The organism is Haloarcula sp. DT43, from assembly GCF_037078405.1.
Classification (GTDB): domain Archaea; phylum Halobacteriota; class Halobacteria; order Halobacteriales; family Haloarculaceae; genus Haloarcula; species Haloarcula brevis.
This window is the reverse complement of record NZ_JAYMGZ010000004.1, coordinates 277,209-388,545: the sequence shown is the minus strand read 5'-3', so window position 1 is coordinate 388,545 and position 111,337 is coordinate 277,209. Positions and strand designations below refer to the sequence as shown.

The window sequence follows — 111,337 nt, the reverse complement described above, 5'->3', positions numbered from 1 at the left end:
CGGCGTCCATTCCACGGCGGCGGAGCGACCAACTGCCTTCGACGGAGCATCCCACGCAGGGAGTATCCTTCGCCGCGCGACAGAAGTTCGACTGGGACTCGAATCCCGCCCTTCGGTCGACACACTATGTGTATACCGACGGCCCGGTCGGGCGCACTGATTGCGCCTATCGGGCCATTAGTGATAATGCCCGTTCGTGACCCTTATCCGACAAGAACGGTCGATAGCGGGCGTCAGGACCGATAATAGCACCTTACTCGACGATTCGTTCCCGCTAACTAATTACCACAATGGCTTCGCCCGAGCCATGGGTAAGATTACGGGCCTGTGGCTGACAGTGCTGACGCTGCTGGCTGTGGTCGCGGTGTCGGCGGCCCCGATGCTGGGGCCGGGCGTCGCGGCAGCGTCCAATCACGGAACACCGACTCCCGAGGGACCGGACATCCAGGTACAGGACGCCGGACTGATAGACACACGGGCCGACACCGGGGCGATGCAAACGCCGGAACTCGACCTGTGGGTCGCGCTCGAGAACACGGGCGACGTGGAAGGGGAAGCGACGATAACCGTCGAGGTCGGCGGCCGGGCGGTGACGGTCATCGACACAGAGACAGTGGCGGTCGAGCCGGGCGAGTCGACAAACGTGACGACGACGTACGTCTTGGAGACTGCGGACGACGGCTACGTCGGAAACGGGGAACACGAAGTGACGGTCAACGGCGAACCCGCCGGCACGCTGGTCGTCGGCGAGTCGGACATCACCGTCACGGACCACTCCTGGAACACGACGACAGTCAGCGAGGGCGGTGCCGTCGAACTGACCGTCACCGCGGAGAACACCGGTGCCGTCTCCGGACAGCGGGACGTCGTCACGACCGTCGACGGACAGTCGGTCGACGCGGTGTCGTTCGACCTCGAACCGGGCGAGACCGGGACGGACACGTACGTGCACACCTTCGACGAATCCGGGGCGTTCGAGTTCGGCACCGCCGCCGAAACCCGGGCGATAACCGTCGAAGCACCGGACGACGGTGGCGGGGCCGCCCCGCCGGAGCTACGGGTACTGGACGCCGGACTCTTCCAGACGGAGGTCAACACCGACACAGATACGGGTGGGTACGGAACCCGCGAGCCGGAACTGTGGGTCAGGGTCGAAAACACCGGCGGGCAGAACGGAACCGTCACGCTGCCTATCGAAGTCGGGGACACGGAGGTCGGTGGTGGGTCGGTAACGGTCCCCGCCGGTGAAACGGTCAACGAGACGCTCCTCTACCGCCCGGAAGGTGCGGTCGAGGAGGGCGAGCACGAGGTCACTGTCGGCGGCGTCACCGCCGGGACCCTGACCGTGGGCCAGCCCGATATTCGGGTGACCGGTGCCGAGTGGAACCGCACGACGGTCACCCGTGGTGGGACGGCGGAACTGACGGTGACGGCCGAGAACGACGGCCTCGTGAGCGCAACGCAGGAGTTCTGGGTCCAGGGCGGGAACGACATCGACAGCGCGGTGTGGTTCGACCTCGAACCGGGCGAATCCGGCACGGACACGTACGTGCACACCTTCGACGAACCCGGAACGTATCAGGTCACGGTCGGCGACGAGACCCAGACCGTCACGGTCCTCCGGCCAGCCACATTCGAGGTGACCGACAGAGCGCTGAACACGACCAGGGTGAGCGAGGGGGAACGCGTCGCGGTGACCGCGACGGTCACGAACACCGGCGACCAGGGCGGCACCTACGAGGTTCCGCTCACGGTCGCTGACGAGCCGGCAGGCTCCAGGGAACTGCAATTGGGTCCGGGAGAATCGACGACCGTCTCGTTCACGGAACGGTTCACCGCCGTCGGAACGTACCCTATCGACCTCGACGGCGAGCGGGTCGGGACGGTCCGGGTCTCCGAGGCGGCGACGTTCGAAACCACTAGCGTCGACCTGAACCGGACGGACGTCCTCACGGGGGAGCCGATAGCCGTCACCGCGACCGTCCGAAACGAGGGTGACCAGACCGGGACGGCCGACGTGCGACTCCAGGAAGACGGCACCACTATCGACACCCAGGCGGTGACACTGGACGGCGGCGAAGAGACGACCGTCACGTTCGTCCAGTCGTTCAGCGATGCGGGGACGCGAGCCGTCGCCGTCGACAACCAGTTCGGGGGCCGCGTGTCGGTCACCGAACCGGCGTCGTTCGAGGTCAGCGACGCGGCGGTCAGTAGCGACTCCGTGACCCAGGGCGGCTCTGTCGAGCTTCGCGCGACCGTCACGAACACCGGCGGGCAAGCCGGGACCGTCACCGGGAGGTTCTCAGTCGCGGGGTCCGTCGTCGAGAGCCGCGACGTGACGCTGGAGGGCGGCGAAGCGACCGAAATCACGTACACCCACGTGTTCAACGACAGCGGGAATTACGTGGTCGGCGTCAACGGCGAGCGGGCCGGCACGGTCACAGTCAGGGAACCGGCGGCGTTCGACACGACCGCCGTCGAACTGAACCGGACGAGCGCTCGGACGGGCGACCCCGTCGAAGTGACGGCGACGGTCGTCAACGACGGCGACGAGTCGGGGACTTCTCAGGTACGACTCCAGACCAACGACGAAATCGTGGAGACGACCAACGTGACCCTCTCCGGCGGTCAGCGGACCGACGTCACGTTCGTCTACGTCTTCGAGCGCGGCGGTGAGTACGACGTGGCAGTCAGTGGGACCGCCGGCGGCAGTATTTCGGTGACCCAGCCCGCGACGTTCGAAGTCAGGAACGTACAGTTGAGCAACGACTCTGTCGAGACAGGCGAGTCCGTGGCCGTGACGGCGACGGTCGCAAACGTCGGCACGGAGAGCGGAAACTACACCGCGGAACTCACGGAAAGCACCCGGGTGCTCAAGTCCAAATCCGTCGGCCCGGTCGGGGGCGGGCAAACGGAGACTGTCACCTTCAGCATCGCCTTCGACAGCGAGGGCAACCGGTCGCTCGCTATCGGCAGCGTCACCGCCGAGACGCTCGCCGTCGAGGCAGAGAGCAGTAACGGTGGCGGCGGTGGTGGCGGTGGTGGCGGCGGTGGCGGTGGCGGATTCGACTTCGATGACGAACCGGAGGAGACAGAGACCGAAACCGGCGGCGGCGCAGCGCCGCCCGCTATCTCGCAGACTCGCCTCGACAACGGCGTCGCCGTCCGAGTGACGGCGGCCGCAGCGAACTCGACGGTCACCCAGTCGCTGAACCGCTCCGGACCGTCCGCGACCGCGCCGGCGTTCACGCTCTCGTCGCTCTCCCTCGACGTGGCCAACGGGAGCGACGGGTTCAACGCCACGATGCTCGGCCCGCACGTGACGCCCAACGACATGACCGCGGTCCAGGCGGACGGTGTGCGTGGCTACGTGACCGTCACCGCCGGCGCGAACGCGTCTGCAGTCAGTCGGGCGACGTACACCCTGACACTGAACGCGTCCTCGCTGCCGGACAACGGCTCGATGGCCGACGTGCGGGTGCTCCAGTACCACAACGGGACCTGGGGCCAACTGAACAGCACCGCCGACGCACCCAACCGGTCCGTCCGGGCGCAGTCCCCCCGTCTGTCGACCATCGCCGTCGTCTCGCCGGTCACGAACGAGTCCGCACCGGCGGCGACGGCCACGCCCTCGGACACGTCGGCCGTTCCGTCCGCCGAACTCTCCGTGACCGGGGCGACCCTGCTTGCCGATTGGGTCCGGGCCGGCTTCAACACGTCGGCGCGGGCGACGGTCGAGAACCCGACCGACGAGGTCGTCGAACAGACGCTGACCGTGACGGTCGACGGTGACCCGGTCGCGTCGCGGACGGTCCGACTCAACGGCGGCGAACAGACCAGCGTGACCATCGAGTTTGAGGCCGTCGACGGGGCAGTCGCGGTCAACGGCGTCAGCGCGGGCGACCTGCGGGTCGGCTCGGACGCGACCGAGACCGCAAGCGACTCCGAACCCGGCGGCGGCGCAGAGCCGGCGACGGAGACGGTCGCGGCGTCCGGCCCGGGATTCACCGTCCAACTGGTCGTGCTCGCGCTGGCGCTCCTCGCGGGCCTCGTTCGCCTCCGCCGGACGAGGTAACCGCGTCTCCGGGACGCCACTGCGGGGGAAGGACCTCCTTACCGACGGCTTGGCTGCTCCGTAACTAATCCCGCGCTGCCGTACGCTCCTGTATGAGCGATGCCAGCCGACTCCGCGTCGCCGTCGTTCTCGGCACCGTCGCGCTCGCGTCCGCCTTCGCTGTCGGTGGCGTGCTCGCTTTCGACGCCGGACCCCGGAGCGCCCCGTCGGACGCCCCCGCAAGCGGCGCCACTGCCCCGTCTATTTTCGAGGACCTCACGGGGACGCTGTTCGAGGCCGACGGGACGGACAGACCGGACGGCGACGAAGAGACGGAGGAGCCGACGGAGAACGAGGAGACAGAGGAGACGGAAGAGTCGACTGAGAGTGAGGAAACAGAGGGGCCGACCGAGAGCGAGGAAACGGCCGACTCTGCGGAAGACGACGAATCGGAGGATTCTACGGACACCGAGGAGACTGAAGAGCCGGCCGAAAACGAAGTGACCGAAGAGCCGACCGAGACCGAAGAACCCACAGACGAAGACGAGACTGAAACCGAGGAGCCGACCGAAATCGAGGAACCAACTGCAACTGAAGAGCCCACTCCAACGGAAGAGGCCACGGAGGAAGACGAGACTGAGGAACCAACTACGACCGAGGAACCGACTACTACGGACGGGCCGACCGACACTGCGGAGCCGGCTGAGACAGAAGAACCGACCGAAAACGAAGAAACCGCGACCGAGGAACTGACCGAACGTGGAGAACCAGAGACCGGAACACAAGAGGAACCAGCGACGGAAGGCGGTTCCGACGACGGTGACGACTCGGACGAGACCGACGACTCTCAGTCCGGCGACGAGACCGACGACGAGACCGAGCCGTCGACCGACGGAGCGACCGCACAGACTGGGACGCCGGGCGGCGCTGCGCCTGCCGCCACTGCGACCGCCGACCCCGGAACGACTCCCGGGACCGAAACGGAGCCCGACGGGCCCGAGCGCCAGGGAACCGCCGACCTGCGGGTCAGGGACGCCTCGCTGTCGGCCGACTGGGTTCGGTCGGGCTTCGACACGACCGTACGGACGACGGTTCGGAACCCCCGGTCGCGGCCGGTCAACGACACGCTGACCGTGACGGTCGACGGCGACCCGGTGGCGACGGACCGGGTGCGAGTCGAAGGCGGGGCGGAGCGGGTCGTCGAGACGGAGTTCGAGGCGGCCGACGGCACCGTCCGCGTCAACGGCGTGAGGGCGGGCCAACTCACGGTCGGAAGCGGCTCCGAGCCAGCCAGTGACGACGACCGGGCGACGACCGCGGCGCAGGGTCCCGGCTTCTCACTCGCGCAGGCGGTCGTCGCGGGCGTGGCCGTCGTCGGCTGGACGCGCCGGCGGTTCCGCCGCCGGGGTCGCTGACTTCTGACGACCGTCCGAACTGGTCGTGTGGTGGATTTTTACTCACACCGTGTGACAGTCCGGTATGGCTCGTGACCTCGCAGTCGTCGGTGCCGGCGCTGCCGGTGCGGCGGCGACGTACGCGCTCCGCGGCGAAGCGGTCGACGTGACAGTGTTCGAGAAGAGCCGCGGTGTCTGCGGACGCGCCGCGACCCGGCGGCACGGCGACTGCACGTACGAGTACGGGGCGAACTACCTCAAGGATGACGACGAGCGCGTGACGGAACTGGTCACCGTGGCGCTCCCGACCGAGGGACTCGTCGACATCGACGAGCCGGTGTACGCCTTCGACGCGACGGGGGAGATAGACGCCGGGCGGGACGCCGACGAGCACAAGTGGACCTACGAGGCGGGCATCACGCAGCTCGCAAAGCGGCTGTTCGCCGGGGCCGACGTCGACGTGGAGAACGGCGTGCGGGTCGAGCGCCTGGAGCGACAGCGGGACGGGTGGCGGCTCGAAGACGACGGCGGGGCCGACCTCGGCCACTTCGACGCCGCGCTGTTGACGCCGCCCGCGCCACAGACGGCCGACCTGCTGGGGCAGTCGCGGTGGGACCACGACGACTGCCGGGAGCTTCGGGAGGCAATCGCCGCCGTGCCGTATCGGACGGTCATCGCCGGCGTTCTCCACTACCCCTTCGAACTCGACGTGCCCTGGTACGCCGCGGTCAACGCCGACAATGACCACGACATCGGCTGGGTCGGCCGCGAGGAGTGCAAGGACGGCCACGTCCCCGACGGCGAATCCCTGCTGCTGGTCCAGATGAACGAGCCGTGGTCGATTGCGAACTACGACGAACACCCCGACGCGCTCGTCGACGACATCGCCGCGCGGACGGCGCGATTGCTCGACGACGACCGGCTGGCCGACCCGGACTGGACCGACCACCAGCACTGGCGCTACTCCCAGCCCGAGGGGGAGGCCGACCACGACCTGCTGTCGTGTGCGGCCGAGCACGACCTGCACTTCGCCGGGGACTGGGTGGCCGGCGAGGGGCGACTCCACGCGGCCCTGCGGAACGGGCTGGAGACGGGTGAGGCCATCGCCGACGGCGGGTAACGGAACGCCTTTGGGTGCCCGCCGACAGCCACCGACATGGACCACAAGCGGGAACTGACGAGCGTCGACCTCGCCGCCCTGGAGGGCGAACTCGCCGGCTACGAGGGCGCGAAGCTCGACAAGGCGTACCTCTACCCCGAGGACGACCTCGTCAGACTGAAGCTCCGGGACTTCGACCGCGGACGCGTCGAGTTCCTCATCGAGGTCGGTGACGTCAAGCGCGCCCACGTCGCCGACCAGAGCCACGTCCCCGACGCGCCGGGCCGGCCGCCGGACTTCGCCATGATGCTCCGGAACCGGCTGTCGGGGGCCGACCTCGTCCGCGTCGAGCAGTTCGAGTTCGACCGCATCATCGAACTGGAGTTCGACCGCGACGACGCCTCGACCACTATCGTCGCGGAGCTGTTCGGCGACGGGAACGTTGCCGTGCTGGACGAGCACGGCGAGGTCATCGACTGTCTGGAGACGGTGCGGCTCAAGTCCCGCACCGTCGCGCCGGGGACCCCCTACGAGTTCCCGTCGGCGCGGTTCAACCCGATGACCGTCGACTACGACGGTTTCGTCGCCCGTATCCGGGAGTCCGATTCCGACCTCGTCCGGACGCTGGCGACGCAACTGAACTTCGGCGGCCTCTACGGCGAGGAACTGTGTACCCGCGCCGGCATCGACTACAACGTCGCCGTCGACGAACTGACCGAGTCCGACTTCCAGCGGCTGTACGAACTCGTCGACGAGATGGGGACGCGCCTGCGTGAGGGGAACGTCGACCCGCGGGTGTACTACGAGACGGTCGGGGACGAGGGAGCCGACGACCCGGACCGCCGCCGAATCGACGTGACGCCGATTCCGCTGGCGGAGTACGACTCGCTGTACAGCGAGTCGTTCACCGAGTTCAACGCCGCGCTCGACGACTACTTCTTCAACTTCCAGCGGGAGGCGGAGGTCGAGGGCGGCGAGACACAGCGCCCCGACTTCGAGGCCGAAATCGAGAAGCAGAAACGCATCATCCAGCAGCAGGAGCAGGCCATCGAGGACTTCGAGGCCGACGCCGAGGCCGAACGGGAGAAGGCCGAACTGCTGTACGCCAACTACGACCTCGTCGACGACGTGCTCTCGACGGTCCGGGCCGCCCGCGAGGACGACGTGTCCTGGGACGACATCGAAGCGACGTTCGACGAAGGGGCCGAGCGCGGCATCGCGGCCGCGGAAGCGGTCGTCGCCCTCGACGGCAGCGAGGGGACGGTGACCCTCGACATCGACGGCACGCGCGTCACGGTCGCCGCCGACGAGGGGGTCGAGGTGAACGCCGACGAACTGTACAAGGAAGCAAAGCGCATCGAGGAGAAGAAAGAGGGCGCGCTGGCCGCCATCGAGAACACCCGCGAGGACCTCGAAGCGGTCAAGGAGCGCCGCGAGGCGTGGGCGGCCGACGACGGAGAGGACGACGCTGACGAGGACGAAAGCGACGACGGCCCGACCGACTGGCTCTCGATGCAGTCCATCCCGACCCGGTCGACCGAGCACTGGTACGAGCAGTTCCGGTGGTTCCACACCTCGGACGGCTTCCTCGTCATCGGCGGCCGCGACGCAGACGACAACGAGGAACTCGTCCAGAAGTACCTCGAACGCGGTGACAAGTTCTTCCACGCGCAGGCCCACGGCGGTCCGGTCACGGTGCTGAAAGCCACCGGCCCCAGCGAGCCCGCGAAGGAGGTTGATTTCCCGCAGTCGTCGCTGGACCAGGCCGCGCAGTTCGCCGTCTCCTATTCCTCCGTCTGGAAGGACGGAAAGTTCGCCGGCGACGTTTACATGGTCGACCCCGACCAGGTGTCGAAGACGCCCGAGAGCGGCGAATACCTGGAGAAAGGCGGCTTCGCCGTCCGCGGCGACCGGACCTACTTCGAGGCCACGCCCGTCGGCGTCGGCGTCGGCATCACCTGCGAGGACGAGACGCGGGTCGTCGGCGGCCCGCCGGCGGCCATCGAGGGGCAGGCGGCGACGACCATCACCGTCGAACCGGGCCAGTACGCCCAGAACGACATCGCAAAGCGACTCTACCGGGAGTTCAGGTCCCGATTCGCCGACGAGTCGTTCGTCCGGAAGGTAGCCAGCCCGGACCAGATACAGGAGTTCCTGCCGCCGGGCGGCAGTCGGATGGTGGAGGAGTGACGTGGTGGTCTCGGCGCGCCCGGGGTGGGCCGAGTCGTGAGTGACCTCGGCAAGATCGACCGCGAGGTGTTCGACCGTGTCATCTACCCGGAACTGGGCGCGGAGCGCGACGACGTGGTGCTCGGGCCGACCCACGGGGTCGATTTCGGCGTGATCGACGTCGGCGGAGAGGCGCTCGTCACGGCCACGGATCCGCTGTCGGTGCTGCCCGACCTCGGATTCGAGACGGCCGGCCGCTTCGCGATGGACGTGGTGCTGGCCGACGTGGCGGTCTCCGGCGTCCCGCCGTCGCACCTCTCGGTGACGTTCACGCTCCCGCCGGCGATGACCGACGACGAGCTCGCGTCGATGTGGGGCGGCATGGCGGGTAGAGCGGAGGAACTGGGTGTGAGCGTCGTAACCGGTCACACCGCGCGCTACGACGGCGTCGACTACTCCTGGGTCGGCGGCGCGACGGCGCTCGGCGTCGGGTCCCACGACGACGTCGTCCGGCCCGACGGGGCGCGACCCGGCGACAGACTCGTCGTGGGGACCGGCCCCGCCGCCGAGGTGGCCGGCCTGTTCGCCCGCCTCTTCCCCGAGGAACTCGGCCTCCCGCCCGAGCGCGTCGCCGTCGCCCAGGAGCGCCTGTCCGACACCGCCGTCGTCGAGGACGCGGCGGCCGTCGCGAGCGCCGGCGAGGTCACGGCGATGCACGACGCGACGGAGGGCGGGATCACCGGCGCGCTCGTCGAGATGGCCGACGGCGCGGGCGTCCGGTTCGACGTGGACAGCGAGGCGGTGCCGCTGGCCGACGGCGTCGGTACGCTCTGTGACGCGCTCGACATCGACCCCTGGCACGTCAGCAGTTGCGGGACGCTGCTGGCCGCTGTCGACCCCGCCGACGCCGACGCCGTCGTCGGCGCGCTCCGGGACCGCGGAACGCCGGCCGCGGTCGTCGGCGAGGTACGCGAGGGTGCGGGACTGTACGTCGACGGGACGCAGCGGTCACACCCGGGAGCCGACCCCTCGTGGGAGGCGTTCGCGCGGTTGCAGGCGGCCGCGGACGGGGACGCCGACGAGTAGTGACTCGCGGGCACCTACCATCTGGACCCGTCTACGACCGATAGCACGGCACACATACTGTTATAAATACTTGTAAGTAGTATTATATGTCGATGTGACACCTCGTCGCGACTGACGTGGCAGCGGCCACGCCGGCCAGGCTGATGTCACGGAGTACCATCATGTTCCAAGAAGCACTACAATATCCGCGGGACGGCGACAGCGCAGTGAAGACCATCGCTATCGGGGGCGTGTTGCTGTTCCTGAGCTTCCTCGTCGTGCCCGTGTTCTTCGTCCTCGGGTACATCGCCCGGACGCTCCGGTCGGTCCTAGACGGCGACGCCGAACCGCCGGTGTTCGACGACTGGGGCGACCTCGGTATGGACGGCCTGAAGGTGTTCGTCATCGGGTTCGCCTACTCGCTCGTCCCGACGGCCATCGCCCTCGCCGCGGTGGTCGCGAGCGGTGCGACGCTGGGCCTGGGCGGTAGCGGATCGGGCAGCGGCCTGGCCGTCGGCCTCATCGTCCTCGTCGCCGGACTCGCGGTGACCGTGCTCTCGCTGGCCGTGGCGTACGTGCTCCCTGCGGCAATCGTCGCGTACGTCCGTTCGGACAACATCGCCGCGGCGTTCGCACCGAGTGAACTCCGCCGGTTCGCCTTCAGTCGGACCTACGCCACCGGCTGGCTGGTCGCGTTCGGTATCAGCCTGCTGGCCGGCGTCGTCATCGGCCTTCTGAACGCCGTCGTCATCGGCGCGGTGCTGGCCCCCTTCGTGACGTTCTACGCGAACGTGGCCGGGGCCTACGCGGTCGGGACCGCCGTCCGCGAGATGCCCGCCGTCGACGCGGGCGGCGAGACGCCCGACGCCCGGCCCGCGGCCTGATTCGACTCGTTGACGTTTTTCGTGTTCCTGCGTGTGGGTTTATCAGACTGGTCCGACAACACTGACCCGTCACCGGGTGCTGTGCCCGAACCCACATCGAGTCCCCATGTTAGAAGACGCAATCCGCTACCCCTGGAACGGCGAGCAGAAGGTCGAAACGATACTCATCGGCGGCGTCTTGAGCCTGCTGGGCGTGTTCTTCGTCCCGGCGCTGTTCGTGTACGGCTATCTCGTCCGCGTCGTCCGGGCGGTGAGTGACGGCGACGACGAGGTACCGCCGGTGTTCGACGAGTGGGGTGACCTGCTGGTCGAGGGGGTGGTCGCGTTCCTGATTTCGCTCGTGTACTCGCTCGTTCCGCTGGTGGTCATCGGCCTCGCCATCGCCTCGCTGGTCCTGCCCGTCTCCGTGGTCTCGACGGCGAGTGGCGAGCCGACGGCGGGGTTCGCCGTCGGCGGCCTCCTGCTCGCGCTCGTCGTTGTCGCCGTCACCCTCGTTGTCTCGCTCGGCGCGGCGTATCTCCTCCCCGCCGCCGTGGCCGCGTACGCGGTGACCGGGCGCGTCGGCGCGGCCTTCTCGCCCGGGACGCTGCGCGCCATCGGCGGGTCGGAGACCTACGCCGTCGCGTGGCTGGTCGCCGTCGTCATCGCCATCGGCGCGCAGGTGGTCGGCGGCTTCGCCACCGTCACCGTCGTCGGGGCCATTCTCGTCCCGTTCCTCTCGTTTTACGGCAACGTCGCCGGCGCGTACGCCGTCGGGACCGCCATCAGGGAGGTGCCGGCCGTGGGAGGCGAGTCCGGGACGCCCACCACGCCCTGACCCGGACGGTCGGCGCGTCGAATGGCAGAACACTTGTGTCCATGAGGCGGACGCTCCAGTATGCAAATTCAGAGCCGGGAGACCACCGCCGAGGGGGCCGAGCGCATCGAGGTGGTCCCCGAGACGCTGGACGACCTCTGGCATCTATCGTACGTCATCGAGCCGGGGGACCTCGTCTCCGGCGACACGACGCGGCGCATCCAGCGCAACGACGACACTCTCCGGGACAAAGGTGGCGAGCGCGAGCCGATGTGGATACAAATCGAAGTCACGGACGTGGAGTTCGCCAAGTTCGCCAACCGCCTCCGGGTCGGCGGCGAAATCGTCGACTGCTCCCGCGAGGACCAGTTGGGCTTTCACCACACGCTCAACGTCGAGGAACACACCGAACTCACCGTCGAGAAGCACCTCAAGCCTGACCAGGCCGACCGTCTGGAGGAGGCCGTCGAGGCGACGGACAATCCCGACGTGGCCATCGCCACCGTCGAGGAGGGCGAGGCCCACGTCCACACCGTCGCCCAGTACGGCACCGAGGAGCGGGCGGCCATCACCTCGACGACCGGCAAGGGCGAGTACGCCCGCCCGCGGAAGGAACTGTTCGGGGAACTGGCCGACGTGCTGAAACGCCAGGACGTGGACGCCTACATCCTCGCCGGCCCCGGCTTCACCAAACAGGACGCCCTGGACCACTTCCAGGACGAGATTCCCGACGTCGCCGAGCAGATTACCGTCGTGGACACGTCGGCCGTCGGCGACCGCGGCGTCCACGAGGTGCTCAAACGCGGCGCTGTCGAGGACGTCCAACAGCAGACCCGCATCGCCGAGGAGGCGGACTACATCGACGAACTGATGGAACGCATCGGGTCCGGCTCTGAAGTGGCCTACGGCCCGGCTGAAGTCGCCAAGGCGGCCGACTACGGCGCAATCGAGACGCTGCTCGTTCTCGACGAGCGGCTCCGGCTCGAACGGGCTGGCGAGGGCGACTGGGACATCGACGTCGACCAGATTATCGAGACGACCGAGCAGAAAGGCGGGGACGTGACCGTCTTCTCGGCGGAGTTCGCGCCCGGCCAGCAGCTCTCGAACCTCGGCGGTATCGCCGCGCTGTTGCGGTACCGGCTCGACTGAGCGGCCCAGCGTGTCTCCAGGCTTTCATTTCAGAGTCGGCTCCCCCGAAACCGTTTTTTGCTCCGGTCTCTATTGATGTGTAGTTCCAATGTCTCCGAGGAGTGGGTGAAATGTCATTCGAAGAACAACAGGACTTTGCCAGACAGGTCGCCGACCTGAACAAGTACGGCCAGGCGCTCAATCGGTGCGACTCCGTCGACGAGGTCGTGTCGCTCACGCTCGAAGCGATGTCGCTTTTGTTCGAGTTCTCATACTCCACGTTCGTCGAGGTGCGCGAGGACGACCTCCGTGTCGTCCACAGCACGAACCCGGACCTCGTCCAGGGCGAACCGCCGAGCGACCTGGCGCGGCGCGCCCGGGACGCCGGCGAGACCTTGGTCGAACAGGGCGCTGACGCGGCTGTCGGGTCCGATTCGGACGTGACGGGGGCTCTGGCCGTCCCGGCCCGGATGGGCGACGAGGTGACCGCGGTGCTGGTCACGCGGTCACAGACCGTCGAGGAGTTCGGGGACGAGTACGTCAAGCCGATGGAGATTCTGGCGACCCACGCCGCGACAGCCATCTCGAACATCCGCTCCCGCGAGCGACTGGAACGCGCACACCGCGACCTCGAGCGGCGAAAGGAGATGATAGAGCTGTACGACCGCCTCCTCCGGCACGACCTGGGCAACGACCTCCAGGTCATCGCCGGGTTCGCCGACGCCGTCGCGGGGCAGGTCGACGGCCAGACGGCGGAGTACGCCGGCAAGATACAGCGCGCGGCCGAGAGCGCCGCGGACCTCATCCACCGCGTCGGCGACCTCGTCTCGACGCTCGAAGCCCAGGACAACCCGGAGCCACGCGACCTCGGGGCGGTACTCGGGGAGACGGTGCGGGACGTCCGGGCAAACTACGGGTCCCTGACCGTCGAGTTCGACGCCGCAGCGTTCGACTACCAGGTGTACGGCGGCGACCTGCTCGACTCCGTGTTCACGAACATCATGTCCAACGCCGCGGTCCACAACGAGGGCGAGGTCCGCATGCGCGTGTTCCCGGCCGAGGCCGGTCCCGACGAAGTGACCGTCTGCTTCGCCGACGACGGCACGGACGTCCCCGAATCGCTGCGCGAGGAAATCTTCGAGATGGGCGTGAAAGGACAGGAGAGCTCCGGGACTGGGTTCGGTCTCGGGTTCGTCCGGGCGCTGACCGAGTCCTACGGCGGCAGGGTCGGCGTGGCCGAAAGCGACGGTGGCGGGGCCGAGTTCCGCGTCACGCTGGAACGCGCCTAGCTGACCGTTATCGTCAGGCCGTCCTCGGCGAACTGCACGTCGCCGTCGTAGCTCTCGGCTATCGAGTCGAGCATCTCCTCGTGTCGCCCCTCGGTGTGTGGGTAGAGGTGCGTGAGGTAGACGCGGCCGACCTCGGCGTCGGCGTCCCGGAGCGTCTCGCCGAGCGTCGACGGCGTCGGGTGGTTCGACACGTCCACCTCGTCCGGGAACGAGCAGTCGTGGACGAGCACGGCCGACCCGTCGGCGAATTCGACGAGGTCGGTGAACGCCTCAGAGTCCGCGCCGAGCGTGATTGCCGGGCCGTCGCCGACGGAGAGTCGATAGGCGAAACACTGCATCGAGTGGCGCGTCTCGCAGGCGTCGCCGTCGAACCCGGCCAGTTCGAACGGCCCGCCGTCGAGGTCCCGCAGCGTCAGGTCCAGTCGGTCCTGCATGTACGCGTGTGTCTCCAGCAGGTCCCGGACCAGGTCGCTCGTCCCCGGCGGGCCGGCTATCGTGAGGGCCGTCTCGCCGGCCAGCCAGCGCGCTTTCATCAGCACGTCGAGGTCCGAGACGTGGTCCAGATGGTGGTGGGTCAACAGCACGGTGTCGACCCCCTCGTACCCTGTCTCGGTGCGGGCCAGCGTGTGTAACGCGCCGCTCCCGCAGTCGACGAGCAGTCGGTTCCCGTCCCGTTCCAGCAGGTAGCCGGACTGCATCCGCAAGCCGGTCGGCATGGCGCTGCCGGTGCCGAGAAACGTGAGGCGCATACTGGAGTCAGCGAGCGAACGGACAAAGGCGTTGGCGTAGGGGGATACGCTGTCAGGGAGCGTCAGCGGAGTGAGGGCGGTGGCCGTCGGCGGGGACGGGGGCAGGGCGGCCGGGGGAAGTCACCCGTCGACGGCGCAGTTCGACCTTTGGACGGGGATAGCAAAAATTCACCCGTGGCTCAAAAACCGTTTTAACCGACCGATACCGAGCGGGAGACACTTGTGCGAGCGCGACGAGTGGCGACTATGAAGAAGTCACTCGACGAACACGCCGAACGGTTCTCCGAACACGCCGACGCCTACGACGAGGACCAGGACTCGGCGGCCTATCGCGCCTGCGTCGACTTCGTCGTCGACCACGCGGCCCCCGGGAGCGACGACGTGGTCCTGGACCTCGGAACCGGCACGGGAGCCATCGCACTCGCGCTCGCCCCCGACGCACGGGCAGTCATCGGCCGCGACATCAGCGACGGGATGCTGGCGAAGGCCCGCGAGAAGGCCGACGAGCGAGGCGTCGAGAACGTGGCCTTCGCCGACGGCCGCTTTCGCGCCCCGAACGTCGACGGCCCGGTCGACATCGTCACCTCGAACTTCGCGATGCACCACCTGGGCGACGACGAGAAGCGCGACGCCATCGACACCATCGCCGACCTCGGGCCGCGGCGAATCGTCCTCGGGGACGTGATGCTGTTCGGCGACGACGACCCCGACGCCCCGTTCTACAGTCCCGAGGTCGACGACCCGGCGACGGTCGGCGTCCTCGCCGACGCCGTCACCGACGCCGGCTACGCGCTGACGGCCGTCGAGATGGTCACCGACCAGGCGGGCGTGCTGGTCGCCGAGCGGGCCGCGTCGAAGTAGCGGCGACAGTCAGCGGTAGTTCCGGTACGCCCAGAGGGAGACGTACAGGATCAATACGAACAGCCCGCCGAGGAAGAAGACCACGCCCGGTTCCAGGGGGAGGCCGCCGCCCGCGGCTTCGGTCGTCAATCGGCGGGCCTCTTCGGTCACCACCTCGGCCGGGGTGTCGGCCGCCGGGGCCGGCGTGGCCTCCGGCGTCTCCGTCGCCTCGGCTATCTGGAAGCCGCCGTCGTCCGCAGCGGTCGGGGTCGCCGTGGGTGCCTCCGGTGTGGCTGTATCGAGGCTCTCGACGTCCCCGCCGCCCTGGCCACCGTCCCCGGCGGTTCCCGCGTCGCCGGCCCCCGAAAACTGGACCGGGAACTGTCCCAGCAGGAGCTGTAACATGACGCTGGCGGCGGTGAGGATGCCGACGATGGGCAGGACGCGGCGGACGAGCGAGCGCAGCGACTGCTTTCGCTCCCGGGTCCCGACGAACAGCACCAGCGGGTCGTCCGGTGGCTCGTACACCTTCATCTCCTGGCCCTTCTCCGAGTACTGGACGCCGGCGACGGTGATGAGCTCCTCGTCTTCCAGTTTCTCCAGGTGATACGAGACCTTCTGTATCGACATATCCAGCCGGTCGGCGAGTTCGGAGGGCGTCCCCGGCTCCTCGTAGACCGTGTTGAGTATCTCTCTGGCCGTCTCCGAGGAGAGAGCGTCGAGTACGGCCGACACGTCTTCGTCGACCCCGACGACCTGGAGCTCCCCGTCCTGTGAGGTGCTCGTGTCGGGACCGCGGGAGGGCAGCAACGACATATGTTCGGTTCACTGCCGCCCAGCGTAATGAATCTCGTGGAACCTCACAGCCTCGTTTGAGCCTGGCGCTCACTCCAGCATGCCGGTCACGGACGCCACCGTGTCCGGCGAGAGCGAGTCCCGGGGCGGTCGCACCGTCGCGTGGTCGATGACGCCGCGGTCGGCGAGCAGCGCCTTCACGGTGGGGGCGAAGCCGTACTCGGCACACGCCTCCGACAGCGGCGAGAGGACGTCCCGCTGGACCGCTCTGGCCCCTGGCACGTCGCCGCTTTCGAGGGCGGTCCCCGCCCGCTCCAAATCGTCGAACAGCAGGTGCGAGAGCGCGCTGACGCCGCCGTCCCCGCCCAGCACGAGCGACGGGACGAACAGGCCGTCGTGGCCTTGGTAGACGGTGAAGTCCTCGGGCGTCCGGTCGAGGACCGACGTGACGTAGGGGAGGTCCCCCGAGGAGTCCTTGAACCCCGCGACGGCGTCCGACTCGGCGAGCGCGGCGACCGTCTCGACGGACAGCGTCTGCCCGACGGCCCCGGGGATGTTGTAGAGATACACCGGCAGGGGCGCGTCGGCGAGCACCGCGTCGAAGAACGCCTCGTTGCCCGCTGCGCTGGCCTGGCCGCCGTAGTACGGCGGTACGACGAGCGCGCTGTCCGCGCCCTGTTCGGCGGCGAAGGCCATCCGGTCGTGGACGGTCGAAACGTCCGTCGCCGCCGTCCCGACCATGACGCGACAGTCGTCGGGCGCGGTCTCCGTCGCGGTCCGGACGACGGTCCGGTACTCCTCGGGCGAGAGGGTCTCGAACTCGCCGGTCGTCCCGCAGGGGACGACGCCGTCGACGCCGGCCGCCGTGACGTGGTCGACCAGCGATTCCAGGCCGGCGACGTCGAGGTCGCCGGTCGCGTCGAACGGTGTCACCAGCGGCGTCAGCACGTCGAATGACTCGGCCATGCCAGAGGCCAGACGCGGCGGTCGCTTAGGCGTTCCCCAAACGGGCGGGCGGAACCCACTTGCCGCGCCGGTCCTACTACCCGGTAAGAGCCGACAATGGGAGGACGCGAGCGTCTCGCAGCGACGGACCCGAGTTTCGACCCGGCGGCGGTCGACATCGACGACACGGAGGTGCTGGAGCGCCTCGCACCCGTCGTCCAGGAGTGGTGGGTCGAGCAGTTCGGCGAGTTCGTCCCCGGCAACGGCGGCTTCTTCACGCCGCCCCAGAAGGAGGCCATCCCGCTGATTCACGGCGGCGAGAACGCCCTCATCTGCGCGCCGACGGGCAGCGGCAAGACGCTGGCCTCCTTCACCGGCATCATCAACGAACTGTTCGGGAAGGCCCGCGACGACGACCTGGAAAACTCCGTCTACTGCCTGTACGTCTCGCCGCTGAAGTCGCTGGCCAACGACATCCACCGGAACCTCGAACAGCCGCTCGACGGCATCACGGCCAAACTCGACCAGCGCGGCGAGGACGTGGAGATACGCCACGCCATCCGCCACGGCGACACCAGCGACAGCGAGCGCCAGGCGATGCTGGAGACGACGCCCCACATCCTCAACACGACGCCGGAGACGCTGGCCATCCTGCTGAACTCCCCGAAGTTCAAGCAGAAACTTGAGACCATCGAGTACGTCATCGTCGACGAGATTCACAGCCTCGCGGAGAACAAGCGCGGGACCCACCTCTCGGTGTCCCTGGAGCGGTTAGAGGAACTGGTCGAGGGCTCGCCCACGCGAATCGGCTGCTCGGCCACCGTCGAGCCGCTGGACACCGTCGCGGAGTTCCTGGTCGGCCGTGAGGAACCCGGCGGCGACCCCCGGGACTACGAAATCGTCGACACGCGGTTCGCCCGGGACTTCGACATGGAGCTGTCCTGTCCGGCCGACGACCTCATCAACACGCCGCGGGACATCGTCACCGAGCGGTTCTACAGACAGCTCCACGACCACATCCAGTCCCACACCAACACGCTCGTGTTCACGAACACCCGGTCGGGGGCCGAGCGCGTCCTGCACAACCTCCGGGAAACGTTCGATGCCTACGACGTGTCGAACTCGGGCTGTCACCACGGGTCGCTCTCGAAGGAGAAGCGCCGCGAGGTCGAGGAGTCGCTGAAGGCCGGGTCGCTGGACGTGGTGACGACCTCGACGAGCCTGGAACTGGGCATCGACATGCCCCACATCGACCTCGTCGTGCAGGTGGGCTCGCCGAAATCCGTCGCCGCGCTCCTCCAGCGCATCGGCCGCGCGGGCCACCAGCTCGGCGAGACCGTCGCGGGCCGTGTCATCGCGCTGGACCGCGACGAACTCGTCGAGTGTGCGGTGATGCTCGAAAAGGCCGAGCGGGGGTTCGTCGACCGGGTGTTCATCCCCGAGAACGCACAGGACGTGGCGACACAGCACGTCTACGGCATGGCTATCAACGACGTTCGCCCCGAGGAGACGTTCAAGAGCGTCCTCCGGCGGGCCTACCCCTACCGAGACTACGGCGACGAGGACTGGGAACAGCTGATGCGGTACATGACCGCCGACTACCCGGGGATGGAGGACAAGAACGTCTACGCCAAAATCTGGCGTGACACGAACGACCCGCCCGACGGGGAGCACCACTACGAGGACTACGCGGTCGGCGAGCACCTCATCGGCAAGCGCGGCCGGCTCGCGCGGGTCATCTACATGACCAACATCGGGACGATTCCGGACTCCTTTACCTGCGACGTGGTCACCCGGAGCGACGACAGCTGGGTCGGCCAACTCGACGAGTCGTACCTCGACACGCTGGAGAAAGGCGACGTGTTCGTGCTGGGCGGGGACAACTTCGAGTACCGCTACCGCCGCGGGTCGAAGGTGTACGTCGACCGGACCGCCGCGCGGCCGACGGTCCCGTCGTGGTTCTCCGAGCGGCTCCCGCTCTCCTACGACCTCGGCCGCGAGATACTGGACTTCCAGGGGCAACTGCTCGACCGGCTGGAGGACGGCGGGATGTCCGAGGTCCGGAACTGGCTCCGGACCTTCCCCGTCGACGAGAACAGCGTGCGGGCCATCGCGCGGATGTTCCGCGAACAGGTGGCCTACGCCGGGGCCGACAGCGTCGCCACGTCCGACCGGCTGGTCGTCGAAGAGACGCTGGACCACGACGAGTACGAGCGACACTACCACGTCCATTCGAACTACGGCCGGCGGTTCAACGACGGCTTCTCGCGGCTCCTGGCGTACCACATCGCGCAGGCGGCCAGCGCGAACGTGCAGGTCGCCGTCGCCGACAACGGCTTCACCCTCTCGATGCCGCTGAACCGCAAGGTCGACATCTCGCGTATCGTCTGCGACCTGGACCCGGAGACGGCACGCGAAGACCTGCGGGCCAGCCTCGACGGGACCGACCTTCTCCAGCGGTACTTCCGCATCAACGCCACGCGGTCGCTGATGATACTCAAACGCTACAAGGGCTACGAGAAGTCGGCCAGCGAACAGCAGGTCTCCTCGGAGATGCTGCTCGGGTTCGCCGAGGACCTGGGCGAGTTCGCCGTCGTCGAGGAGACCTACCGCGAGATTCTGGAGGACAAACTGAACGTCGACGGCATCGAGTCCGTCCTGCGGGCGATACGGGACGGCGACGTGGACGTGGTCCGGACCCGCGTCGACTCGCCGTCGCCACGCGCCTTCGGCCTGGCGACGCTGATGGCCAGCGACGTGGTCCTCGCCGAGGACGAGTCGGCCGTCCTGCAGGAGTTCCACCAGCGGGTGCTGGACGAAATCGAGGGCGGAGACGCCGAGGACAGCGCCGTCGCCACTGACGATTGAAGCGAGCCCCCGTCCGACCTGCCCGCGCCCTGTCTACACTGCCTCCGAGCGAACAGTAAAGGCTGCGCGGCGCAAAATCGTGTTCTGCAATGCCACATCACACGCACGGGAGTGACGACAGCGGCGAGGAACCGGAAGCCGGTCACGTCCACGAATCGGTCGACGCGGACGTCGACGCGCGCGACGACTGGGCGCGCCGGCGTCGGAAGGGGATTCCGACCGACAAGCAGTTGCTCGTCGTCGCCTGCATGGACGAGCGCATCCCCGTCGAGGAGGCGCTCGGCCTCTCGCTGGGCGACGCGCAGATATACCGCAACGCCGGCGGCAAGGTCACGGACGACGTGATTCGCTCGGCCGCGCTGACGACACAGTACTTCGACACGACGGAAATCATCGTCGTCAACCACACCGACTGCGGGATGATGAGCGCGTCCGACGAGGACGTGGTCGCGGGGTTCGAGGCCGCGGTCGACGGCGACCTCGACGACGTCGACCTCGACCCGGCGCTGCCGGAGCTGTCCATCGGCGACGCGTCAATCGCAGAGTGGGTCCGGATGACAGACGACATCGACGCGGCCTGTGCCGCACAGGTCGAGTACCTCGAAAACCACGAGCTGATTCCCGACGACGTGACCGTGACCGGGTACGTCTACGAGGTCGAGAGCGGGCACCTCCGGCGGCCCGGCGAACGCGTCGCCGAACAGGTCAACGAGCGCGTGTAGCCGGCCGACGTCGTCGCCGGGCGACGACCGCCGACTCCGGCCCGGAGCCAAACCGTTAATCCGCGGCCGGTCCCTCGGATGAGGCATGGAGTCGCTCCACCCGCGGGTGAGACTGCTGTGGGTTCTGTCGACAGTCATCCAAGCGTCGGTGCTCGGCGTCGTCGCCTACCTGGTCGACCGGTTCGCGGTCTCGCTACCGGCGATGGTGGTCGTCGGCGGCTGGGTCGTGCTCGTGGTACTGGGCGTCGCCCACGCCGTCGCCGCCCACCGCATCTGGCGCTTCGACCTGCAGGACGACGCGCTCTTTCTCCTCCGCGGCGTCGTGACCCGGACCGACACGTCGGTCCCGTACGTCCGCGTCCAGCACGTCGACACCACCCGCGGCCCGATAGAGCGGGCCGTCGGGCTGGCCAGCGTCGTCGTCTACACCGCCGGGACCCGCGGCGCGGACATCACGATTCCCGGCCTGCGGCCCGAACGGGCCACCGAACTGCGCGAGCAGCTACGTGACCTCGCAAACGAGAGCGAGGCCACGGACGCGGTATGAACCGGCTCCACCCGCGGAGCGCCGTCGTCCGAATCGGCCGGGCCGTCCTGCAGGGCGGCTTCTTCGGCTTCTTCGGCGGGTCGCTCGGGACCGGGATGCTCGACCTCCCGTGGTTCGGGGTGCCGGTCCTGGCGGTCCTCGGCGCGGTCGCGTTCGGCGGCTACGCGCTGGCGCGGTACCTCCGCTTTCGGTACGAACTCGACGGCGACACGCTGACCGTCGAGTCGGGCGTCTTCGCCAGACAGTCGCGCCAGATTCCGCTGGGCCGGGTCCAGAACCTGGACGTCGAGCAGAACGTCCTCAACCGCCTGCTCGGGCTCGCGGTCGTCCGCTTCGAGACGGCCGGCGGCAGCGCGACGGAGGCGACGCTGGACGCGGTCGACGAGCGCGAGGTCGAACGGCTGCGAAACTACGTGCGGACCCACGACCGCGACGCAACCGCGGAGGAGGGGGCCGGCGCTTCGCCGTCCGAGAGCGTGACGAGCGGCCGGTCCGCCCACGCCGACCTCCCGGGGGCGACCGGTCCCTCGCCGGCGGAGACTGGCGATTCACGGACGGCTGCCGACCGGAGTTCGCCAGCACCGGACGCGGACAGCGACGGCCGGCCGGACGGGTCGCTCCTGTTCGCGTTCGACCGGCGGGAGCTCCTGACTTACGCGCTCGTCTCCGTGCGCCCCGCTGCGCCGATCCTGACGCTGGCGTCGCTGCCGCTGGGGATGGATGTCGTCCGCGCCGTGTTGCGGCTCAACGCGACGCTGGTCGGGGCGTCGCTCGGCGGGCCGGTGGTCCGCTGGCTGGTCGGGACGCCCCCGACCCCGCGGCTGGTCGTCTTCGCCGCGCTCTCTGTCGTCCAGTTCCTCCTGCTCGCGCTGGTCGTCAGCGTGGCGCTGACCGTCGTCGAGTACCACGGCTTCCGGCTCACGCGGGCCGACGGCGACCTCCGGTACGAGCGCGGCCTCCTGCGCCGGTACAGCGGCAACATCCCGCTGGAGAAGGTCCAGACGGTCACCATCCGCGAGAACGTCCTGATGCGGCGGTTCGGCTACGCGACGCTGGCCGTCGAGACGGCCGGGTACAGCGGCGGCAATCAGCAGTCGACGCAGGGCGTCGCCGTCCCCCTCGCCCCCCGCGAGGAGGTGTACGAACTGGCCCGCGACATCGAACCGTTCGCCGACCTAGACTTCGACCGGCCGCCGAAACGCGCCCGACGGCGCTACCTCGCGCGCTTCTCGCTGGCTGCGGCCGGCCTCACCGCGGTCGCCTACGCCGTCGATTCGCTGGTGCTGGGAACGGGCTACTGGTGGCTCGCCGCTCTCCTCTTTCTCCCGGTCGCACCGGCGGCACACCTTCGCTGGCGACACCGCGGGTTCGACCTGGACGACTCGGTGCTTGCGACCCGGAGCGGGTTCTGGCGGCGGACGACCCGCGTCGTCCCGTACTACCGGCTCCAGACGGTGTTCGTCACGCGGTCGCCGTTCCAGCGCCGCCGCGACCTGGCGACGGTCGGGGCCGACACGGCGAGTTCGTCGAGCCTACTGGGTGGCGTCGCCCGGGTGTACGACGTCGACGAGGGCACCGCGGGACAGCTCAGGGACACGCTGCGGGAACGGCTCCGGGCGGATATCGCCGCCCGTCGCGCCGGGAGAGAACACGCCAGACGGAGCGAGCGGGGCGGCGACGCCGCCGAGCAGTCCAGCGAGGCCTGACTACCCGCGCGCCCACTCGACCATCCGGCCGTACACCTCGTCGGTCGCCAGCGCGTCGGCGTCGCCGACGAGGACGAGCGCCTTCTTCGCCCGCGTCAGCGCGACGTTGATGCGCCGGTAGTCCTCGAAGATGGGGCCGTCGAGCGCGCCCGTGGCGACGAAGGAGATGACGATTACCTCCTCGCTCGACCCCTGGAACCGGTCCACCGTGTCGACGGTCACGTCGGGCAGGCGCTTGGAGAGTTCGGCGACCTGGGCCCGGTACGGCGCGATGACGCCGATGTCGTCGGCGGGCACGCCGGCCTCGCGGTAGGCCGCCACCACCTCGGCGACCGCGTCGGCCTCTGCGGGGTTCGTGTTCCCCCGCTGGCTCCCGTCGGGGTCGACGAATGAGACGCGGTCGCGGAGGTGTGCCGGCAGCGCGTCCAGCGAGACGCCGTCGAGGTGGTCGATGCGCTGGGCGGCCACCGCACCCGTCGCGGGCCGCAACTGCCCGTCGTAGAACTCGCGGGAGGCAAAGGCCTGGATGTGCTGGGCCATGCGGTACTGGCGGTCCAGCATGACGCCGGCCTCGGGATGAGCGTCGATGAGCCGCTCGAACAGCGAGGTCGACAGCGTCTCGTCCTCTGACTGGACCACCGGCGGCAGTTGCTGGTGGTCGCCGACCAGCACGAAGCGGTCGGCCAGCGTCGTCGCGGCGAGCGTCCCCGGCTCGGTGAGCTGTCCGGCCTCGTCGACGACGGCCACGTCGAACTCCTGGGTCTGGAGCGTCGTCCCGCCGCAGGTGGCCGTCGTCGCCGCCACCACCTGCGCGGTCTGGAGTCGAGCGGCGCACTCACCGGGGTCGCCGCTGGTCTCCAGCCGATACTCCTGCATGTCCTCGCGGACGCCGCTCTCGGTCCCCACGCGGACGATGTCGGTGAAGCCCTGGTCTTCGAGCGCCTCGATGAGGTTGTCGACGGCGCGGTTGGTAAAGGCCGAGAGGAGGACGCGCTGGCCGCTCTCCCCGTCCGAGTCCCGCCCGTCGCCCTCGACCAGCGCCCGGACCATCCGGGCCAGCGTGTAGGTCTTGCCCGTCCCCGGCGGGCCGTGGACGAGCGCGAAGTCCTCCGCGCCGACCGCCAACTGGACGGCCTCGTTCTGGGCGTCGTTGTTGTCGATGAACGTCTCCTCGACCGCGGCGAACTCCGGGTCGCGCCGCTCGAACAGCACATCCTTCTGCTCGGGCGACTGGAGGAGCACGGCGTCGTGGAGCGCGTTCTGGAGCCGGTCGGTCGTCAGCTCGGAGGGGTACACGTCGAGTCGTCGCAGTTCCAGTGGCTCGTCGACGGTGACGACCACCTCGTCGCCGAGGCGCTCGACGCGCGCCAGTTCGGCGTTGCCCGTCACCGGGTCGCCGTCGCTTGCGAGCACGAGGTTCCCCTCGCGTATCTTCGAGACGGCCCCCGTGGCCTTTGCGCGGAGTTCCCAGCGACCGCCGTCGAGTTCGCGGCGGCCGGCCGGTTCGAGGCCGACGAGCGCGCGGTCGTCGTCGGCCCGCTCTTCGGGCGTCTGTTCCCAGAGCTTCGCGTACTCGCGGTGGACGGCGCGGCGCTCGGCCTCGACGGCCTCGTAGAACCGCTCGAAGTACGCCAGTTCCTCGTCGGGCACCGCTCGCCCGACCTGGCCGGCCTTGGACTCCTGGTCGAGGCGGCCGGAGACGGCCATGCAGGTGTCCTGCTCGAAGCAGTACTCGCACTTGGCGTTTGCCTCGTAGCCCGTCGGCACGTCCCTGTCGTACTCCATCGCCGCGATTTCGTTGCGGGCGCGGACGACGTAGTTCAGCAGGCCGCTGCCGATGGAGAACTCCTTGGCCGGCGAGAGGTCGCCGCTCTCTTCGTTGCGGTCCACGGCGGCGTTTTTCGTGTACAGGAGCGTCCCCGTGTCCGGCGCGGCATCGACGGCGCTCCCGCCGTCCCCGGCCGCTCGTTCGCCGAGCATCAGGGCGTAGGCCGTCGCCTGAATCTTGTCCTGGAAGCGCGGCTCGCGCTTCGTGTTCTTGCCCGTCTTGAGTTCGACCGGCATCCCCCGGCGGACGGCGTCGGCACGCCCCTTCATGCCGAACCGCTCGGAGATGAGCGTCATCTCTGAGCGCCACTTGTCGGTTTCGGTTAGCGTCCCCTGCTGGAGCCACCCCTGGATTGCCGCGGCGTGGTCGCGTACGTCGCCGGCCACCTCGTCGGCCTCGCGGCCCAGCAGGCCGATGGACAGTCCGGCCGCCTCGACCTGCTCCGCGATGGCCTCGTCCATGTCCCGGCCCCGCAGGAGGTCGCCGAACACCTCGTGGACGACGGTCCCCTTCACCAGCGGATAGGCGTGGTCCGCGCCGTCGAGCTTGTTGAGGTAGTACATCCGGGGGCACTGCACCCACGACCGGATGTCGGTCACGTCGACGAGGAAGTCCGGCTCCACGACGAGGGCGGCGTCGCCGCCGACGGAGTACTGCTGTTCCCCCCGGTACTCCCGCTCGTCGGGGTTGTAGACGGTGACCTCCATGCCCGGTTCGATGACCTCGGCGGTCTCAGTCCACTTGCCCCACAGCGTCACCGTCGTCGGCTCGCCGGCCCCGCGCTCCGGCCGAACCGTCAGTTCACAGAGGTCGCTCTCGCCGTACTGCGTGTTCACCGTTTTCGGCTCCTCGACCTCGACGACGACGCCCCGGACGCGGTCGACGCTCACGGAGTGGCCCTCCCCTGTTGCACGACCCAAGCGACGGGGCGACCACTCAAAAGTCGTTCGCGCCGTGGCTCACTCGCGCTGGCTGTCGGCATCGGACTCCGTGTCGGCGGCGTACTCCTCCAGCGTCTCCAGCGGCACGTCTTCGAGCACGTCCTCGCTCGTCGCCGCGAGGTTCACCGGCGGCGCTTTGCCGGCCTCGTGGGCCTCTACCCAGCGCGGGACACAGACACACCAGTGGTCGCCGGGGTCGAGGCCCGGGAAGTTCAGGTCCGGCCGCGGCGTCACGAGGTCGTTGCCCTGGGCCTTGCTGTACTCCAGGAACGCCGCAGTCATCACGGCACAGATTTCGTGTCGGCCGGGGTCGCGCTGGAGCGGGTAGCAGTAGCCGTCGCGCATGAACCCCGTCACCGGGTCCATCGAACAGGGAGCCAGCTCCCCGCCGAGGACGTTGCGTTCGCTCTCCATACCACGTCTGGCTGTTCCGTGGAGTAAAGGCGTTCGCCCGCCCCGCGGTGCCGGCGTGACACTCCGGACCGATGGGTTCATTCTGGCCCGGGCCGAACGTGAGACTGACAATGCGCGTTCGCGACTGGCAGGACATCCTCGAAGACGTGATGGAGAGCAATGCCAATCCGGGGGACTGGCGCGCCGTCGGGGGCGACCGCGCGAACGGAATCGGCGAGGACATCTACTTCGGTCACCCCGACGCCGGCGTCTACCAGCTCAAGACCTACGCGAAGAACCCTTTCGAGGTACAGGGCGTCGGGTCGCAGGTGGCCCGCCGAATCGACGACGACATCGACCCGCTGTTCCCGACCGACGGCTCGGGCATCTTCGGCGTCCAGCAGGGGCCCGAAGACGAGGACGACGCCAAGGAGAAAGCCAAGAACCTCGAAACAGTGCTCGAAACGCACGCGGACGCCCCTACGTCGCCACGGGCACTGCTGGAGGACGTGATGGACGCGATGGACTCCCCGGCGTACGGCCCGATGGAGTTCGACCACCACGACCGGCCCGACCGGATGGGCGACCTCACCGAGACGTTCGAAGAAGCGGAGGAACTCCTCGACGCGGAGTTCGAGGACGTCATCGAGGAAGACGTAGAGCGGGGCTTCTACTGATGGCCGAACGGACACGCGCCGCCCGTCCCGGGGGTCGCTGATGGTCGGGCCCTCGATGACGGACGCCGACCGGCGGCGCTTTCTCAGGTACCTGCAGGTCGGCTTCGCGCTCCTCGTCGGCGTCTCGATGGGGCTGGTGACCCTGCACGGCGGTGCCGACATAGCAACGGTGGCCGGCATCCTCCTCGGCGGCACTGTCGTCGGCGGTGCCCTCGCGTGGTACATCATCCCGGAGAGCATCGCCGAAACGCCCTACGAGTCGTTCGACAGGGGACCGAAACCCGGCGCACGGACGAGACAGCGCCGGCAGAACGGCGACGGCTCCGGACAGCGGGCATCCGACGACGACGGCAGACTCTCGCGGAACCGCGACTAGAGGAAGTCGTCCTGCATCGCGGGGTCCTGCTGTTCGGAGGCCGTCTGGTCGAAGATTTCTTCGTCGAGCGTCTCGGTCTCCTCCGTCGTGGTGTTGTAGGCCGAAATCCCTCGCTTCAGGAGGTCTTCCACGGCCTGGTCGCGGTTGAGGAACTCGCCCTGTTCGACGAGTCGCTGGATGTCCGAGTCGACCTGGTCTGGGAGTGACACCTTTATCTTGCTCACACTTGCGGCCTAAACTGTTCGGACATAAAAACCCACCCCTGAGTTCGGGGGGTGGCCGCCCGGATGCGCGAAACCGCCACGCACTTGCCGACGGCCGACGCGGACACCAGTGTGAACGCGAACGACCGAGCGATAACCGCGCTGGTCATGCTGGCACACGGCCTGGTCCACACCTACGAGATGGCGGTCCCGATATTCGTCGTCATCTGGCTCACCGAGTTCGACGTCATCAACCTCGGTATCGCCCAGTTCGACGTGACGACGGCGACCGTCGGCGTCATCGTGACCGTCGGGTACGGCCTGTTCGGGGCCGGCGCGCTCCCGGGTGGCATCGTCGTCGACCGCATCGGCTCCCGTCGGCTCATCACGGGCTGTCTGCTCGGCATGGGCGGGTCCTACATCCTGCTGGGGCTGGCTCCGAGCATGCTCGTCATCGCGCTGGCGCTGGTCCTCTGGGGCCTCTCGGCCAGCGTGTACCACCCGGCCGGGCTCTCGCTCATCAGCAAGGGCGTCGAGCAGCGCGGCACCGGCCTGGCCTACCACGGCGTCGCCGGCAACCTCGGCATCGGCCTGGGACCGCTGGTGGCCGCGGTCCTCCTGCTCGTCGCCGACTGGCAGACCGTCGCGCTCGTGCTGGGCGTGCCCGCGCTGCTCGCCGCCGTCTACGCCTCGCGGGCGAGTTTCGACGAGACGGCGGCGGTGACGGCCGCGACCGACGGCGGCTCGAAGGCCAGCAGCGGCATCGACTCCGTCGGGGAGTTCCTCACCGAGAGCAAGCACCTGCTGACCGGGAGCTTCCTGCTCGTGTTCGTCGTCGTCATGTGCTCGGGGCTGTACTATCGCGGCGTCCTCACCTTCCTCCCGGAACTGCTCCGGGACCTGCCCGGGTTCGAGCCGGTCCCCGTCGAGACGCTGTTGCCGTCGGGCGTCCTCGCCGCGCTGGGAATCGAGGCCGGAGCGGGCCAGACGCTCAAGCCACAGGACTACTTCTACGCCGGCCTGTTGCTCATCGGCGTCCTCGGTCAGTACGCTGGCGGCAAACTCAGCGACCGGATACCCGTCGAGTACGGCATCGCCGGCTCGTTCCTGGTACTCGCCGCCCTCGCGGTGCTGTTCGTGCCGGCATCGGGCGCGGGTCTCGGGCCGCTGATAGTCCTGGGCGCGCTGCTCGGCGTCGCGCTGTTCGTCGTCCAGCCGATGTATCAGGCCGCCGTCGCGGAGCACACGCCCGCCGGAGCCCGCGGGCTCTCGTATGGCTTCACCTACCTGGGCGTGTTCGGCGTGGGCGCGCTCGGCGGCGGCCTCGCCGGGGGGATTCTCGCCTTTGCGAACGTGACCGCGCTGTTCCTGACGCTCGCGGCTATCGCGCTCGTCGCCGTTATCGCCGGAATTGCGCTCACACGCCGGCTGTAATCAATTAAACGCGTTCTCCTCAGTCCAGAAACAGCTAGCCCGTTTTCAATAGTTGTAATGGGGCAGTAACGTATATCATCATATATTGCCTCCTTTCGCGGGTATGCAATCCGGCCTGGCCGCCTTAGACCCAAACAAGGCTGTATTACCGATTATCGCGCTTATCGGGCTCGTCCCGGTGCTGTTGCGATACCGACGGAGTTCCCGACTGTTCGTGGTCGGGTACGTGCTGTTGGTCCTTGCGACAGTCGTGACCAACGTCGAGAACCTGTTTCTCGGCACGGTGCTCAACTACGCTGAGCACTACCTCGGGCTGATGGGGTCGGGCCTCGCGTTCCTGTTTGCGGCGTACGTGCGCCGGAAGCAGGTCCTCGGCGACGACGAGGGCAGCTCCGAGGCGGCTGACACGGACGGGCCGGAAGTCGCCGCCGACGGCGGGAGGCCAGAGCCATGAGCGCGCCTATCATCCTCGCGGACTCCGTCGCGGTCGCCGCCTACGCCGCGACGGTGGCGCTGGGCGTCAAGACCTACCGCGAGACCGACCTCGACTCGGGGTTCTGGGCGAGTTTCTCGTTCGCCGCGGCGCTCGGACTCCTCTGGACCGGCGTCGTCTTCCTGGAGTGGGTCGGCGTCGCCGGCGCGATAATGGACGCGCTGGGCACCTCGCTGCTGGCCGTCCTCGTCGGCGTCGTCGCCATCTCCTCAACCGGGACCATCGCCACCATCGATGACCTCAAGACGGCCACACAGGAGGCGGCGAACCAGCGCGCGGAGGCGGTCGAACAGCGCGAGGTCGCCGAGAAACAACGGAAGGAGGCCGAGGAGGCCAAACAGCAGGCGGAGGCGGCCCGGCAGGACGCCGAGCAGGCGAAGCGGGCGTCCGAAGACCTGAACGAGCACCTCCGGGAGAAGGCCCAGTCGTTCAGCACGACGATGCACGCGGCCGCGGACGGGGACTTCACCCAGCGGATGGACCCCGAGAGCCGGACCGAGGCGATGACCGAAATCGCGGCGGCGTTCAACGACATGATGGAGACGCTCTCGGAGACGCTCACCACGGTCACTCAGTTCGCCGGGCAGGTCGACGACTCGACGGACGAACTCAGCGCCAGCGCCGAGGAGGTCCGGAACGCGAGCCGGGAGGTCAGCGACAACGTCGAGGAAATCGCCTCGAACACCGACCAGCAACACGAGAACGTCAGGCAGGTCACCGACGAGATGACCGACCTGTCGGCGACCGTCGAGGAGATAGCCTCCTCGACCGACGAGGTGGCGGAGATGTCCGCGCAGGCGTCCGAACTCGGGTCCGTCGGGAGCGAGCGCGTGACCGAGGCCAAATCCGAGATGGAGGCCATCGAGCGCCAGGCCGAGTCGACCATCGACAACGTGGAGTCGCTCGACGACGAGATGGAGCAGGTCGGCGAAATCGTCCGCGTCATCGAGGACATCGCCGAGCAGACGAACATGCTGGCGCTGAACGCCTCAATCGAGGCCGCCCGCGCCGGCGAGGCCGGCGAAGGCTTCGCCGTCGTCGCCGACGAAATCAAGGGCCTCGCACAGGAGACCGGCGAGGCGACCCAGCGCATCGCCGACCGCATCGAGACGATTCAGGGGTCGACCGACGAGGCCGTCGACGGCATCCACGAGATGGACGAGCGCGTCGACAACGGCCTGGAGACGGTCGACGAGACCATCGGTGTCCTCGAAGATATCCTCGACCACGTCGAGGAGGTAAACAGCGGCATCCAGTCGGTCGACGACGCGACCGACGAACAGGCCGCCTCGGCGGAGGAAGTGGTGGCGATGGTCGAGGAGTTCGACACGATGACCGAGCGGACGAGTTCTGGCGCACAGACCGCGGCCGCGGCGGCCGAGGAGCAGACTGCGGCCATCGAGGGCGTGACCGACGACGTGGTCCACCTCTCGGACCAGGCCGAGGACCTCTCGGAACTGCTCGACGCCTTCGAATTTGCCGCGTCGAACGGGGCCGACCTCTCGGCGGCGGTGGGGTCCCCGGACCCGACGGCCGTGACGGACGGGAGCGGGCAGGCAGAGGGGAACTGACTGCAGTCGGCCGTTTCTGTAGCGACTGCACGCATGGCGGGCCGGACGCCGAGTCCAACCGCGAACCGCGCCCGGGCCCATCGGATGGTATTTGTGTCTGTGCGGTGTAGCGGCGTGCCAGATGGATGCCGCAGTCATCGTCCCGGCCTACAACGAGGCGGAGTCGCTGGCCCGCTGTCTGGCTCCCTTCGAGTCACAGCCCGTGGAACTGGTCGTCGTGGTCGGCGGCGACGACGGGACGGAGCAGGTGGCCCGCGACACGCCCTTCGTCGACACCGTCGTTCGGTGTGACGAGGGCGGGGCCGGGACTGCCAGGAACCGCGGGGCCGCGGCCGCGACGGCGCCGGTGTTGCTGTTTACCGACGCCGACACCGTCGTCCCCGACGACTGGGTCCGCCTGCACCTGAGACACTACACCGACGACGCGGTGGTGGGGGTCGGCGGCCCCGCGCGGCCGCTCGAAGACAGCCTGAAACACCGCGTGCTGTTCAAACTGCTGTCGGACTACTGGTATCGGGTGTCCTGGCCGCTGGGCTTCGTCCAGCAACCGGGCTTCAACTGCAGTTTCCGGGCCGACGCCTTCGAGGCCGCCGGCGGCTTCGACGAGGACATCCCGTTCATGGAGGACACGGAACTGTCCCTGCGGATGAAAGACCGCGGGCGAATCGTCTACGACGCCGACTCCTGTGTCACCACGTCCGCTCGCCGAGAGGCCGACGAGGGGTATCTCTCGCTGTTCGGGAAGTACGTCCGGGGGTACGCGAACCACTACGTCCTCCGCCGGGAGTTCGATGCCGACTACTTCTGAGAAGGGCAGCCTTTTCAACGCACACCCCGGAGCGGTGACACGATGAGTGGCTGGCGGTCACTGCCCCGACGTGCCGTCGAACAGGTGCGGTCGGACCTCCGGGACGACCCCTACCTCCGGTATATCCTCCTGCTGGCGGCCGTTATGGTTGGGTTCTGGTTCTGGCACCGCATCCCGAATTTCTCGACCCGCGACGAGTACAGTCGCTTGCTCGACGCCATGGTCGTCTACGGGTCGGTCCTGGAAGACCCGACCTTCGAGGGGCTCAAGGCCGGCGTCGAGTGGGGGCGGGCCCCCTTCGGCGCGACGCTGTACCTCTACGTGCTCGCCATCCTCCCCGTCGTCCTCGTCGCGGCGCTGACCGGCGACCTGGGCGCGTTCACGGCCATCGCCTTCCCCGGCTGGGAGTTCGGCCACTACGAGGTCTGGGCCGCCACGCCCGAGTGGATATGGACCTGGAGCCTCGTCTCCATCCGGCTGACCAACGTCGTCGCCGCGCTCTGTGCCGTGTATCTCACGTACCGCCTCGGCGTCGCTATCGAGGGGCGCGACGCCGGCCGGCTCTCGGCCGTCGTGCTGTCGCTGACCTTCGGCTTCCTCACCATCTCGAAGGAGGCCGGCGAGGACATGCCGGCGCTGGTGTTCGTCCTCCTGGCGCTGTACCTGCTGGTCAGCTACGTTCGGACCGACGACGGGACGCTGTTCCTGGCGGCGAGCGTCGCCGGCGGCGTCGCCATCGCGCTCAAACTGACGGCCGCGCCGGTCGTCCTGCTCATCGGCGTCGCCTTCCTGCTCCGGGCCCACGCCGCCGACGCGCCGCTGACGGAGACGCTGTACCGGCCGAAGCTCCTGCTGAGCGGCGCACTGCTCGGGTTCGCTACGATTGTCCTAGGCTTCCCGACGGCGCTCGTCGCGGGGGCCGAGCCGTTCGTCGAGCGGGTGTTCGGCGGCTCGACCTCGCGGATGAGCCACCCGACGGGCCCAGACGCCCCGATGTGGTGGTGGTTCCTGCGTGGCTACTTCAGCGCGCTGGGACTGCCGCTGTTCGCCGCGGCCGCGGCCAGCGTCGTGGCGACCGTCGCCACGCTCCGGGACCGGACGTCGGCGTTCCACGGCACGGTCCTCGTCCTGACGGGACTGACGGCCTACGTCCTGCTGTTTTCACAGTGGCACGACTTCCGCGTCCATCACCTCCTGCCGACGTTCCCGCTGGTCGCGCTGCTCGTCGCCGGGCGGCTGGTGCAATTCCGCGAGCGCTCGGCATCGCTGGCCAAGCCGGTGATGGCCGTCCTGCTGGTGACGACGGCAGTCTACGCCGGCGTCGGGACGGCGCAGTTCGCGTCGATGCCCCGAGACGAGGCGGTGGCTTGGCTGGAGGACAACAGCGAGGAGGGCGACGTGGTCGAGACGTACCGCGTCCACATCCAGGACACCGCCATCCCGCACTCGCTGACCGCCAGACACGTCGCCGGCCAGGACTCCGAGGCCGAGGCGGCAATGGCCTGCCCGCGATACATCCAGGTCGGGTACCGTGACCTGCTGTATCTCAAGGAGGACACGTACTACCGAAACGGTGACGCGCAGGCCGTCTACCTCCGGAACCTCCTGAACGAGGAGTACAACTATCGCATCGTCGCCGAGTTCGGCGAGCGGCCCCCGAACTTCGTGCCCCAGCGGCCGACGCCCGGCTCCTTTACCGACCTGCTCCGGCTCGGCGTCGTCCCGCACACCGACCAGTTCGCCGACGAGCAAGAGCTCGCGGCCAACCAGTACACTCTCATTCTGGAGCGGGACGGCGAGTGCGACACGAGCCGTCACCCGCCGTTCTGATTCTCCGGGGCTATTCCGTCGTCAGTGACGCCACGTCGAGTCGAACGGACGGATACCAGCCCGCGAGCGACGGCAGGTAGATGCTCAGGAACCGGTCGACGAAGACGACGGGGACGACGACCTCCGCCGGGACGCCCAGCGCGACGAACACCGCCGTCGCCGTCGCCTCGGTGACGCCGATGCCGCCGGGCGTCAGCGGCAGGAGCGTCACGGCGTAGGCGACCAGGAGGTACAGTGGCACCGCGACCAGCGGTTCGAACGCCACGCCGAAACTCCCCAGTAGCAGGCCGACGCGGACGCCGGGCGCGAGGACGAGGTCGACGGTCCAGCCGACCGCGTAGCGGAGCCACACTCCCGGCTCGCCCGCCAGTCTCCGGAACGTCGCCGTCGAGCTGTCGGTGAACGCGAGCAGGCCGTCGAGACGGGCCGCCAGCTTCTCGCCGACGCGCGGGACCCGGGCCGCGGCCCCGGACAGCCAGCCGATGAACCGGTCCAGATACGAGAGGTTGAGGCCCCCGAGCAGTATCGTGAGGCCGGCCGCGAAGTACAGGCTCGTGGCCAGCGCCAGCAACAGGAGGAGTTCGACCCGCAGCAACGGCACCGCCAGGACGAGCCCAGCGGTCGCCGCGACGCCGTAGTACAGCGCGAAGATGCCGGTGTGCAGCGCCGACGCGGCGGCGGCGTCGCTGTAGGCCATCCCGGTCTGGCTCCGGAGGACGAACGGCGCGGCCAGCCGCCCGGAGAGCCGCGACGGGAGCAGTTGGTTGACGAAGTTCACGATGAGCGTCGTCCCGGCGGCGGTCCGGAACCGGACCGGTGCGAGCGGCCTGACGACCGCGTACCAGGAGTACGCCCGGCCACAGATGCCGAGGGCGCTGACGGCGACGACTGCGAGCGCCGTCCCGGACTCGACGCCGGCGAGCAGGTCGACCGCGCTCCCGATGTCGAACTGCGTGAGCAGCCACGCGAGCGCCGCGACGGCCAGGCCGTACTGGGCGACCGTGATGCCTACGTCGCGCGCCCGGCTCGTCACGGCGTCTCGCCCCCGCGTAGCCGCGCCGCGGTCGTGTCTCCACCCTCCAGGACCGTCCGCGCCGTCGTGAACTCGAAGTCCCGCTCCAGGATGTACTCGACGGCCCGCCGCATCCAGTCGCCGGTCCTGACGTACACCCGCGTCGGCACCCCCTCGACGGCCGGCAGGTCGACCAGTTCCCACGGGTGGACGTACAGCATCGGCGTCAGGCCCCGGCGGGCCAGCATCTTCATGCCCAGTACCGTGTACCGCGGGCCGAAAAACCGGAGCCAGGTCCCGGTCAGGGGCAACTGCAGGCCGGGCATGACACTGGCCGGGAACTCGGTGATAGTGTCCGGCGCGTCCGGGCGCACCGCCGACGCCGGCACCGGTTCGTGGACGTCGTACTCGCCGCCGTACCACCCCGGTATCGACCGGCTGGAGACGACGCTCGAATCGTACGCGTAGCCGGCCTCGGCCAGCAGGTCGAAGTGGTCCTCGGTGATGTCGAAGGCGGGTGCGCGGAACCCGGCGACGCGCTCGCCGGTGACCCGCTCCAGCACGTCCTTCGACTGGGTCAGTTCCGCCCGTCGCCCGTCGCTGTCGAGGGCCGAGAGCAACTGGTGGGTGTGCGTGTGAGAGGCGACCTCCAGCCCTGCGTCGGCGAGCGCCCGCACGGCCTCGGGGTGGGACTCGGCGACCGACGACACCACGAACGCGGTCGCAGTCGCGCCGTGGTCCGCGAGCGCCGCCCTGAAGAACCGGCCGCCGTCGAGGCCGACGCCGTCGCGGCCGGTCGTCCCCGACGCGCTCCGGTAGGCCGGTGTCTGGGTGAACAGCTCGAAATCTATCGACAGCACCGCCCGGTCAGTCATCCTGCTCGTCCTCGGTCCGTAGCTGGTGTTCCTCCAGCTCGCTCCGGAGGAGGCTCAGCTCCTCGTTCAGCCGCGACAGCCGGTCGTACATGTGGCCGATGCGGTTGAGCAGGTACGTCACCGCGACGAACAGCGTCAGGTTCGAGACGACGAGGATGGCACGCGCCTTCCACTCTAGGCCCAGCAGCCGCGCCACGACCTCGAAGACGTTGGGGACGACGGCGACGACGATGAGCCCCGCGCCCAGCAGTAGCGACATCACGAACAGCTCCAGCGATTCCCGTTCGCTCCTGACGATGACGTAGCCGTTGGCGAGGAAGGCCAGCCCGACGACTAGCGACAGGAGATTGACCAGTGAGTAGTCGAATCCGAGGACCATGGTTAGCGAAAGAGGAGGACGCGAAACACCGTGTCGGTCATCCGGAGCGGGTAGAGCACGAGCGTGTCGAGGCTGAACTGCGACTCGCCCTCGTCCCGAATCGGCATCTCTATCGAGACTTCTTCGATGCGGTGACCCCGTTGGGCCGCGTCGAGGGTCTGCTCGACCGCCCAGTGGTTGTCCGAGCGGTGGAGGATGTCGGCCAGCGCCGACACGCGGTAGACGCGGAAGCCGCTGGTCACGTCGGTGATGTCGATGCCGCCGAGCTTCCGCACGACGGTCGTAAAGAAGGTGATGCCCAGACGCCGGACCAGCGGGTAGTCGTCGATGCTCTCGTTCAGGTAGCGGCTGCCGATGACCATGTCCGCGTCCTCCGCGTGGGCAAGCAGCGTCGGAATCTTCTCCGGGTCGTGTTGCCCGTCGGCGTCGACCTGCACGACGAAGTCATAGTCGTGGCGGATGGCGTACTGGTAGCCGGTCCTGACGGCCCCGCCGACGCCGGTGTTGAACACGTGGGTGACGACGTGTGCGCCGTGCTCGCGGGCGATGGCCGCGGTGTCGTCCGACGACCCGTCGTCGATGACGACGACCTCGTCGACGTACTGGCTGGTCCCGTCAATCACCGACCCGATGGTGCTGGACTCGTTGTACGCGGGGATGACGGCGACTGTTCGCACTGTGTGAGACGCCGCTGGCGGCGAACTTAGAATTGTCGTTCCGTGAACTCGTTCCGCCCCGGACCGCCGGCCCGACTGCGACCGGAGAGAGCGGGGCAAACCGGCCGCAGTGGCGGGTATCTGTAAATGACATGGTTCATCATGAACATGGTAAGAATGAAAACACACGGCGCGGTACGTACTGGCATGAGTGTCGAGCAGGAGCAGACGGAACGGACCATCAGGTGTCTGGTGGCGAAAGTCGGACTCGACGGCCACGACCGCGGCGCACACGTCATCGCCCGGGCGCTCCGTGACGCCGGCTTCGAAGTGATTTACTCGGGACTCCACCGAGCGCCGGAGGAAGTCGTGCAGGCCGCGGTCCAGGAGGACGTCGACGTCGTCGGCATCTCCATCCTCTCGGGGGCGCACAACACGCTCGTCCCGAAGATTCTCGACGGCCTGAAGGAGTACGACGCCTTCGACGACCGGCTCATCCTCGTCGGCGGCATCGTTCCCGACGACGACAAGGACGAACTCCGCGAGCTGGGCGTCGACGAGATATTCGGGCCGGGCGCGTCGATGGAGGAGATGATAGACTACATCCACGAGCACGCGCCCGAGCGATGAGCGACCTCGTCGAGGACCTGCTCGCGGGCAAGCACAGCGCCCTCGCCAGGGTCATCACAAAGATAGAGAACCGGTCGCCGGGGTACCGGGAGATAATCTCCGCGCTCCACCAGCACACCGGGACGGCCGATGTCGTCGGCGTGACCGGCAGTCCCGGCGCGGGCAAGTCCACGCTGGTCGACAAAGTGGCGGCGACCTACCGCGAGCGGGGCCAGACCGTCGGCGTCATCGCCATCGACCCGTCGTCGCCGTTCTCCGGCGGCGCAGTGCTCGGCGACCGGATACGGATGGCCTCGAACGCCGGTGACATGGACGTGTTCTTCCGGTCGATGTCCGCCCGGGGCTCGCTGGGCGGGCTGTCGACGGCGACGACCGACGCCGTGACCGCGCTGGACGCCTTCGGCAAGGACAAGATAATCGTCGAGACGGTCGGGGCGGGGCAAAACGAGGTCGACATCGTCCGCACCGCCGACACGGTCGCGGTGCTCGTCCCGCCGGGCAGTGGCGACGACGTGCAGATGCTCAAGGCGGGCATCCTCGAAATCGGCGACGTGTTCGTCGTCAACAAGGCCGACCTCGACGGGGCCGACCGGACGGTCCAGCAGCTCCGTGAGATGCTGCAGGGCCGGAGCGGGCGGCCCGACACCGGCCACCACGGCGCGACCGAACTCGCGGCCGCCGACGCCGCGTCCGCCGACGACCCCGCGGAGGGCGACATGGAGGCGTGGACCCCCCCAATCGTGGAGACGGTCGCCAACCGGGGCGAGGGCGTCGAGGACTTCCTCGGCGCGCTGGCCGACCACGGAGACTATCTGGACCGGACCGGCCGCCGCGAGCGGCAGGCGCGCGAGCGCTTCGCCGCCGAGATTCGGACCCTGCTCAGAGAAGACGCCAACGAACTGCTCTCCGACGAACTCGACCGACGGGGCGGCATCGAGCAGTACGTCGACGCCGTCGTCGAACGCCACACCGACCCGTACACGGTCGTCGACGACGTGCTCGCGCCGCTGCGGGAGTGTCTCGACGAGCCCCGCGACGACGCCTGACCCGGCCGTGGCCGCCGCCGAACGGGCCGGCCCGGCTGAGTTACCCGCCGTTCTCCAGCATGTATAACACGCCCCGGGCCCCAAGGCACTACCATGAAGTTCCGCAAGGCGCTCGGTGCGGTCGTCGGTGCGGTCGGCGCGACAGCCGCGGCCAACCGCGTACTCCAGTCGCGGGCCGGCGCGTTCGAACCGATGCTCGACGGGGAACAGGGGACGTACCGCTGGCGCGGGTTCGACGTCGCGTACACGGAGGCCGGCGACCCGTCGGACCCGGACCTCGTGTTGTTCCACGGCATCAACGCCGCCGCCAGCAGCCACGAGTTCCACACGGTGTTCGACACGCTGGCCGAGGACTACCACGTCATCGCGCCGGACCTGCCGGGCTTCGGACACACCGACCGGCCGCCGCTTTTGTACTCGGCGTCGCTGTACACGGCCTTCGTGCGGGATTTCATCGAAGACAACACCACCGACGCGACCGTCGTCGCGTCGTCGCTGACCGGGGCCTACGCCGCCAGCGCGGCGCGGGAGGTCGCGGTCGAGGAACTCGTGCTCGTCTGCCCGACGGACTCCTCGATGGGGAACCGCACCGTCTGGCTCCGCTCGCTGCTGCGCGCGCCCGTCGTCGGCGAGGCCATCTACAACCTCACCGTTTCGAAGCCCTCCATCCGCCACTTCCACGCCGACCACGGCTACTACGACATGGACAACCTCACCGACGACGTGGTCGACTACGAGTGGCAGAGCGGCCACCAGCCCGGCGCGCGGTTCGCACCGGCGTCGTTCGTCTCGGGCTTTCTCGACCCCGAGGAGGACCTCGGCGAGGTGCTGGCGAGTCTCGACGTACCAGTGACGCTGGTCTGGGGCGAGGACGCGGACATCACGCCGCTGTCAGAGGGCCGTGCCCTGGCCGAACAGGCCGACGCGATGCTCGTCGTGTTCGGCGACTCGCTGCTCTTGCCCCACGTCGAACACCCCGAGGCGTTCGTCGACGTGGTCCACGACAGGGTGACGTCGGTGACGGTCGAGAACTGAGTTTCAGCGCGGCCGGAACACGACGGCCCGTTCGCCGGTCGTCACCCGCTCGCCGACGTCGAGACCGACCACGTCGTCGATGGCAACCTCGTCCGGGTCCACGTCGCGGACCAGTCCCGTGACCGAGACCGGGCCGAAGTCGACGATAGCGGTAACGTAGGGGGCGTCGTCCTCGAACTGCGGCGTCGGGACCGTAATCGTGGTGTGGCTGGCAATCTCGCCGGAGTCGGGCAGGTCGACCCGCGAGAGGTCCCGCTCGTGACAGCGAGGGCACACCTGTCGCGGCGGGAGCCACCCGTGGCCGTTCGGACATTCGAGGTAGTAGCCCTCGCCGGACTCGATGCTGTCGAGCCACTCGTCGTACTCCCCGTCCCGTGCGGATTCGGTCATTCCTGCACCTCCATGACGTGGACGGTCGTGGACGCCACCGTGCCGCCGGCGTTGTGTGCGACGCCGACGGTCCCGTCGGGCACCGCGTCGGCCCGCGGATGGGAGCCGTCGAGGAGCCAGGCCACGGTGGCCAGTTGGGCGACGCCGGTCGCGCCGACCGGGTGGCCCTTCGCTTTCAGCCCGCCAGAGAGGTTCACCGGCAGGTCGCCGTCGCGGGTCGTCTCGCCGTCCCGGGCGGCAGCGATGCCCTCGCCGCGCTCGTAGAACCCGAGCGACTCGATTGCGAACACCTCTGCGATGGTGAAACAGTCGTGGACTTCGGCGACGTCCACGTCGTCGGGCCCGACGCCGGCGTCGTCGTAGGCCTCCTCGGCGGCCTTGTCCGCGGCGGGCGTCTGTGCCAGGTGCGGTCGGTCCTGCAGCGCGAGGTTGTCGCCGCCCTGTCCGGTCCCGGTGATAGCGACCGGGGCGTCGAGGTCGTGTTCCGCGGCGTAGGCCTCCGTCGTCAGGACGGCGGCCGCGGCCCCGTCGGTTATCGGACAGGAGTCGTACAGGCCGAGCGGGTCCGCAATCGTCGGGGCCTCCAGCGCGTCCTCGACGGTGATTTCCTTCTGAATCTGGGCGTGCTCGTTGACCAGCGCGTGCTCGTGGTTCTTGACGGCGATGTGGGCGAGGTCCTCGCGGGAGCCGCCGTACTGGGCGAAGTACGACCGAGCCATCAGCGCGTACGCCCCGGGGAAGGTCATCCCGGCCCGGACCTCGTAGAGGTCGTCGGCGGCGATGGCGAGCGCGTCCGTCGCCGCGGCCGTCCCGATGTTGGTCATCCGCTCCGCGCCGCCGACGACCACGACCTCCGCCTCGCCGTTCCGAATCGTCTTGACGGCCTCGCGGATGGCCGCACCGGCCGACGCACAGGCGGCTTCGACGCGAGTGGCGGGGACGTCCAGTCCGATGGCCTCGGCCATCAGCGGCCCCTGGTGGCCCTGGTGTTCCGCGAGCTCTCCCATGAAGTTGCCGTAGTAGAGCGCCTCAGCGTCCTCCGGGTCGATTCCGGCCGCCGACAGGGCTTCGAGCCCGGCCTCGGCGAACAGGTCCCGACCGGTCCGCTCGGGGTGTTCCCCGAAGTGGGTCACGCCGGCCCCGGCGATTCGTGGGTCTGACATTATGACCCAGTGTGCGCTGACGGCTTAAATGCCTACTGCTCGGGTGCTTAATTAGCGGGTATTCGCGGCCGAGAACGCCTGAAAACGGAATACGCGGTCTCGGAAATAGTTAGTTCCCACGAGGGCGCTAACACCGTCGAAGGTACGAAACCCCTTAGTTCACTATCTCGGCGATGCGCTGGGGTTCGCCCGACAGCGCCGGCTCCGGTTCGACCATCTGTAGCACTTCGTGGTCGGTCACGTTCGGATACGATTTCTGGAGGGCGTCCTCGATGAGGGCCTTTTCGAGGCGGAACTCCGTTCCCTCGTAGACGACGTCCACGCCCTGTTCGTCGAACGACAGCACAGTCATACACCAGTGTACGCACGGCACGGATAAAAGGATAGTCTCTCGCCGTCCGTCGGCCCCGATTACGAATCGCCGTCGCTGCCGACCCGGATGACCTGTAGCAAGGAGTAGACCGGAACGCCGCGGATGTCGCCGACGCCGCGCTTGTCCGCCAGCACGACGCAGGCCACGGGGTTGCCGCCCTGCTCGTGAATCGCGTCGATGGTCTCGCCCATCGTCTTGCCGCTCGTGATGGTGTCGTCGACGACGTAGCAGTCGCGGTCCCGAATCTGTGCGAAGTTCCGGGAGAAGGAGCCGTCGGTGGTCTCGCTCTCGTCGTCGTCCCACTGGTGTTTGGTCGGGGCGTACGTCCCGAGGTCGGTCTCCAGTTCCCGCGCGACGGTCGTCGCGAGCGGCGCGCCAGCCTTCTCGATGCCGATGGTGAGGTCCACGCCGTCGCCTTTCTTCGAGAGCAGGTCCGCCATCGCGGCCCCGGCGTGGTACAGGCGGTTGCTGTCACGACCGACGGCGGACCAGTCGACGTGGATGTCGTGGGGGCCGCCGCCGTCGCCGCCCGTGTCCGGTTCCGTGCCGGTGCCGCTGCGTTCGACAAGCCAACTCGCCGTCTCCCGGGAGACGTTGAGCTCGTCGGCTATCTCGCCCTTCGAGAGGCCACGCTGTGCCAGGTCGGAGGCACTGTCGACGAGGTCGTCGATGTTCTTCATACACGTATCTCCGTGTGCGAGGATTTAATAGGCAGTGTTCTACACCCACCGAAAATTTATTTACAACAGCAGTTGTACCGTTCTATCGGCTGGGAGCATTCCCCTGCTATCCGGGGGTCGTCGGCGGTCCGCCGCCGCCCCCGACCCGGCCGACGCCAACCGCCTGTCTGCCACAGTGCATGGTTGTATCCGGGGCCGCACGCACCAGCGGTCCGGCGGGACTCCCCCCGTCACCGTTTCTCCGTCGGTGCCACGCAGCGTCCCCCGACTCGCCCGCTTCAGCCGTCGCTCTCGAACGTGTAGAGTCGCTGCTCGCAGGTCGGACAGACCAGCGTCTCGTCGGGGTTCTGGCGCGGCCCGAGGTGGCCGCCACAGCAGGACACGGACGACGACTCGACCAGGTCGGAGCCACACACCGGACAGCTATCGAGGAACATCCGGAAGGCCTCCGCGCCGGCGACCCTGAGTCGCTCGTCGTCGACCCGCTGGCCCAGCACCTCGTACGCCGCGAGTTCGGCGACGACGACCGGGCGGGCGAGGAGTCGCTTGGAGTCGGCTCCGACGGCGACCCACTCAGTGCCGTCGTCGTCGGCGTACGGCTCCGCGTGGTCGACCCCGTCCAGTGAGTCCTGTAGCGTCGCTGCAAGGCTATCGAGCGGTTGCGCGGCCAGGTCGTCCATGCGCTCGTACCACGCGGTGTCGACTGCCGCCGCGAGGAACAGTTGGTCGCCCTCGGCTTCGATGACGCCGGCCGCCACCAGCTTCCGGAGAACGGTTTCCCCGTCCATCTCCGTGCCGTCAGCCAGCGATTCGCCTTCGTCGGGGGTGTCGCCGGCCTCGGTGCCACGGGACGATTCCCCGTGGAACCACTCGTCGGGGACGGGCGAGGCCGCCACCAGCCGCGGGGCGAACTCGGGGGTGTACGGGACCACGTACCCCCGGAGGTATATCGCCGCGACGCCGACGAGGGCGACCAGCAGACTCGACAGCGGTCGCTCGCGCGCACGGAGGAACAGCACGACGACCCCGACGAGTCCGAGATTCAGAACCGTACACGGCCAGCATCTGTCGGCCCCGGTGTGGGACTCCTCGCGGAGGGCGGCAAGCGCTTCCATCGGGTCGGTTTCGTCCGGTGTGGATACGCGATTCATACCGGACCAACGTCGGGGAGTCCCAAAATTCTTTAACAACAGCTGTGGTACGAAGTGTCATGAGCGATTCGTCGGTGACGTACACCACGCTCGGGTCGACGGGGCTGGACGTGTCCGAACTCTGTCTGGGAACGATGAACTTCGGGAGCGCGGAGCCCTGGATGCTAAACGACGAGGCCGAGAGCCGCCGGATACTCGAACGGGCGCTGGACCTCGGTATCAACTTCTTCGATACCGCCAACGCGTACTCGAACGGCGAGAGCGAGCGGATACTGGGCGACGCCGTCGACTCGGCCCGCCGGGACGAGCTGGTCCTGGCCTCGAAGGTGTACTTCGACATGCACGACGGGCCGAACGGCAGCGGTCTCTCGAAGAAACACATCGTCGACCAGTGTCACGCGACGCTGGACCGTCTCGGCGTCGACTACCTGGACCTCTACCAGATACACCGGTGGGACGACGACACGCCCATCGAGGAGACGCTGGACGCGCTGACCTATCTCGTCGACGAAGGGCTGGTCCGCTACATCGGCGCGAGCACGATGGCCAACTGGAAGTTCCAGAAGGCGCTGTACACGGCCGATATCGAGGGGTACGAGCGGTTCGTCTCGATGCAGCCGGAGTACAACGCCGTCGACCGCCACGAGGAGGCGAACCTCTTGCCGGTGTGTGAGATGGAGGGGGTCGGCGTCATCCCGTGGTCGCCCCTGGCCGGCGGCTTCCTGGCCGGGAAGTACGAGCGCGGTGACGACCCCGACGAGGGGCGGGCGAGCACGGACGAGTACACGGCCGACCGGTTCAGCGAGGAGAACTGGGCGGTCCTCGACGAGGTGCGTGCTATCGCCGACGCGAAGGAGGTGACGCCGGCGCAGGTCAGCCTGGCGTGGCTCTGTCACCAGGACGTCGTCGACGCGCCGATAATCGGCCCGCGGACGATGGCCCAACTGGAGGAGAACGTCGGCGCGCTCGCCGTCGACCTGACCGACGAGGAGTCGGCCCGCATCGAGGCCCCGAAACAGCCACACTGGCCCGTCGAGGGCAAGGACTGAGCGCGGACCAACAACCATGTACGTTAACTGCGTACTCAGTTTCCCTGTACACACATGGACGACAGCGAACTAACCGATATCCTCGAAGACGCCGGGCTCTCCCCGTACCAGGCGGAGGCCTACGTGGCGTTGCTGGGGCTGGGGACGGCGTCGGCGACGGACATCGCCGACTCCTGTGACGTTCCGGACCCGCGCATATACGACGTGCTCCGGGACCTGGAGTCGAAGGGGTACATCGAGACGTTCCAGCAGGACAGCCTGACCGCCCGCGCGCGCAACCCCGACGTGGTGCTCGAGGACCTGCGGTCCCGGTCGAGCAAGTACCTCGACGCGGCCGAGACCATCGAGGAACGCTGGAACCAGCCCGAGATATCCGACCACGAAGTCAGCATCGTCAAGCGCTTCGAGACGGTCGTCAGCCGGGCCAGGGAGCTCATCGGGACGGCGGAAAACCAGATTCAGGTCGGCGTGAACCCCGAGCAGTTCTACGCGGTCCGGGAGGAACTCGTCGCCGCCCACGACCGCGGCGTGAACATCAAGCTCAGCATCTGCACGGGCCCCGGCGAGGAGGTCCCGCCGCTATCCGACATCGAGGGGACCTGTACGGAGGCCCGGAACCGCGAGATTCCGGCCCCGTTTTTCGTCCTCGTCGACCGGACCTGGACGTGCTTTGCGCCCCATCACGACTCGGTCAACGAGTACGGCGTGCTCGTCAAGGACCGTACTCACACCTACGTCTTCCACTGGTTCTTCCTGACCTGCCTGTGGGAAATCTGGGACACGCTGTACACCGAACGGACCCCCGAGACGCCGACGACCTACGTCGACCTCCGTCACGCCGTCCGCGACATCGAACCCCTGTTGAACGAGGGTGCGTCGATCGAGGCCGTCGTCAGGGGGTACGACACGGAGACGAAGGAGTCGGTCGAACTGACCGGGCGCATCACCGCCGTCGACTACACCGGGAGTAGCATCGGTCGGACCGACCCGGTCCCGCTGGCACAGCTGGCTGGCCGAATCAGTGCCACGCTGGTCACCGACGACGGGACGTACGAAGTCGGCGGCTGGGGAGCCGTAATCGAGGAAGTCGAGGCGACCGAGATTACGATTACGGACGTGACCTACGAGTGACCGGAACGCTCGGTCAGCGGGCCGAATAAACGATACCTCAGTTTCTGCGTTTGAGCGTCTCCGTGTAGCAAACGGTCGTTTGAGTTAACCGACCGTATATATACTAAACATTTTATACAGATTCGATTAGTCAACAATATACCAGTATCCACTCCGTGAGAGGGTTGATTAACAACACCTGTGGTTAATTATGGATAACCTTTATGGTGTGTGCGGGATAGCTCAGAATAGACATGTCGGACAATGGCACAAGCGGCGAGCGGAGCTCGACAGGCGTTTCCCGGCGACGGTTCGTCCGTGCCGCCGGAGCAGCAGGTGTCGTCGGCGGACTGGCGGGCTGTGCTGACTTCGTCGGCGGTGGCGGCGACGGTGGCGACGGCGGCGGCGGTGACGGTGGCGACGGCGGGTCCACCGGCGGCGGCAGCGGCGAGGAGACGACGACCGTGCAGTGGGGCTTCGACCCGGTGGCGGTCCAGAACAACGGCGACGCTATCAGGCAGGCCCTGCATGACAACGGCCTCCCGGACTCAATCGAGATACAGTTCGTCCCGCGTGACCAGGACACCGGCGCGGCCCGGTCCAACTACAACCGGCTGCTCTCGGCCGGCGAGACGAACCCGGACATGTTCCTGATGGACAACGGCTGGACGAACATCTTCATCCAGCGGGGCCAGCTGCAGAACCTCACGGAGACCCTGCCCGAGGACCTCCTCTCGGACGTGTCGGACAACTACTTCTCGGCGTTCACCGACACGGCGCGGAACCCGAGTAACGGGAACCTCTACGGCGTCCCGGTGTTCCCGGACTTCCCGACGATGCAGTACCGCAAGGACCTCGTCGAAGAGGCCGGCTACAGCCCCGAGAGCAACAACTGGGCGACCGAACCGATGACCTGGGAGGAGTGGTCGAACATCGCCGCCGACACCTACGACAACGCCGACGTCGACTTCGGGTTCACGACCCAGTGGGACATCTACGAGGGGACCTCCTGCTGTACGTTCAACGAGGTCATGTCCTCGTGGGGCGGCGCGTACTTCGGCGGCCGCGACAACCTCTTCGGACCCATCGGCGACCGCCCGATTACGGTCAACAACGAAGAGGTCATCAACGCCCTGAACATGATGCGGAAGTTCGTCCACGACGAGGACTTCGGCGGGCAGTTCGAGGGCTACGGCGGCGGCTTCACGCCGACCCAGATACTCGGCTGGATAGAGGAGGACGCGCGCGCACCGTTCGCCAACGGCAGCGCCGTCTTCCACCGGAACTGGCCGTACTCGCTGGCGCTCACGGGCCGGAACCCGGAGGAGACCGACGACCCGGTCCTCGGTGAGGACCTCGGCGCGATGCCGATTCCCTACGCCGTCCCCGAGAGCGAGGCCGCACAGCCCGGGACCGGCGGCACGACCGCCGCCCTCGGTGGCTGGCACATGACGGTCAACCCCAACAGCGAGCAGCTAGACGCCGTGACGCAGGTCATTCGCGCCGCGATGCAGCCGGACTTCCAGCTCACGCTGCTGTCCGTGCAGGGGTGGCTGCCGCCGCGACCCGAACTGTTCGACTCCGACGAGGCCCGGAACGTGCCCGTCGTGGGCCGGTACATGGACACGCTGCAGGTCGCCGGGAACAACACGATGCCTCGGCCGGTGACGGCCGTCTGGAGCGACCAGTCCAGCAACATCGCACAGCAGGCCAACCGCGCGGTCGGGCAGGAGGCGTCCTCGGCCGACGCGATGGCGACGCTCGAATCCGCACTCGAAGAGACCGAGCAGACCTGACGACGGGATAGCTTTACAAAAAGCCCCCTGTGATTATTTATCATGACACATTCAAACGACGGACGGAGGTAACCGAATGAGCACAGAAACCGGCCGTGAGTCAAGGCGCTCCGGGGTCCTCGTGGGCGTGATGCGGTGGATGGAGAACCTCAGCGACACGCAGTACGCGTACCTGCTGTTAGTGCCCGTGTTCGTGCTCCTGGGGGTCGTCGCGCTGTATCCGCTGTTGCGGACTTTCGAGCTGTCGCTGTTCGCGCTCTCGCCGGACTTCTCGAGCACCAATTTCGTCGGTATCGGGAACTACGTCGAGCTGTTCACCGGGGAGAAGAACCGGTACCTGCCGGGCGGGACGACGTTCCTCCCCGAGGGCTTCGGGCTCAGCGGACTGCTGAACAGCGCCCTGGTCATCACGATAGTGTTCGCGGTCGTGAGCGTGTTCTTCGAGACGCTCATCGGCCTGGGGCAGGCGCTCATCCTCGACCAGGACTTCTACGGTCGCCGGTGGATTCGCGCGGCAATCATCATCCCGTGGGCCGTCCCAATCGTCATTCAGGGGATGGTCTTCTTCCTGATGTTCAACTCGAACATCGGGTTCCTGACGCCGCCGCTCGCCGACCTCGGGCTGTTGGCACCGACGAACACCCTCAACGACACGCCGAGTGCGACGTTCATCGTCATCGTCGCCGACATCTGGAAGACCTCGGCGTTCATGGCGCTGCTCATCCTGGCGGGGCTCCAGAGCATCGACCGGGGCCTGTACGACGTGGCGAAGGTCGCCGGCGCGACGAAGTGGCAGCAGTTCAAGCTCATCACGTTCCCGCTCATCCTGCCGACCATCGGCGTCGCCGTGCTGTTCCGGTCGGTGCAGGCGATGCGGGTGTACGGCATCATCGACACGGTGTCGAGTTGTACCGTCGTGCCGTCCCTTTCGTGTATGGTCGTCGCCACGTTCACGACCCGCGAGGGGACCTCGGCGGCCATCGCGTTCGTGACGGCCGCGATAATCGGCATCGTCGTGATGGGGCTCATCGTCTGGCAAGGGGAGGACGCTATCTGACATGGCTACGACAACCGACTCACAGGAGAGCGACGGACCGCTACAGCGGTGGACACAGAGCGCAATCCAGAACCCGGACAAGGTGTACCGGGCGCTGTTCTACGCGGCGATGGTGTTTTTCCTGGTGACGACGCTGTTCCCCTTCTACTGGCTCGTCGTCCTGGCAGTGACCCCTGAGGGGAACTTACTCGCCGGGAGCTTCCTCCCGACGGTGAACCTCTTCGGCGTCAGCGGGACGTTCCCGCTGCCGGTGCCCAAGGGGTTCAATCCAGGTGCCTTCGTCACCGTCTTCGAGCAGGTGCCGTTCCACCTGTACATGCTGAACAGCTTCGCGCTGGCGGTCACGACGACCGTCATCGTGCTGTTCGTGGCGAGCCTGGCTGGCTACGTGTTCGGTCGCCTGCGGTTCCCCGGCCGCGCGCTGCTGATGCTCGGCATCCTCGCTATCAGCTACTTCCCGCCGGCCGCGTTCGTCATCCCGCTGTTCCAGGCGTTCGCCGGTAACGCCCCGATTACGGTGCCGTTCACCGACATCCCGCTGTTTACACCGCCCCGGATGCTGAACACGCCGGGGTCGATGGTGCTGCCGTTCAGCGCCCTGTTCATGCCGCTGTCCATCTTCATCCTGACGACGTTCTACGGCCAGATTCCGGACGGCCTGGAGGACGCCGCGCGGGTCGAAGGGACGACGCGACTGGGCGCGCTGTTCAGGGTCATCATGCCGCTGTCCGCGCCGGGCGTGGCGACCGCGGCCGTGCTGACGTTCATCGCCGTCTACAACGAGTACTTCTTCAGCTCGATTATGGCGACCTCGCCGGAGGCGACGAACTGGTCGCCCATCGTCGGCGGCATCCTCAGCTATCAGACCCAGTACACGACCCAGTACAACCTCATGGCGGCCGCGAGCATCGTCGGGGTCCTCCCCGTCGTCATCCTCGTGGTCGTCGCACAGGAACGCATCGTCAGCGGACTGACCTCAGGCGCACTCAAGGAGTAACACAATGGCACGAGTACGACTCGAACACGTGACGAAACGCTACGACGACCAGGGTGACGTGGTCACCGCGGTCGACGACATGAACCTCGACATCGACCACGGGGAGTTCATCTGCTTCGTGGGGCCGTCGGGCTGTGGGAAGTCGACGACGATGGAGACCATCGCCGGGCTGACGATTCCGACCGAAGGCGAAATCTACATCGGCGACCGCGAGGTGACGAACCTCCCGCCGAAGGACCGCGGCATCGCGATGGTGTTCCAGAACATCGCGCTGTTTCCCCACATGGACGTGTACGACAACATCTCCTTCGGGCTGCGCCTGCGGGACTACCCGCAGGACGAAATCGACCGCCGGGTTGAGCGGGCCGCCGACATCGTCCAGCTAGAGGGGATGCTCGGCCGGATGCCCGAAGAGATGTCGGGCGGTCAGCGCCAGCGCGTCGCCATCGCCCGCGCCATCGTGCGCGAGCCGGACGTGTTCCTGATGGACGAGCCGCTGGCGAACCTGGACGCGAAGCTCAAGGTCCACATGCGGACGGAACTCCAGCGCCTGCACAAGGAACTGGACACGACCATCATCTACGTGACCCACGACCAGGAGGAGGCGATGACCCTGTCGGACCGCATCGCCGTCCTGGATTCGGGCCAGCTCCAGCAGATAGACCCGCCCCTGACCTGCTACAACGAGCCGGACAACCTCTTCGTGGCCGGCTTCATCGGCTCGCCGTCGATGAACTTCATCGAGGGGACGGTCACCGAGGACGCCCTGGAGACGCCGAACTTCTCGCTCGCGTTCAACCCCGCCTCGGTCGAGGGCGTCAGCGTCGGCGACGACGTGACCCTCGGCATCCGTCCGGAGGACATCTACCCGGGCGACCTCCGGGAGGAAGTCCCCGACCCGTCGGGGATGATACAGGCCAGGGCGGACATCCTCGAACCGATGGGCGACGAGATATTCGCGTACTTGCTGCTGGGCGACGGCGAGACGTCCATGGACCAGGAGATGGCGACGAACGACCAGTTGCTGATGAGCATCGACCCGGACTCCGACCTCGCGGAGGACGAGCAGGTCGGGGTCGTCATCGACCGGCGGAACGTCCACCTGTTCGACTCCGCCACGGGCGAGGCCATCGTCCACGACCTCATGCCATACGAGACAGAGGAGACCGCCTCCGGAAGCGGCGGCGAAGTGGAGTCCGACGACTGAAATGAGCAGCCACCTCGCCACGCTGTACTGGACCGGGATGCTCGTCCTGTTTTTCTTCTGGTCGTACGGCATCGTGTCGTTCGTCCTCGACCTGAAAAACAAGATACTCCCGGGCATCATCCAGTACCGGCGCGGCCGACGCCGCGAGAAGGCGAAACAGGAACAGGAGGAGGAGCGGGAAGAGCGCGAGCGGCAGTTGTATTAACCGGGCTCGGAGTGTAACCCTACAGACACATGACTGAGACGGTTCGAATCGGCGTCATCGGACTGGGGAACATCGCGACCATCCACTGTACCAACCTCCGGCAGCTCGACCAGCCGGTGTCGATAACGGCGGGCGTCGACGTCGACCCCGACGCGCGCGAGCGGTTCGCCGACACGTACGACGCGGCAGTGTACGAGGACGCCGCGGCGATGTTCGGGGCCGTCGACGCTGTCCTGGTGACGACGCCGAACCGGTACCACGAGCAGTACGTCGTGGCGGCGCTGGAAGCCGGCCTGGACGTGCTCGTCGAGAAGCCGCTGGCCCACACCCTCGAAAGCGCAGAGCGCATCGCTGCGGCCGCTGAAGCGGCAGACGGCTTCTGTATGGTCGGCTTCCACAACCGCTTTGCCGACCCGGTCCGGACGCTGGTGGGCTACCGCGACGCGGGCGAGATTGGCGAGGTGTCACACGTCGAGGCCAACTACGTCAGGCGGCGGGGCGTCCCCGGCCGGGGGTCGTGGTTCACGCGCAGGGACGTGGCCGGCGGCGGCTCGCTCATCGACATCGGGGCCCACGCCATCGACCTGGCGCTGCACGTCGCCGACCACCCCGAGGTCGTCGAAGTGACGGGCGAGACGCGGTCCCAGTTCGGCGTCGACGAGGACTACGCCTACGTCGAGATGTGGGGCGAGGACCGGGGGGCAGACGATTTCGACGTCGACGATTCGACGAGCGCCTTCGTCCGCTGTGAGGACGGCACGACGGTCTCACTGGAGGTCGCGTGGGCGACGAACCGGCCGGACAGCCAGGAGTACTACGTCCGTGGGACCGAGGCCGGGGCACGGCTCGACCTCGCGGACCAGTCGCTGACGCTGTTCGAGACGGCCGACACCGGGGCGATGCACCACCGGACGACCGACGTCGAGACGCGGCGGTCGGACCCGCAACGCCGGGAGCAGGCGCGGTTCGTCTCCGCTGTCAGGGACGGGACGCCACCGTCGGAGAACACCGTCGCGCAGGCGCTCCGGGTCCAGCGTGTCATGGACGCGATTTACCGCTCCAGCGAGACCGGCGCGGCCGTTCGCGTCGGCGAGACGGAGCCCTGAAGAAAGACTTAATCCCCAGTGTTCTCACTCTCTGCCTGCGCATGAAAGTGATTGGTGTGACGCGGGGCGACGACGGGCCACAGCTCCTGGAGCGGGAGCGACCGTCGCCCGACCCGGGCGAGGCACTCGTCCGGACGCTCCGCGTCGGTGTTGACGGCACAGACCACGAGGTCCTGAACGGGTCCCACGGCGGGTTCCCCGACGGGGCAGACCACATGGTTCTCGGACACGAGGCGGTCGGCGTCGTCGAAGAGCCCAATGGCACGGGGCTCGAGGCGGGGCAGGTCGTCGCGCCGACCGTCCGACGGAAGCCGGACGGGGAGACCAACGAGTACTTCCGGCGGGGCGAACCGGACATGGCTCCCGACGGCGACTACGTCGAGCGGGGCATCGTCGGCGAACACGGCTTCATGGCGGAGTACTTCACCTCGCCGGCGGACTTCCTCGTCCCCGTCCCGGAGTCGGTCGCCGAGTACGGCTTCCTCGTCGAACCGCTCTCGATTACCGAGAAAGCAAACGAGCACGCCTACGCCACGCGGGCACCCTTCGACTGGCGGCCGGAGTCGGCCTGCGTGCTCGGCAACGGATCGCTCGGCCTGCTGACGCTGTGGATGCTCGACCAGGAGTACGACCGGACCTACTGCGTCGGTCGGCGGGACCGGCCCGACCCGACGGTCGACATCATCGACGAGATAGGCAGCACGTACGTCGACTCCCGCGAGACGCCGGTGGACGAACTCCCGGCCGACTACGAGGCGATGGACTACGTCTACGAGGCGACCGGGTTCGCCCCCCACGCCGTCCAGACGGTCAAGGCGCTCGACCAGAACGGCGTCGGCGTGTTGCTCGGCATCCCCGAACCCTGGGAGTTCGAGGTCGACGGCGGGTCGCTGCACAACGACATCGTCCTCCACAACAAGTGTCTCATCGGCACGGTCAACTCCCACGTCTCGCACTTCGAGGACGCCGTCGAGACGTTACAGGAACTCCCGGAGTGGCTGCTCGACGACCTGGTCACGACGGTGACGGACCCGGCACACGTCGAGGCGGCCTTCGAAGACGGGGACGACCAGATAAAGGCAGTCGTCGAGTTCGACTCGCTGTAGGCAGGGCCACACCGCGCCCGAGGTTTTCGACGGCAATATAGTCCGAATAAGGGCGATATAGGGAGCGCTTTACGGCCGGAATATAAGAAAACAGATATGAATTCACAAGGTATTTACTCGAATTAGATTAATTTATTCAAACTCAGAAACCCGGTATTTCGGCAGTTAGAGTCGATATTTCCGGGTCGGGACGAATGTCAAACGCCGCTTTTCGTTATACAGAAGTATTAAGTAGGAATCTTCGATAAGGAATTGTGAGGTATTGGTGCAACCATGACTGAGGACACTTCGGACAGACGGTTGACGCGGCGTAACGCTCTTCGGATTGCCGGCGCAGCAGGTGCGGCCTCGCTCGCTGGCTGCGGTGGGAGTGACGGCGGCAGCTCCGACGGCGGCGATGGCGGGAGCGGCGACGGCAGCGACGGCAGCGACGGCAGTACTGACAGCGGCTCCCAGTACAACACACTGGAAGTCGCCCACTGGTGGGGTGAGGGCGACGGGCTGGAAGCGATTCAGGCCGTCATGGACGCGTTCCGGGAGCAAAACCCGGACGTCCCCTTCGACGAGAACCTCATCGCCGGCGGCGCGGGCGAGAACCTGCAGGCGAACATCCGGACGCGGGTCCAGAACGGCAACCACCCGAGCACGTGGCAGGCCTGGCCCGGCAACAACCTGCTTCCGTTCACCGACGCGGAGCTACTGGCGGACATCGGCGACTCCGTGTGGTCCGAGAACGACATGGAGGACGCCTACCTCCAGGGTGTCAAGGACGCGGCCCAGCCCGCCGGGAACTACGTGACGGTCCCGCTCAACATCCACCGTATCAACAACCTCTTCTACAACGTCGAAGTCGTCGAGGACGCCGGTGTCGACCCGACGTCCCTCGAAACCCCCTCCGACGTGGTCGGGGCGCTGCAGACGGTCGAGGAGGCCGGCTACACCGGGATGGCACACCAGACCGGGTCGCCGTGGTCCAGCTTCCAGATGTTCGCGACGGTCTTGCTCGGCGAGACCGACGCCGATACCTACACCGCCATCTTCCAGGACGGCGAGGTCGAGGCCAACAGCGACGCGCTGGAGTCGGCGGTCGAGACCACGCAGTCCTACCTCGACTACATCCCGAGCGACGCCGGTTCGATTTCCTGGACCGAGGCGAACAACCAGGTCATCAACGGCGAAGCGGCGTTCCTCCACCAGGGTGACTGGGCGGCCGGGACGTACATCACGAACGACCTCACGTACGGCGAGGAGTGGGACCACGTCCCGTTCCCGGGGACCGAGGGCTACTACGCGCTGAACATGGACTCGTTCCCGTACCCCGTCAACAACCCGTCGCCGGAAGCGACCACGCTGTGGTGCCAGTTCGTCGGCACGGCGGAGGCACAGGAGATTTTCAACCCCCGGAAAGGGTCGATTCCGCCACGGACCGACGTGGACACGGAGCCGTTCAACGCGTTCTCGCAGGACCAGATAGCGGACTTCCAGAACAGCGAGGCCCAGCCGCCGTCCGTCGCACACGGCCTGGCAGCCCCGCCGTCTATCCTGTCGTCGCTCGAGTCCGCCATCTCGTCGCTGAACTCCGGCAGCGAGCCGTCGAGCGTCGTCTCGCAGATGGCCAGCGCCTACCAGTAACGCGACGGCCACGAGCCGTCTTTCGCGGCGGTCGCCCCGGCCGACGGAACGCGAAACAAGGACGTATAGTCACATGAAGACAGTGTCAAAGGTCCTGAAATCGTTTCATGACTAGAGTGCCGAAGTTCTTAGTACTCGACTCGCAAACCCCCCAATATGTCTAGTGACGACTTGGAAGCATCGCTCGAGCAGGTAATCGCGCGGTTCAATCTCGGCGAGTACGAGATTTCCGCCTACCTGGCCGTGCTTCAACACGGTGAGATGACAGCGTCGGAGATATCGGAGAACACGGACATTCCACAGCCCCGGGTGTACGATACGGTCCGGAGCCTCAGCGACGTCGGGCTGGTCGAGCTCAAGGAGTCCCGCCCGATGAAGGTCCTCGCCATCGACCCGCGGGAGGCCTTCGAGGGGATTCAGGACTCGCTCGACGACCTCGTCGAGGACCTGTCCTCGCGCTACACGGCCCCCGCCCGGGAGCCCGAGGCCGTCTCGCTCGTCAAGTCCCGACCGACGATACTTCGCTACCTCGAAGACATCATCGAGGCGGCCGAGTACGAACTCACGCTGTCGTTGACACCGGCCCTGCTGGAGCGGTTCGAGGACAGGCTCGCGGCCCGGAAGCAGTCAGGCATCGCCATCGAGATACTCATCTCGCCGGGCGTGGACGCCCCCGACCCGGAGCGGTTCGACTACGAGTCCATCGCGACCACGGTGAAGGCCCGGCGCGGTATCACGACGCCGGTCGTCGCCGTCGCCGACGGGAACTACTCGATGTACGCGACCCGGGAGAGCGTCCGCGGTGACACGGACCGCTACGGCGTCATCTTCAACCGCTCGGAGCTCGGGTTCCTGGTGTCCGGGTTCCTCAACACGGTGCTGTGGACGACCGCCGAGACGATTGCCAGCGACGGCGAGGGGCTCCCGTTCCCGCGCCGCTACGGGACGATTCGGCGGTGTGTCTCGGACCTGATGTCGCTGGACGGTGAGTTCTACGCGACCATCGAAGGCCGGGACGTGGAGACGGGGGACCACCGGGTTGTCGAGGGGAAGGTCGACCAGGCGTCGTTCAGTTCCAACCGCGAGGTGGCGACGCTGGTCGTCCAGACCGCCGAGGGGGCGGTCGAAGTCGGCGGACAGGTGGCCGCGTTCGAGGACATCGAAGCCTACGAGATACGTATCGGGACGGACGCGCCGCCGGAGAACTGACCGGAGCCGCCGCGTCTCACGTCGGTTGAGTGGTGAGTCGCGTCCGGGCGAACCGACAGCGAAGACGATGCCCACCGCGGGCGGGCAACCCACGGTGAGTGCACGACCCGTCGGGCCGGCGAATTATGTCAGAGGCACGACATCGCCAGATCCGAACGCAGCAGTTCTACATGACTGACGCGTTCCGTTGTGTTCAGCGGGGACGCGGTCATACGTGGACAGCAACTGTCTATCCGACGGCAGCGATAAAAAAGATGGACACATTGGCTGGAATAATATCCCGCGCTCGGGAGAATAGCTCGGGTCCGGAGGAGGATTCCATTACAGATGGAAACTGATATGTGCGTCAGCTATGAGATGTGGTGCATGGGGACACCATGGGCGTAGAATCGGCCATCCAGTACGTCCGAACCTCGTCCGTCCGGACCGACATCGTCGGTTCGCTGTGTCCTGGCGCCGAGTCAACGAGCGAACTGCTGTCGGCGGTCGACGCGAGCGAGTCCGCCATCTACGACGCGCTATCGAACCTCGAGGGGCGTGGCCTGGTCACCTCGACGGACGACGGCTGGCGGCTCACCGGCACCGGACGACTCGTCGCCGATACGATTCACCGCCAGCGACGCCTGGAGGACCACCTCGCCAGCGACCCCCAGTACTGGGAGCACCACGACACGGCGGTGCTCCCACGGTCGTTCCGGTGCCGCCTCGCCGAACTCGAGGGGTACACGGTCGTTCGGGGCACGCAGACGGACATCAACCGACCGGTCCGCGAAGTCGTGTCCCGCGTCGAGAGCGCCTCCCACTGTGACGTCGTCTCGCCCGTCTACCACCCCGAGTACGAGGCAGCGATGCCCGACAACGCCGATTCGAGGCTGGTGGTGAGCTGTACCGTCATCGACGAACTGCTCGACTCGGAGGCCGGCTCGGTCGATACGAACCGGTACGAAGCGACCGCCGTCCGCGTCACGCCGGTCCCGTACGCGCTCGCCGTCGCCGACGACTGGATGATACTGACGCTGCCGGAACTGGACGGGTCCTGGCCGTCCGCGAAGGTCGTCTCCGAGACGGACGGCGCTATCTCGTGGGCGCGGGACCTGTTCGCGCGGCTCTGGGACGACGCGGTCCCGCTGGAGACGTATCTCGCCGACCTCTGATTTTGGCAAACCTAAACATTGAAGAACCGTGGGTACTGACCGATGAGCAATGGCTATTCAGGGCTCACGGGCTGACGAAGCGAGCGGCTACACCTTCGACGACCTCGCAGTCGTCATGGGGACGTACAACGAGGAGGACGCTATCGGGACCGTGCTGGACGACATCGACGCGGTGACCGACGGCCGTGCCGAGGTCGTCTGCGTCGACGGGTCCAGCGACCGGACGCCGGATATCGCACGCGACCACGGTGCCACGGTCGTCGAACAGGAGCCACAGGGGTACGGCGTAGCGGTCCGGGAGGCCGTGCTGACGCCGGACCGGCCGGTCGTCGTCACGACGGACTGTGACGACACCTATCCGATGGAGCGGCTCCCCGACTTCCTCGAAGAAATCAACGACGGGGCCGACGTCGTCAGCGGTGACCGCCTCTACTACGGGGCCGACCAGATGCCGGGGTTGAACAAACTGGGCAACGAACTGTTCGCGCTGCTTGCGAGCGCGCTCATGGGCGAGCGCGTCCACGACACGACCACGGGGATGCGCGCGTATCGCCGTGAGCTGCTCCACAAGATCGTCTGGACCGAAAACACCGGCCTCTCGGCCGAACTGCTCATGCGGCCGCTGATGCGCGGTTACGACGTCCGCGAGCGTCCCATCGAGTACGACGAGCGGAAAGGCGAGACGAAGCTCGACCCGTTCTCGGGCGGAGCGGCCATCGCCAAATCCATCGTCCGGGTCGCGCTCGAAGAGCGGTTCCGGTAGCGCCTACCGCCCGCCCGGCGGCTGCCGGTAGCTACCCGTTCCGCCGGGGTAGCCCTGCGGGTTCTCGATGCCGACGAGTTCGCCGCCGGTGGGTGAACTGTACAGCGCGAACAGGAGGTCGTTCACGAGGTAGTAGCGCACGCGGTGTCTCGGGTCGCCGTGTGGGTCCGGGTCACTGGCGTGGACGCCCATCCCCCGCAGCGTCTCTTCCTGCGTCGGCGCGTCGAGCGCGACGAAAGCGGTATCTTCCCACTCCCGGGTGTACGTGTCCAGGTCGGCGACGACGGCCGCCATGTCGGCGGCCCGCTCGGGGTCGGCCTCGGTGCGCCCGGCGAGGTAGCTGTCGACGAACTCCTCGACGCCGGCCACCTCGCTCGGGTAGACGATGTCGGCGACGGCCAGGTACGTCTCGCGCTCGTGGTCGCCGAACGTCGATTCGGTGCCGTCCTCGCTTCGCTCGGCGGTGTCGTCCCCGGACCGGTCCCAGGTGAGCGCGGCCGCGCCGCCGACGGTGACGCCCGCCGCGCCGAGCGCTTTCAGTGCGTCGCGTCTAGTGAGTTCGTAGTCCGGCATGGTCAGGCGCGTTCGGTTGTCGTGGTTGCGTTCAGTCCGATTCCGTCGCGGTGCGTGCCCGGGACGTACGCCGCCTCGCCGCCGCAGCGGCGCTGGTCCCGGCAGACTTCGAGCCGCGGCGTCAGCGTCCGGACGCCCCCGCTCGTCTGGTCGACCGGGAGCGCCGCGCGGTACTCGAACCCTGCGCCGGTGCCGTAGTCGACGAACATAATCAGCGTCACCATCCCGTCGTCCGGGGTCGGCACGCTCACCCGGTCGTCGACGCCGTCGCCGGTGAGCCGCGTCCGGTTCCGGTCCGTCGAGAGCCGCAGGTCCAGCCGGTCGGACCCGGTGACGGTCGCGTAGTCGTTCTCGCCCGCGCTGGTGAGCCGTATCGAGACCAGCGCGGCCTGATCGGGGACCGACGCCGACACGTCCGTCCGAACCGTCTGGCCCTCGGCGACCGACACCGGCTGGAGCCGCGGCTCGACGGGCAAGCCCAGGTACGGGACCCACTCCCCCCGGAACACGTAGCGGTAGTACGTCCGGTCGGGGTAGGCGTCGACGACCTCGAACTGGCGGTGTTGCATCGCGTAGACGGTGTCGCCGTCGAAGCCGGGGTCGTTGCGGACCGACTGGAACGGGTGGTTGAGCCAGTCGCCGTACGGCGTCGGGAGCAAGACGAGACCTCCGTCGAGGTCGCGCTCCTCGAAGGGCTCGTAGGCCTGTTCGAGCTGCTGGGTCACCTCGTAGTTGTCCGAGACCGGCTCGGCCGCCGCCGTGACGACTGCACCGCTACCAACTGCCGCGCCACACAGCGCCACCGCGACCAGGGCCGGACGGACCCGGTCGGCGCTGACCCGGTCGGTGACCAGCCGTCGCGCCCGCCGGGCGACCGCGATGACGCCGATGGCACCGAAGGCACTCAGCGGGACGAGCATGTCGAGGTGGTAGAACGGCCCCAGGAAGGCGACCAGCCCGTCGGTCGGGTCCGACAGGTCGCCGAGCATGTTCACGGTGCCCCAGAAGTAGCCGTTGCCCAGCGGGACCGTCAGGAGCACGCCGGCCAGGGCCGCCTGGCGGTCGTCCATCCCGCGGCGCGCGACGGTCCCAAGTCCGACGGCGGCGGCCAGCGTCCCCAGCGGGCCGGCGACGACCCACTGGGTGAGGAGCTTCCAGAGGAGTTCGGCGTTGGCGTCCAGCGACATCGCCGGCGTGAACTCCCGGGAGTAGCCCAGAATCTCCCGGTGGCCAAAGCCCGGTCCGTCCTGCGGGGCGAACACCTCGTAGGGGAACAGCAGGGCCGACCCGGTGACGAGGCGGTTGTACGCGAGCGTCGCGGCGACGCCGGCGAGCCCGCCGGCGGCGGTCAGCGACAGGCGCTTGAACCGCGCTGGGTCGCGCGTGCGGAGCGACCACAGCGCGTGGAGGATGAACGGTGCCGCGAACAGCACCGCCGTGTACGGCCGCGCGAAGAAGGCGACGCCGATTGCGAGCCCGGCACCCGCCGCCGTTGTCCGGCTCCCGGTCCGGTCGGCGTGGAGATACGCTGCGGCGAACCCGAGGTTCCAGAGCGTCGCCGGCACGTACGAGAGAAACACCGAGGCCTCGACGAGGAACAGCGGCGACCCGAGCATGAGGAAGGTCGCCACCACGCCCGTCCGGGCGTCGAAGGCCTCGCGGACGGTGTGGTACGTCAGCGCCAGCACGCCGGTCCCGGTGAGTCCCAGGGCGACGCGGTAGCCGCCGAGCAGTTTCCCGAGGGCGAACATCGCCGCCGGGACCGGGGCGTACTTCGGATACAGACGGCCGCCGTCGGCCACGAAGAACCACGGCCGGAACGACTCCTCGACCGGCGGGTACATGAACAGCTGGCCTTCCAGCAACATCGCCGCCTGCTGGAGGTAGACGCCCTCGTCGTGGTTGGTCGTGTGGTGTGGAAAGACGACGTGAGCGAGGGCGAAGACGACGACCCCGCCCAGCAGTGCCACCAGCCCCGCCTGGACCCCCGGCCGGCGCAGTCGGCTCATTCCGTCGGATACCAGGCCAGGTCGTGGTCCGCGACCAGGTCGATTTCGACCGGCTGGCCCGGCTCGAACGTCTCGACGTGGTTGTGCATGCAGTGGACGACGTCGCCGCTGTGGAGTTCGACCCGGTAGACGAACGAGGGGCCGTTGTACTGGCGGTGGACGACGTAGCCGTCGGCCTTGGACTCGTTCGTCGGCAGCGCCTGCAGGTCGTCGGGGCGGACCAGCACGTCGACCATCGCGCCGTTGTACGCTTCGACCGGGCCGTTCAGCAGGTCCACGTCGAACGACCCCAGTCCGGTCTCGATGACGTCGTTGGTCACCCGGGCCGAGAGGAAGCTCGCCTGCCCGAGGAAGCTCGCCACGAAGCGGCTCTCGGGGTTCTCGAACACCTCGGCGGGGTCGCCGACCTGGGCGACGGTCCCGTCGTTCATGATGGCGACGCGGTCGCTAATCGAGAGGGCCTCCTCCTGGTCGTGGGTCACGGAGATGGCGGTGACGCCGGCCCGCTTCAGAATCTTGCGGACCTCCTCGCGCATCTCGACGCGCAGGCGCACGTCCAGGTTCGAGAACGGCTCGTCGAGCAGGAGGACGTCCGGCTCCGGGGCCAGCGAGCGGGCCAGCGCGACGCGCTGTTGCTGGCCGCCCGACAGCTGGCTCGGCATCTTGTCGTGGTGGGACGCAAGGTCGACCAGTTCGAGCAGTTCGTCGACCCGCTCGGCGACGGCCTCGTCGTCCATCTCGGTCAGCCCGAAGGCGATGTTCTCGGCGACGGTGAGGTGGGGAAACAGGGCGTAGTCCTGGAAGACGATGCCGACGTTGCGCTCCTCGGGTTTCCGGAACGAGGACCCGTCGGCGATGACCTCGTCGGCGATGGCTATCTGGCCGTCGGAGGGGCGCTCCAGCCCGGCAATCATCCGCAGCGTCGTCGTCTTCCCACACCCCGAGGGCCCGAGCAGCGTCAGCAGCTCCCCGTCTTTCACGTCGAGCGAGAGGTTCTCGACGGCGACCTCGTGTCCGTAGTCCTTGGAGACGTCGTCCAGTTCCAGGACCGTTCGGTCCGGGTTCGCTACCGCCGCGTCCACGTCGTCGAAGTCAGACGTTTGCTGTGTGCGTGTTTGTCGAGACATTAGCTTGTGTCCTCCCGTCGAAGAATGACCAGCATCGAGAGTCCGGAGAGGCCGACGAGCACGAGAGCTGGGACCGCCGCCTGTCCGTAGTAGCCGGCACCCTGGACGAGCCAGATGTACGTGACGAAGGTTTCGAAGCCCGTCGGGCGTAACATCAGCGTTGCCGGCAATTCCTTCATGGTGGTCAAGAACACCAGCGCGGCCCCGGCGGCGATGCCCGGTGCGACCAGCGGCAGGACGACCTTCCGGAACGCCGAGAGGGGGTGATAGCCAAGCGACCGCGCCGCCTCGATGTACTGCGGGTCGACCTGGAGAATCGACGACTCGGTCGTCCCGACGGCCTGGGGCAGGAACCGGACCACGTAGGCGAACACCAGCAGGATGACGCTCTGGTACAGGAACGGGACGTACCGGAGCCCCAGGTACACGAGCGCCAGGCCGAGGACGACCCCGGGGACGGCGTAGCCGACGTACGTCGCCCGCTCGGGGAGCGACGAGAGGCCGGAACTGCCCCGGGCGGAGAGGTACGCTATCGGGAGCGCCGCCACGACGCAGATGGCGGCCGCGGCGGCCGCGAGGCCGACCGAGTTCCAGGCGTAAGCCGCCTCGAAGCTGAAGCCGCCGCCGCTGTAACCCGTGCCGGAACGGAGGAGCCACTGGAGCAGGATGCCGACGGGAAGCACCAGACACAGCGACGCGATAGCGCCGCAAAACAGCAGCGCCGGCCCCTTCCAGTAGCCCAGTCGGATGCGCCCGGGCCGGCGGGAGCCGCTGCTGACGTAGGCCCCGTCCCGCCCGGCGCTGAGACGGGACTCGACGGCGAGGATGCCAAGCGCCATCACGAGCAACAGCATCGAGAGCACGGAGGCGTAGTCCAGCCGGCGAGCGCCGAACTCGTTGTATATCATCCGCGTGAACACGTCGTACTGCATAATCGCCGGTGTCCCGAAGTCCGAGAGGGCGTACAGCGCCACCAGCAACGCGCCGGCGGCGATGCCCGGCGCAATCTGTGGCAGCGTGACGCGGCGGAACGCCTCCCAGCGGGTGTGGTTCAGCGTCCGGGCGGCCTCGACGACGGTCCCGTCGAACGACAGCAGCGACGCGCGCGTGGTCAGGAACACGTAGGGGTACGTAAACAGCGTCAACACGAGTATCGCGCCGTGGAGGCCGTAAATCGTCGGGATTTGCTCGACACCGAGCGGCGAGAGCAGGTCCGCGAGGACCCCGCGGGGCCCGAACGCCGAGACGAACGCGAAGGCCCCGATGTAGCTCGGGACGACCAGCGGCAGCGCGGACGTAATCGTCCAGAACCGCCTGAACGGCAGGTCTGTCTGGACGGTGAGAATCGCCAGCGGGACGCCGATGACAATCGAGGCGACGGTGACGCCGGTCACGAGCGCCAGCGTGTTCAGCGTCACCGAAACGGTCGTGTCGCTGGTCAGCAGTTCCAGCGCGCGCGCGAACTCGATTTCGCCCGCCCGGATGAACACCCACACCAGCGGCGACAGCAACAGCAGCGAAATCGCCAGTGAGACCACTGCGAGCAGCGTGTTCGGAGACGAGTCTCGTTCCGAGGTCGTCGCCTGCTCCCGGAGCCGCTCGTACCGGTCTTTCGTGCCCATGTTAGAGGACGCCGGCGTCCCGAAGTAAGTCGACGGTGCCGGCCACGTCGGCCAGTTCGGTCAGGTTGATGTCCGGCGGGTTCAGGTCGTCGATGCGGGGCAGGTCACCGACCGGTGCGACGCCCGGAATCATCGGGTAGGCGAACGTCCGGGTGGCGAAGAACTCCTGGGCCTCCGCCGAGAGGACGTGCCGGACGAAGTTCGACGCGAGGTCGGCGCTGTCGGTCCCGTCGATGATTTCCAGCCCCGAGACGTTGACCAGCGCCCCGGCGTCGCCCTCGGTGAACGCGAGGCCGATGGGCGCGCTCTCGCGGGCGGACTGGACCCGGAGCGTGTAGTAGTGGTTGGCGAAGCCGGCGGTCAGTTCCCCGTCGGCGCAGGCGTTGGAGACGCGGAACTCGTCGTCGTAGGTCGTGATGCCGTGGTCCTGCATCGCCTGGAGCCAGGCCCGCGTCTCGTCGTCGCCGCGGATGAGCCGCATCGCAGTGACGAACGACTGGAACGCGCCGTAGCTCGGGGCCCAGCCCATGCTGTCCTCGAGGGCGGCCGCCTCGGGGAACTCCCGGACCGTCGACGGGATGTCGGACTCGGATATCTGGTTCGTGTTGTACGGAATCGCGCGGGCGCGCCCGGCGATGCCGACCCAGCGCCCCTCGCTGTCCTGGTAGGCCTCGGGGACTGTCGACAGCGCCTCCTCGGGGAGGCTCGCGGTCGCGCCGGCGTTTGCCACCGCACCGAGGGAACCGGCGTCGATGGACATGAACACGTCGGCGGGGCTCGCGCCGGCCTCGTTTTCCTCGATGATGGTGTTTGCGAGGTCGCTGGAGGCTTCGAGCCGGTGGTTCGCCGTGAAGTCCGGGTACAGCTGTTCGAACAGATTGATGAGGTCGAGGTAGAGGCCACCCTCACCGCCGCCGAGATACAGCGTCAGTTCGCCGCTGAGGTCCGGCAGGTCCTCGATTGAGGTGCCGCCGGGGGCGTCACGCTGTGCTACCAGCGGGCCGGAGCCGCGGAAGTCGGACAGAGAAATCTGGCCGGCACCCGCGCCGGTCCCACCGTCACCGCCGTCGCCGCCGCTGAGAATACCGGAGCAGCCCGCGAGCGCTGTCGCGGCAGTTGTGCCGCCGAGAGCGAGGAAGCGCCGCCGTGACTGCGTTACGTTGCGTCCAGCCGTGTCGGTAGAATCGCTCATTGTTTGATTTAGGGTTGCCTAAACAACTTAGGCCTTTCTAGTCGTCCGCGGTTGCGGATGCCCGCTGGGTCGCGGCGTCTTCCAGTTCGTCGAGGCAGTCCAGCCAGTCGAGCATGAACTCCCCACAGTAGTTAAGGAAGGCACCGTTTTCCCAGTCGCTGAAGTCCCCTTCGGCCATCGCCACGGCGATGTCCTCGAACACTTCGGCGTAGGAGTCGGCGTCCGCGCCGGCCTCGTCGACGATTTCCCAGACGTGTTCGTTGAGTTCGAGCCCGTGGACCTCGTTGGTGAGGTCCGAGAACGTCGAGCGGGGCGCTTTGTTGTGTTCACACAGCGGGTCGCCGTTGTATATCTGCTTGCCCAGCACGTCACAGGCCCGCTTGAGGAAGACGCCGGACCAGATGTCGTCGAAGCGGCCCACGTCCCACTCGTTGTCGTCCATCGGGAGCTGGTAGAACGCGGGGACGACCTCCCGGCGGAACGCGAGGTTCATCGAGCAGACGGTGAGGTACTGGCCCTCGGCCGCGACGAAGTCCTCGCCGAAGTCCTCGGCGGCGGTGCGGGTCTGGGCCTGCCCCTGGAGGTCCCCGTCCATGAGGATGCGGACGGCGTCGAGGTCCGGCACGTTGGTCCAGAGGCCCTGTGAAGCGACCACGTCGTCGACCCCGGTCGTCTCGGTCTCGACCGTCTCGTCCATCGCGGCGTAGGGATAGCCGCGCGGGTACAGCCCGTGGCCGTCCTCGTTCTGGTAGAGGACGTTGACCCACTGCTCGTCGGAGCTGACCGCCTCGATTTCGCCCTCGTAGGCGAGGTTCTCCATGTGCGTGCCGAAGAAGTCCGCGTCCTCGTGAGGCAGCGTATCGTCGTCGATGAACACCCCGTACTCGTAGTCGTTGGCCCACATGTAGAGCAGGCCAAACGAGGTCTGGGCGTGGCTCGCCTCGGGGATGAGGTGTGCGTACTCGCCCGCGCCGTGGGTCTCGAACCACGCCTCGCGGGCGGTCCCGTCGTAGACGGTCCCGTCGACGCCCTCCTCCTCCAGCATCGCCTCCATCGCGTCGGTGTCACAGAAGTCCTCGGTGATGAGCACCACGAACAGCCGGTCCAGGTCGAACCCGTGGTCGCGGGCGTTCTGGAAGTACGACCGCATACACTCGTGGTTTCGAATCGTCGGGACCATCACGCAGATGTCGGCTGTCATGTGTTGTCCCCACCTCTTTAGGCCATCCTAAAATATTTGCCGTTCTCTCGTTGTTTCCCACGTGAATTCGTTTTCTGATTGTCATACCGCTCGGAATCGGAGCGTCATTATATTTTAGATCCCGCGTTTAATGCAGTATTAGGAGAACTGTTATTTGGCTGTGCTTTGCCAGAGTAGGTTATGAGCGTAGGAAGCGACAGGGCTACCCGGAACCACAGATGAACCTGGACAATCAGACCTGTGTCGTCACCGGGTCCTCGCGCGGTATCGGCCGCGGAATCGCCAGAGACCTCGGTGCTCACGGGGCCAACGTCGTCGTCAACTACCGCTCCTCGGAGGCGGAAGCCCGCGCCGTCGTCGAGGACATCCGCGAGAGCGGCGGCACCGCCATCGCGGCACAGGCCGACGTGGCGAAACTCGACGAGGTCCGGGCGATGCGTGAGAAGGTGGTCGACGAGTTCGGCCCCGCCGACGTGCTCGTCAACAACGCCGGCATCACCATCGACAAGAAGTTCGAGAACATGACCCGGGAGGACTGGGAGACGGTCATCGACGTGAACCTTGGCGGCGTGTTCAACGGGACGAAGGCGTTCTACGACGACATCTGCGAGGCGGACCACGGCCGGCTGATAAACATCTCCAGCGTCGTCGGCCAGCAGGGCAACATCGGGCAGGCCAACTACGCGACGACGAAGTCGGGGCTGTTCGGGTTCACGCGGACGCTCGCGCTGGAACTGGCACACACGGGGTCGACCGCGAACTGCGTCGCGCCCGGGTTCGTCAAGACCGACATGCTGGAGGAGGTGCCCGAGCGCGTCCAGGAGAAGATTCTGCGGGAAATCCCTCTCGACCGGTTCGCGCGCGTCGAGGACATCGCCGGCATCGTCAGGTTCGTGGCGAGCGAGGAGTCGAGTTACATGACAGGGCAGGTACTTGGTGTCAACGGCGGGATGGAGTGGTAACATGAGTCAACAGGAAGAACCAGCCGACGAGACGCCCGAGGACGCAGTCGAGGAGTTGCGAGAGAAACGAGCCGAGGCCGAACTCGGCGGCGGCGAGGCCCGCATCGAGTCCCAACACGAGAAGGGCAAGATGACCGCCCGCGAGCGCATCGACTTCCTCGTCGACGACGGGACGTTCAACGAGGTCGACCCGTTCGTCGAGCACCGGTCGACGAACTTCGGGATGGAGGAGAAGCGCTTCGCCGGCGACGCGGTAGTCACCGGCTACGGCGAGGTCGACGGGCGGAAGGTGTTCCTGTTCGCCCACGACTTCACCGTGCTCGGGGGCTCCGTGGGCGAGGTGGTCGCCGACAAAATCTGCAAGGTGATGGACCGGGCCATCGAGAACGGCGTGCCCGTCATCGGCCTGAACGACTCCGGCGGCGCACGCATCCAGGAGGGAGTCGACTCCCTGGTGGGCTTTGCCAAGATTTTCGAGCGCAACACCAAGGCCAGCGGCCTCATTCCACAGATTTCCGCGATTATGGGGCCGTGTGCCGGAGGGGCCACCTACAGTCCGGCCCTGACCGACTTCACGTTCATGGTCCAGGACACCAGCCACATGTTCATCACCGGGCCGGACGTCATCGAGACGGTCACCGGCGAGCAGGTGTCCAAGGAGGAACTGGGCGGTGCGGGCTCACACTCCACGAAGTCCGGCGTGGCCCACTTCTCGTACCCCTCCGAGGAGGAGGCCCTGGAGAACATCCGCCGTCTCCTGTCGTACCTCCCGGCGAACAACATGGAGGACCCGCCGCGGGTCAAGCCGTGGGACGACCCCGACCGGGAGATTCCCGGCGTGACCGACATCGTCCCGTCCGCCCCGCGCAAGCCCTACGACATGACGAAGGTCGTCGACAGCATCGTCGACGAGGAGTCCTTCTTCGAGGTCCACGGCAACTGGGCGCGCAACGTCGTCATCGGCTTCTCGCGGCTGGACGGCCGGTCGGTCGGCGTCGTCGCCAACCAGCCACGCGTGAGCGCGGGGACGCTCGACATCGACGCGGCGGAGAAGGCCGCCCGGTTCGTGCGCTTTTGCGATTCGTTCAACATCCCCATCCTCACGCTCGTCGACGTGCCCGGGTTCATGCCCGGCACCGACCAGGAGCACAACGGCATCATCCGGCGGGGCGCGAAGTTAATCTACGCCTACGCCGAGGCGACGGTGCCGCTGCTGTCGGTCGTCGTCCGGAAGGCCTACGGCGGCGCGTACATCGTCATGTCCTCGAAGTTCCTGGGCAGCGACGTGAACTACGCCTGGCCCGGGTCTGAGATGGCGGTGCTCGGTCCCCGCGGGGCGGTCAACATCCTCTACCGGACCGAGATAGCGGAGGCCGACGACCCGGACGCGAAGCGCCAGGAACTGATGGACGAGTTCCGCGACGAGTTCGCCAACCCGTACGGGCCGGCGAAACGTGGCTACCTCGACGACGTCATCGAACCGAAGGACACGCGCAAGCGCCTCATCCAGGACCTGGAACTCCTGGAGCGCAAGCGCGAGGACACCCCGCCGAAAGACCACGGCAACATCCCGCTGTAACATGGGGGCACACGAGCCCACACAGCACAGCGAGGGCCCTTCGCTGTCGATTCCAGCCGACGCTTCCCAGGCCGAGGCGGCCGCTATCACCGCCGCGGTCGGCACTCACCTGACCGAGCGCCAGCGGGCCGCCGTGGCGACTCAGCAGCGCGACGCGGTCGAGTACGTCGACGAGTGGACGCTGGCCGGCCGGCTGGCGAGTTTCGGCAAGCGCCGCCGCCCGAACGAGGTCGAGCGCGGCGAGGAGTGGAAGGCGGCGGCGCGAGCGCGGTACTAGGCTTCGGTAAACTCCTGCAGTACTTCGAGGTCACGGGCGGTCCGCATGAACTCCGACAGTGACCGTTCGGTCCCACAGTCGTCGCAGGCGAACTGCGTCTCCGGGGCCGGGAGGTCGGACACGCGTTCTTCCCAGCTAACTGAACAGCCCGGACATTGCAGTTGGAGCCAAGCCTCCTGCATATTCTGTGTGTGGTTAGCACACACGGATATATCTTGTGTGGATTCCCAGTGACGGAGGCCGCGTCACGGGCCGGCGGTTTCGGCGTTTTTGGCGCACCTAAATATGGGAACGCTTAAATGTATTAGGCGAACCTAAAAATATATGGGCCGACGAGAGTACATCGTTGCGACCGGCGTCGGGCTGGCGGGGGCCGTCGCCGGCTGTTCGGGCCAGTCCAGCACCGAGTCGACGGACGTCGTGACCGAGACGTCGACGGAATCGGGGTACGCCGTCTCGATGGAGCCGGTCGGGGAGGCCACTTTCGAGTCCGTGCCCGATGTCTGGGTCGCCAACAACGGGAGCTGTGCGGACATGGGTATCGCGCTCGGTCTCGAACCGCCCGAGGGCGTCTGGTTACCGTCCCGGTATCACACCCAGTACTACGACGGGATTCCGGGCGTCAGCGTCGACGGGAGCTCGATTCGGCAGTTGTGGGGCGACAGCGGCGTCGGCAAGGAGCAGTTCTACGAGATGGACGCCGACATCCACGTCATGGACCCGAACTTCCTCCGGAGCCGCGGGTCCTGGGACCGGTCCGACGTCGAGGAAATCGAGACCCGGGTCGCACCTTTCTTCGGGAACAGCATCTTCTCGACCGGCTACGAGTGGCACGATTACACCTACTACACGCTGTACGAGGCCTTCGGGAAACTGGCACAGGCGTTCCAGCGGACCGACCGGTTCGACGCGTTCCAGTCCCTCCACGGGGAGTTCCAGGCGACGCTGGGGGACGTCGTCCCGGAGTCGGACTCACAGCGGCCGGAAGTGGCCATCGCCTGGGCCGGCAGCGACGAGCCCACCAGTTTCTCGCCGTACCTCATCGAGGACGGGACGAGTTTCAAGCAGTGGCGAGACCTGGGCGTGCGCGACGCCTTCGCGGAGACGGACGTCAGGGACTTCCACTCCGACCGGAGCCAGGTCGACTTCGAGACCCTACTGGACATCGACCCCGAGTACCTCCTCCTGCGGGGCCAGGAGAACAAGACGCGGGCCGAGTTCGAGGAGACGGTCGTCCGCTCGCTCGAAGCGGACCCGACCGGGAGCGAACTGACGGCGGTCCGGAACGGAAACGTGTACCGCGGCGGCTCGCTGTATCAGGGGCCGATAACGAACCTGGTCCTGACTGAACGGGCCGCATCGCAGGTGTACGACGTGGACCGGGAACTGTTCGACCGCCAGCGCGTCGCCGACATCGTTGCCGGGGACCTGTAGAGACGATGGTCGGACGAACGCTCGCGGACATCCGTGACAGGCTCTCGGACCTCGCTGTCGCCGTCGGCCCGTATCGGGTCGTGAGCGCCCGGACGGGCGCAGCGCCGTTCCCGGTGTCGGGCATGCAGTTCCCCGACCGCGAGACGGCCGCCGAAGCCGCCAGCGTGGCGACCGCCTACCGGAGCGCCCTCCGGCGGTACGACCCCCGCGTCACCGTCCACGGGCTCATCGTCTGTGAAGCGCCCTGGGGGACCGACCCCGTCGACGCCGCCCCGCCGTCGCTCCCGGAGTACTGTCACACGGTGGCCGGGGCACTGTTCGAGGTGCTGTCGGGCCGGCACCGGTCCGTCGAGGAGGCGGTCATCGACAGCTACCTCGAAGCGGCCGAGGAGACCGAGAACCGCGAACGGCTCTGTCTGGCGATGCTGGAGAGCATGGCCGAGGCGCTCGCGGCCCACCTCGAACCGGACGCCCAGGCGGACACGCTCCGGGAAGCCGCCGGCCAGCTACCGCGGAAGCCGAGCGGGCCGGACCCGGTTCGGGGCGCCCTCGCGGCCCTCGAAGCGGCGGGGCTGGTCAACGAGGCGGAGATGGAGCCCGCGGCCGGTGGCCCGGGCCGGTGTCGGAAACATATCACGCTACGAAACTATCGCCCGACGCTGTCGGACCTTCGCTGTCCGGTGTTGCCCCTCGTCGTCGAACTGCTGCGCCGGACGAGCGTCACGCCGCAGATGGCCCACGCCGAACGGACCGCGGACGGCTGGCGGTTGCTCGTCTCGCTAGCCGGGGACCAGCCGGCATCGGGGTTGTCGGTCGTCACGACGACTCCCTGAACATTCCGCTCGTTCTATAGGTCGGACCGTAATACATACACGCCACCCCTGTGACGGCACAGGTATGGGAGTCGCAGTAATCGGCGCGTCAATGACGAAATTCGGGCAGCGCGACGCCTGGATACGCGAGTTGCTCTCGGAGGCCGGCCGGGAGTGTCTCACGGACGCCGGCGTCACACCCGACGACGTAGAGCACCTGTACGTCTCGAACATGTCCAGCGGCGAGTTCGAGGGCCAGACGGGCATCATGAACCTGCTGGCGCACGACCTGGGGGTGCTCCCGGCCTACAGCGAACGGGTCGACCAGACCTCCTCTTCCGGCGGGGCCGGCATCTACGAGGCCTGGCAGTCGGTCGCCAGCGGAGTCAGCGAGATGACGCTGCTGGTCGGCGCGGAGAAGATGACTCACAAGACCACGGGTCAGGCGACCGACATCATCGCCTCGATTACCCACCCCGACGAGTACAAACACGGCGTCACGCTGCCCTCCTTCGCCGGGATGACCGCCCGGCACTACCTGGAGCGGTTCGACGCCCCGCGGGAGTCGCTCGCCCGGGTCGCGGTCAAGAACCACCGGAACGGCGTGGACAACCCGAACGCGCAGTTCCAGAAGGAGATTACGATGGAGACGGCCCTGGAGTCGCCCATCATCGCGGACCCGCTGCGGCTGTACGACTTCTGTCCGATTACGGACGGCAGCGCCGCGCTCATGTTCACGACGGAGGAGCGGGCCGCGGAGATAGCCGACGAGTACGCCGTCGTCTCCGGTATCGGCGGAGCGACCGACACCCACGTCGTCCACGAGCGCGACGACCCGACGGTCATGGGCGGGGTCGTCGAGTCGAGCGAGCAGGCTTACGAGATGGCCGGCCTCGGTCCCGATGACCTCGACGTGGCCGAACTCCACGACATGTTCACGATTCTGGAGTTCCTCCAACTGGAGGGTATCGGCGTCGCCGACCAGGGCACGGCCTGGGAACTGGCGATGGACGGCGCGACCGCCAAGGACGGCGACCTGCCAATCAACACCTCCGGCGGCCTCAAATCGAAGGGTCACCCGCTGGGGGCCAGCGGCGTCGCCCAGGGTGTGGAAATCTACGAACAGCTCGTCGGCGAGGCCGGGCCGCGGCAGGTCGCGGCCGACACCGCGCTGGCGTGTAACGTCGGCGGCTTCGGCAACTGTGTCATCACCACCATCATGGAGGCCGCAGAATGACGCTGGAAGCAGGCATGTGCTCGAACGGCCACGTCTCGTACCCCACCCATCCGCTGTGTCCGGAGTGTGGCGAACCGCAGGAAGAGACGTTCGACCTCTCGGACCGGACCGCCGAGGTCGTCACCTGGACCCACTCGACGGCGACGCCGCCGGGCGTCCGCGAGCCCAACACGCTCGCCATCGTCGAGTTCGACATCACGGACGTCGACGATGCGAGCGACGCGTTCGTCCGCGCGCTCGGGCAAGTGACCACGGACGAAGTCGAGACGGGTGACACGGTCGAACCGGTCTACGTCGAGGAACTGCGGGACCCCGATGTGGGCATCAAGGTGCCCGAGAGCCAGGACTGGGACGGCTACCGCTGGGACCCCGTCTGATTAGCTGCCCTCGCCCTGTCTGGTGATGCGCCCTTCGGTTTCCGGCGAAATCGTCCCCGCTTCTTCGATAGTGTTGATGACGAGGTCCGAGAGGAGCGCCCCCTCGTTCGAGGAGACGAGGACGGTGGCGTCACCGAGCATGCTGTACCCGTCGCCGCCGCCGGAGACGAAGTCGTTCGTCGCCAGCGTGTACGTCGCCGTCGGGTCGATTGGCTCGCCGCCTGCCGTGGCCTCGACGATTCGGTCGCCCGACTCCGCGGCGGGGTCGTAGGTGTAGGTGATACCACTGACCTGCGGGAACCGTCCGGCTCCTTCCTCGATGCGGCTGACGCCGTTCTCCAGCGCCGCGAGCAGCGTCTCGCCCGTGATTTCCAGTTCGACCACGTTGTTCGGGAACGGGAGGATGTCGACGACCACGCGCCGCGAGATGTCCGCGGGGTCGTCCTCACTCGCGTCCTCGAAATACAGCGTGTCCGTCCGGATGCCGCCGCCGTTCATCAGCGCGGTGTCGGCGGAGACGTCGGCGCGGATGGTGTCGGCGACGAAGTTCCCCACGTTCGACTCCCGCGCCCGGACGACCGACTGCCGGGTGTCAAGCGGCTGGGTAGTTTCCCCGATGACCACGTCCAGTTGCCGCTCCAGTTGCGTCTCGTAGTGGTCCTGAACGAGACTGACGAAGGGGTCCGTCCCGGCCGAGGACGCCCCGACGTCGTGCAGCGCGAACTCGTGGTCCGTGACGCCGTCGTCGCCGATACCGAGCGCCAACTCACCGAGGTACTCGTACTCGTCGCCGACAAAGGAGAGGACGGTGTCGTTTACCACGGCTGGCTCTTCCAGCACCGTCGCGGCGTGGTCCCCGATGATGGCGTCGACGCCGTCGACCTCCTCGGCGACGCTCCGTGCGGTTTCGCCCGCGAGGTGGGAGAGCACGATGGTCGCGTCGGCACCGTCGGACTGCATCTGCTCTGTCACCTCCTGCAGTGCCGAGGCGGGGTCAAGGACGTCCGTGTTCTCCCCGATTGAGGTGATTTCGGGGGCTTCCGGCGTAATCAGGCCGGTGATACCAAGCGTCACGTCCCCGACGTCCGTGAGGACGTACTGCTGTGCGCCCTGGTCGGCGGCGAAGACGGCCCCGTCCTCGCGGACGTTCGCGCTGACCCAGGTGAAGAGGCTGTCCCCCACTCGCTCGCGGAGGACCTCGGGCCCCATGTCGAAGTCGTGGTTGCCGTAGGTGTCAAAGTCCAGGCCGCCGGCGTTGAACGTCGAGACGACGTGTCGCCCGTCGAACACCGCGGACAGGACCGACGACGCGAGGTCGTCGCCGTTGCCCACCCGGAGCGTGGCGTCCGTGTCCTCGTCGATGTCGTTCATCAGCCCGAAGTACCGGGAGACGCTGAGGTCCGCCGCGCCGGCGTTGGCGAACCGCCCGTGGACGTGGGTGTCGTGCAGGAACGTGACGGTGGTCCCGTCGGTCTGTAGCGCGGCGCTTGCGGTCGTCGAGCCGACTGCGAGGCTGCCCAGAACGGCCGCGCCCGTCCCGAGTACGTCACGACGTGTCACCTGATATGTCATATAGACGTGTTATCTTACGAACAGAACTTCAGGGTTTGTGTCGCGGCAAGAGTGCTGACGGGTCCAGCCTCGCGGCGGGGCGTGTCACACGGTCGAGACGGTCGTCGAGGCAGCGTCCGGGAGAGAGCCCGTCTCGGCGAGTTTCGCGAGACACTCCTCGACGGATTCGGTCCGGCCCGCGTCGGCGAAGGGGGCGACCTGTGCGAGGTCGCCGTCCTCGTAGACCGCGAGGCAGACGGCCGGCATGACGAGTTCCTGCCGCTTCTCGCGGGTGTCGAAGAAGGGCGCGAGACAGACCCCGGCCTCGTTGGCCCACTCCGCGAACTCGTTGTACAGGGTCCGCTCGGGCCCGTCGCCGGAGCCCTGCAGCGGGACGCGTTTCTCCCACTCGACCGTCTCGACGTCGTCGAGAACGCCGCGACACGCCAGCTCCCGGAGCTCGCCTTCGATAGCGATACAGCGTTTCCGTGACAGTGCTGGGAGGTCAGTCCGGACGAACAGGGTCGCCCGCCGACCGCCCGGTGCGGTAGAGCTGGACATCGGTGTCTGACCCTAGTCGTATGCAATAATAAATCATAATGTTTTTTGTGTTATACTACGCAGTGGCCGGTTACGTCCGTCAGGCCGAATCGTCTCCGTCCCCGTTTTCGGTGGCCGCGTCGTCACCGTCGCGGCCGTCGATATCGTCCTTTATCGACTGTAGCTCGGCGTCTACGTCCACCGGCACGTCGGTCGCTCCGTCGGGGTCGGCGTCGGCTCCCTCCCCGGTCTCGTCGGCCAGTCGCTCCTGTATCTGGCTGCGTAACTGCTGGGCTTCCTGAATGAGTTCGCGGGCCTCCTCGTCTTCGGGCGTCCCCTCGACGGCACGCTGGAGGTCCGTCAGCGCGCCGTCGAGGCGAGAGAGGGTGGCCCGGCTCAAGTCGCTCGCGCGCTGTCGGACCTCGTTCGAGGCGGCCCCGGTCGAGGTCGGTCGCCCCTCGGCCATCCGGAGGGCGCGCCGGAGGAGCTTCAGCGCCTCGATGTTGGTCTTCAGGACGAGGATGACCGCGGGGATGGTCACGTCGCTGGTGAACCGCAAGAGCTCACCCGGCGTCGGCGGGCGCGGCAGACCGCTGTCCGTCGTTGGCTCGACCTCCGTCTCTAGCTCCTGTAGCGTCGTGACGAGGTCCGTGACCAGGGCGGTGAGGTCGTCGTCTGCGCTCATACACGCCTCTTGTCGCCTCGGGTACTAAAGGCCGCGCCGTGTCCGGTCCTCACCTCGGGGTGCCGGCGGCGACAGACGATTAGGCCAACCAAAACCCTTTTAGCTTTAGGGGTGCCTAAGTCGAGTAATGCCAACACAGACGGACGACGTCGAGGCCTCCGAGGACCGCCCGGACGTAGCAGCACTGGACAGCGGTGCCGACAGGACCGTGTTCACCGAAGACGGCAACCGTGACGGCTGGATTTCGACCGACGTGACCGTCGACCTCCGACGGTAGCCCGCTCGCCCGCTATCCGCCCTCTCTTTCCTGCAGTTCTCGAAGCTCGGACCCGGTAGCGGTCGCTACCGGAGGCGAAAATAGGGAGAAAACCGCCGGTCGGGCTCAGTCCTGGACGAGCGTGTCGTCTTCGAGGTAGTGCTCGATGTGGTGAGCGTCTTCCTCGGTCTGGACGATGATTTCACGGAGTATCTGGGCCGTGGCGTGGTCGCCGAGGTTCTCCGCGAGCTCGATGTGGTCCCGGAGCGACTCGATGACGTCGCCGTACATCTCGAGGTCGTTTTCGAGCGACGTTCGGATGTCGTACACGTCCTGTCCCTCGGGCTCCACCGAGGCGTGCTCTTCCTGTGCCTTCCCGCCGGCGATGGGTGTGCCGCCCAGAGCCTGTGCGCGCTCGGCGAGTTCGTCTGCCGCCGCTTCGGCGTGGCCGGCGGCGTCGCCCAGAAACAGGTGGAGGTCGCGGAACTCCGCGCCCTCGACGTTCCAGTGGTGCTTCTTGACCTGATGGTACAGCGTGTACGTGTCCGCCAGGTCCTGGTTCAGGGCGTTGATTACCTGCTCGGACTTCTCCTTGTCGAGGCGGAGCTCGTTCTCTTCGACCTCGCCGAACTCGCGTCGGACGTGCTCTTGGGTTGCCATAGTCGTCCTATCGTACAATGGGAAGCCACTTAAAGATTGTTTTATGAAAATATCTTTTCGGGTGCCAAAAAATTATGTTCCCGGATGGAATGCGCACTTCGCTGAACGGAAATCTTGTCCGCTAATGACAACCCCTGCCGTGACCGGACTATCGACACTTGATATAAAAGGGCGGTGCTACTGCGACCCGGGACGGGAAGCGACGAGCGCGACGGCGTCGGCGTCGATGGCGTCGCTGTCGACGGCCGGTTCGCGGAGGACCTGCTCCTGGTGGACCGCGACGACCGCGGCGAGCAGGTAGTCGTCGAGACCGAGATGTGCGCCGTACTCCTCCCAGACGGTCTCCCTGACGGCCACGAAGAACGTCTCGGGCGTGCGGTGCAACACCGCCTCGTCGAACCGCTTTCGCCACTCGTAGACGAGGTCCTCGACTCCCGGGTTCTCACGCATCGTTCGCTGGTGGTCCGCGAGCGCGGACCGCAGCAGTTCCTCGTCGACGCCGTTTGTCCCCGCGACGCCGCGGATAACCGCGTCGTCGAACGGCGACAGGAGTTCAGTCTCGGTCATCGGCGAAGCCTACGACAGTCCCGACCAAAAACACCGCCACACCGAATCCGCGGTAATGAATCGTCTAGATTCCCGGACGCTGGGAGTTCCCCACAGCTATATTCCGACCCCGGTGTAACCTCCGAGTAGAGGCATGGGACGATTATCGACGTTATTTGCGCCGGAACGTGTCGCAGTGGTCGGGGCGACCGATTCGGAGGGGTCCGTCGGTCACGCGGTCACCACGAACCTGCTCGATTCTTTCACAGGGGAGGTCGTGGCCGTGAACCCGAACAAAGAGACGGTCCTGGGATTGCAGTGTTACGACAGCCTCGCCGACCTCGACGACCCCGCGTCGGTCGACGTGGCCGTCGTCGTGGTGCCGCCGACGGTCGCGGTCGACGTCATCGAGAACGCGGGGGCGGCGGGCATCGAGAACGTGGTGGTCATCACCGCCGGGTTCGGCGAGACCGGCAGTGACGGGGCCGAACGCGAGCGACGGCTCCGCGAGGCGGCCAGCGAGTACGACCTGAACCTGGTCGGTCCCAACAGCCTCGGCGTGATGTCGACGCCCGTCGGACTCAACGCCACCTTCGGCAACGAGATGGCGAACGACGGCGACATCTCCTTCATGAGCCAGTCGGGCGCGTTCATCACTGCGGTGCTAGACTGGGCCGCCGAGCGCGACGTGGGGTTCAAGGACATCGTCTCCCTGGGGAACAAGGCGGTGCTAGACGAGAGCGACTTCGTCGCCGAGTGGGGCGACGACCCCGACACCGACGTCATTCTGGGCTATCTCGAAGACATCAACGACGGCTCCTCGTTCGTCCAGACGGCCCGTGAAGTGACACAGGACACACCGATTGTCCTCGTCAAGTCCGGCCGCACGGACGCGGGCGCGAGCGCGGCGGCCTCCCACACCGGCGCGATGGCGGGGTCCGAGCGGGCCTACGAAGCGGGCCTGGACAAGGCCGGGACGCTCCGCGTCGAGTCCGTCCAGGAGCTGTTCGACTACGCCCAGATTCTCGCCGGCCAGCCGCTCCCGGAGGGCGACGACATCGCCATCGTCACGAACGCGGGCGGGCCCGGCGTGATGACGACCGACGCCGTCGGGGACTCGGGCCTGAACCTCGCGCAGTTCGGCGACGAGACGTTCTCCCGGCTCCGCGAGGAGATGCCCGACGAGGCGAACATCTACAACCCGGTCGACATCATCGGGGACGCCCCGGCGGAGCGGTTCGAGACGGCGCTGGAGACGGTGCTGGCCGACGACGGCGTCTCGATGGCCGTGGTCGTCGCCTGTCCGACGGCGGTGCTGTCCTTCGAGGAGCTCGCCGAGAGCGTCGTCGAACAACAGGAGCGGTTCGGGAAGCCCGTCGCGGCGACGCTGATGGGCGGGAAGTCGGTCGATGCCGGCGCGTCGGTCCTCAGCGAAGCGGGCGTCCCGAACTACTTCGACCCGGCGCGGGCCGTCGGGGGCCTGGACGCGCTCAGGCGCTACCGGGAAATCAAGGCGACCGAATACGACGAGCCGACGACCTTCGACGTGGACCGCGAGCGCGCCCGCGAGGTGCTCGAATCCGGTGCCCGGCGGGGGTCGAACCGGCTCGGCGTTGAGGCGATGGAACTGCTCGACGCCTACGGGATTCCGACGCCCCAAGGCGAGGTCGTCTCCTCGCCCGTCGAGGCGGAGGCTGTCGCCGAGGAGGTCGGCGACGACGTGGTCATGAAAATCGTCAGCCCGGACATCCTCCACAAGTCAGACATCGGCGGCGTCGAGGTCGGCGTCCCGGTCGAGGACGTCCGCGACACCTACGAGGACCTCGTCGTCAGAGCGCGAAACTACCAGGAGGACGCGACGATTCTCGGCGTCCAGGTGCAGGAGATGGTCGACCTCGACGCCGGCGTCGAGACGATTCTCGGGATGAACCGCGACCCGCAGTTCGGCCCGCTGCTGTTGTTCGGACTCGGCGGCATCTTCGTCGAGGTGCTCGAAGACAACACGGTCAGCGTCGCCCCCGTCAGCGAGAACGAGGCGAAGGGGATGCTCGACGACATCGACTCAGCGCCGCTGTTGCGCGGCGCGCGGGGCCGCGACCCAGTCGACGAGGCCACGCTGGTCGAGACCATCCAGCGGCTCTCGCAACTCGTCACTGACTTCCCCGCTATCGTCGAACTGGACATCAACCCCCTCGTCGCGACGCCCGACGGGGTGCAGGCGGTCGACCTGCGGCTAACCCTCGACCAGGAGCAACTATGACCGACACGAACACGCTACTCGTCACGTCAACGGAGGAAGGTATCGGCAAGACGGCAATCACGCTCGCGCTGGCGACACGCGCCCACGACGCGGGCTACGACGTCGGCTACATGAAGCCCAAGGGGACGCGACTGCGGAGCGCGGTCGGCAAGACGCGGGACGAGGACCCGATGCTCGCCCGCGAACTGCTCGGCCTCGAGACCGACCTCCACGAGATGGAGCCCATCGTCTATTCGCCGACGTTCATCCAGGAGGCCATCCGCGGGCGCGAGGACCCCGACGACCTCCGTGAGCGACTGCAAGAGAGCATCGAGACGTGTTCGGACGGAAACGACCTGCTCCTCGTCGAGGGGAGCAGCGACCTGGCGACCGGGAGCATCGTCGACCTCACCGATGTCGACATCGCGGAGCTGCTGGACGCCCGCGTGCTGTTAGTCACCGGCTACGACACGCCGAGCGACACCGACGAGATTCTGTCCACGGCCCGGGCCATCGGCGACCGGCTCGACGGGGTGCTGTTCAACGGGATTACCGACGCGACGGTGGACGAACTCGCCGACGACGTGGTCCCGTTCCTCGAAAGCGAGGGGATACCGGTCCACGGAATCCTGCCCCGCGACCGCTCGCTGGCCGGCGTTACCGTCGCCGACCTCGCGCGGAGCCTCGGCGCGGACATCCTCACCGGCGACGCCAACACCGACGTCCACGTCGAGCGGTTCAGCGTCGGCGCGATGAGCGGCAGCAGCGCGCTGGAACGCTTCCGCCGCACCCGCGACGCCGTCGTCGTCACCGGCGGCGACCGCTCGGAGGTCCAGACCGCGGCCCTCGAAGCGTCCGGTATCAAGGCGCTACTCCTCACCGGCGGGTTCCAGCCCGCCAGCGCGGTCATCGGGCAGGCGGCCGACCGGAACATCCCGGTCCTGTCGGTGCAGTCGGATACCCGGACCACGATAGACCGGGTCGAGGAGGTGCTCCGGACCGGGCAGACGCGCAACGAGGCCACGGTCGAGCGTATGCGGACGCTACTCGACGACGGCGTCGACGTCGAATCGCTGCTGTCAATCGACCTGTAGCACCCTCGTTTCGGCTGGGCAGTAGCCCGTTCCTAACGATGCACACCACCGCAGCAGCCCGAAATCTCCAGCTGAAACGTGCCCTACTATTTTAGTGGTCGGTAATCAACTGTCGGATGGAGCCTCACTGGCTCCGTAGTGTCACACGACGGGAGGAGACTCCCGTTCTATCCCCTTAGTTCCACGCCGACAGCTACCGCTCGATAGCCGGCCGCAAGACCGACGCCGGGAGGTGCGTTCTGACGCCGTCGACCACGCTGTCTGCCGAATCGGTGTCCAGCGGCGGGACGGGCCAGACGGCGCAGTCGGCCATCCGCTCGATGGCGGCTGGGTTCGTCCGCTCGGCGGTCGTCGCGCCCTCGTACTCGTTGAGGACGACGCCGACGACCGGAACTCCTCGTCGGCGGAGCGCCCGGACCGTCAGCGCCGTGTGGTTGAGCGTCCCCAGCCCCGAGCGGGCGACGACCAGCGCCGGGAGGCCGACGTCCGCGACGAGGTCGATAACCTCCCGGCCGTCCGCGAGCGGGACACACAGCCCGCCGATGCCCTCGACGACCGCCGTCTCGCGTTCCGCGACGGCGTCGGCGACGCCGGCCCGGATAGTCTCGTAGGAGAGCGCGGCGTCGGATTCCCTCGCGGCCACCTCGGGAGCCAGCGGCGGCGAGAGCCGCTCCAGACAGACCGCGGCACCGGGTGTGCCACAGACTGTTTCGACGTAGGCCGCGTCGTCGTCCGGCGGATACCCGGTCTGGCAGGGCTTGACCGCGACCGCGTCGGTCCCCGCCGCCCGCAGCCAGCCCGTCAGCCCGGCGGTCACGACCGTCTTGCCGACGCCGGTGTCGGTGCCGACGACGAACACGCCGTCCTCGTCGACGTGCCCGGTCGCGCGCTCCGTGGCCGGCCGCTCGCTCACAGCACGCCCACCTCCCTGCCCGTGGCCCGGAAGGCGTCCAGACACTGCGCGATGTCGTCGGCGGTGTGGGTCGCCATCGGCGCGACCCGGAGACGTGAGGCCCCTTCCGGCACCGTCGGCGGCCTGATGGCCGGGGCGACGACGCCGTGGTCGCGCAATCGGTCGGCCAGTTCGATGGCGTCCCCGCGGTCGCCCACGACCACCGGCAGGATGTGCGTCTCGCCGAACACCTCGTAGCCCATCGTCTCCAGACCGTCACGGAGCGTCGCCACCGTGTCCCAGAGGTCGTCGGCGCGGTCGGTCTCGCGGGCGATGCGCAGCGCTTCGCGGGCCGCCGCGGCGCTGGGCGGGGACAGCCCGGTCGAGAAGACGAACGACCGGGCGGCGTTCAGCAGGTACTCCACGAGCGCCTCGTCGCCGGCGACGTAGCCGCCCTGGCTCGCCAGCGCCTTCGAGAGCGTCCCCAGTTGCACGTCGACGCGGTCGCTCAGCCCCTCGCGCTGGACGATTCCGCCGCCCGCGCCGAACAGCCCGGTCGCGTGGGCCTCGTCGACCATCACCCACGCGCCGAACTCCCTGGCGGCGTCACAGACGGCCGACAGCGGCGCGACGTCGCCGTCCATCGAGAACACCGAGTCGGTGACCACGAGCCACTGTTCGCTCTCGTCCGCGCCGGCCGCCCGCCGTTCCATCTCCGCCCGCAGGTCGTCGGCGTCGCAGTGGTCGTACACCACCGTCTCGCTCGCCCCGATGCGACAGCCGTCGATAATCGAGGCGTGGTTCAGTTCGTCGGAAAAGACCACGTCCGGGGCCAGCGCGTCGATGGTCCCGACGTTCGCGGCGTAGCCCGAGGAAAAAACGAGCGCGCGCTCCGCCCCCTTGCAGGTCGCGAGGTCCCGCTCCAGCGCCCGGTGGACGCGCGTGTCGCCGATGACTAGCCGTGAGGCCCCCGCGCCGGTGCCGACGGTCCGCGCGCCCAGTTCAGCCGCTCGCTGGACCCGGGCGTCGTCGGCCAGTCCGAGATAGTTGTTCGACGCGAAGACCAGCATCTCGTCGCCGAAGGCCGGAGCTCCGCCTTTCGGGTCGTCGGCGAACCGGGTCTGTGGGGCGACCGATTCGGCGACCTCCAGATGCCGCCGGAGGTCGCGGTCCTCGCGCTGGTCGAGTCGCCGTTCGAGGTCGAAGCCGTGCGTCATGGCACCGGCCGGCTCAGAACCCTGGCATGAGGTCGGCGGGGCCGAACACGCCGTAGTGGCCCGCGCGGTTGTTGCGGACGCCTGCCTCCAGGTAGCCAAGCGCCGGGCCGTTGACGTTCGCCTCCATGCTGGTCGCGTCGTCGAGCTGGAAGGTGTTCGTCCCCCGCTCTCCGTCGAAGGTCGTCCCCGTCACGCTGACCGTCGTGGTCGTCGGCTTCTCGTCGGAGCGCACGTCGAGAACGCCGCCGACGTGGACGTCCTCGGCGTCGCAGATGCCCGCCCGCTCCAGCAACACGTCGTCGGCGTGCTCCATGTCGTGGAACTCCAGCACGCCGTCGTGCTCGTCGATCAGCGCTTCGATCTCGTCTTCGCTCATCTCGCGGGCCGTCTCGATGTCGTAGCCGTCCAGGTGAGCGATGTCCTCGCGGACGGTCCCGCGGTTGTCCTCGTAACCGGACTTGAGACCGACGCCCCACCAGATTTCGACCTCCTCGACCTCGACGAACGACTGGGCGGCCAGCGCGGCCGCGCCGGTCAGGAAGCCAGGCGTCGCGCCCGCCCCGCAGACGAACGTGATGCCCGACTCTTTCAGTGTCTCCTCGCGGTCGTCGAGCATCCCGATGACGCGGGAGCGTTTGAGCACGTCGACGAGGACGCCCTCGTAGTCCGCCTCGGCGAACCGCTCGGCGACGCGCGGGATGAAGTCGTGTTCGAGGTTCGGGAGCGCGACGAGCACGGCGTCGATAGCGTCGCTCTCCGCGATGACGTCGTCGATGGGCGTCTCCGTGGGTTCGCCCTGTTCGCTGGCGACGACGCCGTCCTGTTCCCCGTGCTGTTTGACGCCGTCGGCTTTGGCGGCGGCCGCGCCGCCGTCGGTCGCAACGTCGCCGTCGGGGCCGTCGTCTCGCGGCCCGCTCGCAATATTACCTTCCGTGGCTTCCAGCAACTCGTCCACGTCGAGTCCGTCGTGGTCGACGGCCACGCCGTTGCGGTCACACGCCGCGACCGGCGTGAGCCCGTCCTTGTGTCGCGACACGTCGAGCGTTCGTCGGCCGATGCCACCCGTTCCGAGCACCGCAAAGCGTATGTCGTCCATATCAATCGTCGGATTTGAGTTCCGCGTTGCTCTGTGCCGAGCCGGCAGCTGTCTCCGTCTCGGTCTCTGCCTCGTCGCTCGCTCGTTCCTTGACCGCCTCGGGGTCGAAGTCGTTGGCTTCGGTGTTGGGCTCCAGTCCGGCCGCCTCGACGATTTCGAGGTCGTCGGCCGCCGTCTGGCCCTCCGTCGTGAGGTAGTCGCCGGTGAGGATGCCGTCCGCGCCGGCCTCCAGCGCGGCCACCTGCCCGTCCGTGTCGAGGTTCACCTCGCGCCCGCCTGTCAGGCGCACGCGGGCCTCCGGGTGGAGGAGCCGATAGACGGCGATGGTCTCGACGACTTCCTCGGTCGTGATGTCGGGAAGCCCGCGTTCGGCCATCGGTGTCCCCGCCACCGGATTCAGGATGTTGACCGGAAGCGAGGAGATGCCGATGTCCTGCAGAGCCATCGCCGCGTCGACCCTGTCGGTCGGCGACTCGCCCATGCCGAGGATGACCCCGGCACAGAGGTCCATGCCGGCCGCCTTGGCTACCCGGAGCGTCTCGACCCGCTTCTCGAAGGTGTGGGTCTGGACCACCTCCGGGAAGTACCGCGGCGAGGTCTCGATGTTGTGATTGTAGTGGTTGAGCCCCTCGTCTGCCAGGATGGCGGCCTCCTCCTCCGTGAGGATGCCGAGGCTGGCGTCGACCTCTACGTCCGTCTCGTCGCGCACGAGGCGGATGGCTTCGAGGACTTCGTCCCACTCCTCGGGGCGGTTCTCCTTCGAGACGCCCTTCTCGGCGACGACGATACCGAACCGCTGTGCGCCGTCGCGCTCGGCCCGCTGTGCGGCCTCCAGTATCTTCTCCGGGCCGAGGAAGCCGTAGTTGTCGATGCCGGTGTCGAAGTGGACCGACTGGGCGCAGAAGCCACAGTCCTCCGCGCAGTTGCCGGCTTTGGCGTTTACGATTGAACACGCGTCGACCGTGTCGTCGCCCAGTCGCGTGCGGACGTAGTCGGCCCCGGCCGCCAGGTCGTCGACCGGCTGTGCGATGAGTGCCAGCCCGTCCCGGCGGTCGAGGCGCTCGCCGTCCAGCACGCGGGCGACGGCGTCGTCTACCGTTCGGTTGCCCGTCTCGTAAACCACATTTCCGGTGTCGGTTGACGACAGGATAAAGATTCGGGTGGGGTGGCGGTGTCGGTCCGGGGGTACCGTTTTACCGGACCCGGTGCTACGCGTTCGCATGGCCGGGTCGACGGAGTCGGCGACCGAACGCGCCGGCGAGGACGGGCACGAGCATCGGAGCCGATGGCCGCTGGTGGCTGCAGTCGGCGCTGCCTCGCTGTATCTGGGCGTCGGACTGGTGTTCGTCGGGCTCGACCTGGTTCCGACCGTCGTCCCGATTGTCCTCGGCGGTGCTGGTGCGATTGGCTTGCTGGCCGGGCTCGCCGGCTGGGCCAACGAGGCGTTCGTCGCGGACTACCTGCAGGGACGGGCGGACTCCAGCGCAGACCTGTACACCACGACGATGGTCCTGTTTCTCGTCTCCGACGTGGCGACGTTCGCCGCCGGCTTCGTCTACTATGCCTTCATCCGGACCGGGTCGTGGCCGCCGGCCCACCTCCCGCCGCTGCTCGGCTCGCTCGTGGTCGTCAACACGGCGCTATTGCTCGCCAGCAGCGTGACGCTCCACTACGGGCACGAGGCGCTCGAAGACGGGAACCGGGAGCGGTTCCTCGGCCTCCTCGGGGCGACGCTCGCGCTCGGCGTCGTCTTCCTCGGCGGGCAGGTGTACGAGTACTACGAGTTCGTCGCCGTGGAGGGCTTTGGCATCGGGTCGGGCTCGTTCGGGAGCGCGTTCTACGGCTTGACCGGCCTCCACGGCCTCCACGTCGCGCTGGGCGTCCTGCTGCTCGCCATCGCCTTTGGCCGCGCGCTCCGGGGCCACTACGCGCCCGAACGGGACACCGCTATCCGGACCACGTCGCTGTACTGGCACTTCGTCGACCTGGTGTGGGTGTTCCTCGTCGTCGTCCTGTACGTCGGCGCGGCGCTGTGACCCGGCGTTACTCCGACCGACCGGCCCGTTGTTCCAGCCGCACCAGCCGCCGGTACAGCGGGGGGGCCAGGACGCCCAGGAACCCGAGTGCGATGGCGAACACGCCCAGCGGGAACTGCAGCGGCGCGGCCGCGAAACAGGTGTTCTCGGCGACGATGGTCACGTAGTACTCCTCGCCCTCGTAGGAGACAATCGCCCCGCGACGGAAGGCGTCGGCGTTGGGCACGCTACCGACGACCTGCTCCTCGCCGACCGGGTCGGCTATCGCCGCCCGGAACCCCTCCTGTTCGGCGGTCGAGAGGTCCGCGAAGGCCAGTCGCGGGAGCCGCGGGCGCTCGTCCCCGCCGAACCGCTCGGCCGTCTCCGCCGGCGATTCGACGCCGATAGTCGGGTTCCCGCAGTTCTCCAGGTCCGGTTCGACGAGCGCGTACCCGCCGGGCACGGCTCCGGCGATGCCGACCGCGATGAGGAGGACGCCGACGAAGGGCGCGAGGTACTGGAAGACGAACGAGTCGGCACCGGCGCTCATCCGTCCGAGCCCCCGCGGTTACGGAGCGCCTCGTCGGACTTGAGGTACTGGAAGGTTACGGTCAGCCCGATGCCGTACGCCCAGTGGGAGACGACGACGAAGGTGAGGTATCCGACGAACGCGAGCCCGCTCTGGCCGGTGTAGAAGGCGATGGCGAACCCGCTTGAGATGAGCGTGGCGAACACCAGCCCGGTCTCGAACAGCAGGCGGCCGGGGAGATACTCCGAGAACGCCAGGAACAGCAGCGGCCAGGTGACAGTGCCCCCGACGAGGAACAGGACCGCGCCGAGGGCGGGGCTCGCGGGCAGCCCGACCAGTTCGGCGATTTCGCCGAAGGAGACGGGGTCGAGGACGCCGATGAGTATCGCGGTGCCGAGGCCGCCGGACATCAGGACGGTCCCGACGAACCCGCCCGCGGCGGCCATCCAGGCGTTCCGCGAGACGGTCTGGGCGACGGTGCCGACGCCGCCGGCGAGTCCGGTCGGTTCCCCCTCCGGCGCGTAGGAGCGCCGCGTCGTCTCGGGCTCTGTCGGCTCCACGTCGTACTTCTCTACCATCCGCCGCTCGAACCACTGCCACTCGCGGGTGAACTGGTTCGTCGCCTTCAGGCCCCACGGGTCCGTCGTCGTCACGGGCGTGCCCCGCCAGTACGAGACGAGCATGTTGTACAGCCACAGCAGGGCGCTCAGCCCGATGACGTAGCCGCCCACCGTCGCAATCTGCTGGGCGAACTGGTACTCCGGCGGGTAGATGGCCTGTCGCCGCGGCAGTCCCAGCCCGCCGATGACCAGCAGCGTCATGAACGTCACGAACGAGCCGAAGACGATGAGCAGGGACTGGAACCGCGCCAGCCGCGTGTCGTACCACCGACCGGTGATGAGCGGGTACCAGTAGTAGCTCGCGGCAATCATCAGGAACGGGATGATGCCGACGACGATGAGGTGGAAGTGGCCGACGACGTAGTAGGTCCCGTGGTAGAGGATGTCGATGGGGATGACCGCGAGGAACACGCCGGTGACGCCCCCGACGATGAACGTCCCGATGCCGCCGGCACAGAGGATGAAGGGCGCGGTCAGGCGGATGTCTCCCTCCCACATCGTCGTAATCCAGTTGAACACCTTGATGGCGCTGGGGACGGCGATGGCGATGGAGACGGCCATGAAGGAGAGCTTGACCCGCGGGTCCGCGCTCGTCGTGAACATGTGGTGAGCCCAGACGCCAAAGGAGAGGACGCCGAGCCCGAGCGTCGAGTAGACGATGAACTGGTAGCCGAACAGTTTGCGGCCGACGAACTTCGGCAGGATGAGGCTCATCAGCCCCGTCGCCGGGAGGAAGAGGATGTACACTTCGGGATGGCCCCAGAACCAGAACAGGTGTTGCCAGAGGATGGCTCCGCCGCCCTCAGTGGCGAAGAAGGCCGTCCCGAGGTTCCGGTCGAGCAGGAGCATCACGAGCGCGCTCCCCAGCAGCGGGAACGCGAACAGCGCGATGCCGCTCGTCACGACCATGTTCCACGAGAAGATGTCGAGGTTTGCCCAGGTGACGCCCTCGCCGCGCTCGTACACCACCGTCGTGATGAAGTTGATGGCCCCGACCGTCGTGGCGATGCCGGAGAGGTGCAGGCCGAGCAACAGCAGGTCAATCTGTGGGTTCGGTTGCTGGACCGACAGCGGGGCGTACAGCGTCCAGCCGACGCTGACCTCCCGCATCGTGAGGAAAAACCGGATGGCCTCCGCCGGGAGCATCAGGTTCAGCACCTGTCCCAGCACCTGAATCAGGAGCCCCATCCGGACGAGGATGAGCGCCGGGGGCAGGAGCCAGAACCCGACGGCGTTGACCCGCGGGAACGCCATGTCGTCGGCCCCGATGAGCAGCGGCAGGACGTAGTTCCCGATGCCGAAGAAGACCGGCAGGACGAAGAATATCAGCATCGTCAGGCCGTGGGTGGTAAACAGCGCGTTGTAGGTCTCCGGCGTCCAGATGTCCGCCGGCGGCGTCAGCAGTTCCGTCCGGAGCATCATCGCGTCGACGCCGCCCCACAGGCCGGCGGCCGTGCCGAAGAAGATGTACAACAGCCCGATGTCCCGGTGGTCCGTCGTCGTCAGCCAGCGGTACACCTCGGACTGCACCCGGCCGATTTCGAACTCGATTTCCTCCCGCGTCGTGTACCCGCCGTCGCTCTCCGGGCGGGCCGCCCGCCGCTCCCGGACCCACACGAGACCCACTGCCAGCGCCAGCACGGCCAGGGCGGACCCCTCGACGATAGCCCTGTTCAGCATCTGTCTGTGACTCGGCGTGCCGGGACGAGTGCTCGGTCCGTCATGCGATACGTTACCAACCACTGACACGCCCACGGCCATAAAACTACGCTGGGCCGGGTGCGGTCGCCGGCCGACCGCCCGGCTTTGGGCAAACTATTTGACATGGGGATTGGTACGCTGTGACAATGCGTCTCCGACGACGCCTCGTTCGCGCGGCTCTCCTCGTCGGCGGGCTCGTGATGCTGGCCGCGCCGGTCGCGGCGCAGTCGGTCAACAGGGCGGCCATCGACGAACTCAACGCCCAGCTCCTCTACGTCGCCCTCCCGCTGACGCTGTTCGTCGAACTCACGCTCGTGTACGCCATCTACCGGTTCCGGGACAACGACGACCCGCGGCCGACGGTCGACGACCCCGCCCTGGAGGTGACCTGGACGGCCGCGACCGGCGCGATACTCGTCTTCGTCGGCATCTCGGCGTTCGTGGTGATGGCGAACCCCTACATCACGCCCGCGGCGGCTCAGGCCTCGGCCGACGGGACCGACGCCTTCGCGGACGATACGGAGATAGACGTGCTCGCCTACCAGTGGGGCTGGGAGTTCTCCTACGGCGAGGCCAACGTCACGACGGAGGAGCGCCTCGTCGTCCCGGCCGACGAGAACGTCACCTTCAGGCTGCGGACGACGGACGTGATACACGCCATTTACATCCCCCGACTGGGCGTCAAACAGGACATCTTCCCCGGCCGGACGATGACGGCCCGAACCCGCGCGACCGAGCCCGGCGAGTACCGGCTGTACTGCGCCGAGATGTGCGGGGCCGGCCACAGCAAGATGGACGCCACCGTCGTCGTCAAGAACCAATCGGCCTACGACGCCTGGCTGGCGAACCAGACGGCCACGGCGGGCTGAGTCTCCCCGCGCTCAGTACAGGTCGTCGAGTTCGTCCTCGGTGTGGCTGTGGGACTCCGCCGGGAACGCGCCGGACTCGACGGCGTCGATGTACTCGTCGACGGCGTCGGCGACCTCGCCGCGGACGTCGCCGAACTGCTCGGCGAAGGGCGGGCTGGACGCCGAGAGGCCGACCACGTCGGTGAACACGAGCACCTGGCCGTCGCAGTCGCCGCCGGCCCCGATGCCGATTGTCGGGATGTCGACGGCCTCGGTGACCTGGCCGGCGAGGTTCGCCGGGACGTGTTCGAGTACCAGCGCGAACGCGCCGGCGGCCTCGTGCTCGCGGGCGAGGTCGAGGATTTCCTCGGCCTCGGCGCGGTCGGTCGCCTGTCTGGTGTAGCCGGTCTGGTTCACGCTCTGGGGCGTGAGCCCGAGGTGGGCCATCGTCGGGATGCCCAGGTCCGTCAGCCGCTCCGTCAGGTCGACCGTGTGCGGGCCGGATTCGAGCTTGACCGCGTTCGCCCCCTCCTCTTTCAGCATCCGCCCGCAGTTCCGGACGCTCTCGCCCTCGTCCGCGCCGAAAGAGAGGAACGGCATGTCGGCGACGACGAGGGCGTCGTCTGCGCCGCGTGCCACCGCGCCGACCCGGGAGGCCATCTCGTCGAGCGTGACCGGGAGCGTGTCGTCGTGGCCGAGGACGGCGTTGCCCATGCTGTCGCCCACGAGAATGACGTCGACACCGGTGTCGTCGACGATGCTCGCGGTGACAGCGTCGTACGCCGTCAGCATCGTTATCGGCTCCTCGCCAGCCATCGCCTGCAGGTCCCGGACCGTTGGCATATCCGTGCGGGGGCGCGCCGGCGACTTACCTGTTCGGATTGTGCGGGAAACCGCAAGGTGCTTGCCCCAGCTAGAAGTAACATCGGCCGTGCCAACAGTCGAGAAGACGGACCCGGACGGCGTGGACTTCGGGTGGGTGATGCAGGTCACGTTCGTGACGACGATTCTCGTCGGGTCGCCGCTCGTCGTCCTCGCGTCGACCGCGGTCACGCTCCCGACCTGGACCGCGCGGGCGACGTTCGCGGTCCGCGTCGGCGCGCTCGTCTGGTTCCTGACGGCCGTCTGCGTCTACGCCTACGCCCGGTACCGGGACTGATCGAACTCGTTCGCCCACTCGAACGCCATCCCGGCCCGCCGGGCGGCCGTCGCGTCGCTCTCGGAGTCGCCGACGAACACCGCCGCGGCCGGGTCGACGCCGAGTTCCGCGGCAATCGCCAGCAGCCCCTCCGGGTCCGGCTTCGACGACCCGACGGTATCGCGGCCCACGACCGGCCCGACGTAGTCGTCGAGGTCGTGGACCGTCAGCGCCACCCGACACGCCGCCTCGGCGTTGAGCGAACAGATGCCGACGGGAACGGTGTGGGGGAGGCCGTCGGCCAGCGGGAGCCGCTCCGACTCGTGTGCCCCGGTCCGCTCGTGGTCGGTAATCGCTGCTTCGACGGCCTCGCGGTGACCGACCTCCGAGGACAGCCGCAACATCTCCCAGAGGTCGCGGCGCTCCGGGTCGACGTCGCGGTCCCGCAGGACCGTCGCAACGTCGCTGGTCACCCGCTCCCAGTCGACGGCCAGCCTGACGAGCGTCCCGTCGAGGTCGTAGATGACGGCGTCGTGAGTCACACGGCGTAGTAGGGCCGACGCCCGCAAAACCGCTTCGCCCCGTCACTCCAGCAGGTCCCGCGCGACGATGTTCCGCTGTATCTCGCTGGTCCCCTCGTAGATGGTCGTCACCTTCGCGTCGCGGTAGAGTCGCTCGACGGGGTAGTCGGTCGTGTACCCGTAGCCGCCGTGAATCTGAACCGCCTCGTTTGCCGCCTCGACCGCCGCCTCGCTGGCGAAGTACTTCGCCATGCTCGCCGCCGCCCTCGCCTGTTCCCCCCGCTCTAGCCGCTCGGCGGCGTCCCGCGTCAGCAGCCGCGCCGCCTGCACGTCCGTCGCCATGTCCGCGAGCTTGTGCCGAATCGCCTGGAACTCGCCGATGGGGCGGTCGAACTGCTCGCGCTCTTCGGCGTAGTCGAGGGCCTCGTCGAGCGCCGACTGGGCGAGACCGACAGCCTGTGCGGCGATGGCGACCCGGCCGGTGGTCAGGACCGACAGCGCCGCGGCCAGCCCCTCTCCCTCGGCCGTCAGCCGGTAGCGCTCGGGGACCCGGACGCCGTCGAACTGGAGCGGCGTCGTGTCGCTCGCGCGGAGGCCGAGCTTGTCCTCCTTCTCGCCGGCGGTGAGCCCCGCGGCGTCTTTCGGGACGAGAAACTGCGTTATCGAGTCGGGGTCCTCGGGGTCGGTCTTCGCGAAGACGATGACGACGCCGGAGCGCTGGCCGTTGGTTATCCACTGCTTCTCGCCGTCGATGACGTACCCGTCGCCGTCGCGGCGGGCGGTGGTCGACAGCTCCCGCGGGTTCGACCCAGCCTGTGGCTCCGAGAGCGCGAACGCGCCGACCGGGCGGCCGTCGACCATCTCCGGGAGCCAGTCGTCCCGGACCGCCTCGGAGCCGAACTGCGCGATACAGGCGGTCGCCAGGCAGTGGACCGACAGCGCCGTCGCTACCGCCAGCGAGCCGTGGGCCAGTTCCTCGTTGACGAGCGCGTAGGTCGTCTCGTCCGCGTCGAAACCGCCGTACTCGGTGGGTGTCGTCAGCCCGGTGACGCCGATGTCCGCGAGGCCGTCCCAGCAGTCTTCGGGGAAGGACTGCTCGCGGTCTGCGTCGGCGGCGCTTGGACGGACGTCCTCGACGGCGAACTCACGGACGGTGTCGCGGATGGCGCGCTGCTCGGCGGAGAGGTCCATACCGGCCGTTAGGTCGGAGCCGGCAAAATGTTCTGGGTCAGTTGGACTCGACGAGGTCGACGTCGAGGTACTCCTCCAGGGCCTTGATGGTCGAGCCGCCGACGTTCGCCTGCGTCGCCCGGCCCTGCTCGACGGCGAGGATGTCCGCCTCTGCCTGGTCGAGTTCCTCGGCGAGTTCCTCCGTCTGGAGGCCCGCCGCCTGGCGCGCCTCCGTCACGCGCTCGCCGTACTTGCTGACCAGGTACGGGAGCTGGTCGTCGTCGTAGTCGGCACCGTCCTCCCAGTGAGAGGTGTCGGCCTTCTGTGCGTCCTGCATCTTCGCCGCGTTCTGTGCGGCTTTGCGCTTCCGGTTCTCCCCGTCGCGTGAACTGTCACTCCCCGTCGCTCGGTCGTGTTCCCCGTGGTCCCGCGCACAGCTCTCACACACCTGCAGGGTCGCACCAGCGACGTTAGCGGTCTGGAGGTCGCCGCCGTCGCTACCGCAGAGCTCACAGCTCCCGCCGGCGCTGTCGCCGCCACTGCCGGTCGAGTATTTGGCCATGCCCCCCGTAGCGGTTTCGTCGTATTTCAAACGTCCGGTTCGAGAGAGTGACACACCCTCTCGGGGCGCGCCCAAACGAAAGCGCTTTTATTGACCCACCGGGAACGATTGAATGCACTAAGCGAGAGCGCGCGTGGGTAGCCAAGCCAGGCCAACGGCGCAGCGTTGAGGGCGCTGTCCCGTAGGGGTCCGCCGGTTCGAATCCGGTCCCACGCACTCTCTGAGTGCAGGTGCATTCCCTTGGGACTGCACCCACGCAAACTTACTTCGGACGCGACGCTTCCAGACCGTAGTCTGTCCGCCGGCGATAACCGATAGCACCGAGCGAGCCGACGCCTCGCTCACCGCAGCTCGTCGAGCGCGATAGCGTGGTCGATGTCGACCGAAATCCAGTGGGTCGGGAGCTCCTCGTCCCGGTCGCTGAAGACGGTGAGCTCCGTCGGGTTCTCCGCGTCGTCGACCGCGTAGTCGAAACGGGCCGGTCCTGCGGGGCGAGCAGACACGTCACGGAGTGGGTCGTACACTGACATCGTCGGTCCCTCACGTAGTACGTCGGGGACACGCCCCATAAGGAGCGGTCGTGATTCCTGGCCCGTGAGAATCTGCCCGGCGGCTGCGAACCGACGGCTCGGCCGGGCGGGAGCGCTCGCTTCGTTCGCTCGGGCCGCATTCACGGCTCTTGGGAGCCCTTCGTCGAGGAGTGCGCGGGACCGGATTCGAACCGGAGCAAGAAATGCTCGCTCACGGCAGTTCGCTGCGCGTTCCTTGCAGGGTTCGAATTCGTTCCGGCCGCTATTCGTCCTCACTATTGTTCGGACAGAATATGCGCGGGACCGGATTCGAACCGGCGGACCCCTACGGGATAGCGTCCTAAGCGCTACGCCTTTGGCCTGGCTCGGCAACCCGCGCGCACCCGTCGGTATCCGCGTTGGCGTCAAGAACCCTTCGCTTGCAGGCGACGAAGGTTTAGGTGCGGTGGGGTCCAACGGAGCCGTATGTACCGCGCCAGCGACCGAATCGAGCACGACGAGTGGCTCTCGGATATCGAGGCGGCGTCGGACCGGCTTGACCTCGGCACCGAGGCGCGGTCCCACGCGGTCGACCTGTTCCTCTCGACCGTCCCGGAGGAGGACCGGTCGAAGCAGGCGACGCTGGCGGCCAGCGTGTACGTCGGTGCGCTGGTCGCCGGCGAGGAGCGGTCCCAGTCCGCCGTCGCGGCGGCGACGGGCGTCTCACGGTTGACGGTTCAGCAGCGCTGGAAGGACCTGCTCGAGACGGCGGGGCTGGAAGCGCCGGGCTGGTAGCTACGGGATGTTCTCGCGGCCGGTGCGCTCCGGGGTGAGGTTCCCGTGTTCGTCGATTTCGCCTTTGACGATTCGGGTCGAAGAGATGATGTCGCCGTCCTCGGCGTGGACGTGCGGGACGACCTCGATTTCGAGCGGGTCGTGCCCGCGCTCCTCGCGGATTTCGTTGATGCGGCGGCCGCCGGTCTCCGTCTCCGGCGAGACGACAAGGGCGTCGAACTGCGGTTCCGTAGCGATGCCGGTCGGCTCGGTGAGTTCCCGGACCTCCCACTCGCGGTTCAGGTCGGCGGCGAGCGTCGCGAGTTCGTCGGCGAGGCGGGACTTCCGTTCGGCGAACGACCGCACGTGGCGCTGGTCGTGTCGCGTCTTCGGCGCGAGAGCGTCGCTGGTGAGGCCGACAGTCACGTCCCCGAGTTCGAACGCGCGTTCGAACAGCGCGCGGTGTCCGTCGTGAATCGGGTCGAACGTTCCCCCCAGCGCGACATTCATATCCCGGGCAACGGCACGAGCGGGTTTAGTAATATCGACTCACGGAACGGCCCGTGCGGGGTTCGGTTACGCGTCTGCCTCGTCGTCGCCGTCCTCGGCGTCGTCGGCGTCTTCGACGGAAATCGTCACGGGCTCGTCGTCTGGTTCGAGCGTCGTCCCGCCGCCGATGTGGTCGTCGAGGTTGAACACCGTGTTCAGCTCCGACTGGATGTCGCCGACGATGGTGTTGACGAGGTCGCTCGGCGGGATGGCGCTGTACTCGTAGGGGTTGTTGCCCGCGCCGTCGCTCTCGCGTTTCTGCCGGGTGACCACTTCCTCCTCGGTGAGCGCGGCCAGGGCCTCGCGGACAGTACTCGGATACAGGCCGGTCCCCTCGGCTATCTCCTCGCTGGTGCTGTCGGGGTGCTGTCGCAGGTGGACGTAGATGCGCGCTCGCGTCTCCGTGTCGAGCACCCACGCCAGCAGGTCGACGATACCCTCGTCGAACTGCTCGACCGCGCGGTCCGCCTCCTGCTCGATTCGGCCACGGACATCGCCTGTGTCCTCGGGTTCGTCGTTGTCGGTGTCGTCTGCAGACATGCGTTGTCTCTGTGAGGACAAAAGCTACAGCTGAATAAAAACCCTTGGCCCGGTCCCCGCGACCGAACCGCTACAACCGCAGCGAGTCCGCGAGCGCCGCGACGCCCTCCTCGTTTCGGAGTCGGCGCTGGCGCTCGGCCCCGCTCTCGCGGTCGTAAATCTCCCACAGGCCGTCGACGTCCAGACGGTCGCTCTCCAGTTCGACCAGTTCCTCGACCGAGCGCGTGGTCGAGAGGTCCCGAGACAGCAGGTCCGCGGACTGGCCGTGGCGAATCGCGCGCCACTTGTTCTCGTCGAGGAACTCCCGACGGAGCCGGCGGCCGGACTCCCCGTCCTCGTAGCGCTCGGCGAGGTCAACGACGAGCGCGTGGACGTACTCGACGAATGCCAGCACCCGGTCCGGGTCGGCCTGCCCGTCCGGGGCCCGCACCTCGACGGTGCCGTGGCCGGAGTGGGGCCGCACGTCGAACCAGAGTTCGCCCCGGTCGTCGATGCTGCCCGTTTCGAGCATCCGCCGCTCGTAGGCCTCGAAGGCGTCGTAGTCGTCGAACGCCGTCGGCATTCCGGTGTTGGGCAGGGCCTCGAATATCTTCCCGCGGGCCGATTGGAGGCCGGTGTCGAAGCCGTTCCAGTACGGCGAGTTCGCCGACAGCGCGAGCATCAGCGGGAGGTGCCAGCGGAGTTCGTTCGCCACCCAGACGGCCTTGTCGGCGTCGTCGACGCCGACGTGGACGTGCAGGCCGGCCGTCGTGTTGCGGTGCTGTGGGTACTGAATCCGGTCCAGCTGTGACCTGTATCGGGGCTTCTCGGCGTGTTCGAGTTCGCGCCACTTCGCCAGCGGGTGCAGGCCCGCGGCGGCGATGCCGAACCCGTTGGTCTCGGCGTGTTCGACCAGCGCGTCCCGCACGGCGACCAGCTGTTCCCGGGCGTCCGCCGGGTCGTCGATACGCGGCGTCTGCGTCTCGATGACGCACTTGAACAGTTCGTGGTCGAGCCGGCCGTCGAGGATTTCCGGCGGCTCCGTCTCGTACACGAGTTCGTCCGTGCCAGACGTGGGGCGACCGAACTCGCCGACGACGTAAAACTCCTCTTCGATGCCGAGCGTCCCCATCCGGGTGAAATGCTCGGCAGAACCCGTCGCGTCCATTGATGGGCACATCGGAATCGACCCGCTAAAGCCTTCCGTCCCCGCCCGCTGGGCCCGCACGACTGGGCGAGGGTGGTTCTCGGGGGCCGGAATCACCGGCCCGACCCGGTTAGTCCTCTCGGGGGCGGGCGACGACGCCGAGGTGGTCCTCGTGGTACGGGTCCAGCCGCGCCGTTTCCAGCAGTTCGTACTCTGCCCGGAGTTCCTCGCGCACGCTGTCGAACACGTCGTCGGGGTCGGCGGTCACGTCCTCGCTCCGGGCCTTGATGGCCGCAAGCAACCGCCCGTCGTCGGTGAGGAACTGCTTGTTGAGCCCTGCCACGCGGGCCTGTCCCCTGGTCGCCACGTCCTGGACCACCACGTCGACCGGTTCGACGACGTGGGCGTACCGCTCGGGCTTTCGGGCGTCTTTGAGCAGCGGAAAGAGGTTCCCACGGCTCTCGGCGGCGTCGAGCAGTTCGCGCACCGGCCGCGGCGCGAACTCGACGGCGTAGGTCGGGCCACAGAAGTCGGCGACGTGGCTCACGGTCGTCCCGGCCGCTGCGCCGAGGTACAGCACCGTCTCGCCGCCGTCGAGGCCGGTGTCCATCCCGGCTTCGAGCATCGCGCCGAGCTTGGAGCGGTGGGGGTCCCACCGCCGCCAGTCGCCGTCGGTCCGCTCGCCGTACACCGGCTGGCCCCGCGTCGCGAGGCTCGTCTCGCCGCCGAAGCCGTGGCGCTGGACGCCCGTCGGGAGCGTCATGCCTCACCCTCCTCGGCGCGTGCCTGAATCCGCTCGATGCGCTCGTCGAGTTCCGCCTGCAGTTCCGGCCGGCGGTCGCCGCTGTAGTGGTCGACACGGGCGGCGATGGACAGCTTGCCGGCGAGCGCCCGTGCGGCCGAGCCGCGGTCCTCGCGGCGCGTGCCGCGGACGTACTCGTGAGTGAAGATGACGCCGTGCTTGGGCGACGGCGCGGACCCCTTGAGGTGGGCAAAGAGCGCGTCCTCCGCGCCGAGCACCTGGACGGTTCCGCTGGGCTTCTTCGCCAGCTGTTCGAGCCCGCCCGCCAGCGAGACCAGCCGCGCCGCGAGCACCGGCCCGGCCAGCATCGAGAGGTTCGGCGCGACGGCGGGGGCGGTCCGCTCGATGTACGCCCGTAGCGCGTCGGCCTCGTCGGCCAGTGTCGCCGTCCGCTCGGCCAGGGACCGCAGCGCGCGGTCGCCCTCGTCTTCGGCGTCGCTCTCGGCCAGCGAGCGGGCGTACTCGACGCCGCTTCCGCTGTCTCCGTATCGGCTCCCGCCCCACTCGGCGACCCGCTCGGCGAGTTCGTTCGCCGTCCGCTCGCAGTCGGCCATCGCCCGGACCGCGTGGACGAGCTGCTGGTCGTCTGCGCGCTCCCGGTCCTGCACCGCGGCCCTGGTGGCGGTCATCGTCATCTCGTGGAGGCGCTCGTAGTACGTCGATTCGTCGGCGGCGAACCCCGCGTCGACGGCCCGTCGGGGCCAGTCGTCAGGCGCGTCGGCTCGACCGGCCTGAATACGTTCGACTGCGGCCGCGTCGTCGTCCGGGTCCAGCCCGGCGAACCAGCCGTTGCTCATAGCCGTGTGTGCACGTCCGACCCGAAAAAGTGACGCGGTTAGCGTCTCTCGGCCGTCACTGCCGACTCGTGCCGTCGTCACCGCATTCCCGGCGGCGGACCGCGGTCCCGCGGGTCGTCGTCCTCCTCCTCTTCTTCGAGGTCGATGCCGGCTTCCTTGCGCCGGCGGATGGTCGCCTGGAGCTGTCGGTAGTAATACAGCGTCCCCACGACGCCGATAGTGGCGGCGATGGCCGACAGACCGCCGAACAGCCACAGGTCGCGGTCGAGGTAGTACCGGACGATAATCTGGTCGGAGGTCACCTCGTCCCAGCGGATGGCCTGCTGGCCGTCGACGGTCTCGGACTCGTAGCCGCCGGGGCTGATGCGCGAGAGGAACGGGATGCCCGCCCCGGTGTTGGGCGGGAGCACGACCGTGTACGACCCGTCCTCGACGAGCGTCGGCGAGGCGAAGCGCTTCCCGGTCCGGGCGACCGAGTACCCGACCTTCCCGGAGACGTTGCCGGGGAAGGAGACGGTGGTTCGCTGGCGGCTCTCCGAGGCACTCAGCGACGATTCGGCGGCGCTGACGACCGTCCCGTTCTCGTACCGGAACCGGAGCGCGCTGATGGGGACGCTCCGTTCGCGGCCGAGGCCGTCGACGGTGTAGACGTCGAACGTCGTCTCGTTCTCGACGGCGTAGACGGCGGTGTACCTCGACTCCTCGATGACGATGGTCCCGTCGGCGGAGGTGTTCCAGTCGTAGCTCGCGTTCTCGTTCAGCCGGTCGGGGTCGACCTCTTCGGAGCCGAAGAAGCCGGTACAGCCCGAGAGGGCGACCAGTGCGAGGACGGCGACCAGCAGGAGGTGGCGGCGTTTCATGGCTCGAAAGTCAGGGCACGATTGCCAGCAGCTCCGACGGCATGTACTGCCCGATGTCGGCGAGCAGTCCTGGCGGGTCGGTGTCCGGGTTGCAGACGATGCTCTGTTCCAGCAGGCCGATGCGTTCGACGGTGACGATGTCCTGTGCGTGGCCGGCGCGGTTGACCGTCGCACGCGCCTCCGAGCGGGTGACGCTGTTCGCGTTGATGCGGCCGTTGCCGCGGGTCCACTCGTAGAGGCGGTCCCGCTCCGCGTCGGCCAGCCGCGGTGGGTCGCCGGCGACGAACCGGAGCGGGAGGTGCTGGACCAGTCCGAACCGCTTGCGTATCTGGGTCGGCGTCCCCTGTCCGAGACCGAGCTCGTCGGCCGGAATCCGGACCGTCCGCCCGAAGCCGACGTCGAGGACGAAGCCGTCATCGTCCCACGAGTCGAGCGTTCCGACGTACGTCTCCCCGTCCTCGTGGTCGGCGACCATCTCGCCGAACTCCTCGCGGAGGAGGTTCCGCGCGACGGTCTCGTCCGGGCCGTCGACGGTCACCGACGGGAACTCGTCGTCGCGGAGGCCGATGTCGTACGCCACGTCGAGGTCGCCGAGTTCGTTGCCGACCATCGAGCGCAGTCCGTCGAGCGTACGGTCCCGGGCGTCGCCGGCGACGTACACCTTTGTACCGAGAACGACCATCAGGCTTCCACGTCCACGTCGGCGTTCAGTTCGTCCCTGAGTTCCTCGATGCGGTTCTCCATCGCAGTGACGAGGCGGGTGTTCTCCATCGCCTCGACCTGGTTCCCGCACTCGGGGCACTCGAAGCCGAATTCCATCGCCTCACCGAACTCGAAGCGGATGCCGCAATGCTCACAGAGGTAGAACTCGTTTTCCCGCTCGTACTCGCGGCGCTCCTCGAGGCCGTCGAGCAGACGGTACATCTCCTCCTGCAGTTGCTCGGGAATCTGCTCGTACTGGAACGTCCAGAGGTAGGTGAGCCACCCCGAGTCCTCGTCGCGGAGCCGGCGGTAGGTCGCAAGGTCGTTCTCGTAGAGGATAAACAGCGCCCTGCGCACGTCGTTGAGTTCGAGTCCGAGCTCCTCGGCCAGTTCCTCGTCGGTCACTTCGCCGTCCGGCGGCGCGGCGGCGACCGGCATCCCTTTCGGTCCGACCAGCTCGTGGAGGTACTTCTGTATGACGGGGTCCTCCAAGAGTTCCTCAAAAGCCATTACCCGCACATCCGGGAGTCACGTGGTTAAAACCATCGGGTCGTCCTCTCTCGAACGGTCGCTGTCCCGGTTCGCCGTCCCGGACTCGGTCGCCGCGGCCCGCTAGTCGATTCGCTCGACCGGGGTCTGGCAGGCCGAACAGGTCTCCTTGTCGATGGCGACGAAGACGGACTCGCAGGACGGACACTCGAAGAGGTTCGACTCCGACTCGTCGGCCGCCGCCTCGCCCCCGGAACCGTCGCCCGTGTCGGACTGGCGTCTGCCGTCCGACCGCCGCTTCCCACCCGAGAGAACGTCAGAGACGGATTCTTTGATTTTGTCTAGCATCACAAGTTGTTGCGGTATACTAGTCACTTGAATTACTTTAATGGCTATGATTTCCAAGCCGGTGACACCTCCACCAGTCCGACCGGGCGGCGCGTTCGTGCGGTCAGAGTTCATCGAGCGGCCGCGGCGACGCCTGCTCGTACTCGATGACGTCGAACCCCTCGTAGGACTCACGGGACAGTTCCGTCCACTCTTCGCCCAGGTCCGGGAAGTAGCGGTCGCCCTCGTTGCGCTCGTGGATGCGGCTGAGGAAGACCCGGCCGGCGAACGGGAGGAACAGGTCGTACACCGCCTCGCCGCCGATGACGTAGGTGACGGGCGGGGCGTCGTCCGCTTCGGTGTCGTCGCCGCCGAAGGCCTCGGTCGCGCCGGCCCGTGCGGCGGCCTCGACCGCATCCCGGGGCGTCGTGGCGTACTCGACGGTCTCTGAGTCGGCGCTACGGCTGTCGTCGCTCGTCAGGACGACGGTGTAACAGTCCGTGAGCGGGTCCATCGAGTCGAAGGTCCGGCGGCCGAGGATGACCGGGTGGCCCGCGATGCGGGACTTGTACTGGCGCACGTCCTCGGGGTAGTGCCAGGGGACGCCGCCGTCCAGCCCGATGACGTTGTTCTCGTCGGCGGCGACGACGAGCACCAGCTCGGTGTCGGGGGCAGCCGTCATCTGTACCCCAGCGCCTCCAGTCGGTCGTCGAGGTCCCCGGCGAACTGCGTGTCGGAGGCGTCCTCGAACTCGGTGTAGCCGTCGAGGGGCGTTGCGATGTCCACGTCGGCGTACCGGTCGTCGCCGAACTGCTCGCGGACGAGCGCCGCGTCGATTTCGCGGTCCTCGGCCGCGCCGGCGCGGCCCTGCAGGACGGACTCGTGGGCGCTCTCGCCCCACGCCGCCCGCTTTCGGACCGCGTCGCCGGGCCGGTCGTGGTAGACGAGTCGGGCGTGCTTTGCGAAGGGCGCGGCGTCGCCACAGACCCGCTCGGCCTCCTCGCGCATCGCCGGGCCGATGGGGGCCTGTGACGCGACGACGGTCCCGTCCGGCGGGACGAACGCCGGGCCGTCCGCGCGGCCCTCGCCCAGCGCGAGCGACCGGACGGCGTCGGGGAACCGCGACAGCGTCGCAAGGTCGGTGACGCGATGGCCGTGCCGCTGGCCGGGGGCGCGGACGACGAGCGGGACGTGATACATCGCGTCGTGGGTCCCGATGCGGTGGCTGACCGCCGGCGGCTCGTCGGGAATCGCCGTCGGTTCGCCGAAGCCCTCGCCGTGGTCGCCGGCGAAGACGACCAGCGTGTCGTCGAGGACGCCCTGCTCGTCCAGCCCGCGCAGCAAGGTCTCGAAGATAGCGTCGGCCTGCCGGACCGCGCCGTCGTATATCTGTTCGAGAATGCTGGCGAAGCCAAGCGAGAGATTCCCCGAGAGGAACTCCCAGTGCCACTTGAACCCCATCGACTCCTGCATGTCGCGCGAGCGCTCGTCGCTCCACACGTCGTACTCGGCCAGGGGCTCGTACGGGCGGTGGGTGTCCATCAAGTTGACGCAGGCGGCCCACTCGCCGTCCCGCTCGGAGACCCACTCCAGCGTGCGGTCGGCGTACCAGAAGCCGTTCGGCCAGTCGCCCAGCGAGCCGTTGGTCTCGTAGGCCGAGTCGTACTGCTCGGGCGAGCCGACGGTGGTCTGGAACACCGCGTCCAGTCCCGACTCGTGGTCGGTCAGGAAGGGGTTGTCGGAGAACAGCCCCGTGTCGTAGCCCGCGTCGGCCAGCGCCTCGAATACCGTGTGGCCGGCGTCGAGTCTGGCGGTGTGGTCGACGCCGTGTTCGTGGACCTCGTGGCCGGTGAACATGCTGACGTGGCTGGGGACGGTCCAGTTGCTCGGGCTTCGGGCCTGCGTGTACACCGTCGCCTCCTCGGCGAAGGTTTCGAGGAATGGGGTCGTCTCCCGGCGATAGCCCAGCACGGAGGTGTTCCGGGCGCGGAGGCTGTCGGCGACGACGAGCAACACGTTGTGACGCGACATCTGCGCGAGAGTTAGCGCCGAGCGGTAAAAGGCCCGCGGCACAACTGCGTGGGTATCACTCGTCGGGGTCGACGACCCGTTTGCCCGTCTCCTGCGGGACGACCACCCTGTCGGGGTTCTCCCACTCGCGGTCCAGCTCCCGGCCCTCGAACAGGCGGTCGAGGAAGACGGCCAGCGATGCCACCTCGGAGTGGGGCTGGTTCGTGACGCCGACGTTCCAGTCGGCGTGTTCGTACACCTCGAAGGGGACCTTCTCCGCGCCGACGACGACCAGCAGCGGCTCCTCGGCGTGGGCCCGGCGAACGTCGCCTGCCACGTCCTGGACCGGCTCGCCGTACATCGTCAGGTGGACGACGCGGCCCTCGAAATCGCGGATGAGCCGCTTTGGCTCCTCCGTCGAGGTCACGTCGAAGGGGCCGCCGAACCGGTCGGTGATATCGACGACGGTGTCGGCCTGGTTGCGGGCGGCGTTCGCCAGCACGACCTCGTCGGCTCCGAGCGCGCGAGCGGTCAGGCCCACGTGGGTCGTCATCCGCTCGTCCCGGCCGGGCCGGTGGCCCAGTCGGAGCACCGTCACCCGCGGCGAGCCCTTCATCCGTCGCCCCGTGCCGCCTCGATGGCCGACCGGACCGGCTCGTAGGCGATTTCGCTCCACTCGACGGGCTCGTCGTCGACGAACACAGTCGGCGTCCCCTGGACGCCGCGGTCGATGCCGGCCTCGCGGTCGCCGGAGACCGTCGGTCGGTACAGCTCCCCCGTCGCGGCCGCACGGACCGTCTCGCCGTCGACGTCCAGTCCCTCAGTGAGGTCGGCGTAGGTGTCCGGCCCCAGCTGGTTCTGGTTGGCGAACAGGCGGTCGGAGTAGGTAAAGAAGGCCGCCGTCCCGGCGTTGTCCTGGACGGCGCGTGCCGCGCTCGCGGCCTGCCAGGAGACAGTCTCGTCGACGGGAATCGGGAAGTCGTGGAACTCGTAGCGGACGGCCCCGTCGGCCAGGTAGTCCTCGCGGACCCGCGGGTAGACGGATTCGGCGTAGGTCGCACAGTGTGGGCAGGCGTAGTCCTCGTACACCGCGACGGTCACGTCGGCCTCGGGGTCGCCCGCGACCGGTGTCGACAGCGGCTGGCCCGGGACCGGCGTCGCCGTCACCGTCGAAGTGCCAGAGTCCGACTGCGAGCTACCGCCGGAACAGCCGGCGAGTGCGCCGACGGTGCCGACGGTGGCCGCGAGCAGCCCGCGGCGAGTGAGTCGAGTCATAGCTGGTTCTCACAGGGGAAGCTATAAAACGACGTTGTCATCCGGGAAGGGGCGTCCCTGCCGCGACCGCAACGTTTTTTCTCGCATGGAAAGCATCGCACCCATGGACGTATCAGAGAAGCGAGTAGTCATTACCGGTGGGGCGGGCTTTATCGGGTCGCATCTGGTCGACCGTCTCGTCCCAAACAACGACGTGACCGTCGTCGACAACGAGGCGAACGGGAACGCGGCGTGGGTCCACGAGGACGCGACGTACCTCGACGGGGACCTCACCGACCCGGCCGTCGTCGCCGAGGCCATCACGGACGACGTCGACCTCGTCGTCCACCTGGCGGCGTCGAAACTGGTCGATACGGACACGCCCCGACGCCAGTTCGAGGACAACAGCGACATCACGTACAACGTCCTCGAACGGATGCAGGAGGTCGGCGTCGGGAAGCTCGCGTTTACGTCGTCGTCCACCGTATACGGCGAAGCGCCGCGGCCGACGCCCGAGGACTACGCGCCGCTGGAACCCATCAGCGTCTACGGCGCGACGAAACTCGCCGAAGAGTCGCTCGTCTCGACGTACGCCCACAGTCACGGCATCCAGTCGTGGGTGTTCCGCTTCGCCAACATCGTCGGCCCGCGCCTGCGCGGGGCGGTCATCCCCGACTTCATCGAGAAGCTCCGCGAGGACCCGTCGACGCTGACCATCCTCGGCGACGGCCGCCAGGAGAAGTCCTACATGCACGTCTCCGAGTGCCTCGACGCGATGCTGTTCGCTATCGGACACGCCGACGGGGCCCACAACGTGTTCAACCTCGGGACGCGGACGACCACGTCCGTCGACCGCATCGCCAGCATCGTCGCCGACGAGATGGGCATCGACCCCGAGTACGAGTACACCGGCGGCGACCGCGGCTGGACCGGCGACGTGCCGCGGATGCGCCTCTCCGTCGACAAGCTCTCGGCGCTGGGCTGGGAGCCCGCACAGTCGAGCGACGACGCCGTCCGCCAGTCGACCCGCGAACTGCTCGACGAGCTCTGAGCGTCAGGCCGGGTAGGTCCCGCGCAACTCCGCCTTTCCGACGACGTGGCCGCTGGCCGCGTCGTACACGTCGTCCTTGGCCGCCGCCGGTGAGAGGCCCAGCGTGGTGTCCAGCGCGTACAGGAGGAACCGGTAGGTGTGCTCCCGGTCCGGCGGGTTCGGCCCGCCCCAGCCGACCTCGCCGTAGTCGTTTTGCCCTTCGGTGGCCGCCTCGGGCTCCCAGCCCTCCGGAATCCGCCCGACGTCGGGCGGGACGTTCCAGACGACCCAGTGGTCCCACACCTGTCCGGCCGGCTCCTCGGCGTCCGGGTCGTCGACGACCAGGAGAAGCGACGCCGCATCCGGCGGGACGTTCTCGACTACGAGCGGAGGGTTCGTGTTCGCCCCCGAGTAGCTGTGGTCCTCGGGGATGCGCTCCCCGTCGTCGAACGCCGGGCTGTGGAGCTGCAGCTCCGTCATGTGCGCACATATGACAGGCGAACACAAAAACGTCGTCCCGGCAGCCATTTGCGGCTCCGCACCGAACCGCCGGGCGTGCAGGTCGTGGGCTATCGCGCGCGGGTAGAGGAACACGCCGCCCTCCTCCTGGCCAAGGGCGGGCGCGTGACGTCGGAGCGACTGGACCCGGGGACGGACCTCTCGTACACGCTCGGTGAGCGCCACTGCGCCGGCGCGGTCGACGGCGAGGACCACTACGCTTGCGACAACGAACCCGCGCCGTACTGCCCGGAACACACCGATATCTGGCCGTGTGCCCGCTGTACCGGGGACTGCGACAAGCCCCTCGACACCTGTGACGAGGAACACGCGGTGTACCTGGCGGCGTTCGCGCCCGATACCGTCAAGGTCGGCGTCACCCGCTCCTGGCGGCTGGAGACGCGGCTCCGCGAGCAGGGGGCCGACAGGGCCGCGCACCTCCGGACCGTCGCCGACGGCCGCATCGCCCGCCAGGTCGAGGCCGACATCGCCGCCGAACTCGGCGACCGCGTCAGAGTGCCGACGAAGGTGGCGGGACTGGACCAGGCCGTCGACGCCGACTGGTGGGCGGCGCTGTGTGAGCGGTACGACCCGCTGGCGACCTACGAGTTCGAGTACGGCCTGTCCCTCTCGGACCGGCCGATGGCCGAGACGCTGGCGACGGGAACCGTCCGTGGGACGAAAGGGCGGGTCGCCGTGCTGGAGAACAACGGCAGCGTCTACGCCGTCGACCTCCGGGGGCTCGTCGGGTACGAACTCACTGACGGCGGGACCGACCGGGACCTCCAGTCGAGCCTCGGCGCGTTCGGGTAACCGACCGTCGGTGTCGCTGTAATCCGCGTGTGAGCGTGCAGAAGACATTTACTGGCGGCTGCTGGCCATTCCCGTGTGCGACGTGAAACGCTCCTGACCGGTGGCGTGGTCGTGGTCGTCCTGGCCATGCTCATCGGTGCAACAGCGGTCCCCGGTGCGCTCTCCGAACCCCGAGACGACGTTCGGGAGAGCTACCTCGACCTCCGCGAGACGACCATCGAGCCGGCCGCCGTCGGCGGCCAGACGGTGACACTCGCCATCGACGCCCGGCTCTCTCACCGCGGCGGTCCGGCCGAGAACGTCACTGTCGAGACGCGGGCCGTCGACGCGGACACCGGCCTCGTCGCGACGACGACGCGGCGGTCAGTCGGCGACGTCGACGGGGACCGAGAGGTATCGGTGCGGTCGAACATCACGGTCGAGCGGGCTGGCGGGTACCGAATCGACACCATCGTCTACGAGGACGGCGAGCGCGTCGCCACCGGCCGGCAGTCGGTCCAGAACGTCGACGCGCTCACGCCGGCGTACGCCCGGAGCGCCGTGACCTTCCAGCGGTTCGAGAACGCCGGCGTCCCGCTGGACGCCATCACCTACCGTATCGACGGCGTCTCGGACAACCGGACGACGCTGAACGTCTCGGTGTACGTCACGAACGCCGGCAACACCCCGTCCGAGGACCTCTCGCTCCGGCTTCGGGCACGCCAGGCCGACTCGAACGTCATCGCCGACGAATCGAGCGTGCGGGTCGGGCAGATTCGACCCGGCCGCACGGAAGTCGTCAGGACCCGACTGACGGTGCCCGACGGCTACAACTACTGGCTCGACGGCATGCTGCTCTCGGACGGCGTCATCGTCGGGACGGAGAGCGCCCCGGCGAACCTCCACCCGACCGAGCGGCTCCGGGCCAACGAGACGCGACAGGAAGTCGACTTCGAGTCCAGCGACTTCGAACGGGACCAGCCGGCGGAACGGGAGATGGAAGAACCACCGCAGACCTCGGCGGCCGGCCCCGGCTTCACGGCGCTTGCGGGGCTGCTTGCACTCCTCGCCAGCGCGGGCCTCATCGCACGGAGACAGACCAATGAGTGACACCTCCAACACCGACGCAGTGGCACAGGACGTCGACGGGGACGCCGTCGACGAGGCCGACGACGACGCGGGGCCGGCGATAGCGCTCTACGCGCAGTGGGCGGTGTTCGCCATCCTCACGCTCGTGGCGCTCATCGCGACGCTGCAGTTCTACTTCTCCGCGTCGTCGGCCATCGACACGTTCGTCACCGACAGGTACCGGCCGCTGTTCAACGCGGCGTTCAACCTCGCCGTCATCCTCGTTTGCGGGCTCGGGCTCTCGGTGCTGGTCCGGCGACTCGCCTGAGCCGTCCATATCAGGTATCCACAGTCGCCCCTTCAGTCATCCGAGGGTTCAGGCAGCTGTCAGCCATACGTCGAGAGGTATCCGATGACCCGACGAGGTTCGACACGGCGACGATTTCTGGTGAGTTGTAGCGCTCTCGGTGCCGCCGGCCTGGCCGGCTGTACCGGCGGCGACGACCCGGCCGAGACCGACTCGACGCCCACCGACGACGGCGGGGCCGAACCCACGACGACCGACGGACCGACGGCAACGGAGACGACCACGCCGGAGCGGGCGGTCGTCGAGACGCTCGTCTCGGTCGGCGGCGACCGCGTGCCCGAGAACATGGCCTTCGGGCCCGACGGCGGCCTGTACTTCGGTATCACGGCCGGCGAGGTGCGGCGCGTCCCCCCGGAGGAGACCGGCGCGACCGGGCTCTCGCTGGAGGACACGGAGCAGATAGCCACGCTGCCCGGCGCGGTCGGCGTCGAAACCGCACCCGACGGCACGGTGTACGTCGCCGTCCCGACACAGGACGACCAGGCGGGCGTCTGGGAAGTCCCGCCCGACGGCGAGGCGACACGGCTCGTCGGCGTCGGCGGGTTCCCAAACGACATCCACTACGACGCCCAGCGGGAGCGCCTGCTGGTGACCGAGTCCCAGAACGGCGTCGTCTACGCGGTCACGCCCGACGGGGGGCGGTCGACCTGGCTCGACGACGACCGGCTGGACACGGAGAGTTTCGGCGCGAACGGAATCACCCGCAGCGGCGGCGACATCTACGTCGCGGTGACCCGCGCGCCCGGCGAGACCGGCCGCCTGCTCCGCGTCCCGGTCGAATCCGACGGGGCCGCGGGAGCGGCCGCGACGTTCTTCGAGGGCGGTGCGGTGTTCGGGGCCGACGGGATTACCGGCCGGGGCGGGGACATCTACGTCGCGGCCAACAGCCAGAACCGCGTCGTCCGGGTGACCCCCGACGGGACCACGGATACTGTCGCGACGGCCGACGACGGACTGGTGTTCCCCTCTGACGTGCTGTTCGGCAGCGGCGAGCGGGCCGACTCGCTGTTCATCTGCAACTTCGCCAACCAGTCCCCCGAGGACGGCGCGATTCTCCGGACCGGCGTTCCTCGCTGACCGACCGTTCGGAGGCTGGCACGGCGGGCTGTCCCCGGACGGCAACCCTTTTCAGCGGCCCAACCAAACCCGGTCGTATGGCAGACGACGAACCCGAAGACGCTGAGGAATCGGCGGACGAGACCGAGAGCGGCGAGGAGAAGTCCTTCCGCGAGCGGGTCGAGGAAATCCGACAGCAGCGCGCCGAGGAGCGCGAGGAAGGCGAGGGCGACGGCGAGGAGATGAGCCGCGAGGAGCGCATGGAAGAGATGATGGGCGGTGGCGGCGGCCCCGGCGGCATGGGCGGGGGCAACCCCTTCGCGCAGATGATGGGCGGCATGATGGGCGGCGGCCCCGGCGGGCCCGGCCCGGGCGGCCCCGGCGGCATGGGCGGCGGCCCGCCAGGACAGCACGAGGAGTCGGGCGGCAGCGACAACGAGGAACTCACCCGCGAGATTCGAAAGCTCCGGGACGAGGTCCACGACGTGCGACGGTCGCTGGACCGCATCGCCGACGCGCTCGAAGACTGACGCCGACGTTTTCGACGCCGCCGGTAGCTCTTTTCGACGACTCGTGTCGGCCCGCGACGAGTCCGGTGGCCGCTACCCGTCGCAGAACGTGACGCCGGTAATCTCGAACCGCGCGCCGCGGGCACTCGCCGCGGTCGGGTACGTCTTTCCGTCGCGTGTGCGTTCCCGTAGTGCTACCCCTGGCCGACCATCTCGTCCTCGTCTTCCCACTCCCGCTCGCGGAGTTCGTACTTCTGGACCTTCCCGGTCTCCGTCGTCGGCAGTTCCTCGACGAACTCCACGCGGCGGACGACCTTGTAGGTCGCCAGCCGCTCACGGGTGAAGTTCCGGAGGTCCTCGGCCGTCACGCCCGGTTCGTCCGGGTCGCCCGAATTCGGGACGACGAAGGCCTTCGGCGTCTCGCCCCACTCGTCGCTGGGCGCGGGGATGACCGCCACGTCGGCGACGGCGTCGTGGTCGTAGAGGGTGTCCTCCAGTTCGATGCTGGAGATGTTCTCGCCGCCGGAGATGATGATGTCCTTCTTGCGGTCGCGGATGGCTATCATGCCGTTCTCGTCGACGGTCGCCAGGTCGCCCATGTGGTAGTAGCCCTCGACGCGGTCCGAGAAGGCCTCCTCGGTCTGTTCGGGCTTGTTCCAGTAGCGGTCCATCACCTGGTTGCCCCGCACCACGACCTCCCCCAGCGTCTCGTCGTCGTGGGGCACGTCGTTGCCGTCCTCGTCGACGACCCGGACGTCCGTCCCGAGGTAGCCGATGCCCTGGCGCTTCTTGACGCTGAACCGGGCGTCGCTGCCGTCGTCGAAGAACCGGCGGGCGTCGGAGGTCGTGACCAGCGGGCCGGTCTCGGTCGCGCCGTAGACGTGTTTCAGATACCAGCCGAACTCGTCCTCGACGGTCCGGATGACGGCCTCCGGCGGCGCGCTGCCGGCCGTCGCGATGCGCACGTCGTTGGCACCCGTCGTCTCGATGTCGCCGCCGTGGTCGTCGTAGCGGTCCGCCAGGATGTTCAGCACCGTCGGCGCGCCACAGAGGTAGGACACGTCCTCGGTCCTGATGGCGTCGAAGATGCCCTCGGCGTCGACGCCGCGGGTACAGACGTGTTTCGCGCCCATGCCGGTGACCGAGAAGATGTGGCCCCAGCCGTTGACGTGGAACATCGGGAGCGTCCAGAGGTACACGTCGTCGTCGCGAATCTCCTGGTGGAGCGCGACGATGTAGGCGTGGAGCGTCTCCGTCCGGTGGGTCCGGCAGACGCCCTTCGGGTCGCCGGTCGTCCCCGATGTGTAGTTGATGGTGATGAGGTCGTTCTCGTCCATCTCGGGGCGCTCGTAGTCCGTGCCCGCCTCCTCGATGATATCGTCGAAGGACTCCCAGTCGCCGTCGACGGCGTCGGTGTCGTTGGTCACGAAGACCTCCGTCGGCACCTCGTCGCGGATAGGTTCGATTTTCTCGGCGTACTCGTAGTCCGCGTAGACGGCGTCGACCTCGGCGTCCGAGAGGATGTACTCGAAGTCGTCCGGCACGAGCCGGTAGTTCAGCGGCGTGTGGACGGCTCCCAGCTGCATGGTCCCGTAGGCCGCTTCGAGCTGGTAGTGCGTGTTCGGGTCCAGCACGGCCACCCGGTCCCCCTTCTCGATGCCACGGGCGGCCATCGCCGCAGAGAACCCGTCGGCGCGCTCGCCGAACTCGTCGTAGGTGAACCGCTCACCGGTCGTGGCGACGATGGCCTCTCTGTCCCCGTAGTACTCCCGCGCACGGTCGAGAAAATCCGTGGTAAGCAGTGGCTTCTGCATCTCACGCTATCGTATGTTTAATTATGATAAAGTGGTTGTGATACGCCCCGTTCCTTGCTGTCAGGTGGACGGGTCATATTTCGGGTATCCGCCGAACCGCAGTCGCTTTGGGGATAGCGTCCCCAGTTTTCGGCAATGAGTACAGCGACGGCGGACGTCTCGAAGCGGCAGGCGTGGGTGATGGCCGCCCGGCCTCAGACACTGCCCGCCGGGGCCGCGCCAGTCATCGTCGGGATGGGCCTGGCAGTCCACGCCGGGGTCTTTGCCCCGCTGCCGGCGGTGGCGGCGCTGGTCGGCGCGCTGTTAATCCAGGTCGGAACGAACTTTGCGAACGACTACTACGACGCGGTGAAGGGGGCCGACACCGACGACCGCGAGGGGTTCACCCGCGTGACCGCCGGCGGGCTCATCGACCCCGACGAGGTCAAGCGGGCGATGATAGCGACCTACGGCCTCGCCGTCGTCGTCGGCGTCTACCTCGTCGCCGTCGGCGGTCTCCCCATCGTCGTCGTCGGCCTCTCGGGCATCGCCGCCGGAGTCCTCTACACCGGCGGCCCGCTCCCGTACGGGTACCGCGGCCTCGGCGACCTGTTCGTGTTCGTCTACTTCGGCGTCGTCGCCGTCACCGGGACCTACTACGTGCAGGCCGTCGCAAGCACCGCCGGGGTCGGCACGTTCCCGACGACGCTCCCGCCGGGGTCAGTCACGGCCGCCGCCGTCGCGGCGAGTCTCCCGGTGGCGGGCCTGTCGACCGCGATTCTCGTCGTCAACAACGTCCGTGACCGCGAGACGGACCGTGCCGCGGGCAAGAAGACGCTGGCCGTCTATCTGGGCTACCGGTGGAGCCGCGTCGAGTTCCTCCTGATGGTCGGGATGGCCTACGTCGTCCCGGTCGTGTTCGCCCTCGACAGCCAGTACGGGCTACCCGCGCTGGCTCCGCTGCTCACGCTGCCGCTGGCAGCGGCCGTCTCCAAGACGGTCCTCACACAGACCGGCGGCGACGCGCTGAACCCGACGCTCGAACGGGTCGGGCAGACGCTGTTCGCCCACTCGGTCCTGTTCGCGCTCGGACTCGCGGTCCCGGGGCTACTATGAGGGTCGACCCGTTCTCGCTCCCGCTATCGAGCCCGCTGGCTACCGCTCGGGGGACGATACGCGAGCGCTCGGGGTTCGTCGTCCGCTACGACCACCGCGGCGAAACCGGCGTCGGCGAGGCAACGCCGCTGCCGGGCTGGACGGAGTCCGTAGCGGACTGCCGGGGGGGACTCGAAGACGCGGCCGCCGCCGCGGCCGACGGCGGCCACACCGACGTCCTCCTCTCGCTCGACGCCGGGTCGGTCCCCGCCGCCCGACACGGCTTCGCGACCGCGCTGCTGGACGCCGACGCCAGGGCCGACGGCGTGCCGCTGTACCGGTGGTTCGACGCCGAGCGCCGCTGTGACCGCGTCCCGGTCAACGCGACGGTCGGCGACGGCTCGCCGGCGGAGACGGCCGCCGCGGTCGAGCGGGCGGTCGCGGCCGGCTACGACTGCTGTAAGCTCAAGGTCGGCACGCGGGCCGTCGGCGAAGACGTAGAGCGCGTCCGGACCGTCCGCGAGCGCGTGGGCGACGACGTGACCCTCCGGGTCGACGCCAACGGCGCGTGGTCCCGCAAGGAGGCCGAAAACGCCGTCGACCGCCTCGCCTCGTTGGACGTGGCCTACGTCGAACAGCCGCTCCCGGCCGACGACCTCGCAGGGCACGCCACGCTCCGGGGCGAGGGCGTCGGTATCGCGCTCGACGAGTCGCTCGTCGGCC

The 111,337-nt window shown here is 67.9% G+C and carries 112 protein-coding genes and 2 tRNA genes (1 of these 114 running past the window's edge); 60 read left to right on the top strand and 54 right to left on the bottom strand.

The genetic code is table 11. The features are described 5' to 3' along the window. The first annotated feature begins 307 nt into the window (after positions 1–307). The 9 genes from VI123_RS16665 to VI123_RS16625 all read left to right on the top strand — a co-directional run bounded on the left by VI123_RS16665 (position 308) and on the right by VI123_RS16625 (position 13,878). Positions 308–4,075: a CARDB domain-containing protein gene (locus VI123_RS16665; RefSeq protein ID WP_336339189.1), complete on the top strand. Its 3,768-nt coding sequence runs from the start codon at positions 308–310 to the stop codon at positions 4,073–4,075. A 92-nt stretch (positions 4,076–4,167) separates the two neighbouring features. After that, positions 4,168–5,469: a hypothetical protein gene (locus VI123_RS16660; RefSeq protein ID WP_336339188.1), complete on the top strand. Its 1,302-nt coding sequence runs from the start codon at positions 4,168–4,170 to the stop codon at positions 5,467–5,469. Between the two features lie 64 nt (positions 5,470–5,533). Then, positions 5,534–6,568 carry an NAD(P)/FAD-dependent oxidoreductase gene (locus VI123_RS16655; RefSeq protein WP_336339187.1) on the top strand — a complete coding sequence of 345 codons (1,035 nt, stop codon included), beginning with the start codon at positions 5,534–5,536 and terminating at the stop codon, positions 6,566–6,568. A gap of 36 nt (positions 6,569–6,604) precedes the next feature. Next, positions 6,605–8,737, top strand: a complete 2,133-nt coding sequence (rqcH, locus tag VI123_RS16650) for a ribosome rescue protein RqcH (RefSeq protein ID WP_336339186.1) — start codon at positions 6,605–6,607, stop codon at positions 8,735–8,737. A 36-nt stretch (positions 8,738–8,773) separates the two neighbouring features. Beyond that, positions 8,774–9,802 (top strand): AIR synthase family protein, encoded by a 1,029-nt coding sequence (locus tag VI123_RS16645; protein ID WP_336339185.1) that lies wholly within the window; start codon positions 8,774–8,776, stop codon positions 9,800–9,802. A 161-nt stretch (positions 9,803–9,963) separates the two neighbouring features. Continuing rightward, positions 9,964–10,665 (top strand): DUF4013 domain-containing protein, encoded by a 702-nt coding sequence (locus VI123_RS16640; RefSeq protein WP_336339184.1) that lies wholly within the window; start codon positions 9,964–9,966, stop codon positions 10,663–10,665. A 106-nt stretch (positions 10,666–10,771) separates the two neighbouring features. Next, positions 10,772–11,482 carry a DUF4013 domain-containing protein gene (locus VI123_RS16635; RefSeq protein ID WP_336339183.1) on the top strand — a complete coding sequence of 237 codons (711 nt, stop codon included), beginning with the start codon at positions 10,772–10,774 and terminating at the stop codon, positions 11,480–11,482. Between the two features lie 60 nt (positions 11,483–11,542). Beyond that, on the top strand, positions 11,543–12,610 hold the full coding sequence (locus tag VI123_RS16630; RefSeq protein ID WP_336339182.1) for an mRNA surveillance protein pelota: 1,068 nt from the start codon (positions 11,543–11,545) through the stop codon (positions 12,608–12,610). Positions 12,611–12,720: 110 nt separating this feature from the next. Next, a complete protein-coding gene (locus tag VI123_RS16625) occupies positions 12,721–13,878 on the top strand; it encodes a sensor histidine kinase (RefSeq protein ID WP_336339181.1) in 1,158 nt (385 codons plus the stop codon). Here the strand turns inward: VI123_RS16625 and VI123_RS16620 are convergent. After that, entirely contained in the window at positions 13,875–14,627 is a 753-nt protein-coding gene (locus tag VI123_RS16620) for an MBL fold metallo-hydrolase (RefSeq protein ID WP_336339180.1), read from the bottom strand. The genes VI123_RS16625 and VI123_RS16620 overlap by 4 nt on opposite strands. A gap of 246 nt (positions 14,628–14,873) precedes the next feature. On the opposite strand from VI123_RS16620, the gene VI123_RS16615 reads away from it, so the two are divergent. After that, a complete protein-coding gene (locus VI123_RS16615; protein ID WP_336339179.1) occupies positions 14,874–15,488 on the top strand; it encodes a class I SAM-dependent methyltransferase in 615 nt (204 codons plus the stop codon). 9 nt (positions 15,489–15,497) lie between these two features. Here VI123_RS16615 and VI123_RS16610 read toward each other — a convergent pair whose 3' ends face one another. Then, positions 15,498–16,283, bottom strand: a complete 786-nt coding sequence (locus VI123_RS16610) for an ArsR/SmtB family transcription factor (protein ID WP_336339178.1) — start codon at positions 16,281–16,283, stop codon at positions 15,498–15,500. Positions 16,284–16,352: 69 nt separating this feature from the next. Next, positions 16,353–17,228: a dihydrodipicolinate synthase family protein gene (locus VI123_RS16605; protein WP_336339177.1), complete on the bottom strand. Its 876-nt coding sequence runs from the start codon at positions 17,226–17,228 to the stop codon at positions 16,353–16,355. A 96-nt stretch (positions 17,229–17,324) separates the two neighbouring features. Here VI123_RS16605 and VI123_RS16600 point away from each other — a divergent pair, with 96 nt between their 5' ends. The 4 genes from VI123_RS16600 (at position 17,325) to VI123_RS16585 (ending at position 23,050) form a co-directional block, all read left to right on the top strand. Then, the gene (locus VI123_RS16600; protein ID WP_336339176.1) at positions 17,325–20,075 is read left to right on the top strand and encodes an ATP-dependent helicase; all 2,751 of its coding nucleotides are present in this window, start codon (positions 17,325–17,327) and stop codon (positions 20,073–20,075) included. Positions 20,076–20,164: 89 nt separating this feature from the next. Further along, positions 20,165–20,797 (top strand): beta-class carbonic anhydrase, encoded by a 633-nt coding sequence (locus VI123_RS16595; protein WP_336339175.1) that lies wholly within the window; start codon positions 20,165–20,167, stop codon positions 20,795–20,797. An 85-nt stretch (positions 20,798–20,882) separates the two neighbouring features. After that, the gene (locus VI123_RS16590; protein ID WP_336339174.1) at positions 20,883–21,344 is read left to right on the top strand and encodes a PH domain-containing protein; all 462 of its coding nucleotides are present in this window, start codon (positions 20,883–20,885) and stop codon (positions 21,342–21,344) included. Further along, positions 21,341–23,050, top strand: a complete 1,710-nt coding sequence (locus VI123_RS16585) for a PH domain-containing protein (protein ID WP_336339173.1) — start codon at positions 21,341–21,343, stop codon at positions 23,048–23,050. The genes VI123_RS16590 and VI123_RS16585 overlap by 4 nt, the downstream gene beginning before the upstream one ends. On the opposite strand, the gene VI123_RS16580 is transcribed toward VI123_RS16585, so the two are convergent. After that, positions 23,051–25,768: an AAA domain-containing protein gene (locus tag VI123_RS16580; protein WP_336339172.1), complete on the bottom strand. Its 2,718-nt coding sequence runs from the start codon at positions 25,766–25,768 to the stop codon at positions 23,051–23,053. A gap of 69 nt (positions 25,769–25,837) precedes the next feature. Further along, positions 25,838–26,233, bottom strand: a complete 396-nt coding sequence (locus tag VI123_RS16575; protein ID WP_336339171.1) for a DUF2237 family protein — start codon at positions 26,231–26,233, stop codon at positions 25,838–25,840. Between the two features lie 110 nt (positions 26,234–26,343). On the opposite strand from VI123_RS16575, the gene VI123_RS16570 reads away from it, so the two are divergent. Further along, positions 26,344–26,889 carry a hypothetical protein gene (locus tag VI123_RS16570; RefSeq protein ID WP_336339170.1) on the top strand — a complete coding sequence of 182 codons (546 nt, stop codon included), beginning with the start codon at positions 26,344–26,346 and terminating at the stop codon, positions 26,887–26,889. Between the two features lie 40 nt (positions 26,890–26,929). Continuing rightward, positions 26,930–27,265: a hypothetical protein gene (locus tag VI123_RS16565; protein WP_336339169.1), complete on the top strand. Its 336-nt coding sequence runs from the start codon at positions 26,930–26,932 to the stop codon at positions 27,263–27,265. Here VI123_RS16565 and VI123_RS16560 read toward each other — a convergent pair. After that, the gene (locus VI123_RS16560) at positions 27,262–27,489 is read right to left on the bottom strand and encodes a ribbon-helix-helix domain-containing protein (protein ID WP_004518043.1); all 228 of its coding nucleotides are present in this window, start codon (positions 27,487–27,489) and stop codon (positions 27,262–27,264) included. The genes VI123_RS16565 and VI123_RS16560 overlap by 4 nt on opposite strands. 63 nt (positions 27,490–27,552) lie before the next feature. On the opposite strand from VI123_RS16560, the gene VI123_RS16555 reads away from it, so the two are divergent. From VI123_RS16555 to VI123_RS16535, 5 genes are all read left to right on the top strand, one after another. Further along, positions 27,553–28,902: an MFS transporter gene (locus VI123_RS16555; protein WP_336339168.1), complete on the top strand. Its 1,350-nt coding sequence runs from the start codon at positions 27,553–27,555 to the stop codon at positions 28,900–28,902. A 103-nt stretch (positions 28,903–29,005) separates the two neighbouring features. After that, positions 29,006–29,356 carry a hypothetical protein gene (locus tag VI123_RS16550; protein WP_336339167.1) on the top strand — a complete coding sequence of 117 codons (351 nt, stop codon included), beginning with the start codon at positions 29,006–29,008 and terminating at the stop codon, positions 29,354–29,356. After that, the gene (locus tag VI123_RS16545; protein ID WP_336339166.1) at positions 29,353–30,966 is read left to right on the top strand and encodes a methyl-accepting chemotaxis protein; all 1,614 of its coding nucleotides are present in this window, start codon (positions 29,353–29,355) and stop codon (positions 30,964–30,966) included. Before VI123_RS16550 ends, VI123_RS16545 begins: the two co-directional genes overlap by 4 nt. Positions 30,967–31,087: 121 nt before the next feature. Next, positions 31,088–31,774 (top strand): glycosyltransferase, encoded by a 687-nt coding sequence (locus tag VI123_RS16540; RefSeq protein WP_336339165.1) that lies wholly within the window; start codon positions 31,088–31,090, stop codon positions 31,772–31,774. Between the two features lie 42 nt (positions 31,775–31,816). Continuing rightward, positions 31,817–33,604, top strand: a complete 1,788-nt coding sequence (locus tag VI123_RS16535; RefSeq protein ID WP_336339164.1) for an ArnT family glycosyltransferase — start codon at positions 31,817–31,819, stop codon at positions 33,602–33,604. 10 nt (positions 33,605–33,614) lie between these two features. Here the strand turns inward: VI123_RS16535 and VI123_RS16530 are convergent, their stop codons facing one another. The 4 genes from VI123_RS16530 to VI123_RS16515 are packed head-to-tail and all read right to left on the bottom strand — an operon-like array spanning position 33,615 to position 36,547. After that, positions 33,615–34,637, bottom strand: a complete 1,023-nt coding sequence (locus VI123_RS16530; protein WP_336339163.1) for a lysylphosphatidylglycerol synthase transmembrane domain-containing protein — start codon at positions 34,635–34,637, stop codon at positions 33,615–33,617. Then, on the bottom strand, positions 34,634–35,491 hold the full coding sequence (locus VI123_RS16525; protein WP_336339162.1) for a polysaccharide deacetylase family protein: 858 nt from the start codon (positions 35,489–35,491) through the stop codon (positions 34,634–34,636). The genes VI123_RS16530 and VI123_RS16525 overlap by 4 nt, the downstream gene beginning before the upstream one ends. Next, positions 35,484–35,870, bottom strand: coding sequence for a DUF2304 domain-containing protein (locus tag VI123_RS16520; RefSeq protein WP_336339161.1), 387 nt, complete (start codon positions 35,868–35,870; stop codon positions 35,484–35,486). Before VI123_RS16520 ends, VI123_RS16525 begins: the two co-directional genes overlap by 8 nt. A 2-nt stretch (positions 35,871–35,872) precedes the next feature. Then, positions 35,873–36,547, bottom strand: coding sequence for a glycosyltransferase family 2 protein (locus VI123_RS16515; RefSeq protein WP_336339160.1), 675 nt, complete (start codon positions 36,545–36,547; stop codon positions 35,873–35,875). A gap of 186 nt (positions 36,548–36,733) precedes the next feature. On the opposite strand from VI123_RS16515, the gene VI123_RS16510 reads away from it, so the two are divergent. From VI123_RS16510 to VI123_RS16500, 3 genes are all read left to right on the top strand, one after another. After that, the gene (locus tag VI123_RS16510; protein WP_336339159.1) at positions 36,734–37,156 is read left to right on the top strand and encodes a cobalamin B12-binding domain-containing protein; all 423 of its coding nucleotides are present in this window, start codon (positions 36,734–36,736) and stop codon (positions 37,154–37,156) included. Then, a complete protein-coding gene (gene meaB, locus VI123_RS16505) occupies positions 37,153–38,202 on the top strand; it encodes a methylmalonyl Co-A mutase-associated GTPase MeaB (protein WP_336339158.1) in 1,050 nt (349 codons plus the stop codon). Before VI123_RS16510 ends, meaB begins: the two co-directional genes overlap by 4 nt. Positions 38,203–38,295: 93 nt before the next feature. Continuing rightward, entirely contained in the window at positions 38,296–39,237 is a 942-nt protein-coding gene (locus tag VI123_RS16500; protein WP_336339157.1) for an alpha/beta fold hydrolase, read from the top strand. 3 nt (positions 39,238–39,240) lie between these two features. Here VI123_RS16500 and VI123_RS16495 read toward each other — a convergent pair whose 3' ends face one another. The 5 genes from VI123_RS16495 to VI123_RS16475 all read right to left on the bottom strand — a co-directional run bounded on the left by VI123_RS16495 (position 39,241) and on the right by VI123_RS16475 (position 42,994). Then, on the bottom strand, positions 39,241–39,627 hold the full coding sequence (locus VI123_RS16495; protein ID WP_336339156.1) for a Zn-ribbon domain-containing OB-fold protein: 387 nt from the start codon (positions 39,625–39,627) through the stop codon (positions 39,241–39,243). After that, complete coding sequence (locus VI123_RS16490; protein WP_336339155.1) at positions 39,624–40,790, bottom strand: thiolase domain-containing protein; 1,167 nt, start codon at positions 40,788–40,790, stop codon at positions 39,624–39,626. The genes VI123_RS16495 and VI123_RS16490 overlap by 4 nt, the downstream gene beginning before the upstream one ends. Positions 40,791–40,944: 154 nt before the next feature. Next, positions 40,945–41,142: a DUF5800 family protein gene (locus VI123_RS16485; RefSeq protein WP_336339154.1), complete on the bottom strand. Its 198-nt coding sequence runs from the start codon at positions 41,140–41,142 to the stop codon at positions 40,945–40,947. A gap of 59 nt (positions 41,143–41,201) precedes the next feature. Beyond that, the gene (gfcR, locus tag VI123_RS16480; RefSeq protein ID WP_336339153.1) at positions 41,202–41,843 is read right to left on the bottom strand and encodes a transcriptional regulator GfcR; all 642 of its coding nucleotides are present in this window, start codon (positions 41,841–41,843) and stop codon (positions 41,202–41,204) included. Positions 41,844–42,121: 278 nt separating this feature from the next. Continuing rightward, the gene (locus VI123_RS16475) at positions 42,122–42,994 is read right to left on the bottom strand and encodes a hypothetical protein (protein WP_336339152.1); all 873 of its coding nucleotides are present in this window, start codon (positions 42,992–42,994) and stop codon (positions 42,122–42,124) included. Positions 42,995–43,053: 59 nt separating this feature from the next. Here VI123_RS16475 and VI123_RS16470 point away from each other — a divergent pair, with 59 nt between their 5' ends. The 13 genes from VI123_RS16470 (at position 43,054) to VI123_RS16410 (ending at position 57,385) form a co-directional block, all read left to right on the top strand. Further along, entirely contained in the window at positions 43,054–44,043 is a 990-nt protein-coding gene (locus VI123_RS16470) for an aldo/keto reductase (RefSeq protein ID WP_336339151.1), read from the top strand. 54 nt (positions 44,044–44,097) lie between these two features. Next, the gene (locus VI123_RS16465; protein WP_336339150.1) at positions 44,098–45,174 is read left to right on the top strand and encodes a TrmB family transcriptional regulator; all 1,077 of its coding nucleotides are present in this window, start codon (positions 44,098–44,100) and stop codon (positions 45,172–45,174) included. A 233-nt stretch (positions 45,175–45,407) separates the two neighbouring features. Further along, the gene (locus VI123_RS16460; RefSeq protein ID WP_336339149.1) at positions 45,408–46,949 is read left to right on the top strand and encodes an extracellular solute-binding protein; all 1,542 of its coding nucleotides are present in this window, start codon (positions 45,408–45,410) and stop codon (positions 46,947–46,949) included. Positions 46,950–47,025: 76 nt separating this feature from the next. Next, complete coding sequence (locus VI123_RS16455) at positions 47,026–48,006, top strand: carbohydrate ABC transporter permease (RefSeq protein ID WP_336339148.1); 981 nt, start codon at positions 47,026–47,028, stop codon at positions 48,004–48,006. Between the two features lies 1 nt (position 48,007). Then, entirely contained in the window at positions 48,008–49,003 is a 996-nt protein-coding gene (locus tag VI123_RS16450; protein WP_336339147.1) for a carbohydrate ABC transporter permease, read from the top strand. 4 nt (positions 49,004–49,007) lie between these two features. Next, positions 49,008–50,210, top strand: coding sequence for an ABC transporter ATP-binding protein (locus VI123_RS16445; RefSeq protein WP_336339146.1), 1,203 nt, complete (start codon positions 49,008–49,010; stop codon positions 50,208–50,210). 1 nt (position 50,211) lies between these two features. After that, complete coding sequence (locus tag VI123_RS16440; RefSeq protein WP_336339145.1) at positions 50,212–50,415, top strand: hypothetical protein; 204 nt, start codon at positions 50,212–50,214, stop codon at positions 50,413–50,415. 29 nt (positions 50,416–50,444) lie between these two features. Next, positions 50,445–51,521, top strand: coding sequence for a Gfo/Idh/MocA family protein (locus VI123_RS16435; RefSeq protein WP_336339144.1), 1,077 nt, complete (start codon positions 50,445–50,447; stop codon positions 51,519–51,521). A 41-nt stretch (positions 51,522–51,562) separates the two neighbouring features. After that, positions 51,563–52,627, top strand: a complete 1,065-nt coding sequence (locus tag VI123_RS16430) for a glucose 1-dehydrogenase (RefSeq protein ID WP_336339143.1) — start codon at positions 51,563–51,565, stop codon at positions 52,625–52,627. 273 nt (positions 52,628–52,900) lie between these two features. Next, the gene (locus VI123_RS16425) at positions 52,901–54,259 is read left to right on the top strand and encodes an ABC transporter substrate-binding protein (protein WP_336339142.1); all 1,359 of its coding nucleotides are present in this window, start codon (positions 52,901–52,903) and stop codon (positions 54,257–54,259) included. A 156-nt stretch (positions 54,260–54,415) separates the two neighbouring features. Then, positions 54,416–55,468 carry an HTH-type sugar sensing transcriptional regulator TrmB gene (trmB, locus tag VI123_RS16420; protein ID WP_336339141.1) on the top strand — a complete coding sequence of 351 codons (1,053 nt, stop codon included), beginning with the start codon at positions 54,416–54,418 and terminating at the stop codon, positions 55,466–55,468. Positions 55,469–55,845: 377 nt separating this feature from the next. Then, a complete protein-coding gene (locus VI123_RS16415; RefSeq protein WP_336339140.1) occupies positions 55,846–56,622 on the top strand; it encodes a helix-turn-helix transcriptional regulator in 777 nt (258 codons plus the stop codon). Between the two features lie 49 nt (positions 56,623–56,671). After that, complete coding sequence (locus VI123_RS16410) at positions 56,672–57,385, top strand: dolichyl-phosphate hexose transferase (protein WP_336339139.1); 714 nt, start codon at positions 56,672–56,674, stop codon at positions 57,383–57,385. 3 nt (positions 57,386–57,388) lie between these two features. On the opposite strand, the gene VI123_RS16405 is transcribed toward VI123_RS16410, so the two are convergent. The 6 genes from VI123_RS16405 to VI123_RS16380 are packed head-to-tail and all read right to left on the bottom strand — an operon-like array spanning position 57,389 to position 65,109. Next, positions 57,389–57,958 carry a gluconate 2-dehydrogenase subunit 3 family protein gene (locus VI123_RS16405; RefSeq protein WP_336339138.1) on the bottom strand — a complete coding sequence of 190 codons (570 nt, stop codon included), beginning with the start codon at positions 57,956–57,958 and terminating at the stop codon, positions 57,389–57,391. A 2-nt stretch (positions 57,959–57,960) separates the two neighbouring features. Further along, a complete protein-coding gene (locus VI123_RS16400) occupies positions 57,961–59,967 on the bottom strand; it encodes an ArnT family glycosyltransferase (protein WP_336339137.1) in 2,007 nt (668 codons plus the stop codon). After that, complete coding sequence (locus VI123_RS16395; RefSeq protein WP_336339136.1) at positions 59,964–61,094, bottom strand: ABC transporter ATP-binding protein; 1,131 nt, start codon at positions 61,092–61,094, stop codon at positions 59,964–59,966. Before VI123_RS16395 ends, VI123_RS16400 begins: the two co-directional genes overlap by 4 nt. Beyond that, on the bottom strand, positions 61,094–62,716 hold the full coding sequence (locus VI123_RS16390) for an ABC transporter permease (RefSeq protein ID WP_336339135.1): 1,623 nt from the start codon (positions 62,714–62,716) through the stop codon (positions 61,094–61,096). The genes VI123_RS16395 and VI123_RS16390 overlap by 1 nt, the downstream gene beginning before the upstream one ends. Position 62,717: 1 nt before the next feature. Then, positions 62,718–63,908: an extracellular solute-binding protein gene (locus VI123_RS16385; protein ID WP_336339134.1), complete on the bottom strand. Its 1,191-nt coding sequence runs from the start codon at positions 63,906–63,908 to the stop codon at positions 62,718–62,720. A 37-nt stretch (positions 63,909–63,945) separates the two neighbouring features. Then, complete coding sequence (locus VI123_RS16380) at positions 63,946–65,109, bottom strand: alpha-1 4-glucan-protein synthase (RefSeq protein WP_336339133.1); 1,164 nt, start codon at positions 65,107–65,109, stop codon at positions 63,946–63,948. Between the two features lie 218 nt (positions 65,110–65,327). Here VI123_RS16380 and VI123_RS16375 point away from each other — a divergent pair, with 218 nt between their 5' ends. Genes VI123_RS16375 through VI123_RS16365 form a run of 3 tightly spaced genes read left to right on the top strand, consistent with a single transcriptional unit; the run spans position 65,328 to position 67,927 of the window. Beyond that, positions 65,328–66,071 carry a beta-ketoacyl-ACP reductase gene (locus VI123_RS16375; RefSeq protein ID WP_336339132.1) on the top strand — a complete coding sequence of 248 codons (744 nt, stop codon included), beginning with the start codon at positions 65,328–65,330 and terminating at the stop codon, positions 66,069–66,071. A gap of 1 nt (position 66,072) precedes the next feature. Further along, positions 66,073–67,650, top strand: coding sequence for an acyl-CoA carboxylase subunit beta (locus tag VI123_RS16370; RefSeq protein WP_336339131.1), 1,578 nt, complete (start codon positions 66,073–66,075; stop codon positions 67,648–67,650). 1 nt (position 67,651) lies between these two features. After that, positions 67,652–67,927 (top strand): hypothetical protein, encoded by a 276-nt coding sequence (locus tag VI123_RS16365; RefSeq protein WP_336339130.1) that lies wholly within the window; start codon positions 67,652–67,654, stop codon positions 67,925–67,927. Here the strand turns inward: VI123_RS16365 and VI123_RS16360 are convergent. Next, positions 67,924–68,109 carry a DUF7836 family putative zinc-binding protein gene (locus VI123_RS16360; RefSeq protein ID WP_336339129.1) on the bottom strand — a complete coding sequence of 62 codons (186 nt, stop codon included), beginning with the start codon at positions 68,107–68,109 and terminating at the stop codon, positions 67,924–67,926. The genes VI123_RS16365 and VI123_RS16360 overlap by 4 nt on opposite strands. Positions 68,110–68,251: 142 nt before the next feature. On the opposite strand from VI123_RS16360, the gene VI123_RS16355 reads away from it, so the two are divergent. The 4 genes from VI123_RS16355 (at position 68,252) to VI123_RS16340 (ending at position 71,787) form a co-directional block, all read left to right on the top strand. Then, positions 68,252–69,361: an ABC transporter substrate-binding protein gene (locus VI123_RS16355; protein ID WP_336339128.1), complete on the top strand. Its 1,110-nt coding sequence runs from the start codon at positions 68,252–68,254 to the stop codon at positions 69,359–69,361. A 5-nt stretch (positions 69,362–69,366) separates the two neighbouring features. Next, positions 69,367–70,194, top strand: coding sequence for a DUF7551 domain-containing protein (locus VI123_RS16350; protein ID WP_336339127.1), 828 nt, complete (start codon positions 69,367–69,369; stop codon positions 70,192–70,194). A gap of 64 nt (positions 70,195–70,258) precedes the next feature. Further along, on the top strand, positions 70,259–71,410 hold the full coding sequence (locus tag VI123_RS16345; RefSeq protein ID WP_336339126.1) for a thiolase family protein: 1,152 nt from the start codon (positions 70,259–70,261) through the stop codon (positions 71,408–71,410). Further along, positions 71,407–71,787, top strand: coding sequence for a Zn-ribbon domain-containing OB-fold protein (locus VI123_RS16340; protein WP_336339125.1), 381 nt, complete (start codon positions 71,407–71,409; stop codon positions 71,785–71,787). The genes VI123_RS16345 and VI123_RS16340 overlap by 4 nt, the downstream gene beginning before the upstream one ends. On the opposite strand, the gene VI123_RS16335 is transcribed toward VI123_RS16340, so the two are convergent. From VI123_RS16335 to VI123_RS16325, 3 genes are all read right to left on the bottom strand, one after another. Beyond that, positions 71,788–73,359 (bottom strand): bifunctional metallophosphatase/5'-nucleotidase, encoded by a 1,572-nt coding sequence (locus VI123_RS16335; RefSeq protein ID WP_336339124.1) that lies wholly within the window; start codon positions 73,357–73,359, stop codon positions 71,788–71,790. A gap of 84 nt (positions 73,360–73,443) precedes the next feature. Next, positions 73,444–73,899, bottom strand: coding sequence for an HTH domain-containing protein (locus VI123_RS16330; RefSeq protein WP_336339123.1), 456 nt, complete (start codon positions 73,897–73,899; stop codon positions 73,444–73,446). Between the two features lie 79 nt (positions 73,900–73,978). Next, a complete protein-coding gene (locus VI123_RS16325) occupies positions 73,979–74,563 on the bottom strand; it encodes a DUF7547 family protein (protein ID WP_336339122.1) in 585 nt (194 codons plus the stop codon). 127 nt (positions 74,564–74,690) lie between these two features. Here VI123_RS16325 and VI123_RS16320 point away from each other — a divergent pair, with 127 nt between their 5' ends. After that, complete coding sequence (locus VI123_RS16320; protein ID WP_336339121.1) at positions 74,691–74,840, top strand: hypothetical protein; 150 nt, start codon at positions 74,691–74,693, stop codon at positions 74,838–74,840. 105 nt (positions 74,841–74,945) lie between these two features. On the opposite strand, the gene dpsA is transcribed toward VI123_RS16320, so the two are convergent. Beyond that, positions 74,946–75,479, bottom strand: a complete 534-nt coding sequence (gene dpsA, locus VI123_RS16315; protein WP_336339120.1) for a DNA starvation/stationary phase protection protein DpsA — start codon at positions 75,477–75,479, stop codon at positions 74,946–74,948. Positions 75,480–75,656: 177 nt separating this feature from the next. Next, entirely contained in the window at positions 75,657–76,046 is a 390-nt protein-coding gene (locus VI123_RS16310; protein ID WP_336339119.1) for a hypothetical protein, read from the bottom strand. Between the two features lie 133 nt (positions 76,047–76,179). On the opposite strand from VI123_RS16310, the gene acs reads away from it, so the two are divergent. Then, a complete protein-coding gene (gene acs / locus VI123_RS16305; protein WP_336339118.1) occupies positions 76,180–78,285 on the top strand; it encodes an acetate--CoA ligase alpha subunit in 2,106 nt (701 codons plus the stop codon). Continuing rightward, complete coding sequence (locus VI123_RS16300; RefSeq protein ID WP_336339117.1) at positions 78,282–79,358, top strand: phosphotransacetylase family protein; 1,077 nt, start codon at positions 78,282–78,284, stop codon at positions 79,356–79,358. Before acs ends, VI123_RS16300 begins: the two co-directional genes overlap by 4 nt. A gap of 193 nt (positions 79,359–79,551) precedes the next feature. On the opposite strand, the gene bioD is transcribed toward VI123_RS16300, so the two are convergent. The 4 genes from bioD to bioB are packed head-to-tail and all read right to left on the bottom strand — an operon-like array spanning position 79,552 to position 83,686. After that, positions 79,552–80,271: a dethiobiotin synthase gene (gene bioD / locus VI123_RS16295; RefSeq protein WP_336339116.1), complete on the bottom strand. Its 720-nt coding sequence runs from the start codon at positions 80,269–80,271 to the stop codon at positions 79,552–79,554. Then, a complete protein-coding gene (locus VI123_RS16290) occupies positions 80,268–81,467 on the bottom strand; it encodes an aminotransferase class I/II-fold pyridoxal phosphate-dependent enzyme (RefSeq protein ID WP_336339115.1) in 1,200 nt (399 codons plus the stop codon). Before VI123_RS16290 ends, bioD begins: the two co-directional genes overlap by 4 nt. Positions 81,468–81,480: 13 nt before the next feature. Continuing rightward, positions 81,481–82,563, bottom strand: a complete 1,083-nt coding sequence (locus VI123_RS16285; protein ID WP_336339114.1) for a saccharopine dehydrogenase family protein — start codon at positions 82,561–82,563, stop codon at positions 81,481–81,483. 1 nt (position 82,564) lies between these two features. Beyond that, positions 82,565–83,686: a biotin synthase BioB gene (bioB, locus tag VI123_RS16280; RefSeq protein ID WP_336339113.1), complete on the bottom strand. Its 1,122-nt coding sequence runs from the start codon at positions 83,684–83,686 to the stop codon at positions 82,565–82,567. A gap of 97 nt (positions 83,687–83,783) precedes the next feature. On the opposite strand from bioB, the gene VI123_RS16275 reads away from it, so the two are divergent. Further along, a complete protein-coding gene (locus VI123_RS16275; protein ID WP_336339112.1) occupies positions 83,784–84,599 on the top strand; it encodes a cytochrome c oxidase subunit 3 in 816 nt (271 codons plus the stop codon). A 7-nt stretch (positions 84,600–84,606) separates the two neighbouring features. Here VI123_RS16275 and VI123_RS16270 read toward each other — a convergent pair whose 3' ends face one another. Then, positions 84,607–85,128: a hypothetical protein gene (locus VI123_RS16270; RefSeq protein ID WP_336339111.1), complete on the bottom strand. Its 522-nt coding sequence runs from the start codon at positions 85,126–85,128 to the stop codon at positions 84,607–84,609. Further along, positions 85,125–87,407, bottom strand: coding sequence for a DUF6789 family protein (locus tag VI123_RS16265; RefSeq protein ID WP_336339110.1), 2,283 nt, complete (start codon positions 87,405–87,407; stop codon positions 85,125–85,127). The genes VI123_RS16270 and VI123_RS16265 overlap by 4 nt, the downstream gene beginning before the upstream one ends. 167 nt (positions 87,408–87,574) lie before the next feature. Here VI123_RS16265 and coxB point away from each other — a divergent pair, with 167 nt between their 5' ends. Beyond that, on the top strand, positions 87,575–88,297 hold the full coding sequence (gene coxB / locus VI123_RS16260; RefSeq protein WP_336339109.1) for a cytochrome c oxidase subunit II: 723 nt from the start codon (positions 87,575–87,577) through the stop codon (positions 88,295–88,297). 12 nt (positions 88,298–88,309) lie between these two features. Here the strand turns inward: coxB and panB are convergent, their stop codons facing one another. Then, positions 88,310–89,119 carry a 3-methyl-2-oxobutanoate hydroxymethyltransferase gene (gene panB, locus VI123_RS16255; RefSeq protein WP_336339108.1) on the bottom strand — a complete coding sequence of 270 codons (810 nt, stop codon included), beginning with the start codon at positions 89,117–89,119 and terminating at the stop codon, positions 88,310–88,312. A gap of 88 nt (positions 89,120–89,207) precedes the next feature. Between panB and VI123_RS16250 the strand changes: the two genes are divergently transcribed. Further along, the gene (locus VI123_RS16250) at positions 89,208–89,435 is read left to right on the top strand and encodes a DUF5822 domain-containing protein (RefSeq protein ID WP_336339107.1); all 228 of its coding nucleotides are present in this window, start codon (positions 89,208–89,210) and stop codon (positions 89,433–89,435) included. Here VI123_RS16250 and VI123_RS16245 read toward each other — a convergent pair. From VI123_RS16245 to VI123_RS16235, 3 genes are read right to left on the bottom strand one after another with little or no spacing between them, the layout of a single operon-like run. Beyond that, on the bottom strand, positions 89,414–89,956 hold the full coding sequence (locus tag VI123_RS16245) for an HAD family hydrolase (RefSeq protein ID WP_336339106.1): 543 nt from the start codon (positions 89,954–89,956) through the stop codon (positions 89,414–89,416). The genes VI123_RS16250 and VI123_RS16245 overlap by 22 nt on opposite strands. A 42-nt stretch (positions 89,957–89,998) precedes the next feature. After that, complete coding sequence (locus VI123_RS16240; protein WP_336339105.1) at positions 89,999–91,126, bottom strand: acyl-CoA dehydrogenase family protein; 1,128 nt, start codon at positions 91,124–91,126, stop codon at positions 89,999–90,001. Between the two features lie 37 nt (positions 91,127–91,163). Continuing rightward, positions 91,164–91,667: a helix-turn-helix domain-containing protein gene (locus VI123_RS16235; RefSeq protein ID WP_336339104.1), complete on the bottom strand. Its 504-nt coding sequence runs from the start codon at positions 91,665–91,667 to the stop codon at positions 91,164–91,166. Between the two features lie 131 nt (positions 91,668–91,798). On the opposite strand from VI123_RS16235, the gene VI123_RS16230 reads away from it, so the two are divergent. Then, positions 91,799–91,883, top strand: a tRNA-Leu gene (locus VI123_RS16230). Positions 91,884–92,008: 125 nt separating this feature from the next. Here the strand turns inward: VI123_RS16230 and VI123_RS16225 are convergent. Further along, positions 92,009–92,236: a hypothetical protein gene (locus VI123_RS16225; protein ID WP_336339103.1), complete on the bottom strand. Its 228-nt coding sequence runs from the start codon at positions 92,234–92,236 to the stop codon at positions 92,009–92,011. A 255-nt stretch (positions 92,237–92,491) separates the two neighbouring features. Beyond that, a tRNA-Leu gene (locus VI123_RS16220) sits at positions 92,492–92,576 on the bottom strand. 86 nt (positions 92,577–92,662) lie between these two features. Between VI123_RS16220 and VI123_RS16215 the strand changes: the two genes are divergently transcribed. Beyond that, positions 92,663–92,971, top strand: coding sequence for a transcription initiation factor IIB family protein (locus tag VI123_RS16215; RefSeq protein ID WP_336339102.1), 309 nt, complete (start codon positions 92,663–92,665; stop codon positions 92,969–92,971). Here the strand turns inward: VI123_RS16215 and VI123_RS16210 are convergent, their stop codons facing one another. From VI123_RS16210 to VI123_RS16150, 13 genes are all read right to left on the bottom strand, one after another. Further along, entirely contained in the window at positions 92,972–93,460 is a 489-nt protein-coding gene (locus tag VI123_RS16210) for a phosphopantetheine adenylyltransferase (protein ID WP_336339101.1), read from the bottom strand. A 66-nt stretch (positions 93,461–93,526) separates the two neighbouring features. Further along, positions 93,527–94,039: a winged helix-turn-helix domain-containing protein gene (locus VI123_RS16205; protein WP_336339100.1), complete on the bottom strand. Its 513-nt coding sequence runs from the start codon at positions 94,037–94,039 to the stop codon at positions 93,527–93,529. Positions 94,040–94,109: 70 nt separating this feature from the next. Next, positions 94,110–95,186, bottom strand: a complete 1,077-nt coding sequence (locus VI123_RS16200; RefSeq protein ID WP_336339099.1) for a glutamate--cysteine ligase — start codon at positions 95,184–95,186, stop codon at positions 94,110–94,112. 109 nt (positions 95,187–95,295) lie between these two features. Continuing rightward, on the bottom strand, positions 95,296–95,928 hold the full coding sequence (locus tag VI123_RS16195; protein ID WP_336339098.1) for a fibrillarin-like rRNA/tRNA 2'-O-methyltransferase: 633 nt from the start codon (positions 95,926–95,928) through the stop codon (positions 95,296–95,298). Further along, entirely contained in the window at positions 95,925–96,764 is an 840-nt protein-coding gene (locus VI123_RS16190; RefSeq protein ID WP_336339097.1) for an NOP5/NOP56 family protein, read from the bottom strand. The genes VI123_RS16195 and VI123_RS16190 overlap by 4 nt, the downstream gene beginning before the upstream one ends. A 77-nt stretch (positions 96,765–96,841) precedes the next feature. Then, entirely contained in the window at positions 96,842–97,624 is a 783-nt protein-coding gene (locus VI123_RS16185) for a DUF5803 family protein (RefSeq protein WP_336339096.1), read from the bottom strand. A gap of 10 nt (positions 97,625–97,634) precedes the next feature. Then, a complete protein-coding gene (locus tag VI123_RS16180) occupies positions 97,635–98,306 on the bottom strand; it encodes a DUF2110 family protein (protein ID WP_336339095.1) in 672 nt (223 codons plus the stop codon). Then, positions 98,306–98,836 (bottom strand): transcription factor E, encoded by a 531-nt coding sequence (gene tfe, locus VI123_RS16175; protein ID WP_336339094.1) that lies wholly within the window; start codon positions 98,834–98,836, stop codon positions 98,306–98,308. Before tfe ends, VI123_RS16180 begins: the two co-directional genes overlap by 1 nt. Positions 98,837–98,938: 102 nt before the next feature. After that, complete coding sequence (locus VI123_RS16170) at positions 98,939–99,163, bottom strand: hypothetical protein (RefSeq protein WP_336339093.1); 225 nt, start codon at positions 99,161–99,163, stop codon at positions 98,939–98,941. Positions 99,164–99,266: 103 nt separating this feature from the next. Beyond that, positions 99,267–99,824, bottom strand: a complete 558-nt coding sequence (locus VI123_RS16165) for a dihydrofolate reductase (protein WP_336339092.1) — start codon at positions 99,822–99,824, stop codon at positions 99,267–99,269. Further along, positions 99,821–101,173 (bottom strand): sulfatase, encoded by a 1,353-nt coding sequence (locus tag VI123_RS16160; RefSeq protein WP_336339091.1) that lies wholly within the window; start codon positions 101,171–101,173, stop codon positions 99,821–99,823. Before VI123_RS16160 ends, VI123_RS16165 begins: the two co-directional genes overlap by 4 nt. A gap of 55 nt (positions 101,174–101,228) precedes the next feature. Next, entirely contained in the window at positions 101,229–101,768 is a 540-nt protein-coding gene (locus VI123_RS16155) for a tRNA (cytidine(56)-2'-O)-methyltransferase (RefSeq protein ID WP_336339090.1), read from the bottom strand. After that, a complete protein-coding gene (locus tag VI123_RS16150) occupies positions 101,765–102,427 on the bottom strand; it encodes a DsbA family protein (RefSeq protein ID WP_336339089.1) in 663 nt (220 codons plus the stop codon). Before VI123_RS16150 ends, VI123_RS16155 begins: the two co-directional genes overlap by 4 nt. A gap of 103 nt (positions 102,428–102,530) precedes the next feature. On the opposite strand from VI123_RS16150, the gene VI123_RS16145 reads away from it, so the two are divergent. Next, on the top strand, positions 102,531–103,457 hold the full coding sequence (locus VI123_RS16145) for an NAD-dependent epimerase/dehydratase family protein (RefSeq protein WP_336339088.1): 927 nt from the start codon (positions 102,531–102,533) through the stop codon (positions 103,455–103,457). Positions 103,458–103,460: 3 nt separating this feature from the next. Here the strand turns inward: VI123_RS16145 and VI123_RS16140 are convergent, their stop codons facing one another. Then, on the bottom strand, positions 103,461–103,916 hold the full coding sequence (locus VI123_RS16140) for a YbhB/YbcL family Raf kinase inhibitor-like protein (RefSeq protein ID WP_336339087.1): 456 nt from the start codon (positions 103,914–103,916) through the stop codon (positions 103,461–103,463). 48 nt (positions 103,917–103,964) lie between these two features. Here VI123_RS16140 and VI123_RS16135 point away from each other — a divergent pair, with 48 nt between their 5' ends. The 5 genes from VI123_RS16135 to VI123_RS16115 all read left to right on the top strand — a co-directional run bounded on the left by VI123_RS16135 (position 103,965) and on the right by VI123_RS16115 (position 107,747). Next, positions 103,965–104,747, top strand: a complete 783-nt coding sequence (locus tag VI123_RS16135; RefSeq protein WP_336339086.1) for a DUF2797 domain-containing protein — start codon at positions 103,965–103,967, stop codon at positions 104,745–104,747. Positions 104,748–104,822: 75 nt separating this feature from the next. After that, a complete protein-coding gene (locus VI123_RS16130) occupies positions 104,823–105,836 on the top strand; it encodes a DUF7490 domain-containing protein (RefSeq protein ID WP_336339085.1) in 1,014 nt (337 codons plus the stop codon). Further along, positions 105,829–106,122, top strand: a complete 294-nt coding sequence (locus VI123_RS16125) for a hypothetical protein (protein WP_336339084.1) — start codon at positions 105,829–105,831, stop codon at positions 106,120–106,122. Before VI123_RS16130 ends, VI123_RS16125 begins: the two co-directional genes overlap by 8 nt. An 84-nt stretch (positions 106,123–106,206) precedes the next feature. Then, a complete protein-coding gene (locus VI123_RS16120) occupies positions 106,207–107,238 on the top strand; it encodes an SMP-30/gluconolactonase/LRE family protein (RefSeq protein WP_407067011.1) in 1,032 nt (343 codons plus the stop codon). 77 nt (positions 107,239–107,315) lie between these two features. Beyond that, positions 107,316–107,747, top strand: coding sequence for a hypothetical protein (locus tag VI123_RS16115; RefSeq protein ID WP_336339082.1), 432 nt, complete (start codon positions 107,316–107,318; stop codon positions 107,745–107,747). A 173-nt stretch (positions 107,748–107,920) separates the two neighbouring features. On the opposite strand, the gene VI123_RS16110 is transcribed toward VI123_RS16115, so the two are convergent. Further along, positions 107,921–109,540 (bottom strand): long-chain-fatty-acid--CoA ligase, encoded by a 1,620-nt coding sequence (locus VI123_RS16110; protein WP_336339081.1) that lies wholly within the window; start codon positions 109,538–109,540, stop codon positions 107,921–107,923. A gap of 135 nt (positions 109,541–109,675) precedes the next feature. On the opposite strand from VI123_RS16110, the gene VI123_RS16105 reads away from it, so the two are divergent. Continuing rightward, the gene (locus VI123_RS16105; protein WP_336339080.1) at positions 109,676–110,635 is read left to right on the top strand and encodes a 1,4-dihydroxy-2-naphthoate polyprenyltransferase; all 960 of its coding nucleotides are present in this window, start codon (positions 109,676–109,678) and stop codon (positions 110,633–110,635) included. Next, positions 110,632–111,337, top strand: the 5' portion of a protein-coding gene (locus VI123_RS16100; protein ID WP_336339079.1) for a mandelate racemase/muconate lactonizing enzyme family protein. It continues 341 nt past the right edge of the window; 706 of the gene's 1,047 nt are visible here — the first part of the coding sequence; its start codon is at positions 110,632–110,634; its stop codon lies beyond the right edge, outside the window. The genes VI123_RS16105 and VI123_RS16100 overlap by 4 nt, the downstream gene beginning before the upstream one ends.

Excerpts from the sequence above, each read along its gene's own strand:
- VI123_RS16665 (WP_336339189.1), top strand. The coding sequence starts at position 308 with ATGGGTAAGATTACGGGCCTGTGGCTGACAGTGCTGACGCTGCTGGCT.
- VI123_RS16660 (WP_336339188.1), top strand. The coding sequence starts at position 4,168 with ATGAGCGATGCCAGCCGACTCCGCGTCGCCGTCGTTCTCGGCACCGTC.
- VI123_RS16655 (WP_336339187.1), top strand. The coding sequence starts at position 5,534 with ATGGCTCGTGACCTCGCAGTCGTCGGTGCCGGCGCTGCCGGTGCGGCG.
- rqcH (WP_336339186.1), top strand. The coding sequence starts at position 6,605 with ATGGACCACAAGCGGGAACTGACGAGCGTCGACCTCGCCGCCCTGGAG.
- VI123_RS16640 (WP_336339184.1), top strand. The coding sequence starts at position 9,964 with ATGTTCCAAGAAGCACTACAATATCCGCGGGACGGCGACAGCGCAGTG.
- VI123_RS16635 (WP_336339183.1), top strand. The coding sequence starts at position 10,772 with ATGTTAGAAGACGCAATCCGCTACCCCTGGAACGGCGAGCAGAAGGTC.
- VI123_RS16630 (WP_336339182.1), top strand. The coding sequence starts at position 11,543 with ATGCAAATTCAGAGCCGGGAGACCACCGCCGAGGGGGCCGAGCGCATC.
- VI123_RS16625 (WP_336339181.1), top strand. The coding sequence starts at position 12,721 with ATGTCATTCGAAGAACAACAGGACTTTGCCAGACAGGTCGCCGACCTG.
- VI123_RS16620 (WP_336339180.1), bottom strand. The coding sequence starts at position 14,627 with ATGCGCCTCACGTTTCTCGGCACCGGCAGCGCCATGCCGACCGGCTTG.
- VI123_RS16615 (WP_336339179.1), top strand. The coding sequence starts at position 14,874 with ATGAAGAAGTCACTCGACGAACACGCCGAACGGTTCTCCGAACACGCC.
- VI123_RS16610 (WP_336339178.1), bottom strand. The coding sequence starts at position 16,283 with ATGTCGTTGCTGCCCTCCCGCGGTCCCGACACGAGCACCTCACAGGAC.
- VI123_RS16605 (WP_336339177.1), bottom strand. The coding sequence starts at position 17,228 with ATGGCCGAGTCATTCGACGTGCTGACGCCGCTGGTGACACCGTTCGAC.
- VI123_RS16600 (WP_336339176.1), top strand. The coding sequence starts at position 17,325 with ATGGGAGGACGCGAGCGTCTCGCAGCGACGGACCCGAGTTTCGACCCG.
- VI123_RS16595 (WP_336339175.1), top strand. The coding sequence starts at position 20,165 with ATGCCACATCACACGCACGGGAGTGACGACAGCGGCGAGGAACCGGAA.
- VI123_RS16590 (WP_336339174.1), top strand. The coding sequence starts at position 20,883 with ATGGAGTCGCTCCACCCGCGGGTGAGACTGCTGTGGGTTCTGTCGACA.
- VI123_RS16585 (WP_336339173.1), top strand. The coding sequence starts at position 21,341 with ATGAACCGGCTCCACCCGCGGAGCGCCGTCGTCCGAATCGGCCGGGCC.
- VI123_RS16575 (WP_336339171.1), bottom strand. The coding sequence starts at position 26,233 with ATGGAGAGCGAACGCAACGTCCTCGGCGGGGAGCTGGCTCCCTGTTCG.
- VI123_RS16570 (WP_336339170.1), top strand. The coding sequence starts at position 26,344 with ATGCGCGTTCGCGACTGGCAGGACATCCTCGAAGACGTGATGGAGAGC.
- VI123_RS16565 (WP_336339169.1), top strand. The coding sequence starts at position 26,930 with ATGGTCGGGCCCTCGATGACGGACGCCGACCGGCGGCGCTTTCTCAGG.
- VI123_RS16555 (WP_336339168.1), top strand. The coding sequence starts at position 27,553 with ATGCGCGAAACCGCCACGCACTTGCCGACGGCCGACGCGGACACCAGT.
- VI123_RS16550 (WP_336339167.1), top strand. The coding sequence starts at position 29,006 with ATGCAATCCGGCCTGGCCGCCTTAGACCCAAACAAGGCTGTATTACCG.
- VI123_RS16545 (WP_336339166.1), top strand. The coding sequence starts at position 29,353 with ATGAGCGCGCCTATCATCCTCGCGGACTCCGTCGCGGTCGCCGCCTAC.
- VI123_RS16540 (WP_336339165.1), top strand. The coding sequence starts at position 31,088 with ATGGATGCCGCAGTCATCGTCCCGGCCTACAACGAGGCGGAGTCGCTG.
- VI123_RS16535 (WP_336339164.1), top strand. The coding sequence starts at position 31,817 with ATGAGTGGCTGGCGGTCACTGCCCCGACGTGCCGTCGAACAGGTGCGG.
- VI123_RS16525 (WP_336339162.1), bottom strand. The coding sequence starts at position 35,491 with ATGACTGACCGGGCGGTGCTGTCGATAGATTTCGAGCTGTTCACCCAG.
- VI123_RS16520 (WP_336339161.1), bottom strand. The coding sequence starts at position 35,870 with ATGGTCCTCGGATTCGACTACTCACTGGTCAATCTCCTGTCGCTAGTC.
- VI123_RS16510 (WP_336339159.1), top strand. The coding sequence starts at position 36,734 with ATGAGTGTCGAGCAGGAGCAGACGGAACGGACCATCAGGTGTCTGGTG.
- meaB (WP_336339158.1), top strand. The coding sequence starts at position 37,153 with ATGAGCGACCTCGTCGAGGACCTGCTCGCGGGCAAGCACAGCGCCCTC.
- VI123_RS16500 (WP_336339157.1), top strand. The coding sequence starts at position 38,296 with ATGAAGTTCCGCAAGGCGCTCGGTGCGGTCGTCGGTGCGGTCGGCGCG.
- VI123_RS16495 (WP_336339156.1), bottom strand. The coding sequence starts at position 39,627 with ATGACCGAATCCGCACGGGACGGGGAGTACGACGAGTGGCTCGACAGC.
- VI123_RS16490 (WP_336339155.1), bottom strand. The coding sequence starts at position 40,790 with ATGTCAGACCCACGAATCGCCGGGGCCGGCGTGACCCACTTCGGGGAA.
- VI123_RS16485 (WP_336339154.1), bottom strand. The coding sequence starts at position 41,142 with ATGACTGTGCTGTCGTTCGACGAACAGGGCGTGGACGTCGTCTACGAG.
- gfcR (WP_336339153.1), bottom strand. The coding sequence starts at position 41,843 with ATGAAGAACATCGACGACCTCGTCGACAGTGCCTCCGACCTGGCACAG.
- VI123_RS16475 (WP_336339152.1), bottom strand. The coding sequence starts at position 42,994 with ATGAATCGCGTATCCACACCGGACGAAACCGACCCGATGGAAGCGCTT.
- VI123_RS16470 (WP_336339151.1), top strand. The coding sequence starts at position 43,054 with ATGAGCGATTCGTCGGTGACGTACACCACGCTCGGGTCGACGGGGCTG.
- VI123_RS16465 (WP_336339150.1), top strand. The coding sequence starts at position 44,098 with ATGGACGACAGCGAACTAACCGATATCCTCGAAGACGCCGGGCTCTCC.
- VI123_RS16460 (WP_336339149.1), top strand. The coding sequence starts at position 45,408 with ATGTCGGACAATGGCACAAGCGGCGAGCGGAGCTCGACAGGCGTTTCC.
- VI123_RS16455 (WP_336339148.1), top strand. The coding sequence starts at position 47,026 with ATGAGCACAGAAACCGGCCGTGAGTCAAGGCGCTCCGGGGTCCTCGTG.
- VI123_RS16450 (WP_336339147.1), top strand. The coding sequence starts at position 48,008 with ATGGCTACGACAACCGACTCACAGGAGAGCGACGGACCGCTACAGCGG.
- VI123_RS16445 (WP_336339146.1), top strand. The coding sequence starts at position 49,008 with ATGGCACGAGTACGACTCGAACACGTGACGAAACGCTACGACGACCAG.
- VI123_RS16440 (WP_336339145.1), top strand. The coding sequence starts at position 50,212 with ATGAGCAGCCACCTCGCCACGCTGTACTGGACCGGGATGCTCGTCCTG.
- VI123_RS16435 (WP_336339144.1), top strand. The coding sequence starts at position 50,445 with ATGACTGAGACGGTTCGAATCGGCGTCATCGGACTGGGGAACATCGCG.
- VI123_RS16430 (WP_336339143.1), top strand. The coding sequence starts at position 51,563 with ATGAAAGTGATTGGTGTGACGCGGGGCGACGACGGGCCACAGCTCCTG.
- VI123_RS16425 (WP_336339142.1), top strand. The coding sequence starts at position 52,901 with ATGACTGAGGACACTTCGGACAGACGGTTGACGCGGCGTAACGCTCTT.
- trmB (WP_336339141.1), top strand. The coding sequence starts at position 54,416 with ATGTCTAGTGACGACTTGGAAGCATCGCTCGAGCAGGTAATCGCGCGG.
- VI123_RS16415 (WP_336339140.1), top strand. The coding sequence starts at position 55,846 with ATGGGCGTAGAATCGGCCATCCAGTACGTCCGAACCTCGTCCGTCCGG.
- VI123_RS16410 (WP_336339139.1), top strand. The coding sequence starts at position 56,672 with ATGGCTATTCAGGGCTCACGGGCTGACGAAGCGAGCGGCTACACCTTC.
- VI123_RS16405 (WP_336339138.1), bottom strand. The coding sequence starts at position 57,958 with ATGCCGGACTACGAACTCACTAGACGCGACGCACTGAAAGCGCTCGGC.
- VI123_RS16400 (WP_336339137.1), bottom strand. The coding sequence starts at position 59,967 with ATGAGCCGACTGCGCCGGCCGGGGGTCCAGGCGGGGCTGGTGGCACTG.
- VI123_RS16395 (WP_336339136.1), bottom strand. The coding sequence starts at position 61,094 with ATGTCTCGACAAACACGCACACAGCAAACGTCTGACTTCGACGACGTG.
- VI123_RS16390 (WP_336339135.1), bottom strand. The coding sequence starts at position 62,716 with ATGGGCACGAAAGACCGGTACGAGCGGCTCCGGGAGCAGGCGACGACC.
- VI123_RS16385 (WP_336339134.1), bottom strand. The coding sequence starts at position 63,908 with ATGAGCGATTCTACCGACACGGCTGGACGCAACGTAACGCAGTCACGG.
- VI123_RS16380 (WP_336339133.1), bottom strand. The coding sequence starts at position 65,109 with ATGACAGCCGACATCTGCGTGATGGTCCCGACGATTCGAAACCACGAG.
- VI123_RS16375 (WP_336339132.1), top strand. The coding sequence starts at position 65,328 with ATGAACCTGGACAATCAGACCTGTGTCGTCACCGGGTCCTCGCGCGGT.
- VI123_RS16370 (WP_336339131.1), top strand. The coding sequence starts at position 66,073 with ATGAGTCAACAGGAAGAACCAGCCGACGAGACGCCCGAGGACGCAGTC.
- VI123_RS16365 (WP_336339130.1), top strand. The coding sequence starts at position 67,652 with ATGGGGGCACACGAGCCCACACAGCACAGCGAGGGCCCTTCGCTGTCG.
- VI123_RS16360 (WP_336339129.1), bottom strand. The coding sequence starts at position 68,109 with ATGCAGGAGGCTTGGCTCCAACTGCAATGTCCGGGCTGTTCAGTTAGC.
- VI123_RS16355 (WP_336339128.1), top strand. The coding sequence starts at position 68,252 with ATGGGCCGACGAGAGTACATCGTTGCGACCGGCGTCGGGCTGGCGGGG.
- VI123_RS16350 (WP_336339127.1), top strand. The coding sequence starts at position 69,367 with ATGGTCGGACGAACGCTCGCGGACATCCGTGACAGGCTCTCGGACCTC.
- VI123_RS16345 (WP_336339126.1), top strand. The coding sequence starts at position 70,259 with ATGGGAGTCGCAGTAATCGGCGCGTCAATGACGAAATTCGGGCAGCGC.
- VI123_RS16340 (WP_336339125.1), top strand. The coding sequence starts at position 71,407 with ATGACGCTGGAAGCAGGCATGTGCTCGAACGGCCACGTCTCGTACCCC.
- VI123_RS16335 (WP_336339124.1), bottom strand. The coding sequence starts at position 73,359 with ATGACATATCAGGTGACACGTCGTGACGTACTCGGGACGGGCGCGGCC.
- VI123_RS16330 (WP_336339123.1), bottom strand. The coding sequence starts at position 73,899 with ATGTCCAGCTCTACCGCACCGGGCGGTCGGCGGGCGACCCTGTTCGTC.
- VI123_RS16325 (WP_336339122.1), bottom strand. The coding sequence starts at position 74,563 with ATGAGCGCAGACGACGACCTCACCGCCCTGGTCACGGACCTCGTCACG.
- VI123_RS16320 (WP_336339121.1), top strand. The coding sequence starts at position 74,691 with ATGCCAACACAGACGGACGACGTCGAGGCCTCCGAGGACCGCCCGGAC.
- dpsA (WP_336339120.1), bottom strand. The coding sequence starts at position 75,479 with ATGGCAACCCAAGAGCACGTCCGACGCGAGTTCGGCGAGGTCGAAGAG.
- VI123_RS16310 (WP_336339119.1), bottom strand. The coding sequence starts at position 76,046 with ATGACCGAGACTGAACTCCTGTCGCCGTTCGACGACGCGGTTATCCGC.
- acs (WP_336339118.1), top strand. The coding sequence starts at position 76,180 with ATGGGACGATTATCGACGTTATTTGCGCCGGAACGTGTCGCAGTGGTC.
- VI123_RS16300 (WP_336339117.1), top strand. The coding sequence starts at position 78,282 with ATGACCGACACGAACACGCTACTCGTCACGTCAACGGAGGAAGGTATC.
- VI123_RS16290 (WP_336339115.1), bottom strand. The coding sequence starts at position 81,467 with ATGACGCACGGCTTCGACCTCGAACGGCGACTCGACCAGCGCGAGGAC.
- VI123_RS16285 (WP_336339114.1), bottom strand. The coding sequence starts at position 82,563 with ATGGACGACATACGCTTTGCGGTGCTCGGAACGGGTGGCATCGGCCGA.
- VI123_RS16275 (WP_336339112.1), top strand. The coding sequence starts at position 83,784 with ATGGCCGGGTCGACGGAGTCGGCGACCGAACGCGCCGGCGAGGACGGG.
- VI123_RS16270 (WP_336339111.1), bottom strand. The coding sequence starts at position 85,128 with ATGAGCGCCGGTGCCGACTCGTTCGTCTTCCAGTACCTCGCGCCCTTC.
- VI123_RS16265 (WP_336339110.1), bottom strand. The coding sequence starts at position 87,407 with ATGCTGAACAGGGCTATCGTCGAGGGGTCCGCCCTGGCCGTGCTGGCG.
- coxB (WP_336339109.1), top strand. The coding sequence starts at position 87,575 with ATGCGTCTCCGACGACGCCTCGTTCGCGCGGCTCTCCTCGTCGGCGGG.
- panB (WP_336339108.1), bottom strand. The coding sequence starts at position 89,119 with ATGCCAACGGTCCGGGACCTGCAGGCGATGGCTGGCGAGGAGCCGATA.
- VI123_RS16240 (WP_336339105.1), bottom strand. The coding sequence starts at position 91,126 with ATGGACCTCTCCGCCGAGCAGCGCGCCATCCGCGACACCGTCCGTGAG.
- VI123_RS16235 (WP_336339104.1), bottom strand. The coding sequence starts at position 91,667 with ATGGCCAAATACTCGACCGGCAGTGGCGGCGACAGCGCCGGCGGGAGC.
- VI123_RS16225 (WP_336339103.1), bottom strand. The coding sequence starts at position 92,236 with ATGGGGCGTGTCCCCGACGTACTACGTGAGGGACCGACGATGTCAGTG.
- VI123_RS16215 (WP_336339102.1), top strand. The coding sequence starts at position 92,663 with ATGTACCGCGCCAGCGACCGAATCGAGCACGACGAGTGGCTCTCGGAT.
- VI123_RS16210 (WP_336339101.1), bottom strand. The coding sequence starts at position 93,460 with ATGAATGTCGCGCTGGGGGGAACGTTCGACCCGATTCACGACGGACAC.
- VI123_RS16205 (WP_336339100.1), bottom strand. The coding sequence starts at position 94,039 with ATGTCTGCAGACGACACCGACAACGACGAACCCGAGGACACAGGCGAT.
- VI123_RS16200 (WP_336339099.1), bottom strand. The coding sequence starts at position 95,186 with ATGGACGCGACGGGTTCTGCCGAGCATTTCACCCGGATGGGGACGCTC.
- VI123_RS16195 (WP_336339098.1), bottom strand. The coding sequence starts at position 95,928 with ATGACGCTCCCGACGGGCGTCCAGCGCCACGGCTTCGGCGGCGAGACG.
- VI123_RS16190 (WP_336339097.1), bottom strand. The coding sequence starts at position 96,764 with ATGAGCAACGGCTGGTTCGCCGGGCTGGACCCGGACGACGACGCGGCC.
- VI123_RS16185 (WP_336339096.1), bottom strand. The coding sequence starts at position 97,624 with ATGAAACGCCGCCACCTCCTGCTGGTCGCCGTCCTCGCACTGGTCGCC.
- VI123_RS16180 (WP_336339095.1), bottom strand. The coding sequence starts at position 98,306 with ATGGTCGTTCTCGGTACAAAGGTGTACGTCGCCGGCGACGCCCGGGAC.
- tfe (WP_336339094.1), bottom strand. The coding sequence starts at position 98,836 with ATGGCTTTTGAGGAACTCTTGGAGGACCCCGTCATACAGAAGTACCTC.
- VI123_RS16170 (WP_336339093.1), bottom strand. The coding sequence starts at position 99,163 with ATGCTAGACAAAATCAAAGAATCCGTCTCTGACGTTCTCTCGGGTGGG.
- VI123_RS16165 (WP_336339092.1), bottom strand. The coding sequence starts at position 99,824 with ATGACGGCTGCCCCCGACACCGAGCTGGTGCTCGTCGTCGCCGCCGAC.
- VI123_RS16160 (WP_336339091.1), bottom strand. The coding sequence starts at position 101,173 with ATGTCGCGTCACAACGTGTTGCTCGTCGTCGCCGACAGCCTCCGCGCC.
- VI123_RS16155 (WP_336339090.1), bottom strand. The coding sequence starts at position 101,768 with ATGAAGGGCTCGCCGCGGGTGACGGTGCTCCGACTGGGCCACCGGCCC.
- VI123_RS16150 (WP_336339089.1), bottom strand. The coding sequence starts at position 102,427 with ATGACTCGACTCACTCGCCGCGGGCTGCTCGCGGCCACCGTCGGCACC.
- VI123_RS16145 (WP_336339088.1), top strand. The coding sequence starts at position 102,531 with ATGGACGTATCAGAGAAGCGAGTAGTCATTACCGGTGGGGCGGGCTTT.
- VI123_RS16140 (WP_336339087.1), bottom strand. The coding sequence starts at position 103,916 with ATGACGGAGCTGCAGCTCCACAGCCCGGCGTTCGACGACGGGGAGCGC.
- VI123_RS16125 (WP_336339084.1), top strand. The coding sequence starts at position 105,829 with ATGAGTGACACCTCCAACACCGACGCAGTGGCACAGGACGTCGACGGG.
- VI123_RS16120 (WP_407067011.1), top strand. The coding sequence starts at position 106,207 with ATGACCCGACGAGGTTCGACACGGCGACGATTTCTGGTGAGTTGTAGC.
- VI123_RS16115 (WP_336339082.1), top strand. The coding sequence starts at position 107,316 with ATGGCAGACGACGAACCCGAAGACGCTGAGGAATCGGCGGACGAGACC.
- VI123_RS16110 (WP_336339081.1), bottom strand. The coding sequence starts at position 109,540 with ATGCAGAAGCCACTGCTTACCACGGATTTTCTCGACCGTGCGCGGGAG.
- VI123_RS16105 (WP_336339080.1), top strand. The coding sequence starts at position 109,676 with ATGAGTACAGCGACGGCGGACGTCTCGAAGCGGCAGGCGTGGGTGATG.